Origin of the sequence: Yoonia sp. SDW83-1 (assembly GCF_046762885.1) — a bacterium.
GTDB lineage: Bacteria > Pseudomonadota > Alphaproteobacteria > Rhodobacterales > Rhodobacteraceae > Yoonia.
The window spans coordinates 114,273-225,880 of record NZ_JBKQXO010000001.1; the positions used below are offsets into that span (position 1 = coordinate 114,273).

The window sequence follows — 111,608 nt, forward strand, 5'->3', positions numbered from 1 at the left end:
CGCGTCTGGTGCGCAGTTGCTGACGAAGGTGAAAAGTGAGCTGTCGCGTGCGACCTCATCTACCAGCGCATCAATTTCGTAAAACTGCCAGTTCTGCCCCGGCTGAGCGTAGCATGCCAGCGATCCGACACCCAGCCCTACAATACCTATATCGGTGGCATTCAGTGAAAAGTCGGAGGCCATCACCTGCCCCATCGGTCCCGCCGCATGGTAGTAATTCAGCGGTGCTGGCCGGGGTTTTTCGAAATCGGCAATGAATTGCGCCCCATGCATGGTGCTACCGTTTACGTAAATACGCATGTCGTTCAGTTCGATAACCCGATGGGTGCCAAAGAAGCTGCGATCCTTAAAAACGGCATCACCTGTGCTGTAAGCAGACCCGATCGCCAACGCGGCAACTGCGGACAAGATTACTGGCCGACGGATGACGTTTGTCACCACAATGGCAAAGGCGATCAACGCTGCGCTGATCCGATAACCGACTGAGATATCACCGCCCCAGAAACCCAAGGCAACACCGGCAAGGGGCATAACGACGATGGCGGCGACGATCACATCAATGGTGAGGTCTCGGATCTTCCATTTGCGGCCGCCAACTAGAAACAAGGCCAGCGCCAGAAAGATGATGATCCGGGTCTCGTAAAGATCATCAAAGATGGTGGGAGCTATGATCGAGTTGAACAGACCGCCCAGCGCACCACCAATCGACATCATCATGTAGAAATAGGTCAGCTGGCTTTTGTCTGGGCGGGCGGCGTAGAGCGCGGCATGCGCCATCATGGTGATCCCGAAGAATGACGCCAGCAAAAGCCCCACCGTTTCCCATGTCAGTATGTTCGACGTTGTCGTCAGAAAATAGCAGAAAAATGCCATTCCGCAGACCAGCATCCAGCGCAACGCGTTCTTGCCGAAGAAAGGACGATTGGTGAAGGTCAACACGAAGGTCAGCAGATAGATTGCCAGCGGAACCACCCAGATCAAAGGGAAGGATCCGATATCGCGGCTGATCTTAGCCGTCACCGACAACATCAGCGAGGATGGGATGAAGGCCAGGAACAGCCAATAAGCCGTGGTCCGCAGACCCGGTCGCGCTGTCCGCGGTTCATTCTCAACAGATTGATTTACGCCGCCGCGCCGCGCCGCCATACCGCTGGTAAACAGAAACCCGCCCAACACGACAAAGCCGACCGCCCAGAGCACCCCAATCTGGCTGGCGCCCAGCAAAGGTTCGGCCACCAGTGGAAAAGCTAGAAGCGCACCAAGCGAACCCAGATTGGACGCCCCATACAAGAAATAGGGATCATGAGCCGACGGACCGCCGGTTTTGGCATACCAGGACTGGATCAGCGGCGCGTTGGCAGACAGCACCGCGAAGGGCACTCCGACGCCGGCGGCAAACAATAGCAGGGTCTGCAAAGCCACGGGTGTGTCTGCGTCAAATGATACACCGGTCCGGATCGACAGCGGCAGAAAGAACAGCGCCACCGCCCACAATGCGATATGCAACCCCATCTGGCCAACCACAGGAAGATAGCGGGTCGAAAAATGCGCATAGGCATAGCCTGCGATCAGCACGGTCTGGAAAAACAGCATCGCCGTGGTCCAGACGGCCGGGGCACCACCGATCTGCGGCAAGGCGATTTTGGCAAAAAGCGGCTGAACAAAAAACAAAAGAGACGCGGAGAGAAAAATCGTCAGCGTAAACAGCACCGGAATGGCGCGACCCGAGAGTATCCCGTCCAACGACTTGTTTCTTATCTGGTCCATGTAAGCCCCATATCGCCTGATTGTTTACGCCCTTAGACAAACCAACTATGTCAAAGATGCGGCGGATCTGGACCATTGCCGGGTCATTCTTGGTGAATTCCAAGGCTTTTTTCGAGTTGTTGCGCGCCACGCTGGTGATTAACTGGGCAACCAAGACAAGAGGCAAAAATGCTGCTGGACACCTCGATCTGTGACTTTGGCTGGAAGACCGCCGCCACCGGGCGCCGGATTTGCTAAACGCCATGCACATGGTCGCCTACACCGGAAACGGTCCAAAGGAGCAGACATCATTCATGGGTTGTTCGATCAAGCGGCGTTGATTGATTGCGCCTGCCCGGCTAGAAGCCCCCAAAATCAATTCTGATCGGAGACCCTCATGTCGAACGCTGCCCTTGAGACCGCCATCGAAGCCGCCTGGGAGGCTCGCGATACGATTACACCAGCGACGACAGGCGAGACCCGCGAAGCGATTGAGGATACGCTGGATGCGCTTGATGGCGGCAAACTGCGTGTGGCCGAAAAGCAGGACGATGGCAGCTGGCATGTGAACCAGTGGGCCAAAAAGGCCGTTTTGCTGGGTTTTCGCATCAAGGATATGGAAAAACAGGATGGCGGCCCGCAGGCCGGTGGCTGGTGGGACAAGGTCGACAGCAAATTCAAAGGCTGGGGCGACAACCAGTGGAAGGCTGCCGGTTTCCGCGCGGTTCCCAATTGTGTGGTGCGCAAGTCTGCTTTTATCGCGCCCGGCGTGGTGCTGATGCCGTCATTTGTGAACCTTGGCGCCTACGTGGATGAGGGAACAATGGTCGACACTTGGGCGACTGTCGGGTCCTGTGCCCAGATCGGCAAGAACGTACACCTGTCCGGCGGAGTTGGGATTGGCGGCGTGCTGGAGCCGATGCAGGCCGGGCCGACCATTATAGAAGACAACTGCTTTATCGGGGCACGCTCCGAAGTGGTCGAGGGTTGCATCGTGCGCGAAGGATCTGTGCTTGGCATGGGTGTGTTCATCGGCCAATCCACCAAGATCGTGGATCGCGAAACAGGTGAGGTCATGTATGGAGAAGTGCCGCCCTATTCCGTTGTCGTCGCCGGTTCCATGCCGTCGAAGAACAATGTGAACCTGTATTGCGCCGTTATCGTCAAGCGCGTGGACGAGCGGACCCGGTCCAAGACCGGGATCAATGAACTGCTGCGGGATTAAGTGCTGATCAGTCGGACGCTGGCGCGCAAGCGCATCGCGGCAGGGGACCGCCCGTCCTTCAAGGCGGCATGGTTGCCGGTGGCGTTGGATGTGGTGATCGTATCATTGCTGGTGGCATTGCTCTGGCAGCCCGCGCTGACCCTCATCTACGTCATGCAGTTCCCGTTGATCACCACGATCATGTTCCTGTTCGTGGTGATTTATGCCCCGGTCCAGATCGTCATCATCGTGTCAACGATCTGGGCGGTGCGGTCGCGGTGGGAAGATAAAGAGTAACCGGATTATCCGGCCAGGTTCAGTTTTTCATTCTCGCCCAGATTTGGGCCGTCATCTGAAAAGTAGGCACGTGTCATTTCAATCGCCGTGCTCAGTTTCCCTTTGTCGTTGTCCCAATATTCGGCCTGTGTGGCATTCACTTCGATGATGGCCACGTCAGCACTGTCGGGATCGTCGCCAAAAAAGACCTGACAATAAGGGCCCCACATTTCCCGGATACGGGCGCGATCGCGGTTCACACGGCCTTTGCCGGATACAGAGACAAAGACCATACTGTCAGCGTCGACAAAGCTGAGAGCGATATCCTGATCCTGACGCAGCTCGTAAATCTTGGCGCTTTCACTGTCGGTGACGAACTGGATCGTCCTGTCCAGCTTTGAGATATAGGGCGCCATCGGCCGGGACCGCATCACCTCACCATCCTGTGTGGTGACCATGCAAACCCGCATGCTTTCGAGAATATCCCAAAATCGCTGTGTTTTGTCTGTCATTGGTTCGATCCTTGTTTTGCTTGGCGTCGTGAACACAACGACAGAGATGGGATGTCGTTCCATGGCCATCGCCTGGCGCCTAAAGTGGATTGACACGCGAAACCATTGATCCCATCCAAAGGCGTCGCAATTGGGGGCATGGCTTTGGCACAAAAAACATCGAAGCAGAAGGTCTATACCCTTCTGGTGGAAGTCGGGCGCAATACGGGTGATGGTCTGCCCGAAGGTGCCACCGGCGGCGCGCTGATGTGTTATGCCAGCGGCGTGGACGAGGCCGAAGCGGTGCGCGAAACGGTCGCGATCCTCAAGCAGGCCGATCTAGCCCCGCTGGATGTATCGGGCTACGGCACGTTGGAAGAACGACTGGCGGAAGGGCATGATATCTCTGACGACGAAAAGGCGCTGATGCAGCGCGCGCTGGATGAAAACAGCGTCATCGTGGCGCAGATGACCCCGTTTTTCGACAAACCCGCCTGATCTGGAACGATGGCTCGGCAGCACCCTGTCAATGCCTTGTTCCCTTAGGAGCGGCGCAAGGTGTCGATGGCCTGCGGACAGATATTGGTGATCTTGTCGGCGGGCACCTTGCTGCCGCTCATGTCGAGCGCGACGACGTTTGCGCCCCGGCGCACCAGCACGAAGAGCGGCTGTTTCTGACAGAGAACAAAGATATTGCCATCCGCATCCCGCGCCCGGGCAGTATGGCGCGACACCACCGCGATCCAATGATCGCCGATCTGTTGTGGTTTGCTGTGGCTGTAGGTCATTCGAAGGGCCCAAACATGCGCCAGAGAAGTCCCGCAATCGGCCAAAGGAACACGATGGGGATAACCCGAAGCTGCATATCTGCGGCACCACGCAGGCAGGCCATGTCAAAGTTGGGCCGCAGATTGACCTGCGCCCCACTGCCATAGATCAGCGGCGTCAACTGGCCATAAAGCTGCCCGGTATCCGCCGGATCACCCAGACCGAATTCGCCGTCGATCCGCAGGTCTTCGATATGTACGGCCCTGATCATCTGGCCCAATGTGGCAGGCAAGGTCAGAATGGCATCTGTCCGCGCCTTGAGACGGCTACGCTTTGTCCTGGCTTTCCTTTTTGGCGTCTTCTGCGCCTCCTCGGGCGCCCTGCGCCGACTGTCATGCACCCTGATACCAGTCAGTCGCATGCCAAATGGGCAGACCGTGACGTGATACCACGATTGCGGGTCACTTCGGAACGACAGGTGCAATCGCAAAGGCAGCACCAGCGCCAGAACGAGCAGCAGCAGGATCAGCCCTATCAGCCACAGAAAAATCTGGAGCGCCAAAATCATGGAACGATCAGTCGGATTTTTCCGAGCCGTTGCCCCGCTTGGATGGTTTATCAAGCGCGTGGGCCGCAGCATCACCCAGCACCTCGGTCAGGCCGGACATGACGCCCTTGATGCCTTCGACCCGGGCGCCTTTCTGATCCAGAATGATCGCGCCGATAGGTTTGATACCGCCGCCGCCACCGGTCCCACCGCCATCGCCTGATTTGCCGCCCGTGGTGCCGCCGGCTCCAAAGCCAAAGCCGTAGCTGACGATAGGAATGACGGTCGAACCGTCCTTTTCGATCGGGTCACCAAGGACATTTTTGGCATTCAGCAGCCGGTCAAGTTCTTCAACCGTGTTTTTCAGTAGTTGTTCGACATTGGTCATGAATGGCTCCGTCAGAAATTGAGGGTTCATGATGGCAGCATATCGGTCCGACGGGGTTCGCGATTGATTTGCCTCAACGGCCTCACGGCGTCCGAATCGTGGGGCACGGGCGACGGTGCATATGAGGCCGGCAGAGCGGCAATGCCCCGGCCTGTGCGACAAACCCGACCATTCGTATGAAAATCATGGCGTTTTTGATGTGAATTGCAGCAAGGCTGCTATTTCGCGGCGGCTATAAAATGCCTATAGTCATTTGAAAAGCGGGGACAAACTCGCCATATCTGATAGACTGCTGCTTGGGAGGCCGCCGCCATGATCCGTTCGGAACTGATCCAGAAACTCGCTGATGAAAATCCGCATCTTTATCAGCGTGATGTGGAAAAGATCGTTAATACAGTGTTCGAAGAGATCACGGGTGCGATGTCGCGCGGGGATCGGGTTGAATTGCGCGGTTTTGGCGCGTTCTCGGTCAAAAAGCGCGATCAGCGGATCGGACGGAACCCAAGGACCGGTGAATCCGTTGAAGTGGAAGAGAAACACGTCCCGTTCTTCAAGACCGGCAAATTGCTGCGGGACCGCCTGAACGGCAACTAAGAGGGTGCCATGAAAACCATTCGCTATGCCTTTTGGGCCATTGTCGGCCTGTGTCTGATCCTTGTGGGTCTTGCCAACCGTGGCATGGTGACATTGCGTGCGATGCCGGAACCGATGGCAGAATTGCTGGGTATGTCACCTGACATATCCCTACCGCTGTTCGTTGTGATATTTCTTGGTGTGGCTGCGGGTTTGCTGATTGGTTTCCTTTGGGAATGGGTGCGCGAACATCGCGTACGGTCCGAGGCGCGGGTCAAATCGCGCGAGGTTGAAAAACTGCGCCGCGAAGTCGACCAGTTGCGTGGCGCGGCAGCCGGAGCCAAAAGCGAAGATGACGTTCTGGCGCTGCTGGAAAAAACCGGCTGATCATGTCTGACATTCGGGTCAAGATTTGCGGGCTGCGCGATGCGGCCACGATCAAGGCTGCGGCGGATGCGGGCGCTGTTTATATCGGTCTGAACTTTTTCCTCAAATCACCAAGATCCGTGACCATCGCCGAGGCGGCAGCGCTGGCAATTGACGCGCCTGCAGGTCTGGCCAAGGTTGGCCTTGTGGTGAATGCCGATGATGCAATGCTGGATGCGATCATGGCGGATGTTCCATTGGATATGCTGCAATTACACGGCGCGGAAAGCCCTGAACGCGTGGCTGCGGTCAAGGCGCGTTATGGTCTGCCGGTCATGAAGGTTGTGGGTGTGGCGGGTCCGGATGACCTGGCTGCGATTGATCGCTATATCAAGGTGGCCGATCAGATCCTTGTGGATGCCAAACCACCCAAAGGTGCCGATCTGCCGGGCGGCAACGGGGTGACCTTTGACTGGGATTTGCTCGCCGGGCGTCGTTGGCCGCTGCCATGGATGCTGGCAGGCGGACTGACGGCGGAGAATGTGAAAGACGCCATCAAGCGCACTGGAGCGCGACAGGTTGACACCGCGTCGGGTGTCGAAACAGAACCAGGGATGAAAGATGCCGGAATGATCGCCCGGTTCGTCGAAGCGGCCCGCGGTTAACCCGACCTTTACCTTGATAAATGACAAAGGCTGGATGAATTCGTTGTCGGCATACATCTCTTCTGATCGTTGGATGCGGCAGATATTCTCATCGCAGGCGGCAAGCGACGGCGGTGTTGTGCGCCGTCAGGTGCGCGATGTTGAGCGTTTGATTGGTCGCAGCGTTTTCGAGGCAGAGTTGCGCAGGCGCGGTTTCCGCGCTGTGGAGAATGCCGGACGATATGTGATCTTCTGCAATTCTGAACCTCTGCGGCTGGTGGAATAGGCAAATTCCTTCAAAGGAATTTGACAAGGCTTTTCGAAAGGCCTTGTCGCGGCGAATGCGACCCCCTGACGCTTTACCATCACCGCGCATGACGATACTGCTGTCTGGCGCAACACAGCAGGTATCCCATGCCCAACGATCTTTTCAACAGTTTCATGACCGGCCCCGACGAAAAGGGCCGTTTCGGCGATTTCGGCGGTCGCTTCGTGTCCGAAACGCTGATGCCCTTGATCCTGGAACTGGAAGAGCAATACGAACATGCCAAGACCGATGACAGTTTCTGGGCCGAGATGCATGACCTCTGGACCCACTATGTCGGTCGCCCCAGCCCGCTTTATTATGCAGAGCGTCTGACGCAGCATCTGGGCGGAGCCAAAATCTATCTCAAGCGGGACGAGCTGAACCACACCGGCGCGCATAAGATCAACAATGTTTTGGGTCAGATTATCCTCGCCCGCCGCATGGGCAAAACCCGCATTATCGCGGAAACCGGTGCAGGCCAGCATGGTGTCGCCACGGCGACTGTCTGCGCCAAGTTCGGGTTGAAATGCATTGTCTACATGGGTGCCCATGACGTCGAACGGCAGGCCCCTAACGTCTTCCGCATGCGCCTGTTGGGCGCAGAGGTGGTACCCGTGACAAGTGGTCGGGGCACGCTGAAGGACGCGATGAATGATGCCCTGCGCGACTGGGTCACCAATGTGCGTGATACGTTTTATTGCATCGGCACGGTGGCCGGTCCCCACCCCTATCCTGCGATGGTCCGCGATTTTCAGGCTATTATCGGCAAGGAAACCAAGGAACAGATGATGGCCGCAGAGGGTCGTCTACCCGATACCCTAATCGCCGCGATCGGGGGCGGGTCCAACGCGATGGGTCTGTTCTATCCCTTCCTTGACGACAAGGAGGTCAACATCATCGGTGTCGAGGCCGGCGGCAAGGGCGTCAATGCCAAGATGGAACATTGCGCGTCATTGACCGGCGGTCGCCCCGGCGTGCTGCATGGTAACCGCACCTATCTGTTGCAGGACGACGATGGGCAGATCCTGGAAGGGTTTTCGATCTCAGCCGGTCTGGATTATCCGGGGATCGGCCCTGAACACGCCTGGCTGCACGAGATCGGACGCGCGCAATATGTGGCGATCACGGATGTCGAGGCGCTTGAGGCATTCCAGCTTTGCTGCGCGCAGGAAGGGATCATTCCGGCCCTCGAGCCGTCGCATGCACTGGCCCATGTCATGAAGATCGCACCTGATCTGCCATCAGATCACCTGTTGGTCATGAATATGTGTGGACGTGGGGACAAAGATATCTTCACGGTGGCCAAACATCTTGGCTTTGATATCCAAACTGGGTGAAAATAGGCCTAAACTTTGGTTTAGGCACCTATTTCGTCGGTTTACCGGGCTGAAAATCAACCGATTATTAATTCTCGATTAAGCTTCGGGCTGCGATGACAGCGTTGGCCGGTCTGCACAATGCAGGCCTGTAAAACGAAAATGCTTGAAAGGAGCCGACCCATGAAGACCCTTTTGCTTTCAACCACTGCTGCCCTTGCTCTCTCGGCCAGTGCTGGTTTCGCCCAATCTATCGCCGAACAAGTTGTCACGCAGCTGCAGGCCCAAGGCTATGAGCGCATCGAAGTGAAGAACGGACCGACCCAGGTAAAAGTCGAAGCGATCCGCGATGGACGCAAGCTTGAGGTCGTTTATGATGCGGCAACCGGTGAGGTTCTGAAAGAAGAGGTTGAGCCGGTCGACGCGGATGATGAAACGACCCCCGGCGTCGAGATCGACAATGAAGACGAAGATTTCCTCGATGACGAAGATGATGATGAGGACGACGAAGACGACGAGGATGATGAGGACGACGACGAAGATGACGATGAGGACGACGACGAGGATGACGACGAGGACGATGATGAAGACGATGACGAGGATGATGATGAGGATGACGACGAGGATGACGACGAAGACGATGATGAAGACGACGACGAATAGTCGTCTGTCACTGTCCTGACCGCCTGTCGCGGTGGAGTAGAACTATGAACCCGAAGAGACTGATCCTTTGTCTCGCTTTGGTTGGGGCGCCGTTATCGGCGGCGGCCCAATCGGTGGAAGACCAGGTCGTAACCCAGTTGCGCGCCCAAGGCTTTTCAGAGATTACTGTCACCAGAACATGGTTGGGCCGTCTGCGTTTCGTAGCCGAACGCGATACCCTTTTTCGTGAGTTGGTCATCAATCCTCAGACCGGGGAAATTCTGCGCGACTATTGGCGTGCGGACGGCGACGATGAAGACGATGAACCCCGTGTCTTCGTTCCCGGAAACAGCGAAGCCGGATCCGGGAACTCCGGATCCGGTGGGAACGACGATGACGAGGATGATGACGACGAAGACGAAGACGACGACGAGGATGACGACGAGGATGATGACGACGACGAGGATGACGACGACGATGAGGACGATGACGATGACGATGAGGACGAAGACGAAGACGACGACGAGGATGACGACTGAGAATTGTTTGCCATCCTAGGGGGGATTTCATTCGGTGACACGCCGTTGGTACATTCTGGCCATCGTGATTATTCAGGTGCTTTGCGCCTTTTTTTTCGTTTTACAGATCCTCGCATCCATATTCGGTTTCGCACCAATCAGTTGGCAAATCTATGAACTGATCGAGGTCGGCGCGGCCCTCGGCCTGCTTTTGGGGATTGTCCTGGGGCTGATGGTGCTGCGCAAAACCATGGCCCGGAATGTGCTGGTCGAAGACCAGCTGCGCCTCGCCTCCGGTGCCTTCATGGAAGTGATCGAAGAACGGTTTTCCGCCTGGGCCCTGACCCCCGCCGAACGTGACGTGGCCCTGTTTGCAATCAAGGGCATGTCGACCCAGGAAATCGCCGCCCTGCGCGATGTCAGCGAAGGCACGATCAAGGCCCAGACCAACGCGATCTATCGCAAAGCAGGCGTCGCCGGACGCACCCAGCTTCTGAGCCTGTTTATCGATGATCTGATGGGCGAGGCGCTGCCTGGCACCAAGGCCGACGCGGCCTAATCAATATCCTGCGGGTCCGCGTATTTGCGCAACACGTCAATCGGCACGATTTCCAGCGCCCGCACATGGGTCGCATGCAGGTTGACCTGCGGTGCCGCCCCTTCGTCATGGGCCTGCAGGAACCGGCTGGCGCAGAGACACCAGCTATCCCCGGCCTTGAGCCCGGCAAAATTGAACTCTGGCCTTGGGGTGCTCAGATCATTGCCCAGATATTTGGACAAGGCCAGAAATTCATCCGTCATGACCGCGCAGACCGTGTGGCTGCCGTGATCGGCGGCACAGGTATCGCAGGCCCCGTTGCGGAAGAACCCGGTCATCGGGTCCGTCGAACAGGGTTGCAGCGCACTGCCAAGCACGTTGAAGGACGGGTCTTTTTCCATATCACTCAAAACTTTCTGCAATCAGTCGGAACATGTTTTCATTCTGGGCGTGGGCTCCAGGTTCGCGGAATTGCCGGTCTGCCGCGTGGACCGCGATCACCACATCATTGATACGGTCAATGTAGATGTATTGCCCGTAAATGCCACGGGCCATGAACTGCCCCGGTTCCGATCCGGCCGGAATCCACCATTGGTAGCCGTAGCCGATGGCCCCCGGCGCCGTCTTTGCGCTGGCCACGGTCGACGCATCGATCCAATCGGCGGGCACGATCTGTTGCCCGTTCCAACGCCCGCCATTGGCGACCATCTGACCAAAACGCGCGTTGTCGCGCGTTGTCGTGTTTAGCCCGCCCAGCACAAAGGCGACACCATAGCCATCGGTCAGGTAGTAGGGGTCGGCCTCCAGCCCCAATGGTGTGATGATCTTTTCCGTCAGCAGATCGGGAATATCCCGCCCGGTCGCCCCCCGGATCACCATCCCGATCACATGCGTGTCGATCGAGACGTATTTCCAGCCGTCGCCCGGTGCGGCAAAACCTTCATCTTGTTGCAGCGCGAATCCGTCCATCGACCCGCCCAGCGCCAGCACGCGCCCCATTTTGTTGATGTCGGAAAAGAAGGCCAGATAATCCTCGTCAAAGGTCACGCCGGACGACATCTGCAGCACGTCCTTGATGCTGGCCTGCGCATAGGCCGTTTCGGCCAGTTCCGGGGCGTATTTCGTGACAGGATCTTCGATACTGTCGAACACGCCGTTGTCCAGCAGGACGCCGAACAGGGCCGATAGATAGCTTTTCGAGATCGACCAATTGATCCGCAGATCGTCGGCATCGGTGCCTTTGTAGTATTCTTCGAAAACCATCGCGCCGTCATGCAGGATGACCAGTGCCGTCACGTGGCGTTCGGTGATCCAGTCTGTCACCTCTGGCGGCAAGGTGGCAGGCGCGCCCGCAGGCAGCGCGCTGGGCGTACCGCCGTTGCCAGGCAAGGGACGGTTAAGGAAAATCGTATCCATGGATGAGAAGTTGTCGACGATCTTTTCTTCTGAAAACAGCGACAGTACGGCCATCAGCCGCCCGACTTCTTCGCGTTTCCACAGCGCCAGACCGCCGATCACGACCGCCAGGATCACGACGATCCGCAACACCCATTTCAGAAATGATTTCATTGGCTTCCCCTTGTTGGGGCCACCATGGCGCGAGGTCGGGACAGGCGCAAGCGCCTGCGTTATCCGCCAGTCCAGTCAACCCAGCGCCCGTGGAAATCAGCGCGCCCCAGATCGATGACCAGATCGCCCGGCCAAAGCCGCAGGGTCAGTGCAGCACCCCGCTCGCCGCCGTCATTTTCCATGCCGAACCAGGCAAGCGGGCTGTCATCTGTTGCTGCCGCGCCGGCCTTTTCGATCAGACGCGTACCTTCGGCCTGTTTTTCATCGGGAAAATATTGCCAGGCCACGGTGCTGTAGATCAGATGCAATTGCCCCGGTTGATGGGCCAGACGCGGGGCGAGCCAGTCAATCGCGTCGCCCTTATCGACCCTCGTGGTGGTGGCAGTAATGGCCGCGCGGGTCAGTTGCAGACGCTCTGGCTGGTCAGGCCAAAGATAGGCTTGCAGGCGCAAGGCATCCGCCGGATAAGACGGATGAAGCGGGTTCAGATCGACTCCGGCACGCTGTGCGACATGAGGGCGCGTTGCTGGCGGCATCGGTCCTGCCCAGTCGGGGACCAGCACCATCGCGGGGCCGCGCGGGCCGAAAACGCTGTTGCCGATCTGCAGCGCGTAGCCGTCCCAATGCAGGTTCAGCCCGCCGCTGGCGCCCAGCTCCGATGTCCGCATCGGCAGGCCGAACCGGTCGGCGAGCCAATGCCCCACGGCGATCAGCACCACGGAACGCCGCACCTCGTTCGTTTGTGGCGCGCTGTCGATCCAGTCGTCGATGAACGCTGCGTCAGAGATCAGCGTATCGCTGACGGCCCCCCAAAGTGTTGCATCATCAACGGCTTGCGGCGGATAGACCTCGCCCAATGTTTCGTGCCCGCGCAGGTGCAGCGCGTGCAGCGCACCCGCCAACCGCAGTGGCACCGATTGGCCGCGCGGGCTGATATCGCCGGTCCAATCGAAGATGCGGTCGGTGATTGGGCTGGCAGGCCAAGTTTGCGTGGCACAAAGCTGCATCAACTGCCCCATGAAAGGCGAGCCGAGGCTGGCGCAGGCCTTTGACTGGAAAGCGAAGGCGTCGGCGATGGCGGCGGGCGTCAACGGAAACGGTCCACCAGTTTTTGCATGGCAGAGCGCGTGTCGGGTTCGGGTTCCGGCGGCGGCGCTGGCTTTGCGTCGGGTTTGGTGGTGGATGATCGCGGCGGAGCCGTGCGCAGTGCGATGGCGTTCAGAAACTTGTCTCCTTGCCCCGCGACAAGATGCGCGATCCCGTCGCTGATGCCGCGCAATTCATCGTCCAGCCATTCAGCATCGGCCTTGGGAAAATCGCGCAACACATAGCCGGGCACCGCGTCCTTGTGCCCCGGATGACCGACGCCCAGACGCACACGATCATAGTCCGGCCCGATATGGCCGTGGATCGACCGCAAGCCGTTATGACCGGCATGTCCGCCGCCGGTTTTTAAGCGTACTTTGCCGGGCGCAAGGTCGATTTCATCATGGAAAACAATGACATCATCGGGTGCGAGCTTCAAATAACGCATCGCCTCACCCACTGATTGACCAGACAGGTTCATGAAGGTTTCAGGCTTGAGCAGGACGACCTTGTCCGATCCAAAACGGCCCTCGGCCATCTGGCCCTGAAATTTCGACCGCCATGCGCTGAACCCGTGATCGGACGCGATCCGGTCCATCGCCATAAAGCCGATATTATGACGGTTCTGCGCGTATTTCGCGCCGGGATTACCAAGACCAACAAGCAGTTTCATGGGCGTAACCTAACCTATGCCGCAGTGCAGCGCCAGTGTATGCGAAGCGCATGGCGACGCAACGTTCGGTGGGGGGACCGCGCGGACGCAACAGCCCCGAAATGCATTTGCAGGCGAATCACCCTTAATGCTGAGGTTTTTCGCCAAAATGGCCGGCCGGCATCGCATCGGCAAAACGTCGGACTTGCGTCGGACCCTTCTGGGCGATTTTGCCGGATGAACGCAGCGCACGGTGGAAGTGTGAATGCGGCGTTAAGGTTTCGACACCGCCCGCATGACGGGATAGTTTCGCCACATGACGGCGGATGAGATTATCAATTGGCTGAAACAGACGGGCACGCCGGATCATGTGGCGGATATGGCCCGCTACGGCATCCCCAACGACCGTGCCTTTGGCGTGCCGATGGGGGTGATGAAGAAACATGCCAAGCAGTTGGGCAAGGACCATGCTGTTGCTGGCGCGCTTTGGGCCGATGGCCGGTATGAGGCCCGGACCATGGCCGTGTTTATTGCCGAGGCTGACAGGATGCCGTCTGAAGAAGCGGATCAGTGGGCGGCGGATTTCGACAATTGGGCGATTTGCGACACCGCCTGTTTCAGCCTGCTGGATCAGACCCCCTATCGCTGGGACAAGGTGCATCTGTGGGCACCTGATGAGCGAGAGTTCATGCGCCGGGCCGGGTTTGCAATGATCTGGGCGCTGTCGGTGCATGACAAGGCAGCGGCGGATCAGGTGTTTATTGATACCTTCCCGTTGATGCGTGAGGCGGCGACGGACCCGCGCCCATTGGTCAAGAAGGCCGTGGATATGGCACTGCGCGCGACCGGCAAGCGGAATGCAGCGTTGAACCGGGCTACGCGCGATTTTGCCCAGGATTTGGTGGGCCATGATGACAAGACGGCCGGATGGATTGGTCGTCATGCGTTGAAAGAGCTGGAAAGCAACAAGGTGCTGGCAAAACTGGACTGACGCAAATTGCATCCTGCCTCCGCACCGGCTAGCCATAGCGCAAAGGAGCCTTGCCATGACCCCTGTCGATCCCGTTGCCCTGACCGCTGATCTGGTCCGCTGCCCCTCTGTCACGCCAGCCGAAGGCGGTGCGTTGGTCTTGCTGGAAAAGCTGCTGACGGCGGGCGGGTTTGAATGCACGCGGGTGGATCGCGGCGGGATTGCCAATCTTTATGCCCGCTGGGGGCGCAAGGGGGCCAATCGGACGTTTGGTTTTAACGGACATACCGATGTGGTGCCGCTGGGCAATGAAAACGACTGGTCGGTGCTGCCGTTTGGTGGCGAAATCAAGGATGGTTATCTTTATGGGCGGGGTGCGACTGATATGAAATCTGGGGTGGCTGCTTTTGCCGCCGCTGCGATTGATTTTGTCCATGAAACGCCCCCCGATGGGGCCGTTGTGCTGGCCATCACCGGGGATGAGGAGGCGGATGCGCTGCATGGCACCACCGCGCTGCTGGACTGGATGGCGGCGGAGGGTGAGGCGATGTCGGTCTGTCTGGTCGGTGAACCGACCTGCCCGGATGTGATGGGCGAGGCGATGAAGATCGGGCGGCGCGGGTCGCTGACCGCGTGGCTGACCGTGCGCGGTGTGCAAGGCCATGCGGCCTATCCGCACCGGGCCAAGAACCCCCTGCCCGCCATGGCGCGTCTGGTGGACCGGTTGTCATCCCATGTGCTGGATGAGGGCACGGAGCATTTCGACCCATCAACGCTGGCGGTGGTGACGATTGATACGGGCAACGTCGCGACCAACGTGATCCCGGCGGCGACGCGGGCGACAGTGAATGTGCGCTTCAACGATGCCCATTCCAGCCAGTCGATTGTGGATTGGATCGGCGAAGAGGCAGGCGACGTGACCGAAGAATTCGACGTGGATGTGGATATCAATGTGAAAGTGTCTGGTGAAAGCTTTCTGACGCCGCCCGGCGATCTGTCCGATCTGGTGGCGGCGGCGGTGGAGGCCGAGACCGGGGTGAAACCGGTCCTGTCCACCTCTGGCGGGACATCGGATGCCCGGTTCGTGAAGGACCACTGCCCGGTGGTGGAGTTCGGGCTGGTGGGCAAGACCATGCATCAGGTGGATGAACGGGTTTCGGTTGAGCAGATCAGCCAGTTGAAGACGATCTACAAGCGGATTTTGACGGAGTATTTCGCCTGAACCTCTGGAACCAAGGCTTTTCGAAAAGCCTTGGCAAAATCCTTTGAAGGATTTTGGGGCTCAATCGCGCCCCATGGTCAAAAGTGGGTCAAAGCTGCCGAAGATCAGGCGTTTGCGGTCAAAGGGAATGTCATCCGGCACATCGAAACGTGGATCGTCGCGCATCGTGGCCTCTGCCGCATCGACGGTCGCTTTGTCAGGCCAGACCTGCCAGCTGAACACGATTTTTTCGTCGGGCCGTGCGGCGACGGCGCGGCGGAAATCGGTGTGCTGGCCGTCGGGGACGTTATCTTCCCAGGCCTCGACGACTTCCAGACAGCCAAGTTCTTTCATCAGGTTGGCGCTTTTTTCTGCCCAGGCCTGATAACGCGCGCGATTTTCTGCCGGGACAGCGATGATAAAGCCTGCAACATACATCGGCGTTCCTCCATGGCGACTGTTGGAGTATAGCATGGTGCAGCCAATTGGGATGACGACCGGCGCGCGCCATGTTAGGCGGTTCTCATGACACGTATTCCCTCCAAGTCCGAAATTCTGCAGTGGATTTCAGAGAACCCCACAAAGACCGCCAAGCGCGATATCGCCAAGGCGTTCGGGATCAAGGGCGCGGCCCGCATCGACCTTAAGCGGTTGCTGAAAGAGTTGCAGGACGAGGGCCGCCTGGCCAAGCGCCGGTCATCCTATCGCGATGCCGAGGATCTGCCACCGGTGGCCGTGCTGGAGGTGCTGGCCCCCGATACAGATGGCGATCTGTTTGCCCGCCCGCTGGAATGGACAGGGCAAGGACCGGAGCCGCGGGTGCTGATGATGTTGCGGTCGTCTGATCCCGCGCTGGGGGCCGGTGACCGCATTCTGGGTCGTCTGACTGTCGACAAGACCGAGGATCATACCCACACCGCCCGCATGATCCGCCGGATCGGTACCAACCCGCTGCGTATCCTGGGCGTGTTTCGTGCCGGGTCTGAAGGCGGCCGTGTCCTGCCCATCGACAAGGGGGCCGACAGGCAATGGGTGGTGGCCGCCGGTGCCACGGGTGGGGCCAAGGATGGTGAGCTGGTCGAAGCGGAACAGGCCGGGCCGAAGGGTCGTCTGGGTCTGCCCAAGGCACGGATCGTGGCCCGGTTGGGCGACCCGACAGAACCGCGCGCGGTGTCTTTGATTGCGATCCATCAGCATGGTATCCCCGACCATTTCCCTGATGAGGTCGTGGCCGAGGCGGATGCTGCCAAACCTGCCGGTCTGAAAGGCCGCCGCGATCTGCGCGACATGCCGTTGATCACGATTGATCCGTGGGATGCGCGCGATCATGATGATGCGTGCTTTGTCGAGGCAGACCCGGATCCGAAGAACGATGGCGGGTTCATCATCTGGGTCGCGATTGCCGATGTAGCCCATTACGTGACGCCGGGGTCTGCACTGGACCGCGAGGCGCGCAAGCGGGGCAATTCAACCTACTTCCCGGATCGCGTGGTGCCGATGCTGCCGGACCGTCTGTCGGGTGATCTGTGTTCGCTGCATGAAGGGGTGGAACGCGCCTGTCTGGCTGTCGCCATGCGGATCGACAGCAAGGGCCAGAAGATCGGGCATGAATTTCATCGGGGTTTGATGAAGTCTGTCGCCTCGCTGAATTATCAGGAGGTGCAGGCGGGGATGGACGGGCGCCCCAATGACAAGGTGGCACCCCTGATGGATGAGATCATCCGTCCGCTTTTTGCCGCCTATGAAGCGTTGACCAAGGCCCGCGCCGCCCGCCAACCGCTTGATCTGGACCTGCCTGAGCGCGAGATCGTGCTGGATGACAAGGGTAAGGTGACCTCGGTTCAATACAAGGAACGGCTGGATGCGCATCGGCTGATTGAGGAATTCATGGTGCTGGCGAATGTGGCCGCGGCCGAGACGCTGATTGCCAAGAAATCGCAGCTGCTGTTCCGGGTGCATGAGGAACCGAGCCCCGAAAAGCTGGATGCGCTGCGTGAGGTTGCGCAGGCCTCTGGCCTTGTGCTGGCGAAGGGGCAGGTCTTGAAGACCGCGCATCTGAACCGGTTGCTGGCCGGGGCAGAAGGCACTGATCATGATGAGCTGATCAATATGGCCACGCTGCGGTCGATGACGCAGGCCTATTACAACCCTGAAAACTTTGGCCATTTCGGGCTGGCGCTGCGGGCCTATGCGCATTTCACATCGCCCATTCGTCGTTATTCCGATCTGATCGCACATCGTGCGCTGATCGCCGCCCATGGCTGGGGCAAGGACGGGCTGAGCCCTTGGGATATCGAACATCTGGCCGATACCGCCAAGCAGATCAGCGATACCGAACGGCGCTCGATGACCGCCGAACGGGACACGACCGATCGCTATCTGGCGGCGTTCCTGTCAGACCGGATCGGCGCGGAACTGACCGGCCGGATCAGCGGGATCGCGAAGTTTGGTGTCTTCGTGAAGCTGGACGAAACCGGGGCTGATGCGATGATCCCGATCCGCACGCTTGGGGCGGAATATTTTCACTATGATCCCGAGAACAAGACATTGATGGGGGCTGACAGCGGGATGATCATTGCCCTTGGGCAGCGGGTGACGGTCAAGCTGATTGAAGCTGCGCCCGTCACCGGCGGATTGATCGTGGAATTGATCAAGCTGGACGAAAAGATCATGCCGCGCGGCCCGTCCAAAGGACGCGGCAAGCCGCCCCGACACAAGGTGGGATCAGCGAAAAAGAAAGCCGCCAAGACCGCGCGAAAGGTCAAACGCACGCGCAAATAGGGCTGACCCGGCTGAGGTCGCAACAATCATCACCCACAAAAGCCATTGTAATCGTTTCTTAACTTTGCGGCACCAAACCGATCCCAGCATCGCAATAAATGTCCAATTTCGCGCCATGTCTGACACGATCTGGCCGCAATGCAGGGGAAAACTGCCGATGACGACAGGATCGGAGTTGCTGCCATGAACGCCCATATCGCTTTCAAGACCCAAGACCAAGCCACCCAGCGCAAGATGGTGGTCCGCCACATGCTGAACCGGCAGGCTGATCTGTCCTGGATGGATGCGGTGGGCGCCTGCGACGATTGCAGCACTGTGCCCTTTGATGCCACCGCCGCCGGACGCACCCGTCGTCTGGAACTGGACGGTGATCGTCTGGTGATGCGTGACACCAGCTATGGCTCCATCCTGGGCTAACTACCTTTTCAGGTGATAGGTCAGCCCGTGATAGATCAAAAGCCGTAGCCTGTCGGGCACGATATCGTCGGCCTGCTGAAAGATGACTGCCCGGTTCCCTTCGATCCGGTCGCTGCCCGGAAAGGTGGCCGCATAGGTGCTGATGATATCCGTCGCGCAATGGGCGTAAAGCGCACAGCCGCCTTGTTTTGGCATCCCGATCCGCAAGGTGGACCCTGATTGCGTCTCTGAGGTCAGGTAGGATGGCTGCCCCCATTTCAGCGTTTCCTCGATCTGCCCGACCTGCGGCGTGTCCCAGGCCACGCTGAAGATCAGGTCGCGCAGCTGCAGCGCTGTTTCCCGCGGCGCGGGCGGGAACGCGTCAAAGGCGGCCGCAACCGCCGGGTTATCGAAGGGGCGTATCATGTCACGGCCATCTTTTCGCTAACACGGGTCGCATAATCGGCCAGAACCGGATCATTCGCCACCCGCTGGTTCAGCTTTGTCGGAAGGGGTGTGGCCATGGCCGCACCCAGCATCGCTGCAACGGTATAGTCCGGCAGGCTGATTTGATCGCCCATCAGGTAGGGGCGGCCATCGAGTTGGGCGGCGATTGCTGTCAGATCGCCCTCGATCCGGTCCAGCCGTTCATCCGCGCTGAACCGCCCCAGCCCTTGGGCATGCATCCCTTTCAGGGTCGCCTTGCGGATGCTGTTTGTGATCGGGCGACGCAGCAGCGCGGGGATATCGGCGAAATAGTTTTCGCGGATGATCGGCCAGACCTCTTCATTCCCCCAGCGGTCGAGGACGATGTGGAAATACATATGCTCCTCGGCCATGCGGATCAGGGCGTGGCCGGTGACCCGGTCAACGGCTTTGCCCCAGAAATCCGCCCCCTGTTTTTCCAGATAGGTTTGGATGTTGTGGCTGTCGGCGATCAGCCCGTGCAGTGTGCGGATGGCTGGCAGTTTGGCGTAGGGCATCTTGCGCGGGTCATTGCTGTCTTCGCGCTGCCACTCGACGCCGGCGGCCTGTAAAAGCCACATCGCCTTGACGCAAAAGGGGCTGAAGCTGGGTTGGCCGAAGCCGGACCTGTAGGTGATGAGGGTGATCATTGTACTCTCCTGTGCGTTTGAGAGGTTTATGCCGGAAGGTGCTGACAGTTTCTGGCAGCAATGTTATGATGGCTGCATGTCTCGCACCGCCCGCCTGTTTCAGTTGATGCAATCACTGCGCCGCCATGCCCCGCCGGTCACGGCAAGGCAGTTGGCGGATGATACGGGCGTGTCGCTGCGCACGCTGTACCGTGATATCGAGGCATTGCGCGGGTTGGGGGCGATCATCGACGGCACCGCCGGATATGGCTATGCTCTGACCGAAGATGCCGCCCTGCCCCCGATGATGTTCGATGATGAGGAGATCGAGGCGATTGTGCTGGGGTTGCGCGAGGTGCAGGCGGTGGCCGACCCTGATCTGGCGCAGGCGGCGCAGAACGCGGTGGCAAAGCTGCAGGCGCGTCTGCCCAGCGCCCAGGCGCATCGGCTGCAATATGCTGTGCTGCATGCCGACCGGATTGTGCGCCCACCCTTGCCGACCGTCGATGTGCGGGCCTTGCGGCGAGCGACCTGGGATGAGCGGACAATCGAGATTGACTATATTGACGCCATCGGTGCGGCGACGAAGCGCCGGGTCGATCCGCTGAGCATCGTGTTTCTGAAAGAGACCCACAATCTGATCGCCTGGTGTCATCTGCGGCAGGCCTATCGCAATTTCAGGCTGGACCGGATGCAGAACCTGACCGTGACCGACGCCAGTTTCCGCCCTCGCCGGGTGCCGATGCTGCGCGAGGCGATTGAGGTCTTGTCGAACTGCTGGCCGGAGCCAAGCGTGATGGTTCCGAAAAAACATGTGATGGCGGAGAGTTGATTTCGCTTGGTCCGCCTTTGCGCTAAGTAAGTGCAAAAATAACAGGTGGAGGTTCGGATATGGATCGCAGGCAGTTCATCGCAACAGGTATTTCAGCGGCAGCACTGGGCAGCACGGCGCAGGCGCAGGCGAGCGGTTTTGGCAACTGGATCGCCGGGTTCCGGTCCCGGGCGCGGGCGGCGGGTATTTCGGACCGCACGTTTGATGCCGCCTTTGCCGGGGTGCAGTACCTGCCCGACAGTATCCGCCGCGACCGTAATCAGGCCGAATTTGTCAAGCCGCTGGGCGAGTACATGGCCACGGCCGCATCCGATGCGCGGGTGACGAACGGGCGTGCGATGGTGCGCCAATATGCCAATGTGCTGGCCCGGATCGAGGCGACCTATCAGGTTGAACCCCATGTCGTTGTCGCCGTCTGGGGGATGGAGACGAATTACGGCCAGCGGCGCGGTGATGTGCCCCTGATCTCGACCTTGGCGACGCTGGCTTATGACGGGCGGCGGGGCCGGTTTTTCGAGGAGCAGCTGATTGCGGCGCTACGCATCCTGCAACGTGGCGATGTGGCCCCGCGCAACATGACCGGATCATGGGCGGGGGCGATGGGCCATACCCAGTTCATCCCCACATCCTATCAGGCTTATGCCGTGGATTTCACCGGTGATGGCCGCCGCGATATCTGGGCGGACGATCCCAGTGATGCGCTGGCATCCACCGCTGCCTATTTCCGCCGCTTCAGCTGGCGCCGTAGCCAGCCCTGGGGGGTCGAAGTGCTGTTGCCGCGCGGCTTTGACTTTGGCCAGACATCGCGCCGGTCGCCCGCCGCCTGGGCGCAGCTTGGCGTGCGCGGTGTGGATGGCAATGCGGTGCCCAATTATGGTGAGGCATCGCTGATCACGCCTACGGGTGCGGGTGGTCCTGCCTTTCTGATCTTTGCCAATTACACCACGATTTCCCGCTATAACAACGCGCAGGCCTATATCATTGGCGTCGGGCATCTGGGCGACCGTATTCGCGGCATGGGGCCGCTACGTACCCAATGGCCAGCGGGTGAACGCGGTTTGACCCGCGCCGAGCGGCGTGAATTGCAGCAAAGGTTAACCAACGCAGGCTTTTCCACCGGGGGTGTTGACGGTCGGATCGGGCCAAATTCCATGGCCGCGATCCGGGCCTATCAGCGTAGTCAGGGCCTGCCTGCGGATGGATATGCCTCGCTGCGCCTATTGCAGCGGTTGCGGTGAACAGGCCCCGCCCTGCATGCAGGATGTGAGCATATCGAGCGTCGTCTGATCAGGTTCTTCGAAGATCATGCCGCCGCACGGTCCGGCCTGCATGGTCACGGGCGGATCGTCGGCGCGAACAAAGTAGATGGCGTCGACCCCGCTGCGGGCGGAGCCACACCATGGCCCCGCACAACCAACCTGAAGGGTCACGGGGCTGATATAGTCGGATGTAAAGCCCTGCATCGTCAGCCCCTTGCCAGTGAACCGGGCCGGGATCGGGTCAGGGTCGCGGATGTTATCGTTGGACACGCCGGCGGGCAGCGCGCTTTCGTCGAATGTCATCTGCCCATAAAGGACAAAATAGCCTTCGGGGGCTGCTGCGACACGCTGGAATGTCTCGATAGGATCGGGACGCAGGCAACTGAGGGCGGTGGCTTGGGTGGCAAGCGCTGTTAGGCCGAGGGCCAGAAAGACGGATTTCATCGATATTGCTCCTGTCTGGTGCATTGAGTGGCATCTTATAGGGATAAGACGTTTCTGCAGCACCGAACCTTTGAATAGACCGTCATTTTTGTCGATTATTTCAACGGTTGGCAGGTTTGGCCCCGCGCGCAGGATTGGATGATGTCAAATGTGACGGCGACGGATCGTGAAATGCGCCGCCATCACATCGGTAAGTATGCATCAGTGGTTAGGGCAGCAGGTTAGGGCCAGAGACACCTGTCAGAGCTTATCGTCGAACTCTGCCAGTACCTGTTCATAGACAGCCCGCTTGAAGGGGACGATTGCGTCGGGCAGTTCGGTCTTGGGCAGCCATTTCCATGCCGAAAACTCCGGATGTTTGGTCTGCAGGTTGATCTGATCATCTGCCCCATGGAAGCGCATCAGGAACCATTTCTGTTCCTGCCCCCGATACCGCCCCTTCCAGATGTTCGGCACCAGCTCATGCGGGACATCATACCGGATCAGTCCTGCGGTTTCGCTTTCAATGGTAACAAGGTTGGGTGTGATGCCCGTTTCTTCTTCCAATTCGCGCAGTGCTGCATCAAGCGTCTTTTCCCCTTTGTCGACGCCGCCCTGTGGCATCTGCCAAGCCGCCTGTTCGCGGTCGATCCGCTGCCCGACAAAGACATGCCCGCGGGTATTGGCGAGCATGACGCCCACGCAGGGGCGATAGGGAAGCTGTTCGATTTCTTCGGGTGTCATAAATGGACCTTGGTGTTTCATCTTTGAATGCCTCTGCGTTGACTGAGGCAAGAATATCCGCGCGCGAATGGTTATCGGATAACAAGCCGCGTTTCGTATCTGATGCGGGCGGCGATCCACAATAGATCGGTGCGCGACACGGCCACGCAGCCTGCGGTTGGCCGCCCCGGACCGCGCCACTGATGCATGAAAATCGCCGAGCCACGCCCCTTGACCGGGTAAGGCCAGTTCCAGTCCGTCAGAATGATCACATCATACATCGGGTCGGCGCGCCGCAGCGTTTCCGCCCTGTATTTGTGGGGTTTTTTCACCATCAGGTTGTAGTCTGGGTCGCGGATATCGTCGGACCAAAGGTCGCCGGGGCGGATCGGCAAGGCCCAGTCGGCGGGTTTTTTCAGCCGGTCGGCCCGGTAGAGCATCCCCACGATCCGGTGGGTGCCTTGGGGGGTTGCACCATCCCCTTCGGCCTTGCGGTTTGTGACCCCGCCCCGCCCGATGGTCCGGGCGAAGGTCCGGTTCAGGAACCGCAGGTGCGTTGGGGTGACGACAAGATCGGTGGATTTCATGGGGTCAAATAAACCATAGTTTATAACGTATACGCGAATCGTTTGTGGGTTTCCAAAGGGTTATCGCGGATGCCCCCTTGGTGACAGCAGCATTGTGAACATGTCTTTGTTCATGTTACGTTCCAGTAAATGAATGGAGGCGCGCATGGCGATTGGCAAGAAACTGAATGGCACACTGACAGACTTTATCAAGCGCCAGCATCTGTTCTTTGTGGCCACGGCCGCAGCCGGTGGCCAGGTGAATGTGTCACCCAAGGGTATGGATTCGCTGCGTGTGATGGATGACACCCGCATCGTCTGGCTGAACCTGACCGGCAGCGGCAATGAAACCGCCGCCCATCTGCGCGATACCAACCGGATGACCCTGATGTTTTGTGCGTTTGAGGGCGATGCGTTGATCCTGCGTGTTTATGGGACAGCGAAGGTCCTGCATCCGCATGATACCGGCTGGGATGAGGCTGTCGCACAGTTCCCGCCCATGGCCGGCAGCCGCCAGATTTTTGATATGACGATTGATATGGTGCAGACATCCTGCGGGACAGGCGTGCCGCTGATGGCTTTTGAAAAACAGCGCGGGCCCGAGGAATTGCTGCCTTATTACGCCGATATGGGCGAGGATGGCGTGCGCGATTACTGGCGGCGCAAGAATGTCGAGAGCATTGATGGTGCCGAAACGGGGATTTTTGGCGATAGCTGATGGGCTTTTGTCGCCCGCTGTGACCCTCTATGTCATTGAAGAGGGGGCATCTGATGCGCGCAGTGACATATCATGAATATGGGGGTCCGGACCGGTTGAGCCTTGTGGACTTGTCGGTGCCGGAGCCGAAAAGGGCCGAGGTTCGGGTGAAGGTGCTGGCCTGTGGCATCAACCTGTCGGACTGGGAAAACCTGACCGGTTCACCGCTTTATGCCCGATTGGGCGGTTTGTTTCGCCCCGGTCGTCCGGTTCTGGGGTCTGACATTGTGGGCGAGATTATTGCGCTGGGCGAAGGGGTTACCGGTTGGGCCGTGGGCGACAGGGTATGGGCCGAGGTGGTAATGCGCGGGGGTGGGTTTGCACAGGAATGTACGCTGCCCGCCAACCGTCTGGCGCGTGTGCCAGAGGATTTGGACAATGTGACCGCCGCCGCCCTGCCCCAGCCGGGCAGTATCGCTTTAGCTGGAACAAAAGGCGTGAAAGCGGGGCAGAAGGTGCTGATCAACGGGGCCGGTGGCGCATCCGGCCCGCTGGCTATTCAACTCGCCAAGGCGGCTGGTGCCCATGTCACGGGTGTTGATCATGCGGGCAAGGCCGCGTTCATGCGGGCGCGCGGCGCGGACAGGGTGATTGACTATCGCAGCACCGATTTTGCGGATGAAGACGTGCACTATGACCTGATCCTTGATCTGGTCGGCACCCGTCCGATGCGCCGAATTGCCCCGGTACTGGCCCCAGGTGGCCGTTACCGGCTGATCGGCGGGACGATGCGGGCCATGTTTTCGGCATTGTTCATGGGATTTGCGCGCGGAGTGATGAGCGGCAAGAAGATCGGCGTCGGCGCTGCCGAAGGCGACCCCGCAACATTGGATCGCATCGGTGCGCTGGCCATGGAAGGTAGGCTGACACCAGAAATTGCGGGAACGTTGGGATTGGACGGTGTGCCAGAGGCGCTGGCGCAGGTTGGCGCGGGCGCGGCAGCAGGCAAGCTGGTTGTCTTGCCGAACGGTTAAAGCAAATGCCCCGATTTGGTGGCCTTCGTCGCCAGATAGTGCGCGTTATGGCGGTTTTCCCCGACCTTGAGCGGCACCCGTTCGGTCACGGTGATCCCGCAATGTTCCATCCGCGTCACCTTGCGCGGATTGTTGGTCAGCAGGCGCACAGATGAAAACCCCATACGTTTGAGGATATCGGCCCCGATCCGGAAATCGCGTTCGTCATCTTCAAACCCCAGCCGGTGATTGGCCTCGACCGTGTCAAACCCCTGGTCCTGCAAGGAATAGGCGCGCATTTTGTTGGCGAGGCCAATGCCCCGGCCCTCTTGATTGAGATAGAGCAGAACGCCTGCCCCTTCCGCGCCCATCTGGGCCAGTGCGGCGTGCAGTTGCGGGCCGCAATCGCATTTCAGTGACCCCAGCAAATCGCCGGTGAAACAGGCCGAATGCAGGCGCGACAGGACCGGTCTGGACCGATCCGGTTGGCCGATTTCGACGGCGTAATGTTCCTCTGCCCCGTCATCGGGGCGGAAAATGTGCAGGCGCCCGGCCTCTGACACGGTAAGCGGGACGCGGGCGCTGATGATGGGGTGCAGCGGGCTGAGCGCGGTATCGACCACCGCGTCGGCGGGGATCAGTGTCAGATTGTGAGTAGTCGCGAAGGTTTTGACATTGTCCATCGGCAGAACCAGCGCGGCAGGCAGCAACCGGGCCGCCTTGCACAAGGCGATGGCCGCGCGATGCAGATGGGCGGACCCGTCGCGCGCGCTGCGCAGGGGTCCCTTCATCGGGACGCGCAGATCATCGGCAGGATCGGCAATGGACTGCACCCATGACAGGGTGGCATCGCCGGGCAGCACGATCCGGGCGATATCGCCGTCATATGCGCGGGCCTTGAGCGTTTCGGCCCGCCAGCTTGTCACCGCCAGTACCGGATCACCGCCTAGGGCGCGCAGATCAGCCAGCCGGGCGGCATTCAACGTCTCAACCGCCAGGATCAGCGCGCCGCCTTGCAGCACCACGGGCACGCCCATGCGCAGATCAGCCCGGGCGCGGGCCAGCCGTTCTGTAATATCGGGGGACAATCCCATCGCCTACCGCCTGTGTTTGTTTCATCAGATAGACCGTTTTACGGCAGAAGTGAAACATTTGCCCATGAACGGACACGACCCTGTGAGTGTTTGGAATAGCGGCTTGCCTGAAACGTAATCCAAACACATTTCTAGTAACGAACCGAAGGAGGCCATCATGGCACAAGCCAAGAGAATTTTGCTCGTCGATGACGATGACGATCTGCGCGAGGCGCTGGGTGAACAGCTGCTGATGACGGATGAATTTGATGTGTTTGAAGCCGATGATGGCGCGAGCGCATTGGTGAAATCAAAAGAGGGTCTTTATGATTTGATGATCCTTGATGTGGGCCTGCCCGATACCGATGGGCGCGAGTTGTGCCGCGTGATGCGCAAGCAGGGCATCAAATGCCCGATTGTCATGCTGACCGCACAGGACAGCGATGCCGACACCATCCTGGGTCTGGATGCCGGTGCGAACGATTATGTCAGCAAACCTTTCAAGTTTCCGGTGCTGCTGGCACGGATTCGCAGCCAGCTGCGCACGCATGAGCAGTCAGAGGATGCTGTGTTCCAATTGGGGCCATATACCTTCAAGCCTGCCCAGAAAATGCTGGTCACCGAGGATGACAAGAAAGTCCGCCTGACCGAGAAAGAGACCAATATCCTCAAGTTTCTTTACCGTTCCAGCGAAGGTGTTGTGGCCCGCGACGTCCTGCTCCACGAGGTGTGGGGGTATAATGCGGGCGTGACGACGCACACATTGGAGACACATATTTACCGTCTTCGCCAAAAAATAGAACCAGATCCGTCCAATGCGCGCCTTCTTGTGACCGAATCTGGTGGCTATAGATTAGTGGCGTAGTGAGAGTATTGGCGGTCGGGGTCACCTCCCTGTCCTGACCGTCAATCGCAAGAATCCCGCCGGAGATCGGGTTATATCTCCACCTCCCTGTTGGACTTGCCCGGGCCTTGTGCCCGGGTTTTTTTTGGCCAATCGCGCTTTCGGGTGAATGGATTTATTGCGCTGATCAGCGCGAACTCATCATTGAAGGTTCATTATTTGTGAGACGGCTGTGCGGACAAAGCAGACCTTCATCGGAACGGCTCAGATGTCCCCTTCCTCAATGTTGGCAGCGTTAGCCAAGAGTCGCCCCTGCTCTTCGTATCCACGCTCTCCGAAAACCGAGAAGGCAAATTTGGACGGCTTCTATGCCGCCCACGTCGATCTTGCCTCACGCGGGGTCTACCGAAAATTTGACCGGGCTCCTGACGAATTTGATCTTCCGGTTACTTATCGCTCTAAGAGCGCAAGACGCTTCTTCATCGCAGAAGTACACTGGATACTTTACGTCTGCCTGACCGAATTTTAAGCTCGTCTCATATATTGTTCTAGGTTGAATGCGATTGCCTCCCTTAAAATTTATGAATCCCCTGTGCAAAAAAATGTATGGCTTGCCGCACAGGCTGCAAACTCTCTCTTTGTTTCCAAAATAAATGGAGGGATCATGACCTATATCACTTTCATAGAAAGGATCATCTGGAACCAGTACGTTCTTTAAAATGAGAAAATACGCATCATCAGAAATCGGTCTTAGATCAAATTGACCCTCAAATTCGGCGCACAGCAATTCTGCAAATTTTTTTCGGGCGAGCCAGAATCCACAAGCAAGACCAAAAGGCTGTCTCAATTTGGGGGAGTCTACTTTTGGCAGGGTTTCAATTTCGACGTAGCTTGGAAGACTACACTTTTTGCACCTGTCCTTGAATACCGTCTGCAATAGACGCGTCTGCCCGGCGCGATGTTCCGGCAACATTACTTGGTATACCTTCGCGGCACCTTTGGCATCGTTGTGTTTCGAGCACATTGAAATATCCCCCTTGCCCCCGGCTGCTCACCGTTAGCCTGTATGATGCGTAAATCGATGGCTAACATGTCTTCTGCGCAACTGAAAACGGACGTTCAGGCACTGCGTAGCATCAGTCAAAATGGGCTCCAAGCCGCCATCCACTTCAAGCGGCCCCCAACGCACTGACAGAATTTCAGGGCATGGTGGGAGCAGCAGAATGAACCCGAAACGCACGTCCCCATCGTCACAGGATCAGCTCATTGTCCTGTTCTTCCTCGCGCGTTTCATCCGCTGCGGCAAAGGCGATACCGAAGGTCAGGATACCGACCCGCCCGGCGGTCATCAGCACGATGATCACGATCTTGCCGATATCCGACAGATCGCCGGTGATCCCCATCGACAGGCCTACCGTGCCCATGGCCGAGATCACTTCGAACATGACCACCTCGAACGCGGCACCGGTTTCGGTGAGCAGCAGGATGAACATCGCGATCAGCAGTAGCGTGCAGTAGAAAGCCAAGCCGGCGGTGGCCGATTGCAGTTTCACGATAGGTACTTCGCGTTTGAAGAACCTGATCCGCTCGCGCCCTTTCAGGGTGGACCGGACAAGACCCACAAGGGCAGCAAAGGCCGTGGTTTTCAGCCCGCCACCTGTGCCTGCAGGCGAGGCCCCGAAAATCATCAGGAAAAAGATGATCATCAGAACCGCCGGTGTCAGGCTGCTGAACGGGTGGGTGTTGAACCCGACCGTGGTTGAGGCTGTCATAGTCTGGAAAAACGCGGCGAGCCAGCGTTCGGAGGCGGGCAAGGCTGCGATGGTGCTGTCGGCAAGCCCGACGATCAGCGTGCCGATCAGCAGGAACCACAATGTGACCCGCACGATCACCTTTGAGGTGAAACCCAGATGGCTGGTCTGGCCGGTCAATGTCCGCCAGCTATCGACCACAATCAGGAAGCCCATGGCACCCAGAAGGCTGAGCACGGAGATAACGATGTTTAGCCCGGCATCGGCGCGAAACGCCTCGAACGAGGTGCTGAAAAGTGAGAAACCGGCTGTGCAAAAGGCCGAGACGGCATGGAAAATCGCGCTCCAGAGTGCGTTTTCGACACCGTTGCTGCTGAAGATGAAATACAGCGCTGTCGCGCCTAGCGCCTCGCACAAGACGGTAAAGATGATCACGGCGCGCAGGAAAACGGCGGGTTTGATATCGTCCGGCAGGTTGAAAGCGTGTTTGACCGCGTGTGTCCGCAGCCCCGATATCCGCTGTTGGACCGCAAGCACGGTGAAGGACCCGATAGTCATGTATCCTAGGCCGCCGATCTGGATCAGCAGCAGGATGATCACCTCGCCTGCGAAGGTGAAACTGCTGCCGGGATCGACCGTGACCAGTCCCGTCGTCGACACGGCAGATGTGGCGATGAACAGCGTATCAAGCGCGCTGACCGCCACCTCTTGCGCAAACGGCATCGACAGCAGCGCCCAACCGATCAGCATGTAACTGAGATAGCCCAGCAGAAGCATCTTGGCCGGGGCAATCCGCAGCAGGCTGGCGCGAAAGGTGGCAATGGTCTGTAGGATGGGCTTGGACATCGGCAGTTCCTGTAGGGCGGCCACTGGCCAGACAACAATTTGAAGCTACAATCCCAAGGGAACGCAAATGGTTCCCATTTGTTATGTTCTATTGCAATTGCGCCAACTTGAAAGGCCCAGATATGAAATCCGCAAAAGACTACCTTGATGCCGCAAATTCAGACGTGCCCCGGATCAGCAGTGAAGACGCGGTCGCCAAACATGCCGCTGGCGGTGTGACGTTTATCGACGTGCGCGACAGTGCCGACATTGCCAAGTCAGGCACAATTGCGGGCGCGATGCGTGTGCCACGCGGGTTTATTGAATTTGCCGCAGATCCCAACACCCAATTTCACAAACCGTTCTTTCAGAAAGACGCTGAACTATGTCTGGTCTGTGGCGCCGGTGGTCAGGCCGCGCTGGCCGGTAAGACCCTGAAAGAAATGGGATATACCAATGTCATCAATGTAGGCGGCATCGGTGACTGGAAAGAAGCGGGTGGCCCTGTCGAAGACTAATGGATGTGTTTTGGCTTGAGCCTGCGGTGGCAAACTCCTGCGCTTGCCACCTTGGCCAGAGCGAGGCGTTACATCCCAGCAACGCGGCTGTTTAGGCCGCGTTCATGAAATCATCAATCTGCTTGGCGAGCGCATCCCAATCGGTGAATTCGCGCTCGCCCTCGTCCAGCGAATAATCCCGATCACCCAGCACGGCATGGCGCACGACCTGCGACTGGAAGTAATCGTAACCGCCGGGCTTGACGGCACCGGCAACCAGCGCTTCCGAGGTCGGCGAAAACCGCGTCCGCATTTCCATTTCGGTCAGATATTCCTGCGCTTCGTCCAGACCTTCGGCGAAGGCCGCGCTCATGCTGACAGAGATCATCAGGGTCGGCCGCGCGGCCAGATCCTGATGGCTGGCACTGACGAACACCTCGAATGCTTTGGGGTGGCGCCGTTCATGAACCGGTGCTGCCAGGATGACCTTGTCCACCCCGTCGAAACTGGCCTGCCCTGTTCTGTCGGACGTGTCGATCAGCGTAACCTCCTGCCCGGATTTACGGACATGATCGGCGACGAATTTGGCAATCTTGCCGGTGTGGCCTTCGATGGTTTCAAAGATGATGGCGACTGTCATTTTGCGCGTCCTTTTCCGGGCGACCGATATCCGGACGCACATCCTGCGCGCGCCGGAGCCTGCAAGCAGTATCCGCGCAATGGGCCAACCCGGCCTTGATCAAGATCAAGCGAAACTGTAGCTGGTTCGATCTGCCTCAGCGTAGTTGACCGCCGCTGTTGGGGTCTGGTCTCGTATCGTCAGAGGCCGAAACCGGCGCTGAACGTGTAATGCACGGATGGTTCGGCGGCATACCGGGATAAGATAGGTTTTGTGCCCGCAGGCATATGTATGACCGGCGGGCAAATGCCGCAGTCTTTTAAAACGATACCTATCGATCCGGCACTTCGACCGTTACTTGTTTGGGCGGCGCAGGCTGTTCCATGGCCCCCGTTCGGCGCTTTGTCCATTCATCGCGGATCAGCCCTGCCCAGTTCTGGAATGGATAAACCATGATCTTGAAGGGGTTTTTGTCTTCGATTCCGCTTTTGAGTGCACCCATCGGCGCATTGCAGGGACCGGGATTATAATAGGTGCCAAAGATGACGTCATAGATCGGCATGATATTGGCCAGGTTCTTGCCATAGGCTGCCGGTTCGTCCGCGTGATGCCAACGGTGATAGACGGGGGACGAGATCAGATATTTCAGCGGACCGTGATTGAATGGCAGGTCCATATGCACATACATCCCGTGCAGCGCATAGAACAGGGCCATGATCGGGATCAGTGCTGGCAGCTGCAGCCATGTCAGCAGAATGACATAATAGAGCGTCATCAGCATCGCTTCGAGGAAATGGATCCGGAATCCGGTGAAGGCATTGACATGCGTATCCGAATGGTGCGCCGCGTGGGTTGCCCAGCCCCATTTGGTGTGCATGGCCCGATGACTCCAGTAATCCGCAAAATCCTTGGCGGCAACCGCCAGTAGACAGGCCAGCACCGGCGGCACGGTATCCCAGACGGTCGGATCGAGCGTCGGGATGCCCAGCGCGGCGTAGGCTTTCTGGGCAAAACGATTGATATCCTCAACAAAGAGGATCAGGGCGATCATATTCAGCATGGCCACGCCGACAGACGCCAGCGTGTTTTCGGCAGCGTGTTTGCTGAGTTCTTCCTTACGGCCAAAAATAAAGTAGAGAAGATAACACAGGGCCAACGCCACGATTAACTTGACGCCAAGGTTAAGCTTTGGGACTTCGTTCAACCATTCCATCGCTAAAATCCCCACTTAACCCGCGATGCGTTCCGCCTTTTGGCCCTCATACTCCTCACGAGCAGTAGCGTCTGAAAGCGAAGTTTCCAAGCCGATATCGTGGCATAAATGTGAAGAGCGTACCGTGTTCACAAATCACCGCTATTGGCGGCCCATCCGTCATGTCACAAACTCATCCCGCCCGTAGCCTTGCAGGAACAAAAGCGCCGTGAGGTCTCCGTGGTTGATCCGGATATCGCACTCATCTTGCACGATCGGTTTGGCGTGCAATGCCACACCCATCCCGGCCCGGCCAAGCATGCCCAGATCATTGGCCCCGTCGCCGACGGCGATCACATCAGCCTCGGCAAGACCGCGCGCCTGCGTGATTTCGACCAGGGCGTCGATCTTGGCTTGTTTGCCGAGGATCGGCAGGCCCGGCGCGCCGGTGAGTTTGCCATCTTCCACCAGCAGCGTATTTGCCCGGTTTTCATCGAACCCAAGTGCTGCCGCCACCCGTGACGTGAACGCCGTGAACCCGCCAGACACCAGCACGGTATAGGCCCCATGCGCCTTCATCGTGTTGACCAGTTCATAACCGCCGGGCATGTGCGTGATCCGGGTGTCCAGCACATGTTCAATGATGCTTTCATCAAGGCCCTTGAGCAGGCCCACCCGTTCCTTCAGCGCTGCTTCAAAATCCAACTCACCATTCATCGCCCGTGCGGTGATGTCCGCCACACGCGGGCCTACCCCGGCCTCGGCTGCGAGTTCATCAATGCATTCCTGCCGGATGATGGTGCTGTCCATATCGGCAAGCAGCATCTTTTTACGTCTGTTTTCAGCCGGTTGGATGATCAGATCGACACAAGCATCCTGCAGGTTGGCCCAGACATCCCACTGGTTGTCGGGCATGGCAGGAATCGCAAATTCTGCTGCCTCATCAATGGCGAGCCATGTGGCATCGCCCCCGCCCCAAGCATTGCGCAGGCTGTCCACCAAGGCCGCGTCCAGCGTGCTTTCGGTGGGTGTGGTCAGCAGGGTGACGATGAACATGCGCTGTTTCCTATCGGCGTCGCTGGTGTCGCAAAAATCGTGTCGTGTGCCGGTCTAGTGACATTTTGCCGGTTGTGAAAGGCGAAAGCCGCGGCTATTGCGGCCAGTGGGACACCCTTCCCCAACGAAGGGCGCATATCTGTGAGGATACCACCGATGGTTAAGACCAAACCGGCTGCGCGGCCGGCTGATCCGCGTTTTTCTTCTGGCCCTTGTGCCAAACCCCCCGTCTGGAAACTGGATGCTTTGCGTGACGCCGCCCTTGGTCGGTCGCACCGGGCTGCCGTTGGCAAGGCCAAACTGGCCGAAGCGATTGACCTGACCCGTGAAGTGTTGGGTGTGCCGGCCGATTACCGCATTGGCATCGTGCCTGCGTCCGACACTGGCGCGTTTGAAATGGCGATGTGGTCGCTGTTGGGCGAACGCCCGGCCGAGATGGTGGCCTGGGAAAGCTTTGGTGCGGGCTGGGTCACGGATGTGGTCAAGCAGTTGAAGATCGAGGCCACCGTGCATACCGCTGAATATGGCCAGATCGTCGATATGGCCGCGCTGAATTACGGCAATGATGTCTGTTTTACCTGGAATGGGACGACATCCGGCGTGCGCGTCCCTTCGGGTGATGTGATCCCCGGGGATAGGGCCGGGCTGACGCTCTGTGATGCGACGTCCGCTGCGTTTGCGCAGGATCTGCCATGGGACAAGCTGGATGTGACCACGTTCAGCTGGCAGAAGGTGATGGGTGGGGAAGCGGCCCATGGCATGCTGATCCTGTCGCCCCGCGCGGTGGAGCGGCTGGAAAGCTATACCCCTGCATGGCCCCTGCCCAAGATTTTCCGCCTGACCAAGGACGGCAAGCTGATTGAAGGCATCTTCCGGGGCGAGACGATCAACACTCCGTCGATGCTGGCGGTCGAGGATTATCTGGTTGCCCTGAAATGGGGTCGGTCGATTGGTGGGCTTGATGCGCTGATCCACAGGGCGGATGCCAACGCGCGGGCAATCTGGAATTTCTGCGCGGACAAGCCCTGGATCGACAATCTGGCGGTGGATAAGGCGACGCGGTCGAATACCTCTGTCTGTTTGAAATTCACCGATGATCGGATTTCCGATGGTGCTGCCTTCGCCAAGGCCGTCGCTAAGCGGCTGGAGGCAGAAGGCATCGCACTGGATATCGGCGCCTATCGCGACGCTCCGGCGGGCTTGCGTATCTGGTGCGGGGCGACGGTTGAAACCTCGGATATCGAGGCGATGCTGCCCTGGCTGGAATGGGCGTTTGAGGCCGAGATCGCATCGGTGGGGTGAAACCCCACCCTACATCCCAAATTTTGACGACGTTAAAGGAGTGGCAACATGGCCCCCAAAGTACTCATCTCTGACAAGCTTTCCCCCGCCGCTGTGCAGATCTTCAAGGATCGCGGCATTGACGTGGATTTCCAGCCTGATCTGGGCAAAGACAAGGACAAACTGCTGGACGTGATTGGCCAGTATGATGGCCTCGCGATCCGGTCGGCCACGAAAGCGACAGAAAAGATCATTGCGGCAGCCGATAATCTGAAGGTGATCGGGCGTGCCGGGATCGGCGTGGACAATGTGGATATCCCTGCAGCATCGAAGAAGGGGATCATCGTGATGAACACGCCCTTCGGCAATTCAATTACGACCGCGGAACACGCGATTTCGATGATGATGGCGGTGGCGCGGCAAATCCCCGAGGCGAACGCGTCGACCCATGCGGGCAAATGGGAAAAGTCCCGGTTCATGGGGGTTGAACTGACGAACAAGACGCTGGGTGTGATCGGCGCGGGCAATATCGGGTCTATCGTGATCGACCGCGCGCACGGGTTGCGTATGAAAGTTGTGGCCTATGATCCGTTCCTGTCAGAGGATCGGGCGGTGGATATCGGCGTTGAGAAGGTGGAGTTGGATGAGCTGCTGAAGCGGGCGGATTTCATCACCATGCACGTGCCGCTGACCGATCAGACCAAGAACATCCTGTCGGCTGAAAATATCACCAAGCTGAAAAATGGCGTGCGGATCGTGAACTGTGCCCGTGGCGGGCTGGTCGATGAGGCCGCACTCGCCGCGGCGTTGAAATCAGGCCATGTGGCTGGTGCGGCCTTTGACGTGTTCGCGGTGGAACCGGCGACCGAAAGCCCGCTTTTCAACCTGCCCAATGTCGTTGTCACCCCGCATCTGGGGGCGGCTACGACCGAGGCGCAGGAGAACGTGGCGCTGCAGGTGGCTGAACAGATGTCGGATTACCTGCTGACGGGGGCGGTGCAGAACGCGCTGAACATGCCGTCGGTCACGGCTGAAGAAGCCAAGGTTATGGGGCCGTGGATCAAACTGTCGGGGCATTTGGGGAATTTCATCGGACAGATGACGGATGAACCGATCAAGGCTATCAATATCCTTTTCGACGGGGAAGCGAGTGAAATGAACCTCAAGGCGCTGACGGCGGCGACGGTGGCGGGGATCATGAAATGCGGCAACCCGGATGTGAATATGGTATCCGCCCCGGTGATCGCGAAAGAGCGCGGGATCAAGATTTCGACGACGAAACAGGATCAGTCGGGCGCGTTTGAAGGCTATATCAAGGTGACGGTGGTCACCGAAAAACGCGAGCGGTCGATTGCAGGCACCGTGTTCAGCGATGGCAAACCGCGCTTTATCCAGATCAAGGGCATCAATATCGACGCCGAGATCGGGGCGCATATGCTTTATACAACAAACGAAGATGTGCCGGGGATCATCGGTGCATTGGGCACGACAATGGGCTCTCACGACGTGAATATCGCCAACTTTACCTTGGGCCGGTCAACGGCCAAGGGCGAGGCGATTGCCCTGCTTTATGTGGACGAACCCGTTCCATCCGCCGCGATCAAGGCGCTGGAGGATACGGGGCTCTTCAAGCAGGTCAAGCCGCTGACCTTTGCGGTATGAGCGCGGCAGAAGTGGCACTGTAAGATGGGTTTAAACCCATCTTACGTCGCGGTGTCCCATGTGCCATGAAGGCGGGTATGACACCGATTTACGCCATCGGCGATATCCATGGGCAGAACGCGCTGCTGCACCACGCCCTGTCGCTGATCGCGGCGGATGGGGGCGCTGAGGCGCGGGTTGTTTTTCTCGGTGACTACACCGATCGGGGGCCGGACAGCCGGGGCGTGATCGAAACGCTGATTGCAGGCCGTGATGCGGGCCGTGACTGGGTTTTCCTGCGCGGCAATCACGACCGGATGTTTTGCAACTTCGTGCGCCACGGGGTTGAGCATGACGCCAGGGTCAGTTCGGGCATCAGTTGGGTCAATCGCCGTTTGGGGGGTGAGGCGACGCTGGCGTCTTACGGTCTGAAAGGTATCATGCATTTCCGGCAAGATACGCGTAGCGCTATGGAATATATGGACTATTTCGAAGGCAATGCTGGCTGGATCGATACCAATGCGCTGCAGCAACTGGCGCTGCAGGAGGTGCCCCAGGGCCATCTGGATTTTCTGGGGTCTCTGCCGCTTTGGTATCAGACCGATGATCTGCTTTTTGTGCATGCAGGCCTGCGCCCCGGCATTCCGCTGGAAGATCAGGCGGAGGATGATCTGATCTGGATCCGCGATCCGTTCCTCAAAAGCGACGCCGATTTTGGCCGACTAGTGGTGCATGGGCACACCGCGCTCGACCACCCCCGGCACCATGGCAACCGCGTCAATCTGGATGGTGGGGCGGGTTACGGCAACCCGCTGATCCCGGCGGTTTTCGAAGGCCGCGATTGCTGGTTGCTGACGGAAAATGGGCGGGTGCCGTTGACGGCCTGAACGCAACGTTCGGTGTGTGGTGCGAGGGGGTGCAACACCCGTGTTGTCGCGAATCATACCAAAGCTGGTTAACGCGAGGGTTTGTGGCGAAATGGCCGGTCGGCATCGCGTCGGCAAAACGTCGGACTTGCGTCGGACCCTCTTGGGCGATTTGGCGGGGTTAAGGCTGCGCACGGTGAAAGTGTGAATGCGATGTTAAGGATTGCGGTCGGGTCTGATCGCGACGTTGATGTCGGTTGATCCGGTGAAAGACCGATGGCTGGCACCGTGAGGGGTGGTGGGTGAAATCACCCACCCTAGGCTGGCCAAACGGGTTACAGCGCCCCGCCGATCCCGGCGGTGTTTGAGGCTCACAACTGCTGGTTGCTGAAGGAGGGCGGAGGCGTGCTGCTGGTGGCCGAATGACTGGTCGGCGGACAAAGTGCCAATTCGCTGCGATTGCGCCAATGTCTGCTCTGATGAATCAGCAGTGCCGAAAACGGTCGTTTCTGACGTCTAAGGTGCCCGCAACCCCCGCGAGAGTACGCCCAACCGTTCTATGCTCTCTCCTAAAACGGTCCAAGGTTGCTAAATCCTGTGGTGGGTTTGGTACCTTTATGCCGACGAACCCAAGGTTCTCCGCGCCAGTAAAGTGCTACTCCAACCGGACGTAAATGGGAGAAGCAATTACACAGGGTTTATCAGTGCCTGGACAAGGACCACTGTGAATCGACTTGGCAAGAAAGGTGTACTTGGACGCAACGGGCGGGAGCACTTCATATATCCCCTCGATCGCTGGAGCTAATTCTGTTCTTGGTATGATATAGTCCTGACTACTCGGAGTCATAGCTGCGGCTTGGGAGAAGAACATGCTGACATAACCATCTATCGACTTTACATTTGTAGAACTTTTGGGCGCTCCAACCATGCTATCGGGGGAGCCCACAAGCGCCAAATATGGCTCTCTTGTGACGTCGCAAAAGGTCGATAGACCCTTCCCGTTTCCCCAAACTCCAGCACGCATTATCCTGCTATGCATTATGTAAGGCCTGTCCTCGCCAATGAGACCGCACTGCTCGCCTTGAATCTCCTTCTCGATGCGCTCAATGGTTTTTGTGATGTGACGGCTGGCTTTCCCCTCAGCATCGACCTGAACTGACAGAGCCCCTAAGGAGAACTGTAATTTGCCTGCAAGGCGTTCAAAAAAAGACTTTGAGATCTGCCCCGAAAGCATTTCCAACTTCGTGGTCGATATGTAGGAATAATATTTCACCTTAAGTCCAATTCAAAAGAGATGAACCAACTTGGATCCCGGATTAGAGCGTGGACACACGTTGCACTACGCCCAACTGACACGACTTCCCTCCTGCTAGCAAGATCCAGCATGTCGACCGAGCATCGCGGCTCGTGGGTCGAAGCCGACATTTGCGCATAGCGCAGCATATGTCTTTTTGGGCTCAAACCGGCCATCACCACACCGACCTGCCGTGAATGCCTGCCATTCCCTCTCAACCAATACCCAAGGCAGCCGGTCATACCCCTCAATCCCGCCGGATGACCCCTGTTACTGCTGCCGCCCCGATCGCTGTCACGATCCAGCCGAGCGCGATCAGCCACCAGCGGGTCCACCAGAGCCACCAGCCCCAGGGGCCGCGTGTGGTGGAGGGGGCCCATGACGCCTCTTGCCCCAGCGATACGATGGGAACCACCAGATCGACGGCATAGGCCACGGCATTGAAGGTCTCGTAATCCCGGCCCGGGGTGAACACAGCCGTCCCATCAGGGGCGGCCATGTATTTGTCGGACCAGAGCTGGGCGGGATTGGCGATGCGGTCATCGGTGGCAAGCGTTTGCCAGCCTTCGGACATCAGGACGGGGCCTGCGGTGGGGGCAAAGTCGCCCTCTTTCCAGGCCTGATTAGCCAGAAACCAGCCGATCAGCACCAGCACCACCAGCATGTAGAAACTGCGTTCGGGTTTGTGCCCATAGCCCACCACCAGCCCCAGCACCCGGTCGGCGATGAAGCTGCCGCAATTATAGGCGTATGTGCGTATGTTGAACCAGTAGTGCTCGCCCCGGAATTGCCGCCTTGCATATGTCAGCGTCAGCGGGTCGGTGAAATCATCGTCACCATTGGCGGGATAGAGCATGGTCAGCCGGGCCAGGTTTTCATCATGCGGGCGGCGTTTGGTGAGTGCCGCGACCGCCTCTGCCCGGGCCGTGCCGGTCAGCCGGGTGGCCTTGATCAGGTCCTGCCGCCAGCCCTGTTCGCGGACCCGGCGCATCCGGGCCGCCTTGCGCTGTTCCTTTTCCTTGGCGACCATGATCGCCCGCGCGTCCGACCGGTGCCCCGTGTCGCGCAGTAGTTTGGCCAATTGTTCGTAGGGTTGCGGATAGAATTCGCGGCGCGAGACCGCCCCTTTCTTGAGCCAGGCCAGCCGGTCATCAATGTCGATCCCCCCGTGCAGCACGTCATAGCGGAACCCGCTGAGGAACAGCTGGTCGCATTTCGCCCAGCTATCCGCATCGTCCCACAGATCGCCCACATGGGCCGAGGTCAGATCGACGGCCCCGGTGACCCCTTTGATCTTCAGCCAGACGAACCCTTCCTTGACCACCAGCCGCTGGGCGTTCAGCACCGCCCGGTCCGGGTTGCGCATGTCGGCATGGCTGCAATCAAAGACACCGCCGATTTCGGAGCCGACAAGGCTGACCTCGCCCACGGTACTGGCATAGCGCAGGAAGGCGTCGCCCTGCACCCGCGTGCTTTGGGCGTTGAGCGCGTAGCCGTCCGGGTTGCTGAAATCGACCCCGATGCAGACCAGTTGCCCCCCGATCTGCGCCCCGAGGATGCTGACAAGGCCCTGGGCGGTTGTCCCTTCCAGCAGGAGGCTGCTGGAGATGCTGGCCCCTTGCGCCTTGAATGCCGATTGGCCAGGGTTGCGCAGGGTCGCCCGCACGCAGGACAGATGCCCCTGCACCTCGGCCCCGGACAGCGACACCTTGCCGTCGATCCGGCTGCCGTTGAGGGTGATGTTCCCGCTGATCTGGATCCGGGCGGCGTTGAGCCCCTGGGGCAGCGCGCAGCCCACCAGTGTCAGCCCGTCGGCGCGCAATTGCACCATTTCGGGCCGGTCGGCGATGTAGCAGTTGAACAGGTTGATCGGCCCGCGCGCGGCGGTAAAGCTGAGGTCGAGCGTGCCTGCGATCCACGCCCCGTTGATGGTGATGCCCTGTGGTTGGGTGACGAAGTCCTTGCACCCGCCGCCGATCAGATACCGCAAAAGGGCAGCCCGGATCAGCACATTGGGTGTCTTGAGATTGGGGAGGGTCAGGCCGATCCGCGCCGTCTCGCCCCGCGTGGCGACATCGATCAGCGTCAGTTCTGCCGGGGTCAGAAGGTCATCATCCCGCAGTTGCACCACCTGGGACCACTGGGTGATCAAATGCAGGTCATCGTAATTCATACTGTTACGCTAGGGGGGTCGGGGCGGCGTCGCAATGGGGTTCAGTCGCGGCGAATGACACCTGTGACCGCGGCAGCACCAATGGCGGTGATGATCGGCCCTACAGGTGTAATGTCTTATGGGAATTGGAAGCTAAGTGATCAATAGAGGCCTAAACTTGCAAAAGTGCAGTCGAGGTCTGGTTAAAGGTCATGTCTACCGGTGCTGCGACGGCAATGAAGGGCATCTTTGGCGCGTCCATATCAAAAAAACGACGGAGATACCGTCCGCGCCCGTTAAATTGTTATCCAAGCACCAGGAGGGTATCATGAAGATACTCGGCACCACGCTCGCTTTGACGCTTTTGACCGCCGGTGCGGTTCAAGCGCACATTACGATCACAGTGTATGGGGATCAGCGCTGTATCACATCTGACGGCGTGCCAGATCACGACACCGGCCCATGGCGGGCCGGAGCCACGGTGCAAGAGCAGAACCATAGTTTTTGCATGGATGCGATGCCGGAACTCACCGACACCATCACCCGGCTCGCCCGCATTTCAGGCGTTACAGTGACCGGTATTCCACTGCGTCCGGGCACTGCGGAATACTATGATCCGTCTACTGAGCGGGGGTATTCGCGCGATCCGTCTTCGGGATGGAATGTGGAAGGCGTCGGTGGGCTCATCATGGACGCACAGAATGCGCATGTGGACGGTGACGGGATGTATCATTATCACGGCATTCCGTCTGCAGTGACCGGCGCGCTTGACGGCACGCTGTTTGGCTATGCTGCGGATGGGTTTGAAATCCACTATATGGGCGATCAGATGCAATCGTCCTGGCAGCTGAAAAGTGGCGAGCGAGCGTCCGGTCCAGGTGGCCCACATGACGGGACTTATGTGCAGGATTACGAATTTGTTGCCGGGTCCGGTGACTTGGATGAATGCAACGGGGCCATGCTTGACGGGCGGTATGTCTATTTTGCCACCGATACATACCCCTTCTTCCCGCGCTGTTTCAAAGGAACGGTGTCGAGCGACTTCATAGGCGGGCGGCCCCGACCACCGGCCGGGTGACGACGGCTGATCTGAAACAAATCAGAATTAGCAAAGCCGCCGTTTGTCGATTGAATTCGAACGGCAGAAAGGTCCGCACAACGCCAATTCCGGTGATGGGCGGAGGCTGCAAGATGATCAGAACGCTGGCGCTGATTATGACGATCCTCACATGTTTCATGACCCGGCGATCGGTTGGCGGTCTGTTTGTGTCGCGCGAGTAAGATGTGCACATCTAGGGCGAATGACATTGGCCCGCGACATGTATGGCCATGCGCATCGTTTCTGCATGCGTTCTGCATCGCTTGTGCATTGCCCGTCCGGGGGCTATCCCGGCCTTCATGCCGCTGCAATTTGACAGTCTTGATGCGATCCTGAACCACGGGTTTGATACTGTGATCGATGTTCGCTCTCCGGCGGAGTTTGCTGAGGATCATGTACCCGGGGCGGTTAACTTGCCGGCACTTGATAATGCCCAGCGCGCTGAGGTGGGCACGTTGTATAAGCAGGTCAGTCCGTTTGATGCCCGCAAGATCGGGGCTGGTATGGTGATCCGCAATGTCGCGACCCATCTGGATGGTCCGTTGCGCGGCAAGGATGGGGCCTGGCGTCCGTTGATCTATTGCTGGCGGGGTGGTCAGCGGTCGGGTGTGTTTCGCACGATCCTGTCCGAGATCGGTTGGCGTGCGGAGACGGTCAAGGGCGGCTATCAGAGCTTTCGCCGGTTGGTGAACCGCCATCTGTATGAAGTTCCCCTGCCCCATCGGTTGGTGCTGCTGGATGGCAATACCGGCACAGCGAAGACCGCGCTGCTGCCCCGGTTGGCGGCGCGTGGTGTGCAGGTGCTCGATCTTGAGGGGCTGGCTTGCCACCGGGGGTCGCTTTTGGGTTCAATGCCGGGTGGGCAACCCCCGCAGAAGCGGTTTGAGACCGCGTTGGCCGTGGCTTTGCAAGGGCTTGATCCGGGTCGTCCTGTGGTCGTCGAGGCCGAGAGCAGCAAGATCGGGCGGATCACCCTGCCCCCATCGCTTTTGTCTGCCATGTGGTCCGCCCCGCGTATCGTGATGGATGTGCCGTTGCAGGCGCGGGCCGCGTATCTGGCGCGCGCCTACCGCGAGGTGATTGCTGATCCGGAGGTGGTCGCGGCCCGTCTGGCCCCGCTGCGCCGGGTGCGCGGTCATGCGGTGGTGGATCGCTGGGTGGCGCTGTCGCAGGCCGGGGCGTTGGAGGATTTGTCGCTGGCGCTGATGGTGGATCACTACGATCCGGCCTATGCCAAGTCCCGCCGGATCGATGAACGCGCCGTGCTGGCGGTGGTGGAGGCCGCCGCACTGGACGAGGCCGGGCAGGAACGGGCGGCGGATGCGGTTGTGGCAGCGTTGGGTCGCTTGTGACGTTGCGGCTGCATACGCAGGCCCGGAACTCTGCCGGGGAGCGGGTGCGGATTGCGTTGAACCTGAAAGTGGTGGCTTACGAGTATGTGCCGATCCCCGCGCTTGCGGATGAGGCATATCGTGCGCTGAACCCACAGCAGTTGATGCCAGCGATGGAGGTGGACGGGCGAGTTCTGACCCAGTCACTGGCGATCCTTGAGTATCTGGAGGAGGCGTATCCGGAGCCATCCATCCTACCCGCTGATCCAATTGCCCGCGCGCGGTCACGCGCCTTTGCGATGGCGATTTGTGCGGAGTTGCATGCTGTGATCGTCAAGCGTGTCCGAAAGCGTTTGCCAACCGGTCAGGTGGATGACTGGTATGGCCACTGGACCGCCAAGACTTTTGCGGCATTGGAGCAAATGCTGGCGGATCGCGCTGTGGTCTATCCATTCTGCTTTGCTGATTTTCCGACGTTTGCGGATATTGTGCTGGTGCCGCAGATGGCGAATGCCCGGCGCTTTGACTGTGATCTTTCGGCCTACCCGGCGTTGTGCGGGATTGATGCACGTTGTCAGGCGCTGGAGGCGTTCCGGGACGCGCGGCCTGAATGTCAGGTGGACTATCGACCCTAGCTTGCCGTGATTTGCGATCCTTCGGTGATTGTGCCGATAATGGCCGCCGGGTAGCCAGCCTTTTTAAGTTTTTGAACGAGCGCGTCCGCCTGATTTGCATCAACCGCAGCAAGCAGGCCGCCGGCGGTCTGAGGGTCGAACAGCAGATCGTCTGTCTGACCGATGATCGGTCCGGCACCGGTCCGGTTGTCGGTGAAGAGGGTTGAGCGGGTGCCGCTTTCTGACAGTGCGCGCGCCCCGTCCATGATGGGAATGGCGTTCAGGGTGAGCGTGGCCCCGACCCCGGAGGCATCGCAGATCCCCCGCAGGTGACCGGCGACGCCGAAGCCGGTGATGTCTGTCATGGCGTGCGCTTTTGCGAGGATTTTTGAGGCTTTCGCCTGGCTTTGTGTCATCTGCTGCAGACAGGCGATCACATCCGCCCCGCGTGCCTGCCCTGCCATTTCGGCGGCCATGATCGTGCCGCTGCCGATGGGTTTGGTCAGGATTAGCGTGTCGCCGGGTTTTGCCCCGGCCAGCGTGATCGGATTGTCCGTCAGCCCGGTGATGGTGAAGCCGATGGTCAACTCATCGCCAAGGGATGTGTGACCGCCGACGATCTTCGCCTCGGCCTCGGTCATCACCTCGGTCGCTGTCGCCATGATCTCGGCCAGGGTTCGTTGCTGGAGCGCGGCGGACATGCGCGGCAGGATGATGCTGGTGGTCGCGGCCTGTGGTGTGGCCCCCATCGCCCAGATGTCGCCCAGCGCGTGAATGGCGGCGATGCGGGTCATCAGGACTGGATCATGGGTCAGCGCGCGCAGGTGGTCGGTGGTGATGACCTGTCCGGGCTGGATCAGGGCCGCATCGTCGCCGAACGTGTCGGTCAGGACAGTTTGTAGGGCGGCCCGCCCGACCTTGGCCCCGCAGCCGCCGCACATGGGTTTGTCGCCGAGCGCTTCGGTCACGCCGAGCGCCACTGTGCGGGGCGGTTTGGGCGGGGTCATCGCGGGCAAGTCATCGAACTGGTTCATGAACTTGCGGTCGATATGGTCCTTGAGCCGCCAGAGCAGTGGACCCTTGCGTGCGGTGCCGAATTTTTCGGCCAGCGCGGATTTGTCCCCCAGCGAGATGAGTTTGAGGTAGTCGCGCTGCGGTTTGTAGGGCCGCAGATCGCCGCCCGACAGCACCGCGCGCAGGTTGTCGTAAAGCACGGGCGCCTCGCGCACGGCGTAGACGCCGGCCTTGGGGCGTGGGTTGGCGCTGAGATGTGCGCAATCGCCGACGGCGAAGACATTGGGATCGCTGGTTTGCAGATTGGCGTCGACGGTGATGAACCCGTCCTTCAGGTCCAGCCCGGTTGTCCCGATCCAGTCATGCGGTTTTGCGCCCGCTGCCCCGGTGGTGAAGTCGCTGCGGATCGTGCGACCGTCACCCAGAACGATGCCTTCGGCAAACACTTCGGTCACGTGGGCGTCTTCGATGATGTCGATCTGCGCATCTGTCAGGGCGGCCAGTATCATCTGCCGCGCCTTGTAGCCAAGGGTGGTGAGTACCCGTTCCCGTTCGATCAGGCTGACCTTGGGGGATTTGTCGCGCAGGGCGTGGGCCATGGCCATGGCAAGCTCTGCCCCTGCGACCCCGCCGCCGATGATGGCGATTTGCGGGTCGGTGGTGCTGTTGCGGAAAGTGTCCCAGCGTGTGGCGAACGTGCCCAAAGGTTTGGCGGGGATCGCATGAGTACTGAAGCCGGGCATTTGCGGCATAGCGGATGTGATACCTACATCGATGGCAAGCGTGTCATAGGCGATGGGTGGTCGGCCCGGCACGGTGACTGTCTGCGCCGTTCGGTCGATAGCGGTGGCCGCCCCATCAATCAGGCGTGCCCCCGCGAAACGGGCGAGTTTGACAAGGTCGATATCCAGTTCGTCCCGCGTGTAGTGTCCGGCAACGAACCCCGGCAGCATCCCCGAATAGGGCGCGGTCGGTCCGGGATTAATCACCGTCACCCGCACGCCGGGCAGCGGGTTCATCCCCCATTTGCGCAGCACCAGTGCGTGGGTATGACCGCCGCCGATCAGGACAAGGTCACGGGTGATGGGCAGATTGTTCATGAGGGTCTTGTAGCGTTCGCAGGATTACGGTGAAAGCCACTGTCCCGTCCACTGACGCTGACGTGAGAAGCTGGCGCGCCGGTGCTGTTCGCCCAGATGCACCGCGTCGATATGGGTGATCTGGCAGTGCAGCATGGCGAAAGTGTCCGGATTGGGGTCCTTGACGTAGTCGAGGCCTGTGTCGATGGGCGTGCCGGGGGGCGGGGTCACGCCGTAGCTTTGTTTGGAGTGATCGGGGATGTTGTCCCAGATGGGCCGCAAGGTTGGGCCGGATTCGATCTGAACCTCAGCCTGCAGCCGGATTTGCAGCGCTTGATCGGCGTCCCAGATATGCAGGGCCGCCCGTGGCGTGGTTTGCAGGCTGCGGATCTTGTCGGAATGCAGGTCGGTATGGACCCAGATCGTTGCAGCCTCTGAATCCGATCCGCGCAGGACAACGGTGCGCGCCTCGGGCCAATTGTCAGGAGAGACGGTCGCGAATGTGGGCTGGCGTGCCGGATGATCGGCATCAACGACCCCTTGCACCAATGTGTCCCAGATTTGGGTGTGGATGCCTTCAAGCGTTTCGAACCAGTTACTCATAACCCGTCATTTCCAAATATCCCTGCCCCGCATGGCTGCCCGTCACCGTGACCGGCCCTTCCCAGTAGGGGATTGATGTGGCCATCCATGCGTCGGGGTTGATGGCCTCGACGGTCACATTGACATCTTTTGCGGGCAGTTGCACCTGCCAGCGGATCGGCACATCCCGACCGGCGGTATTGTGCGTGTCCAGCGGCGCCGCACTGAACGCCCCGTCAGGATAGGCTGTGGTCTGCCCATCGGGCGTGATCCATGTGGCCGAGGTATAGTTGTTTCCGTCGGTCTGCTGCAGCCGGAACCCCATCAGTTTGTTTCCGTCATCAAAGGACAGCGAGAACCAGTCCCAGCCGGTCTGATTGTCAGACAGCGGTTGCGAAGACCATTCCCGGTCGAGCCATGCATTGCCGGTGACAGGGATATCTCCGTTTGGCAGTTGCAGTGTCCCTTCGATCGCAAAGAAAGGTTGTGAATAGTAGTAGGAGGCCTGCCCGGCGGCGGATTTGACAGAATAGCCTGCGTCGCCGTGAAAGATCAGTGGTCCCTGCGCTGTGAGCGTCATGTCGTAGGCGAAATCGGGCCCGGTCGCGTTCATTTGCAGGGTGGTCCAGTCGCCTTGCAGCGTCCAGTCGTCGATCCAGGCCTCGAATGGGTCGGCGGTGACCCCGGCCTGCCCGATCCCTCCGCGGGCAAGTCGTTCGGTCACATAATGCGTATCGGGTGTGGTCACCGCGGCGTGCCCCATCCAGAGTTGGGGGGCCTGCCAGCCGTCGCCCGGTTCAGGGGCGAGGGCAGAGCGGAAGAGCGTCCATTGCAGCCCGTAGGGGGTGCCGTCCTCTGCCGTCAGGTTGGCTGTCAGGTACCACCATTCGATCCGGTAGCCCGGGTGCGGGCCGTGATCGGTGGGGAAGTCGAAGGTGGGCTTGGGTTGGGGGACGGCAAAGCCTTCGGCATTGGTGCCGAGGCCGGCGAAGCCCTGGGCCATGGTCTGAACGGGCAATAGGCAGAGGATCAATACCTTAGCGTTCATTGGAAAACACCTTGAGCAGGTCGGCGGGTGGTGTATGGGCGAGCCGCCTTGCGGGCCAGAGTGCTGCGAGGGCTGCAGCCAGCAGCGCAAAGAGGCCGAGCCGGGCGTAATCGTAGGGGAAGAGATACATCGGCAGTTCCCATCCGAAGGCGGCGACGTTGACCACCGCCAGCAGCGCCCAGGCCAGTGCGAGGCCGAGGGGCAGTGCGATGACCGCCGTCAGCACGGCCAGCAGCACCGCACGCAGGAGTTCCAGCTTGCCCAGTTGCGCCCGCGTCATGCCCATGGCCCATGCCGGGGCCAGTTGCGGGACGCGCATGGTGGCGAGGGTCAGCAGGCTCATCAGGATGGCGAAACCGGCGACGGCGAGGGTCAGAATGTTGAGTGCGGTCGTCACAGTGAAGGTCCGTTCGAAGATTTGCAGTGACAGCGCCTTGATCCCGGCCTGATTGATGGTCTGGCTGGCGGGGATGCCGGTATCGGCCTCAAGCTTTGCGACGAAATCGGGGACCGTGGCCGGGTCCATCCGCAGGCCGAACCGGGTTGGCGTGATGTCGGGGTAGAGGCGCTCGAACTGGGCTTCGTTGATCAGAGCCTGCCCGATGGGGTTGCCGTAGTCGCCGTAGACACCTGCGACGGTGAAGGATTGGTCCTGCAGTTGGATCGTGTCGCCGATGGTCAGATCCGCCCGGCGCGACAGCTGTTCGTTGATCAGGATGGTGTCACCGGCGAATGTCGTGTCCCACGGGTTGGCGGTGTTTTGCAGGAAGGTCCAGTTTTCGCGGTAGGTGCGGTTGTCGCGCGCGCCGAAGACCTGTGTGTGCTGGCTGGCGATATCGGTGTCGGCGGACTGGATCGGCAGGATCGCCTCGACCCGTGGAGCGGCATACGCGAGGAAGGTGGCGGTTTGGGCGTCGTCTTCGGTGCTGATGTAAAGTTCGGAGGCGAGCCGCTGGTCGAGGAAATCGGTGAAGGTCAGCCGGAAGCTGGAGACCATGGTGGACACACCCACATTTGCGGCCATCGCAAGCAAGAGCGCCATGAGGGCAAGTGAGAGACCGGGGAGTTGTTGGCGGGTATCGGCCCAGAACCATTGCGCGGTGACCGATTTGGCCACGGCGCTGGTGCTGGCAAGGATGCGGTCGAGGATGAGCGGGAGCGCGAGGGCGGCACCGATAAGAAGCGAGCCAAGCAGGGAGAAGCCGCCGATCAACCCGTTGGCGGTAAACATCAGGATGGCGGAGAGGATGAGGAGGAAGGCGGCGGCTATGCCTTGGAGTTTCGCGCGACGTCCGGCGGCCATGGCTAGGGCGCGTGGCTGTGCGGCGGCCAGCAGCGGCATGCGGGAAAGTTTGTAGAGTGCACCGCTGGCCGCCAGCGCGGTGCCGCCAAGTGCTATGGCAAGGCCGGAGAGCCACCAGACAGGCCGCAACTGCAAGGTGCCCGAGACATCTGCGCCGTAGAGCCCGCGCAGGGTGGCGGCGACGTCAGGTAGCAGAAGGGCGGCGATGACGTAACCAAGGGCGACACCGATGGCTCCGGCGATGAGCGCAAAGAGCATCAGTTCCGCGCCCATCAGCAGGATGAGCCGCCGCAAGGGCAGACCCAGCGCGCGCAGGGTGCGCACGACCGGGCGGCGCTGTTCGAAGGCGAGACCGATGGCGCCGTGCACAATGAAGATGCCGACAGCGAAGGAGAGTAACCCGAACGCGGTGAGGTTGAGGTGGAAACTGTCAGTGAGCCGTCCGATGTCAGAGCCGCCTTGCGCCTGTTGGCGGATCAGTTGCGGGGCGATCTCGGCCAGGTCAGGCCGGTTCAGCGGTTGGCGGGTGAGGATGATCAGGCTGTCGATCTGGCCGTCCTTGCCCAGAAGCCGCTGGGCCACGCCGATATCGGTCAGCGCTGTGCCCGGCGCAGTTTCGGGTGTGATCTGGACGTTCTGATCGGGCAACTGTTCGGCTGTTTCGGCGTTGGCGAAGAGCTGGCCGGGACCGGTGAAGAAGCTGCCGATGTCGGTGTCTTCGTTGATATTGACCGGCCCGATCCCGCCGGGGGCGGTCAGCGGATCAACCCCGATGATCCGCACCCCGTTCAGCCGACCCTGCACAACAGGGCTGACCAGCCAGCCCGCGCGGCGCAAGGAGATGTAGGTGGACTGGTCCATCGGCTGCCCGTCGCGGCGGGCGAGCCTATCATATTGCCCTTCACCCAGTGTGGCGGCGGCAGCATCGTAGCTGGCGCGTGCTTCGGCGTTGACGGCCTGCACCCCGGACCAGAGGGCCGTGGCGAGCGCCAGCCCGGCCAGCAGCGTGAAAAGCTGCAAAGGGTTGCGCCACCAATGGGAAAGCAGCGCCTGGAGGGTGGCCGCTGTCATGCGACCTGCCCGGCACGCAGATGCAGGCGACGGGACATGCGGCCGGCAAGTGCTTCGGAATGAGTGACCATCAGCAGGCCCGCGCCGGTTTCGGTGACCAATTCCAGCATCAGGTCCAGCACGATGCTGGCCGTCGCCTCATCCAGGTTGCCGGTGGGTTCGTCGGCCAGCACAAGCCGCGGTTTCGGGGCCAGCGTGCGGGCGATGGCGACGCGCTGTTGCTGGCCGCCCGACAGCTGTTCGGGATATTTGCCAAGTTGCGGGGTGAGGCCCATGCGGTCGGCCAGTGTGGCCGCCCATGCCGGGTCATGCTGCCCCGCCAGACGCGCCTGAAACGCGATGTTATCGGCCACTTTCAGGCTGGGGATCAGGTTGAACTGCTGGAACACAACGCCGACGGTGCCGCGCCGCAAGGCCGCGCGCCCGTTGTCGTCAAGCGTGGCGATATCGGTGCCGCTGATGATGATCTGGCCTTGGTCCGCCGTATCGAGGCCGCCGATGAGGTGTAGCAATGTGCTTTTGCCGCTGCCGGATTCACCGGTCAGCGCCAGCGTCTCGCCCGCGTCAAGGCTAAGGTCGATGCCGCGTAGGACCTCAAAAGGGCCATCGGCGGTGGTGTAGGTTTTGTGGATGTCTTGGACGGTTAGTAACATGGGCCCTCGTGCGTTGGGCCATGACTTAACATGCAGGTGGGCAAAGGAAACGCCCTGCGGCGATTAAGCCGCGATGAATTCGATCCGGTTGCCGACCGGGTCGGCGGAGAAGAAGCGTTTTACTGATGGCAGGCTGTGATCCCATGTGACTGGATGGGGAGCGTCTGAGAGCCGCTTGGCCAGCCCGTCAAGATCGCTGATCACAAAGGCCGGATGGGCCTTGGTTGCTGGTTTGAAATCTGGGTCGACGCCGAAATGCACTTCGACCGGTCCGGCACTGGCCCAGAAGCCGCCGCGCCCCTGCAGTGGCGCGGGTTTGGGGATTTCGCGCATGTCCAGAAGGTCGCAATAGAAGGCGCGCATCTGGTCCTCTGCCCCGGCGGGCATCGCCAGTTGGATGTGATCAAGTGCTTTGATCCAGGTCAATCGCCGCCCCCGCCGCCATCACCACCACCGTCGCCCCAATCGCTCCAACTATCATGGCGGCTGCGGGTGTTGTTCCGGCCCTTGCGCCGGGTTGTGTCGTTCCCTCGTACCAGTACCCAGACAACACCCACAAAAACGATCAGAACAACAAGGAAATTGAAATCAAGAATATCCTGGGTCATGTCACCTCTTTTGTATACTATTGTATACCATATGTAAGTGCTTATCCGGGAATTTCAATATGCGTCGTGCCGTTACGTCTTGCTGTTGCATCGCGCCGGGGGCGATAATGTTGGGGAAACCGCAATGGGGAGGCTTCGATGACAGATATCGTGATTTTGGGTGGCGCACGGACGGCGATTGGCACATTTGGTGGCGCATTGGCGGGGACGCCCCCGATTGAACTGGGCACCTTGGCCGCAAAGGCCGCGCTTGAGCGGTCGGGCGTCGAAGGTGGGCAGATTGGTCACGTGGCCGTTGGTCATGTCATCAATACGGAGCCGAAGGATATGTATGTGTCGCGCGTGGCCGCGATGAATGCAGGCGTCCCCGATACGACCCCGGCCATGAATGTGAACCGGTTGTGTGGCTCTGGTGTGCAGGCGATTGTGTCTGTCGTGCAGTCGCTGATGCTCGGTGATGCGGAGTTTGGTCTGGCTGGTGGGGCCGAGAACATGAGCCGGTCGCCCTTTATCCTGCCGGATGCCCGCTGGGGTGCCAAGATGGGCGATATTCGGTCGCAGGACATGATGCTGGGCGCGCTGAACTGTCCGTTTGGCACAGGCCATATGGGTGTTACGGCTGAAAATGTCGCCGCTGAACATCAGGTGAGCCGGGAAGAGCAAGATGCGTTTGCGCTGGAAAGCCAGGAACGCGCCGCGGCGGCGATTGCTGCGGGCTATTTCGAGGATCAGATCGTGCCGGTGCAGGTCAAACGCAAGCGCGAGATGGTGGATTTCATCGTGGATGAACACCCCAAGACAACCACGGCAGAGGCGCTGGCAGGGCTGCGCCCCGTGTTCCAGAAGGACGGGACAGTGACGGCTGGCAATGCCTCTGGCCTGAATGACGGGGCGGCAGCGGTTGTGTTGGCAACGGCAGAGGCCGCCGAAAAGGCCGGGCTGACCCCGAAATTCCGCGTTCTCGGCTATGCCCATGCCGGTGTGCGTCCGGAGGTGATGGGGATTGGCCCCGTCCCTGCGGTGGCCAATCTGCTGGTGAAGATCAAGATGTCCGTGGACGATTTCGACGTTATTGAATCGAACGAGGCCTTTGCTGCGCAGGCGCTGGCCGTGTCCAAGGAATTGGGGTTCGATCCGGCGAAGGTAAATCCGAATGGCGGGGCGATTGCGCTGGGCCATCCCGTGGGGGCCACGGGTGCCATCATCACCGTCAAGGCGATGTATGAGTTGGAGCGCATCAAAGGTAAACGCGCGCTGATCACCATGTGTATCGGTGGCGGTCAGGGCATTGCATTGGCGATTGAGCGTATCTGATCGGTGGCCGCTTGAACTTGGGGTTGTATTGGTGGCAGATGGCCGCGAATGACTGACCCAAGGGGAAAGCCGTGACCGACAGACCGAGCCTGCGCCACGTCGTGTTTTTCAGCGCCAAGGACAAGGCCGATATCCCACGCATTGTGGCCGGGCTGCGGATGCTGGCAGGCATCCCGCATGCGGAACTGTTCGAGGTGCGTGAAAACACCCGGCATGACGCCTTGTCGGGCGAGGTGGATGTGGTTGTTTATGCGGAGTTTGCCAGCGCTGCCGATCTGGCCGCATACAAGGATCACCCGCTTTATCAGAAGGCGATTGACGTGGTCCGCCCGCTGCGCGAGATGCGGATCGCAGCCGATTTCTGACCGCGATGCATAATGGTCACAGTGCTGTGTTTGGGGCCTGAATCCCAGAAAGTGCCCAACTTCTGACGTGTTTCCCGATTAGCGACAATGGTGGGGGTTAACCATGTTTGGAGTAACACAGTTGACGAACAACAGATCAATTCCAACCACGATCCGCATGCTGGCACTGGCCGCCATTTCCGCCTTTTCGGTCCCACAGATCGCACTGGCCGAGGAAAAGCCTATTTTCGATCAGGTCGTTGAAATACTGGGGTCTGAGCGTGGCACCGTGCGCAAATGGGCCTATGCCCCCAAGGTGGCTGTGATCCACGACGGCGACCCGCAACGGGATCAGATCAATGCGCTGGTCGAGATGGTGAACTCTCAAATCCCGAATTTTCCCGGCGTGGGCGCCATCGAGTTTTTTGATCTGAGCCAGTATGATCGGCGGTTGGCTGGCAATACCCATTTCAGGATGCCCACCGTCGATTTCAACGGTGTCGAAGGGTCGATTGTCCGCGCCCTGTTTCAGGGTGAAGAGGAAGAGCAGAACCGGATCGTGACCGGCAATATCTTCATCTTTCTGACGGGGTTGGAGGCCGGGATCACATTTGGTGCCCTGACCCAGAGCACCCCCAGCCTGGGCCGCCAGTTCGCCGAAGGCAGCGCCACCAAATGCTATTTCCACCTGATGTCCAAGAATGATGAATTGCGCGCCGGGTTTATCTTTATTGATAATCAGGACGCCCGGACCCCGGTTGCGGAATGCCTGTATGAGGAATTCATGCAGACCCTCGGGTTGCTGAACGATTCCAATGGGTCGTCGGTCTTTACCTTTGATAACACCGGTATTGTGCGCGAGAATAAGGAACCGGATTTCCGACTGCTGCAGGCGCTTTACAGTCAGGATGTGAGCGCGGGCGATGAGGTTGAGAAGGTGGCAGAATTGTTCTTGAGCCTGCAATAGCGCGGTTTACCCGGTTTCCGGGTAATCCCGCAGGAACACCCATTTGTCGCCTTCTGACAAATCGGCGTCGAAGGCATAGCCGCCGCTGCTGAAGGTTTTGATGTCGTCTGCTGTCGTTAGCCGGTTTTCGATGATATGCCGCGCCATGGCCCCGCGTGCCCGTTTGGCGAAGAAGCTGACGATGCGGGGTTTGTCGTCTTTGAGTTCCATGAACACAGGGGTGATCACCCGCAGTTTCAGTGCTTTCCGGTCGACCGCCCCAAAATATTCCTGGCTGGCGCAGTTGATGAGCGTGTCGGTTCCGAGGTTGTCGGCCTGTGCATTCAGGGTCTTGGCGATGGTATCGCCCCAGTATTCGTAAAGCGACCGTCCCCGCCGTGTCTTGAGCCTGCTGCCCATTTCAAGGCGATAAGGCTGGATCGCGTCCAGCGGACGAAGCAGGCCGTAGAGCCCTGAGAGGATGCCAAGATGGTCCTGCGCCCATGTCAGATCATCATTGGTCAGGGTTTTCGCCTCTAACCCCTGATAGGTGTCGCCGTTGAATGCGAGGGCGGCAGGTTTGGTGGCTTTGGTTTTGGGTTCTGCGGCGAAATCCTTGAAACGATCCCGGTTCAGGCGCGCCAGATCATCCGAGATGCCCATCAGCTTGCGCAGATCTGTCAGTGTCAGATTGCGGGCTGTTCGAGCCAGGCTCGTCGCCTCTTTCTGGAACGTCGGTTGCGTCGGCGTGACGCTGACCGGTTCCATATCGAGCGACTTTGCGGGGGATATGACGACGAGCATGTTTCATCTTCCTTGCGAGCTTAAGGGAGATTTAACATCGGGACAGGCAATGACCAGTCCCATCGTGCTGTTGAAACCTAATTCAGCTGGACCTGCAGCGGGTATTGTCCGTCTTCGAACGGGCCAAAGAGGTCATCAAGGTCGGGATGATCGACCGGTTCACCGGAATAGTCGGCAACAAGATTCTGTTCGGACACGTAGGCCACGTAGAAACTTTGTTCGTTCTCGGCCAGCAGGTGATAGAAGGGCTGGTCCTTTTTGGGCCTGCTGTCTTCGGGGATTGCGTTGTACCAGGCATCGGTGTTCGAAAACATGGCGTCCACGTCAAAGACCACCCCTCTGAAAGGGTGCTTTCGATGCCGGACAACCTGCCCTAAGTGATATTTCGCACGCGTTTTAAACATAATTACATTTCCCCACCGCTCTATATTGGCCCTCCAACCCTGAAAAGTCTAGGTTTCGGGCTCAGAAATCAAGGAAACAGTCTGTGAACATCGTCCTGACAGTACTGAACATCACGGCCCCTGTTTTCCTTCTGGCAGCGATTGGAATTGTCTGGGTCAAGCTGGGATTCGAGTATCGGGTGCAGTTTGTCACCCGCCTTGCAATGACCCTCGCGGTGCCCTGTCTGATCTTTGTCGCACTGATGCGCACCGAGGTTGCACCGGAAGCGCTGGCCGCTTTGTCGCTTGCTTCACTGGCCGCCTATGCTGTTGTGATGATTGCCAGTTTCCTGCTGGTCAAGGCTTTGGGTCTCGATGTGCCGACCTTTGTCGCGCCGCTGGCATTCGGTAATACCGGCAATCTGGGTTTGCCGCTGGCCCTGTTCGCCTTCGGGGCTGAAGGGTTGGGATATGCGGTCGTGGTTTTTGCGGTGATGGCGATCCTGTCATTTACGATTGGTATCTGGATGGTGTCCGATGGCGGGTCGCTGAAACGGGTGGTTCAGGAACCTTTGGTTGCCGCGACGTTACTGGGCGCGTTGTTCTTGTGGCAGGGCTGGCAGACGCCTGTTTTTCTGACAAATGCACTGGAATTGATCGGCCAGATGGCGATTCCGCTGATGTTGATCACCCTTGGCGTGGCTGTGGCCCGGTTGGAAACCAAGGCGATGGGTCAGGCATTGGTCCTGTCGCTGGTCAAGGTGCTGATTTGCGTCGCTGCGGCCTATGGTGCTGCCGTCCTTTTTGATCTTGAGCCGGTTGCTGCCGCGGTTCTGATCGTGCAGGTGGCCACGCCCGTGGCTGTTACGTCCTATCTGCTGGCGGAGAAATACGGCACTGACGCGCAGCCGGTGGCTGGGCTTGTTGTCGCCTCGACCCTTCTGTCGGTGGTCGCTTTGCCGCTGATCCTTGCACTTTGTCAGCTGTTGGAGCCGTCTTTGTCGTTCACAGGCGGGTTCTGATCGGTTATCGTGCAAAAAAACAAAGAAAAGCGAGAGGCAGATGAGCAGTTTCTTTCGCGCTATGATATTGATGCTGGCCCTGGGCAGTTGTGGCAGCGGTGGTGGTTCGGGCTATGGCTCGGCCCCGCGCGAGCTGGATGATGCCTGCAGTATCGTATCGCAGCGCCCCGAATACCTGAGAGCTTTCCAGCAGGTGGAACGCAAATATGGCGTGCCGACCCCGTCGCTGATGGCGATGATCTATCAGGAAAGCAAATTCATCAGCGATAACCGCACCCCGCATCAATATGCGCTGGGTGTGATCCCGGTGGGGCGTCAATCATCTGCCTTTGGATATTCACAGGCGCTGGATGGGACGTGGGAAGAGTATCAGGATGAGGTCGCAGGCCGCCGTGCCCGCCGCGATGATATCTTTGCCGCCACTGATTTCATGGGCTGGTACATGACCAAAACGGTCGAGGAGACCGGCGTGCCGATCTATGACACCCGCAATCAGTATCTGGCCTATCATGATGGACGGTCGGGCTATAATCGCGGCACCTGGCGGGCCAAAAGCTGGCTGGTGCGGATTGCTGGCGAGGTCGAGGCCCGTGCGGTTCTGTATGATACGCAGCTACGGTCCTGCGGTAAGCGCTAACAGCAGCGGATCACCCGCGGGTCGCTTTTGCAGCAATCTTTGACCAGATAGCCGATCAGGCTGCCCATGGCGTTGAAATCGACGCGGTAGATGATGCTGCGGGACACCCGTGTCGCTGTGACCAGCCCTGCGTCGGCCAGTGCCGAGAGATGGAACGAGGTACCGGAGGCGGAAGCGCTGACCTGCGCGCTGATGTCGCCCGCAGCCGCCCCAACCTGCCCCTTGCTGACGAGATAGCGCAGGATCCGGAGCCGCGTTTCCTGTGCCAGCGCGCCAAGAGCGTCGATCACCTGTTGTTCGGTCATATTTCAATTCCTGTTGAAATGTTTTTCAGCATGTGCAACATTTCAATAGTTGTTGAAATAGGAGAATGCAAATGGCGACAACAGTCACGACGCTTGACCAACTAGTGAATGAATTTGAAGGGACCGCTGCCAACCTGCCGCTGGTCTTTCGAACAGACGCAGGCGATATCGGTACAGGATATCATGTGACCGAGTTAAAGCATCTGAGCGTGAACAGCATTGATTGTGGCGGCCGCCGGTCAAACTGGGAGGAAGCGCAGTTGCAACTGCTGGATGGCAGCCACGGGACGCATATGAGCGTTGATAAATTCGCATCCATTGCGCGCCGCAGCGTGGCGGTGATTGATGGTCTTGGCACTGTCCCGATTTCTGTTGAATACGCACCGCAAAATCAGGGCTTGCGCCGCTATCTGATTGATGGGCTGCAGGCCGATCATGATGGCCTGCGTGTTGTTCTGGTTGAGGATGGTGCTGTCTGCAAACCACGGCAGGAGATGAGCTGCGCGCCGCCCGCGACGCAAAAGGCGGCCCCGGAGGACCGCCTGAAAAAGGATTGCTGCGGCTGGGCTTAGGGGTTCCAGTCCCGTGTGGCCGCAATGATGTTGAATTTGCGGTCACTGATGCTGGCCCCTGACACCAGATCGTTGAGGATCACGGTCGTCTGGGTGCCCAGATCATCGGTGACGATCCACTGGCGCAGTTCGACCGGATTGGCCGTAAACACCATCTGTATATTGCCATATTGCGGGTTGTCGGGGTCCTGGGCCGTGATCGTTGTTGTTGTTCCGTCTGAGGTCTGCCCGGTCACCATCCGTGCCCGGCCAAGATCCACATTCCGCTGCAGGATGATCCCCAGCGGGGTCTGGTTAAGGGGGTAAGTTTCTGGCCCGGTATTCGACCGCGGGTCAAAAATGGCCAACTGCCCGCCCTGCCCGATCACAAGCGATTTTTCGGGCGGGTTGTATTCGAACCTGATCCGGCCGGGCCGCTTGATATAGATCGTGCCGGTGGACAGGGTTCCGTCCGCGTTGATCTGGGTAAAGCCCCCTTGCGCCGTCTGCAGCTGGTTTAGATATTGCGATACCTGCGCAAGGCTCAACTGTTGTGCCGATACGGTCCCTGCATAAATCGCGAGGAGAGCCGTCAGGGCGAATGCGATGATACGTCTGGTCATAAACCTTACCTATGATTGTTGGCGCTTGTTTGCACCCGTTGGTTCCGCATCACAACAGCATGTGATCGCCCTGTTAGGCGATATCACGCCCGCTGATTATCAATAGCGTCAGCGAAGGCGGCTGGTATTACAAACAGTAATGCGAGGTTTGATTGCAGCGGTCACACCCAGAATGCGTGTATGATCTTATCGTCGCTGATGTGCCTGGCACCCGGATCAGCGCATCACTGGGCAGCGCCTGACTTTTACCGGACCCAGATTTCAACCCGGCTTCGTGTGTCACTTGCCACTTGTGCGCGGTAGCAGGTGGCCTGTGCCACGTTGCCGAACCCGTAGGCGGACAATTGCAGATCATTGGCAAAGATCACATCTGACGCGAATGCCCCAAAAGCGGCCTGCATTTCGGCTGCGGCCTGGGCAGAGGCATCAATGGCCGCTTGTTCGCCACTATCGCTTTCCGCCAGCCCAACAAAGAAGACTTCACGACCGGCATAGGCGTCATCGGCCAGCGTTTCGGCAAGCCCGCGGAACATGGACCGGTTCCAGCCGCCCTCGGGGCCGCTGACCGCACCACCGATCATTGTGGGTGACAGACGATCGGCGTCGAAGAGCACTTCGAACATCTGCGCCGCGGCAGGCCGCTGCACGTCAGTCAGTTCACTTTGGAGAATCGCCAGGAGTCGATTGTCGTTGGTCAGTGGGTTTTGTGTTGTCGGCTGCCGGTTGAAAAAGCCTTGTGCGGCAATCGGCGCTTGTGCCGCAGATGTCGATGCAAAATCGAAGAATTCTGTCATCAGAGACGTGTTAGGCGATGTGTCGAACCGGGCCATGACAGGCCGGATCAGCGGGTAATCACCCGAGATGAGGTTGAAAGGTTCAGGCGTCACGACCTGCCCGCATTCACCCGAAACGGGCAGCACGTTGCTGTCCATCGCGCCATCGAGTGTCACCAGGCTGATACTGCCCGGGAACTGGTTGATTGATGCGGTGATCGCCGCCTCATCCGCCATCGTCAGAACGTTATTGGCGATTTCCTTGTCTGCCGGGTCCATGACAAGGCGGATCAATTCGTTGCGGATCGTGGTGTTGACAGGGGCCTGCAATGGCAAGATGCGTTGATCGGGGCCGCCAACCTCGGACCAGTTGGTGATCTCGGACGCGTAGATGCCCGCCAGATCATCAAGGGACAAGGACGGAATACCGACGTCGGGTGCGATGACCACAGCAAACGCCTTGAGACCCAGAAGCTGGTAATTGATCGGTCCGGTCAGCGACCAGTCCGCCGGGCTTTGATGTTCCCGGGCTGCGGTGCCGGTCAGCGGCGCGATGACCAGTTCAATATCGCCGTCATCCTGCCCCGAAGCTGTGCTGAGCGTTGCGGTGGCGTTGCTGGCCGGGTTGGACAGCGTGAATTCATCAGGCGTGGCGAGATCGAGATCAGACGTCACGTTGCCGGCAGAGGCATAGGCCTGCGCCAGAGCCTGAAACAGTCCCTCGAATTCGGGATCTTCGAAGCTGACTATCATGTTGTCTTCACGCGGTCCGACCGGGGTGGCGGCTGGTTCATCGACAACTGTCGGCTGGGCTGGAGGGGTGGCCACAGCGGTTTGCGCGCCCCCGCCCACGACAACTTCGGTGAAGTTATCGGCCGTCAGCCCGTAGTCATTTTCTGCGAGCAGGCTGAGGCAGGCGTTGCCGTAACATCCCACTTCGGAAATGGGCACGCTGACTACACCCACTGAAGTTTCGACGGACAACATGACACCGTTGAAACCCACGACTTCGCCCACGACGCTGATGAACCCATCCGACGAGCGTAACTCAACCGGTTCGGCGATCAACGCAACAGGGGCCGCCGTACAGAGCAGTGCCGTGGCAATTTTCTTCAACATCAGGTTTCGTCGCTCCAGTGTCGTCAATGCTTGCGGAAGGTGATGTTCGCCGTTGCCACGTTCGTTGGAACATGTTGCGCAGGCACGATTGGCGTGGCTAACAGGTTAACCGCAAATTGTCTCCGGCCGCGAAGCAATTGAACTCCTAGTTGTTTTTCAATGGATATCCACATGGCGCGTTTATAGCAACATGGCCGATTCTGCATTTTATTAACATTTCCTGCACCTGACCCAAGGTTATGCCTGAACTGCCAAATCGTCGATCCAAAGCGTAATCGGGTGGAAATACAGGCGTCCTGGCGGCATCTCGATGCCTCGCTGACCCGCATTGCTGTTGCCCTCTGGCAACATATCCGCCAACGCACCCCTGCTGTTCGAGCGGCGGTACATCCGGTCAGGTCACCCTGCAACTACGATAGCTGGGGAGTCGCTGTTCCCCTACTCGCCGATGGTCAGCAGGATCGGATCACCATCATCCTTGCTGACCTGCACAAAACTGTCGCCGATGGCCAATATCGTCCACTGCCCCAGCTGCCCCCCGGCATCAACCCTATAAAGTTCACTACTGCCGGAAATGCGGACAAGCGCGATCTGGGTTCCATCCTCACCCAAGATCCCCACCAGAGACAGCGTGCGTTCGGGCGCTGCCGGGGCCGGGGCGGGTGCGGCAACCTCCACCGGACGGCGCGTTGCGTGAAAAAGGGGGCGTTCCGTTGTCACGGGGATCAGTTCGGACAGTTGCTGCACCCCGTCGGCGACCCGGCTGCCAACTGTATCGGTCGGCGTGCGCGTCTGGGTCACGGTCTGCGGCGTATTGGGTACCCAGATCCACGCCGCAAGACCACAGAAGCCTGCAAAGATCAGGATACCGGGCAAGTTGCCAAGCTGTGATGTCGGATTTCTGCCGCTCATCTGCCCGTCATCCCGTAAAGCTGGGCCTGAAACGCGACACGCCGTTCCGGATCGCTGCGAGAGGTGCGCGCCCGGCGCAGATTGAGCTGTTCAACGACCACCATTGGTTCAAGCGCGACCAGCCCATGCAGGAATTCGCCTAAGCGCGCCTCTGGCGCGACGCCGTTCAGGGTGAGGTTAAGCCTGACAAGATTGTCGATCTGTTCGATTTCGTCGGTGCGGATGACCTCGATCTGGATGCCGAAATTTTCTGCCAGTTCCTGCAAGGTGGTTTGCAGTGCGGCTTGCGCCAGTTGCGGCGTGTCACCCTGATAGAACGCCTCTGCCCCCAGGCCGCTGGCAGGGCTGTCGGCCAAGGCCTGTGCGCGTGCGATGGTGGTTTTCATGTCGCCGATCGCGGCCCGACTGCCGGATGTGCCGGACCAGAACAGCACCCCCGCCAAGGCAATGATTGCTGCCAGCCCATAGCCGGCCACATAGACCATCCTGCGGGGCGCCGCCGGTTTTGCGAAACGAAAATCGCTCATGATCCGGCCTCAACCAATGTGGCCGCGATCCGAAACCGTTCAAGCGACTGGGCATTGTCGCGGGTGACAGGGGAGGCAAAACGGATGTCGGTCAGTTCTGGCAGGGTTGCCAGAAGCCGTGTGATTTCCGCCGCAGATGGCCCAAAACCGATCAGCGTGACGGTATCATCCTCGATCACCAGCTGATCAAGCCAGACGCCATCAGGTAGAAGCTGGCTGAGAATGCCGGTCAGTGCGGTTTTGTAGGTGGATTGCGTGATGGCCCGGTCAAGGCTGCGCAATCCGGCGGAGGCTTGGGCCTGCGCGCTGATGGTTGCGCGCGCGGCGTCCACCTGCCCGCTGAGCCGTGATTGCGTGAGCCCATTTTGTATCGTCAGCGCGAGAGCCGAAAGGCAAAAGACCAGCGCGCCCAGCACGCTGAGCTTTAGCGTGGCGGGCAGTTTTTTCAGCAGCCCTTTCGGATCCGTATTCGCCGCTTTTGTGCCCGCCCAGGACGGGTAGGCCGCGAAATGCGTGTCCTTGGCCTCGCGACGGACGGCCCCGATTGGCAGGTCATGTTCGGACAAAAGCGCGAGAAGCTTTTCCACCGGTTCTTTCAGGGTGACCGCCGCACGTGCCTGCCAGCGATGGTCGGGCAGCTCTTCTGCCACCCAGAACCACAGCGAAGCGCCTTCGTTGAAAGGGGACCGGAACTGAATTTCATTGTCGATGATCTGCCGCAGTTCGGGTAGCAACCCGTCGGGCAGTTTGAATTTCAGGTCGATGCAGCTGTTATCGGCAAAGACCAGATCAATCGGCGCATTCCCTGTTTTTTGTGCCAGATGGGTGATGTTCTCCGTAGTCATTTCGACCTCACCCGGTTTTTCAGGGCGGCGAAACACCGGCGGACCATCTCCGATTTCGACATAGAACTCGGAACGGGGCTGCGCAAATGCAGGCGGCGCGGCAAGTTCTGCCGCGCCTTGAAGTGCGAGATTGCGAAATCTGTTTAGTCTTTGCCCAAGCGGCGCACTCGCCCGGGCAAACATGCGACCACTGGTCTTGTCCGCCACGCTGTTCCTATCCGTTCCTCAATGATCGCCCCCATTTTTGGCAGATCAGTCGGACTGATCAGGCAGACGCTCCTCGGAACAGAGAGTAGTCTTCAAACGTATGATTCGGGAAGATGGTCGAGATCAGTTGTTGGTCCATTCCCATATGCCGGACCATGATTTCCCCGACGATATTACGGTAGCTGGTCAGCGTGGGCAGCCAGTTCCGATCAACAACGGTGTCGTCAATGGTCGACACATCCGCGGCAACCGCCTGCTGGGTTGGGCCGCCAAAGGCGAACCATGTTCCACCTTGCCCGTGGTCGGTGCCGAAGCTGCCATTCTGTTTCTTGGTCCGGCCAAATTCGCTGCCCGTTAGCACAACGATGTTCTGCATCTCTGCGCCCATGTCACGGTAGAAGGTCACAAAGTCATTGGCGCCCCGCACCATCCGACTGTGATAGCCCTTGTCCTGATTGGTGAACGGATCGCCATTGTCAGCAATCTGGTTGGAATGCGTATCCCAGCCGATGTTCCAGTCAAGCGCGGCCACTTCGAGTGGCACGCCTGCCTTGAGCAGTTGCGCGCAAAGTTGCAGCCCGCGCCCGAGGTCGCTGTTGCTGTATTGAAGCCCATCAGCATTGGGGACGTAATCGACGCCTGCGGCCTGCACCTCGGCAATCGTGTCGAGCATGACAAGCTGGTTTTCACGGATTTCCATCTCTGTCCCGGTCAGGTCCACATCATGGGAGGAGATTTCGCGCATGATCTCGGTCAGCCGGTTGTCGGCACAATCGGTGCCAGAGCAGAAATCCCGGTTGACCAGGTTGTAGTCGCTGCCCCGATTGACCGCTGCGACCTTAATCTCGCCGCGAATTTCTGTGCTGATCGAGGACTTGCCTGCCACCATCCCACGCAGAGGGTGGTCTGTGCCCGGCACGTTTTGCATGTAGCGGTTGAGGTAACCGTCAATCAGATTGTTGCGTGCCCCGGTGCCGATCCAGCGCTGACAGTCAAAATGAGACCGGTTTGCACCGGCAAAGGACGTCGCAGGCGCCACCATCATGTTCCCGGTTTCCCAGATTTCCGAATGCAGCAAGGCCAGGTTGGGGTTCATGCCGCGCATACCACTTGCCGCCGGGCCGAGGTCAATTGCGCTGCTGCTGTCGCCATTGGGTGGCGCAATCGCCAGTTCCGGGCGGTAATCGTAATAGAAGTTGTCGCCGTAGAGCGGGAACAGGTGAAGCCCGTCAGCGCCGCCCCGCATGAAGACCTTGATGAAGGTCTTGCCGCCGGCCTCTTGGGCGAAGGTGAATTTGGGGGCACCTGCCGTCCCGGCCATGGCCGCAGCCGCCGTGAGGGATTTGATAAAGTCTCTGCGCGTTTTCATAGTGTCTTACTCCATACCCTTTGGTCGGACTGGCAATTACTGCAGTTGGAAGCTTGGCGTGACCACGATCATGCCCATGGCCCGGCGCAATGCCCGCGTTTCATCATTGCCCGGTGTCCGGGGTTCAAAGATGCCGTCGGACCCTTTGAGCGCCTCAAGCACGGCGTCGAATTCTTCTTCCGAGAACCGGTCGGCTGTGGCCACGGTCAGCATGTAGCTGGCAACCTCTTCGGCGGATTCGAGGCCTGCGTCATTGATGCCATCCATCAGGTCAAGCCCGTAGCGGTCAGGATCGCGGGTGATTTCGGTCATCTTGCGATAAGCCGCGATCATCGAGGCCGAGTTGTTCCATGCTGTCGCGACCTCTGGCAGACCGGTTGGGAGTGGGAAGCGAACCGGATCCATGCCCGCGTCTTCGAAGACCTGATTGAACCCGCGATAGAACCGTTCCACCTGTTCGGTGCTGCCGCTTGGCGTGGCCCCAAAGGCGCGGATCGACGAAATCGCGTATTCGACAGGGGTTTTGCCCTTTGAGCGCTGATATTCGACGTTCTGACGGTAGGTCGGATCAAGCAGGATCGCACGCAGCATGGGTGCGATTTCGCCCCCGGTGCTTTCCCATGCCGCTGCACAGGCCTGTGTGAGGTTGGCAGGCGGATTGTCGGCTACAAGCAGTCGGACGATCTTGCCGCAGATACGGGTACGTGTCATCGGATGCTGGGCCAGGATCGAGACCAACTCTTCGCCTTCCTGGACACCTTCTTCACCAGAGCGTCCGTCGATGGTGATGCCAAGGAATGGAATGGTCTTGTCGTCCACATCATGCCGGTCCGGGAAGAACTCGAACTCGTATTCTGATGCAACACCTTCTGCATTGGGGTTGGTGCGGCGGTAGGCCCAGCCGGTGAAGATCCGCGATACGGCGATCACATCTTCTGGGCCGTAACCTGCATCGACGCCAACGGTCGACAATTCCATGATCTCGCGACCGTAGTTTTCGTTGATCCGGCCACGACGGTTCTGGTCGTTGTCCAGATATTGCGACATCAGCGGGCTGCGCGCGCTGTAAAGCAGCATGTCTTCAAAGTTGCCAAGCGCGTTCTGGCGGAAGAATTCCCGGTCGTCGATGTTCTGCTGGAACATGTCGGTGTCTTTGGTGACCGCGTGGAAATGGTTCATCCAGAACTGGCCCATGACCTCTTGCAGCTGCTTTTGGCTGAACGCGGCGCGCGAAATCTCGTAGGCCATGATCGACCGCAGCATTTCGCCGCCATTTCTGGTGTTCGGCTTGAGCAGACGCTGGGGTTGCGTCGATTCAAAACCCCGATCATCTACCGTGGCCGGGCTGAGCTGTTCTTCGACATAAGCCTCAAACCCGATGCCGCGGATGCGGGCATAAAGTGCGGGCGTCGGACCGAATGCCATACGGGAGAGCGCTTGGGTCGCTCCGTCCGTTGGTGCCACACCGGTTACGGTGTAGTTGACAGGCGCTGAAGCGACTTCGGCTACTGAACTGGATCCACCCGTCAGCGTAACAGTTACTTCTGCGCCTTGTGCGAAGTCTTCTTCAAAAAGCCGGACTGCAAATTGACCAGTCTCCGGCCCGACGTCCACAGTTGTGGTGCGATCCGAGGGCGAAACGACCACATTTACTATGTCATATACAGAGCTATCCATCACCGCCCCAAACAGGGTCCCACCGGTATTGGCGACCTGCCCTGCCGCATTACCTGCCGCTGTCAGTTCGACCGCGCTGGTCAGCGTCACATTGGCCGGTGGGGTCAGCGGCGAGATCACGACGCTGTCCATTGGTGGCGGTGGCGGTGGCGGTGGGGGAGGTGGCGGTGGAGGCGGCGGTGGGTTCGGGTTACCGGGGTTGCGGGACGAACCGCCATTGCCACTGCCCAATGCTGCCGGGACCATCGGTACCGATCCGATCGACCCCAAACGCCCGATAGAAGATGCCAATGCACCCCGCTGCATTGTCTGCCCATTGCCTGATGGCGCCAATACGGATGCGGTTTGTGTGCTGACCGTTGCTGGTGCCTTGGCCGCAGCTGATGCCGAGGCGACCTGTTGTACCCTGGAAGATCCGCCCCCGATTGAGAACGGGGTTGTCGCGGTTGCCGTTGTTGTGGCCGGTGTGCTGTTGGTGATCGGCGCCGCAGCTGGATCAATTGCCGCGCGGGATGCCGCGATGGTCGCGGCCTCTGTCGCCTCGAGTGCCGCAGTTTGTGAGATGATCGACTGCGGATCACTGCCGACAGGGCTGACCGTGATCTGGCCCAGAAGCGGATGGTCGGCGGTGACGCCCGTCAGTTCGATCGCGTGATCACCGGCTTGAAGGGTGATAATGCCGGTGATCGGTTGCCCAACTTCCTGCAGCCGTTCGCCAGTGGCATCAACAATCACCTGACCGTCAATCTTGATTTGCACGCCGGAATTGGCAGGCGCATGGAAGGCAAATGTGCCAGCGGCAGGGAGTGTCCATTTGCGCAGAAGACTATTGGCTTCGGTGGCGCCTGACGCCACTTTCGTCACCTCTGTCACGGTCACTGATGAAACATTTGCCTGCGTTTCGGCTGATGCCATCGACATCAGCGCCACTGTTGCGGCAGTCGAAACTAGCCAAGAAGCTACCTTGTAATTCGTCATACTGTCCCCCGGTTGGAACGTTGCGTTGACAGATTGCCTATGGGTCAACCGTTAACCTGTCAAAAGCCCGTGATGCCGCCCGCCATTCTGAGCCTGTTTCCGCCAATGCCTCAAACAACACTTGGAACAATCAAGCAGATATGCGTCGCATTACCGCTAGTTTGGGGAACAGTGCGCCACAGTTCTGACAGATTTCCGAACATTCAATTGCGAGTCAGGGCCGATCGGTTTATTCCGGCACATGCTTATCTGGGTGGGCGACTTAGGATGGCAGGCACATGGCACGCGTATTAACGGTTCATCTGGACGATATTGAGATCCCCGCCCGCTTTCTGCAGGACGGCACATTGGCGGCCAATGATGTGATCAAGGCCCGCCAGATCAGTTCGTCCACTGGCCAGCCAGTGCGCGTTGTGCTGGACCGTCTTGGTATCGTGTCCCAAAGTGCCTGGGCTGAAACGGTTGCAGAAACCAACAATTTACCCCTGATAAAGCTGGATGATTTCCCAGAACGCCTGCCAAGCGATGACCGCCTGTCGCTGGACTATATGAAACGGAACAGTGTGGCGTTGCTGTCGATCTCGGACGCTGGCCGCCCCCGAATTGCCATGGCCAATCCGATGGCCCAGCAGGTCCGCCAGGCGCTGCGCATGATCTTTGGCGATGACATTGATTTTGCCGTATCGACCGATCGCGATATCGAGGCGGCCCTGGCCCGGAGCGAGGCCGCCGCCGCCGAATCAGATACGGCTGATCAGCCAAGTGCTGACGTCATCATGCTGTCGGACGGTGATCTGGACACCGACAAGCTGATGGAACTGGCCAATAATGCGCCGACCGTCAAATATCTGGATACGCTGTTTTCCAAAGCCGTGGAGAGCGGAGCCACGGACATTCATATCGAAAATCTGGAAAGCGGCCCGCGCGTCCGTCTGCGTGTTGACGGTATTCTGGTCGAGTCCCCGGCTGTTGAACGCCACCTTTATGAAGGTGTCGTGTCCCGCCTGAAAATTTTGGCCGGTATGGATATCAGTGAGCGTCGTCTGCCGCAGGATGGCCGCATCCGCCAGAAATCCGCCGGTCGGTCGATTGATATCCGTGTGGCCAGCGCGCCCACTGTGCATGGTGAGACGCTGGTGCTGCGTTTGCTAGATAACAGCCAGCATCTGGCCCGGCTTGATCGTCTGGCCCTGCCTGCCCTGGCCCGTGATCGGTTGATGACGGCACTGGATCAGCCCAATGGGTTGATTCTGGTGACTGGCCCGACCGGTAGCGGCAAGACCACAACGCTGCACGCCGCACTTGCTGAGTTGAACGAGACAGGTCGCAAGATCATCACGATCGAAAACCCGGTTGAGATCCAGACGCCGGGCCTGATCCAGATTGATATCAAACCGGACCTCGGCTGGACCTTTGCCAGCGCGCTGCGGTCGGTTCTGCGCCATGACCCCGATGTGCTGATGGTGGGTGAGATCAGGGATGCGGAAACGGCGGAGCTTGCTGTGCGGGCGGCGCTGACCGGTCACCTTGTGTTGTCGACCCTTCATACAAATCGCGCGTCCGAGGCTGTTTTGCGCCTCGCTGATATGGGCGTGCCGGATTATCTGCTGAAATCCGTCTTGCGGTTGGTGGGCGCGCAGCGGCTGGTACGCACCTTGTGCGAACACTGTTCTGAGCCAATCGATCTGACCGTCAATGAAAGCTACGCATCGCTGGCCGCAACTTTCTTTGAGGCCGATCCTGCGCTGGGTCATCCCGACAAATGGGCCCCGCATGTGGCCAAGGGCTGCAAGCATTGTAACAACACCGGCTATTCCGGCCGCATGGCATTGTTTGAGATGATGAATGAAAGCGAAGCACTGGCGGCTGCGTCAGGCCAGAAGCCCCGCTATCGCAATATGGGCCTTGAAGGGCTGGGCCTGTTCACCCGTGGTCAGACGACATTGAACGAGTTGGTCCGCGTCTTCGGCGCCGGCGAATTCTGGGTCTGACCATGCCGGATACGGCTGCGACCGTTCTGTTTGATTATACCGCACGTGACGGCGAAGGACTGCGCAAGAAAGGTCAGATCGCGGCCAGAGACAGTGCGCACGCGACCCAAAAGCTGCGTGCCGAGGGGCTATATCCGATTGAGATTGCGGCGTCGAAGCCGAAGGAACCGGTTGCCGCCAAGCGGAGCGGCAAGGTCGGCCGCCTGACCCAACGCCAGAAAGTGGCGGTGATTTCGCGGCTGGCTAAGCTGACCGGCAGTCAGATCAATCTGGACCGTGCCTTGTCGATCATGGCGGAAGGCGATGATGGCTCCATTTCAGCATCCGCCGCAGCGCTGCGCATGCATATGCGCGAAGGCGGTGGGTTTATGGACGGGCTGCGCACGCATCTGGGCTTGGAGGATGCCGCAACCCTTGCGCTGGTGCGCGGGGCGGAGATTTCGGGTGATCTGTCAGAGGCGCTGGCGACTGCCGCCGGTATTCTGGAACAGCGGCTGATGCTGGTCCGCCGCATCATGACCGGATTGCTTTATCCCGGCCTGTTGCTGGTCGTTGCCCTGATTTCGGTGGGGCTGATCATGATCGCCATCATCCCCCAATTCCGCCCGCTGGTTGAGGATCGGATGGATATGATCCCTGTGCTGGGGCGGGCGATCTTTGCCATTTCGGCTGCGCTGAGTGCGATCTGGCCGCTTATCGTGACGGCCTTGCTGTTTGGTGGCTTTGCCCTGTGGCTGCTGCATCGTCGTGGCAAGGCCTTGCCCATCCTGTCAGCGGCGACATCCCGCCTACCCTTGGTGCGTGATGTCATTGGCCGCAATCAGGTCATGATTGTCCTGCACATCCTGGGTGCACTGCTGCGCCGCGAGGTGATCCTGAGTGAAGCCTTGCGCGTTGTGGCCGAAACCGCACCCAGTGGCCGTGTCAAAAGTGCCTTGAAAAAGGTATCATCCGAGGTGGAAACAGGTGCAGCATTGTCAACGGCCTTTACGGGGGCGAATATCATGCCGTCCGCTGCCGTGGAGATGGTGCGGATTGGTGAAGAGACGGGCGATCTGTCCGGTATGATCGAACGGGCGGCGGAAGAAATGCGCGAGGCTGCCGACCGTGACCTGGAACGTTTCCTCGCGCTATTCCAACCCGCATTGATCATCATTGTGGGACTACTTGTAGGGGTCAGCCTTTATGCGCTTTTCTCGGCCATTGTGTCTGTCAATTCGATCTCGTTCTAGGCGCAGAACGCGCCACACTGTCGGCTTTTCGCTGGTCGAGATGCTGGTCGCTGTTGCCATCGTGGGCCTGTTGGTGGGGCTTGTTGGCCCTGCGGCGATGCGTGCCTTGCAGGGGTCGCGTGTTGACACGACTGAGGCGCAGATCAATCAGTTGCGCGCCGCGGTTGATATATTCTCGATTGATACGGGCCGTGTCCCGAATGAGGCTGAGGGATTGACCGCCCTTGTCAGCGATACCGGCAGCATTGCGGGATGGAACGGCCCTTATACCCGTGATGGTGCGCTGCCCACCGATGCCTGGGGCAATCCGTTTATCTACAAGTTTGAGGATGGTCAGGTGCAGATCATATCGCTGGGGGCGGATGGCCAGCCCGGTGGAACGGGGCGCAATGCGGATATCTCTGGCTAGACGCCGCAATGCGCGCGGCCTTGCCACGGTTGAGGTGCTGGTCGCTGTCGCCATCGTGCTGATGGTGGGTGCCATCGGTATCGTAAGTTTTGGCGGTACGGCGCGCGGCGAACTTCGCACCGAGGCCGCAGATATGGGGCTGTTTTTGCAGCAGACCCGATTGCGGGCGCTGGAACTGGGTCGCCCCGTTGAGGTGATCCTGTCGGCCAGTGACCGCACATTGCTGGCGGGCGGTGCCACGCATGTCATCGCACGAGGCATTACCATCGAGCCTGATGAGGCCCGGCTGATCCTGGAGCCGTCGGGCGGATCGGAGGGGTTGATTGTCACGCTGAGTAAGGATGATCATTCCGCGACGGTGACGTTGGATTGGCTGACCGGCCGGGTGGAGGTCCAATGATCCGCCGTGGCCGCATGCGGGGCTTTACCCTGATCGAAAGTCTTGTCGCACTGGCCATCGCGGCCCTGATCATCAATGGATTTTACAGTGCGCTGTCCACGGGCAGCTTGCTGGACCGCCGGACCAGCGCGCAGGCCGAAAAGGTTTTGCTGGCCACCAATGTGATAGATCGTGTTGGTATCGATCTGCCCTTGCGCATTGGTACGGTCGAAACCGGCACGCAGAACGGGTTGCAGTGGGAACTGATCATCGGGGCGACCCCCACAGCTGATATGCAATTGGGCGAGGTTTATCCCAATGAGCTGATCTTTGTCTCGGTGTCCGTGACTGACCCGACGGAGACGACAACGCCGGTTGTCCTGCGATCCATTCGTTATGCGCAGTCGCCATTATGATGCGCCGTCGTCAGAAAACGGCTGGCTTTGTCATGGCCGAGGCGCTGGTGGCACTGGCGATTGCCGCAATGACCCTTGCCCTGCTGACAGGGGCAAGTTGGGGGTTGCGGCTGGCGTCAGAGCGCCGTGCCGCCGCAGTGGAAACAAGTGCCGCCGACTGGCTGGCGGCCCGTCGCGCGCTGGTTGGCTGGGCCTCTGGCGTGACGGCTGCCAGCGTTGAGGCGACAGATGCCCGCTTTATCGGAACGAGTACCACCGCACGCATGGTGGTCGAACCGGTCGGGTCTGGTCGTACGCCCGCATTTGTCGGTGAGTTGCGGGTTGAAGCGATTTCAGACAGCACATATGCCCTGATCGCCGCCCGCCATTTCGGGCAGATCGACGCCCGCATCGCATCGGACGACCCACAGGAAACGGAAGTCGTCCGTGCGAATGAACCGATCCGCATCCTGTATCTGCTACCGCGCGATGGCGCGAGTGTTGGCGACACCTGGCGCTATGAGACCGGTAGCGGTGGTGATGATGGCCTGCCCGCTGCCATCGCGATTGAGGTTGGCGACGCGCGCATGCTGACGGCCCGGATTTTCGCAACAGTCAGCACATCCTGTCTGGCCGCACTGGGACCCGGCGGGCTGGAGGATGACCGGTGCGATCTGAGATGAAGATAAACCGCAGAACACACGGGCAGCGCGGTTATGTTCTGATCACGGTTATGTGGATCGGGCTGGCCTTGTTGCTGGCCGTCTCGGCCTTTCTGTCCACCGCGCGACAGGAGGCATTGAATGTCAGTGCCGAGGTCGGTGCCGCCCGCGCGCTGGAACTGGCACGCAGCGGTGTGAATGTCGCCATGGCGGATCTGGGTCGTATCGACCCTGACCAGGTGCGCAGCCCGGTGGATGGCACGCCAATCACCCTGCAAATGGCCGAAGGGCGCGTCACCTATCGCATTATCGATGAGGCGGGCAAGATCGACATCCTGCAGGCCCCGTCGCAAGTGCTGACCCCGGCCCTTGTCCGGATTGGTGAGGTTGAGGGGATCGATGCATTTGACGCGGTCACCGTTGCGGACGCGTTGGCCGGTTTTGCGCAACAACCCGATGGCACTATCGGGTCGGTCTACACAGCCCTGATCCGCGCGGGGTTCAATGGTGACACAGCGGCTGCCGCAAGCCGGTATCTGACGACCCTGAACTTTTCCGCGCAGGTGAACCCGCGCACCGCATCGCGCACGGTATTGGAATCCATCCCCGGTTTGGGCCCAAGCGATGTGGAGGAAATCTTGGTGCGTCGGTCGACCGGACGCCCGATGCCGCGGCTTGGCAGCGCCGTCGCCTGGCTGGTAGAGGGCAGCGGCCCGGTTTACACGATAGAGGCCGAAGCGCAGCTGACGACGGGTGCCCGCGGAACCCTGCAGGCGCAGGTGGCCCAGCGCGGCCTGTCATTTCGGGGTGGTCTGATGCGCTATGAAATCCTGTCGGTTCGGCAGATCCGATAGCGATGGAAGGCGGCGCATGGATAGCAGCGGCGGCTGTGCTGGCCATGTGCCTTGCAGTCGCGTTTGGGCCGGTGCGTCTGACATGCCGCGCGGCGTTGCGTAAGGTCATGCCGCCCGATGCGATACGCGGCTGGCAATACCCCGTGACCCATGGTCTGCAGGCCGGGCTGGTGCTGACGGTGGTCTTTGCAGCACTGCTTGGCGGACCGGATGCCGCGGTGTTGGCCGCTGTTGTGGGCCTGCTTGTGCTGCTGGCGGTTCTTGATCTGGCGTGGCGGTGGTTGCCTTTTGTCTGGACGATACCGCTATTGGCTTTGGGTGTCGTGGTGGCATGGGCCACGGATTCCTGGGCGCACGCCGCATCAGGTGCCGCGATTGGCGGTGGTATTCTGCTCGGCTTGCAACTGTTTTTCCGGTTCTGGCGCGGTGTCGAGGCGCTCGGGACGGGCGACATCTGGTTGGCTGCGGGACTTGGTGCGCTGACCGGACCACAGCAGATTTCGCTGATTTTGGGCATCGCGGCGATCACCGGTCTGACTGCGGAGGTGCTTGGAAAAATACAGCGATCCGGCTCTGACAGGCGCAGAATGGGCGTTGCATATGGAGCACATATGTGCGCGGCCTATATTATTGTCTTTCCTTTTTAGGCGTTTACGGGCCAAACTTGTGCCAATAATGCAAAAATGCAGGGCGCACCGGGGGTACATCCGGGCGCAGACGATTGAGGCAGATGATGAACAAGTTTATGCTTTGCGTGGCTGCGGCTGCGCTTTTGACGGGTTGTGATGACCTGATCTCTCGTGATGAAAATGCGCCCACTGCCTTGGAAAGTTGGCGTGCCCGCACCATTCTTGGTGGCGGCGATGGCCAAGCCGGTCAGCGGCGTGAAGGCCGTGTGACTGACGGCCAATTGGTGCAGGCGGGCGATGGCACGATCTATCCCGGTCGCCAGCCGTTGTTCCGCGACAGCGATTTTGTGAACAGTTCCGGCGAACGCACCGTGTCGTTGAACCTGGTCGATGTCACCATCGCAGAGGCCGCAGCCGCCATTCTGGGTGAGCTTTTGCGCGAAAACTATGTGCTTGATCCCAACGTGCAGGGGACAGTGAACATCCGCTCCAGCCAGCCGATCAGCCGCACCACGGCCATTGAGGTCTTTGAACTGGCGCTGAAGCAGAACAATGCCGCACTGGTCCGCCGTGGCGACACCTTTGCCATCGTGCCGCTGTCCGGTGATCTGAGCATCGGTGCATCTGTGGGCCGTGATGTACCGATGGGTTATTCGCTGCGGGTGATCCCGCTGCGTCATATCGGGGCGCAGGAAATGGCCACGATCCTGCAACCATTTGCAGGTGCCAACATCGTGGGCATCGATGCCCAGCGTAACATCATCGTTCTTGCCGGCACATCTGCCGATCAGCGCGCGTGGCAGGACACGATCACCAGCTTTGACGTCAACTGGCTGGCCAACCGGTCTGTTGGTGTGTTCCCGATCCGGGGGCGTTCGGCCCAGTCTATTGTGAACGGTCTTGAACTGGTCGTTGAGACCGATGAAAGCTTTGAACCCATCGTGGTGTTCGAGGTGATCCCCGAAAACAATTCCATCCTGGCCGTCGCCAAGACGCCCAGCGCGCTGGAGAATGTCGCCGTCTGGATCCGCCGTTTGACCCAAGAGGGTCTGAACGACGCGCAGGTCTATTCCTATGACATGAAATATGCGCGTGCGGCCGATATCGCCCCCACCCTGTCGCAAATTCTGGGGATCGAGGTCGAAACCGGCCCGTCTGCCGATGCGGAGGTGGTGAGTGCCAGCTTTGATGGGGGCGGTTTTGATCAGAACACGAACGCAACCCGGATTGTGGCGAGCGAAGCAACCAACACTTTGCTGATCCATGGCACGCATGATGAATATCAACGCGTTCTGGGTATGTTGCACAGGCTGGACGTGCCACCGCGCCAAGTATTGGTTGAAGCGACCATCGTCGAAGTGTCGCTGAATGACGAGCTGCGCTATGGTGTGCAGTATTTCTTTGAGGATGGCGGGGATACTTATGGTTTGACCCGTTCGAATGCCAGCACTGGCATCGCGGCTGAGGTCCCCGGTTTCAGCGCAGTCTTTGACGTGGCCAGCCCATCGGTGATTATTGATGCGCTGGATGATGTGACGACCGTGAATGTCGTCTCGTCCCCCAATCTGATGATCCTGAACAACGAATCCGCCCGCCTTGTGGTTGGGGATCAGGTGCCGATTTCTGTGCAGACCGCGCAGGATGCAAACAACAATCCGGAGGTCTTTGTCTCTACCGTTGAGTTCCGCGATACCGGCGTGATCTTTGAGGTCACACCGCGCATCAACTCGTCTGGCTCTGTCGTGCTAAACATCCAGCAAGAGGTCAGCACAATCGGTGAAACCGATGCCTCGACCGGCAACCCGATCATTTCGCAGCGTACGATCTCAAGTTCGGTCGCTGTGGATAGTGGTGAGACGATTGCATTGGGTGGTTTGTTCGAGGATCGCAGCACCAGCGGCAGCGCCGGTGTTCCGGGGCTGGCGCGCCAGCCGATCATTGGTGCCCTGTTTGGGCGTCAGTCGCGGACACGAGACCAGACCGAACTGCTGATCCTGATCACGCCGCGCATCGTCAACAATGCGGTCGATACCCGCCGCATCACGCGCAGCCTGCGTGATCGGATGGAGAATATCCGCCTTGACGATGCATCGCTGAGCAACGCGGTGAATGTGCCCCGGCTGCAGACGCAGAATTCGGCCGGTATCTCATCCCGGGCGGCAACGCCTGCGGCAGGTGGCGGAATACAAGCGGATGTGCGTGCGGCCTTGGAGGTTGCGACCCAAGCGGCCCCGGCTGGCGGGACGCATTTTGCCTATCTGGGTGCCTTCGGGTCAGAAGAGGCCGCCCGTCGCCACTGGGCGAGTGTATCGCAAGGCAATGCAAGTGCCCTGGCCGGTCTGACGCCGCGCTTTTCAGCAAGCGGGTCGCTTGTCAGTGTGGCGGTTGGTCCGGTGAGCGATTCCCGTGCAACGCAGATCTGTGTGCAGATCCGATCGGATTGCTACACGACCAAGGCCACGAACTAGGGCGCCCGGATCACGAAAATTATGAGAGAGGCCGATCCGGCCTCTCTTTTTTTTGTCTTCGACACATCTAATTGAAACACTGCAACATTGTTTTGCGCTATGGCCATGCAAAGTGAAGATGACAGGTGTGGACCCTTGCGATTTCTTATTTTGGTCATGGTTATTCTGGCGGCGTTGCCTGCAACCGCGCAATCCGTCACGCCGCGCGAAGGCTGGGTCGTCATGGCGACCGATAAAGGCTTTGACGATCTGCTGGACGACTTGAAAGTAGCGGTGCGCGAAAACGGTCTGGCCGTTGTCACACAGGCGGGCCCGACCGGTGCCGCCCGGGCGCGAGGTATCACGATCCCTGAAAATCGCGTGGTTGGCGTGTTCAATAACATCTACGCGGTTCGTATTCTGGAGGCTTCGGTTCCTGCAATGATTGAGGCACCTGTGCGGTTCTACCTGACCGAAGAACCCGACGGCACGGCGACCCTATCGTACAAACAGCCCAGCTTTGTCTTTCAGCCCTATGCGCTGGACGCCACCGCAGACCTGATGGTAGCTGCGGAAGAGTTAGATGCCGTCTTTGACGCCATCGCCACCGCTGCCACCCGCTGACACCACACCGACAGGGACACGATATGCAGGAAACACTTCGCGCAGCCGATATTCTGGCGCGCCGTTTATATGCGGCCGGGTGCCGGTTTGCCTTTGGGATGCCGGGGGGTGAAGTGCTGACCCTGATTGATGCGCTGGAAAAGGCGGGCATTCGCTTTGTACTGACCAAGCATGAAAATGCCGCCGGTTTCATGGCCGAAGGGGTGCATCACGTCGATGGTGCCCCGGCCATTCTGGTCGCCACGGTCGGGCCAGGGGCCATGAACGGCGTCAATGTGATCGCCAATGCCGAGCAGGATCGCGTGCCACTGATCGTGCTGACCGGTTGTGTTGATGCCGCAGAGGCAGAAACCTATACCCATCAGGTGCTAGATCATCGCAAGGTTTTTGAGCCGATCACCAAGGCCACATTCACGCTGAATGCCGAGGCCTGTGGCGTGATCGCCGACAAGGCCGTGGGTATCGCCACCGAGGGCCGGGCCGGGCCGGTGCATATTGATGTCCCCATTTCCGTAGCCGACGCCCCTGCCCACCCGCTGCACGTCGGCCGGGTGACGGCAAGCCCGGTTGCCCCCAGTGGTGCGGACCTTGTGACCGCCCGCACGTGGCTGGCAGAGGCGCAGCGTCCGGTCATTGTCGCTGGTCTGGATGTGCTTAAGGACGGGGCAGAGGATGCCTTGCGCAATTTTGCCGATACATTCCATGTGCCGGTCATCACCACCTACAAAGCCAAGGGCGTTCTGCCAGAGGATCATGCGCTCGCCCTTGGTGGGGCGGGCCTGTCGCCGCTGGCGGATGGTCATCTATTGCCGTTTCTGGGTCAGGCGGACCTGATCCTGTTGGTAGGTTATGACCCGATTGAGATGCGCACGGGCTGGCAGAATGCCTGGGACCCGACGGCGCAGCGGGTAATCGATATCCATGCGGTCCCAAACCACCACTACATGCATCAGGCGGGGCTGAGCTTTATCGCCGATACCGGTGCGACCTTGGTTGCATTGGGTGCGGATGTTGCCCCACGCGAGACATGGGCTGACGGCCAGATTTCCTCGTTGAAGGACCAGTTGGCGCAGGCCTTTCCGGTGGATGAGGACTGGGGTCCGGGGGCTGTCATTGATACCTGCCGCACAGTCCTGCCGCCCGAAACGATTGCGACTGTCGATAGCGGGGCGCATCGTATTCTGCTGTCGCAAATGTGGACCTGCCCTGCCCCGCGCACATTGCTGCAATCATCGGGCCTATGCACCATGGGATGTGCCGTGCCACTGGCGATGGGGGCCAAGATCGCGGCACCCGACCGCCCTGTCGTCAGCTTTTCTGGTGATGCGGGCCTGTTGATGGTCGCGGGCGAGTTGGCGACGGCGGCAGAACTGGGGCAGAACACGATATTTGTTGTCTTTGTCGATGCCTCGCTTGCCTTGATCGAATTGAAGCAGCGCCAGAGGCAGATGGACAATACAGGCGTCGATTTCGGCACGCATGACTACGCCGCAATTGCCCGCGCGTTTGGCGGCAATGGTGTGACGGTCCGTGACCGCGCAGGTTTGTCCAACGCATTGGAAGAGGCCTTGCAGGCTGATAGTTTCACCCTGATTGCGGCCGAAATTGACCGCCAAGCCTATGACGGACGGATTTGATATGGGACCGCTGGATGGTGTTCGTGTACTGGATCTGAGCCGTATTCTGGCCGGGCCGACCTGCACCCAGTTGCTGGGCGATCTGGGGGCAGAGATCATCAAGATCGAGAACCCCAATGGCGGGGATGACACGCGCACATGGGGGCCGCCCTTTGTCACCGGCAAGGATGGACAGCCTACTGATCTGTCGTCTTATTTCCTCTGTGCCAACCGCAATAAACTATCGGTGGCTGTTGATATTGCGACAGATGAGGGGCAGGAAACCATCCGCCAACTGGCCGCGCAATCCGATATTGTGATCGAGAATTTCAAGCCGGGCGGATTGGCGAAATACGGGCTGGATGCCGCCACGCTCTGCGCGGCTGATCCCGCACTGATCTATTGTTCAATCTCGGGTTATGGCCAGACTGGGCCGAATGCCCACAAGCCCGGCTATGATCTGATGGCGCAGGGATATGGCGGGATCATGTCGCTGACGGGTGAGCCGGATGGCCAGCCGATGAAGGTGGGGGTCGGCATCGCCGATGTGATGTGCGGGATGTATGCGAGCGTTGGCATTCTGGCGGCGTTGCGGCACCGCGATCAGACCGGCGAAGGACAGCATATCGACCTGTCACTGGTCGATAGCCAGATTGCCTGGCTGATCAACGAGGGCACCAGTCATCTGACGACCGGCAAGCGCCCGATCCGGCGTGGCAACGGGCACCCAAATATCGCGCCCTATCAGGTTTTCGCCACAGCTGACGGCCATGTCATCGTGGCGGTGGGCAATGACAGCCAGTTCCGCCGCTTTTGTGGATTTCTGGGGCTTGATACGCTGCCGGATGATCCACGATTTGCAACAAACAGCGCCCGGTTGAACAACCGCGAGGCGTTGATTGATGCGCTGGTGCCGCCGCTGGCTGCATTGGAAATAGATGACGTGATTGAAGGACTGGAAGGGTGCGGCGTGCCGGTGGGCCCAGTTCAGACACTTGATCAGGTCTTTGCCTCTGATCAGGTCGCGGCAAGGGAGATGGCCGTGACCGTTGCTTGCGATGATGCCGATACCGGGGCTGTGCGTTTGATCGGCAATCCGCTGAAATTTTCAGCAACCCCGGTCACTTATCGGCGGGCACCGCCCGGCCTTGGGCAGGATACTGCCGAGGTTTTGCGACGGTTGAAAATAAAGCCCTGATAAGAAACGTTAATCTTCTTTGAAACACTTATGACAGGTTCGTCAATCACGGGTCTGTGTGGTGTGTCTTTCACGAGAGGCTGTTACCGACATTGGGACACAGGAGAGATTGGCACATGATGCAGGATATTTTCGGGCAGGATACGACGATTTCGAACGCGCAGGCCTTGGAAAGCTGGAATCGGACGCAGCTTGCGTTTCTTGCACATGGCGCCACGACGCCGACTCATCTTGGTGAAACGCTGACGGCTGAGCCGCAGTTTGCCCTTGGTCATGCTGTCAAGGCGATGTTCTATATCCTGCTGGGCCGCAAGGAGCTGTTGGCGACAGCGCAAGAGGCGTTTGAGGCCGCAGAGGCAGCGAATAGTGCCATGCCCGCCAGCAAGCGAGAGGCCTATTTCCTGAACGCCTTGCGCGACTGGATGATGGGCCAGCCAAAAGCCGCCCTGCGCCATTTTGAGGCCGCAGTAGCCGACAACCCAACAGATACGCTGGCCATGAAACTGGATCATGCCCTGCGTTTTGTTCTGGGTGACAATATTGGCATGCGGCGCATGGTCGAACAGGTCCTGCCAGCTTACTCCAATACGCATCCCGGATACGGATATCTGCTGGGCTGCCATGCCTTCACACTGGAAGAAACCGGCGAATACAACCGCGCCCAGATCGCCGGGCGCGAGGGCCTTTTGCTGGCCCCTGATGATGCCTGGGGGCTGCACGCGGTGGCGCATGTCCATGACATGACAGCTGATGCAGCCGGTGGGATCAAGTGGTTGTCCGGGCGTGAAGAGGCTTGGGCCCATTGCAACAATTTCCGTTACCATGTGTGGTGGCACAAGGCGCTGATGCATCTTGATCTGGGTGAGGTTGATGTGGTGCTGGACCTTTACGATCAGCAGATCCGCAAGGACAAGACGGATGATTATCGCGACATCTCGAACGCCACATCCCTGCTGAGTCGTCTGGAGCTGGATGGTATTGATGTAGGGTACCGGTGGGAAGAACTGGCTGATCTGTCTGCCAACCGGACCGAGGATGGTTGCCTGATCTTTGCTGACCTGCACTATCTGCTGGCCCTTGTGGGTGATCAGCGGCACAGCGCGATTACTACGATGATGGGGCGTCTGCACCGCGATGCCAAGGAAAGCCGGACGGACATGCAAAAGGCGATGGCCGTCCCGGGACTTGCCGCAGCGATCGGGCTGGAGGCCTTTGGTGAGGCCAAGTTCGAAACCGCGTTTATCAATCTCGCACGGGCCAATGCCGATCTGCAGGGGGCCGGCGGCAGCCATGCCCAGCGCGATGTATTTGAACGTCTGACCATCGATAGCGGCATTCGCGCCGGTTTCCTTGATGAGGCCGAAGCCGTGCTGGCCAAACGCACAAAGCTGCGCAACGGACGTATTGACGGCTATGCCGCCGCGCGGCAGAAGCTGATCGCTGATGGGCGGCGTGCGGCGGGTGATGCAGCGCGGGTTGCCGCATCCTGAGGTGCGACCAACAGTTGGTAGAGTTGAAAAGACGTCACATATGACTGCATCTGGCGCGCTCCCTACACAGACCATCCGCGATCCGCGACTTGATTTCTATCGCGGGTTGGCGATGTTCATCATCCTGATGGCGCACACGCCTGGCAATTGGTGGAACCAGTGGATCCCGGCCCGGTTTGGCCTGTCTGACGCGGCCGAAATCTTTGTTTTTTGTTCGGGCATGGCATCTGCCGTTGCCTTTGGCCGTACATATCAGCGGCGCGGCTGGGTTTTGGGCACAGCGCGCATCGGATTTCGCGTCTGGCAGATATACTGGGCCCATATCGCCACGTTCCTGCTGACCGCCATGGCGCTGGCCGCATTCGATACCAATGGCGATTTTGACAAATCCTATATCGGTTCGCTGAACCTTGGGCGGTTCTTCAACGAGACACCTGAGCAGTTGGTGGGTTTGTTCACGCTGACCTATGTGCCGAACTTCTTCGATATCCTGCCCATGTATATGATGATCCTGGTGATGGTTCCCATTGTCATGGCACTGGCCAAGATCAATCTGTGGCTTGTGGCCGTGTTTGTGGGTGTGGTCTGGTTTCTGGGTCAGGGCGCATTGCTGGACTGGCTTGGCATCGGCTGGCTGCAGATCAGTTTACCTGCCGAACCCTGGTCCGACCGTGAGTGGTTTTTCAATCCCTTCACCTGGCAACTTGTCTTTTTCACTGGCTTTGGTTTGATGAGCGGCTGGATCTCGGCTCCGCCCATCAATCTTTGGATGATTGTTCTGGTGGCTGCTGTTCTGGTCGGCGGTTTCATGGTCTCAACCGTGGCTGTCCGTGAACTGGGTTTTGATTGGGTGAACCCGTGGCGTGCCGAGAACCGGATGTGGATTTCAAAGACCGATGAAGGTCTGCTGCGCTACATTCATTTTCTGGCAGTGGCCTATTTTGGCTGGGCCATTGCTGGCCCGCAAGGCCGCTACATCGTGGCAACGGGCAAGTCGATCCTGGCCCGGTTGTGGCGCGGGATCGTGACCTTGATCACCAAGGTTGGGCAGCAATCGCTGGCTGTATTCCTGACCACGGTCGTGTTGTCGCGCATTCTGGGTTTCGTGATTGATCAGACCGGCAGTGACCCGCTGCCGATTGCGATGGTCAATGTCGCGGGCTTTGCCATCATCCTTGCAACGGCCTATGCCGCAGCCTGGTTCAAGGGCCAGCCTTGGAGAGGAGCCGCCAAAGCATGATGGATCGCCGTACAGTTCTGGCCCTGATGGCCGCTGCGACATTGCCTGTGGGACCCGCGCGCGCGCAGCAGACGCAAGCCTTTTCGCGTGATTGGCTGATCCAGCATGCCCGACAGAAATCGCAGGAAAACTATATCGCCCGCCCCCTGATCCCCGAGGGTTGGCGCACGCTGGATTATGATCTGTTCCAGCATATCTGGTTCAACGAGAAAAAGGCGATCTGGAACGGTACGGACCGTCCGCTGAAGCTGGACCTGTTCACGGCTGGGCTGTACGTGGAGCGCCCCACAACCATACATCTGGTCGAGGATGGTGAGGCGCGTGCCTTGCCCTATGATCTTTCGCTTTTTGATACGACCGCCGATTTTCCCGATCTGCCGGTTGATGACACGATGGGTTATGCGGGCCTGCGGATGCGGGCGGAACTGAAGCAGCCGGGTATTTTTGAGGAATTTGTAGTCTTTCAAGGGGCAAGCTATTTCCGCGCCATCGGAAACGGTCAGGCCTATGGGATTTCAGCCCGTGGTCTCGCCTTGCGCACGGCTGATCCGGCGGGTGAGGAGTTTCCCGATTTCACCGATTTCTGGGTGGAGGCACCGGAACCGGGTGCGACGTCATTCGTGGTTCATGCCCTGCTCGACAGCCCATCGGTGACGGGGGCCTATCAGTTCATCATCACCCATGGTGACACGACCCGGATGCAAGTGGCCGCCACGCTTTTTCCGCGCGTTGATTTGACCCATGTGGGCCTTGGTGCGCTGACCTCGATGTTCCTGTTTGATGAAACCAACCGTCATCGCTTTGACGACTTTCGCCCAGCGGTTCATGACAGCGAAGGCCTGCTGATCGTCAATGGTAACGGAGAGCGTATCTGGCGCCCGCTGGCCAACCCTAAGAACGTGGAGATCAGTGCGTTTATCGACAAGGATCCGCAGGGTTTCGGCCTGATGCAGCGGGACCGCGACCCCGAAAGCTTTGCCGATCTTGAGGCGCATTACGAGGCGCGCCCCTCACTCTGGATCACGCCGGGCGATAACTGGGGGGAAGGCGCCGTCGAGCTGATCGAGATCCCGGCTGATCGTGAGATTTACGACAATATCGTTGCTTATTGGCGGCCCCGCACCCCGATGATTGCAGGCGAGCGTCAGGATTTCGCCTACCAGATGGAATGGGGCAGCGACCCCGATGGGCTGCCCGATGTGGCCCGGGTCATCAACACCCGCGTGGGCAAGGGGTTCGACCAGATCAAGACGGTGTTTGCCATCGACTTTGCCCCCCATCCTGACCTTGAGGGGCCCTTTGATGACTTGACCGTCATTTTGCGTGGTTCAGCAGGCGAGGTGTCGCCGTCGGTTCTGCAGCATAACCCGGGAACGGGTGGCTTACGTCTCAATTTCAGCATTCTGCCCGGTGATGCGAAGCTGGTTGAACTGCGCGCACAAATCCTCAAGGACGGGCAGCGATTGACAGAAGTGTGGTTGTATCGATGGACGGCATGACCCGCCCGCATATGATGCCGCCAGAGGTTCCGCTGGCGCGCCCGATCCAGATGCTGGACAGGCCGCACCGCGATCTTTCGGCACCCGGAGCCATGGATCGCCGCGCCACGCGCTGGTGGCGTGTGTTGGCCTTTGGTCCGGCTGTTCTGGTCACCGGTATCGTCGTGTCGATGATCGTGGACTGGTTTGCGATGGCGGGGCTTTACCCGCTTGAATATGCTATCATTGGATTGATCACGGTCACATTTTTCTGGATCGCCCTGTCGCTTTCCACAACGCTTGTGGGGATCAGCAGCCTGTTTCTGGGGCACGCCCGGCAGACCACCCAAACACCACTACCATCGCAGAAGGTGGCGTTGCTGGTGCCTGTTTATAATGAGGTTCCAGCGGATGTATTCGGCAATGCCGCTGCCATGATGCTGGCGCTGGCCGAAAATGGCGGTGCGCATGATTATGCGCTGTTTATCCTGTCGGACACCCAGAATGCCGCTGCGGCAGAGGTAGAGGAACGTGCGTTTTTCAACCTGCGATCACGCCTTCCGGTTGGCACGCAGGTCTATTACCGCCGCAGGGCCGTGAACACCGACCGCAAGGTCGGCAATCTGGCGGATTGGGTGGAACGCTGGGGTGGCGGTTATCAGGCGATGCTGGTGTTGGATGCCGACAGCCTGATGAGTGGCGATGCCATCGTCGCCCTGACGGATGCGTTGGCGGCTGATCCCGCCGCCGGTCTGATCCAGTCTTTCCCCACGATCTTTGGTGCGCGCACTGTTTTTGCCCGTGTTCAGCAGTTCTCAAACCGGGTCTATGGCGCGCCTCTGGCAGAGGGGCTGAGCCGATGGACCGATCAGGAAGGCAACTACTGGGGACACAATGCGATTATTCGCACCCGCGCCTTTGCATCCTGTGCTGGTCTGCCACGCATGCGGTCGCGACGCGGCGAGGGCGAGCTGATTCTGAGCCATGATTTTGTTGAGGCTGGTCTGCTGCGCCGCGCCGGTTGGGCGGTGCGGTTTCTGCCGCGTGTCCAAGGCAGCTATGAAGAGGTGCCCGCCACGCTGATTGATTATATCCTGCGCGATCGCCGCTGGTGTCAGGGCAACCTGCAGCATCTGAGCCTGCTGTCATCCCGCGGGTTTCACGCCATGTCGCGGTTTCATCTGGTCAGCGGGGCCATGGGATATCTGATGTCCCCCGCTTGGTTCACCCTGCTGATCATCTGGGCCCTTGTCGGGAACGGGGAACAGGACAATGTGGTCAAGTATTTCAGCGGGTTTGATGCGCAGGTGAACTGGCCGTCGATGACGACCGGGAACAGCCTGATGATCCTGGCTTTCATGTATGCGATGCTGTTGGCCCCCAAGGTGCTTGGTGCTGGCGTCATTCACAAGGCCGGGTTGCGGTTGAGCGACCTTGGCGGGTTCTGGCAGTTTCTGACATCGCTGTCGCTGGAGATCGTCCTGTCCATCGCTTACGCCCCGGTTTTGATGGTGCAGCAGACCAAGGCGGTGGTGATGAAATTCCTGGGCCAGCGTCAAAGCTGGCTGCCGCAGAACCGGCGTGGCGGTCATTACGCCTTGGCCACAATGGCCAAGTTTCATTGGTTCGAGACTGTGCTGGGGTTCGGCGCACTTTTCGGGATGTCGCAAGGGTTGGTGACATTGTGGCTTTTGCCCATCGCGCTGAGCCTGGCGGGGGCGATCCCGCTGTCTGCGCTCAGCGGTGTGGACCTGTCGGCCCGTCGCTGGTCGGCCCGCCATATGGGCACGCCAGAGGGCTTAAATGCGCCGCCGATCATTCGCCGTGCCATGGTTGAGCGTCGCCATGCCGCGCGGGCATTGGAAGCCTCAAGCCATATTGCTGCGGAGTAGGACTGGGTTTAGTTGTCCGTCACAACCGGCAAGCCCCGGGCAAGCCATCCGGGACCGGCGGCTGACCCAAGCATCCCTTCAGGCACGTCGATGATTTGGGTGAACCCTGCTTCGGTCAGCCGATTGGCAAGCCGCGAAGACCGCACGCCGCGCGCGCAGATCAAGGCAATCGGCGCATCCCTGTCGCCGCCCGTCAGCTTTGCCAATTCGTCGACAAAATCGGCGCGGCGCAGATCAAGCCGGTGCGCGCCCTCTCCGCTACCTGTTGCGGACCATTCGTCGGGCCGCCGGATATCGATCAGCGTGATGTCGCCTACCAATGCGGCGGCGTGTGCCTCTGGCGCTGACAGTGTGCCACCTTGGACCTGTTGTGCCAGCAGGCTGTAAAACAGATTTGGATTTGCGATACCTGCAACCGTCACGGCGCCTATGGTCAGGCCGCCGCCGATGAATATCCGTCGCGAAACGCGCATTGGTGGGTCCGCTCCTGATCGGGTGACGCATCTGTGCTGCCAATCTCATCACAGGGTCAGTATCGGAGCAATACACGTTGGCTTGATATTTCCCGTCCGAGCGGTTGGGTATATCGCACCGCTGGCGTATCTTTATGTTGAAAGACAGATCATCCCTTGCAAACGTCGGCCTTTTGGTATGATCAACGCAATGTCACCGCTTGCATGAGAGGATCCGCCATTGTCCAGAATTCGCCCCGAAGACCTGCGTTCTCGTCAGTGGTTTAATAATCCCGATAATCCGGAAATGACCGCACTGTATCTGGAGCGGTATCTGAATTACGGCCTGACCCGGGAAGAGTTGCAGTCTGGCAAGCCGATCATTGCCATTGCCCAGACTGGCAGCGATCTGAGTCCCTGCAACCGCCATCATATTGAACTGGCCAAGCGGGTGCGCGACGGGATTATTGCTGCGGGCGGCGTGCCTTTGGAAATGCCGGTGCATCCCATTCAGGAAACCGGCAAACGCCCGACCGCCAGTCTGGATCGCAATCTGGCTTACCTGGGGTTGGTTGAAACGCTGTTTGGCTATCCGGTTGACGGCGTGGTCCTGACGATTGGTTGTGACAAGACGACACCGGCCCTTTTGATGGCGGCAGCGACGGTCAACATCCCGGCCATCGCCTTGTCAGTCGGTCCCATGCTGAATGGCTGGTTTGAAGGTGAACGCGCCGGGTCGGGCACCGTGATCTGGAAGGCCCGCGAAAGACTGGCAGCAGGCGAGATCACCGATGCCCAGTTCATGGAAATCGCTGCCGCCTCTGCCCCGTCCGTGGGCTATTGCAACACCATGGGCACCGCCACGACGATGAATTCGCTGGCCGAGGGATTGGGGATGCAATTGCCGGGTGCTGCCGCGATTCCGGCCCCCTACCGGGAACGGGGGCAGATCAGCTATGAAACCGGCAAGCGCATTGTCGATATGGTGTGGGAGGATCTGCGCCCATCCGACATCATGACCCGCGCCGCGTTTGAAAATGCGATTGTGATCAACTCTGCCCTTGGCGGATCGACCAATGCGCCGATCCATCTCAATGCGGTTGCCCGCCATCTGGGTGTGCCGCTGGACAATGACGATTGGCAAAAGCTGGGGCATGACATCCCGCTGCTGGTCAATCTGCAACCCGCCGGCAAATATCTGGGTGAGGATTTTCACCGGGCCGGCGGGGTTCCCGCCGTGGTGAACGCGCTGCTGGATGCGGACCTGCTGCCGCACCCGGATGCCATCACGGCCAATGGGAAGGGGATGGGCGAGAACTGCGCCACCACCGGTTCGACAAATGACGATGTGATCAAGTCCGTTGCTGATCCGCTGAAGGTTGCCGCTGGCTTCGTCAACCTCAAGGGCAATCTGTTCGACAGTGCGATCATGAAAACCAGCGTGATCAGCCCCGCCTTTCGCAAGACCTATCTGTCCAACCCGGACGATCCGGAGGCCTTTGAAGGCCGCGCTGTCGTTTTTGACGGACCAGAGGACTATCATCACCGCATTGATGACCCGGCTGAGAATATCGACGAAAACTGTATTCTGGTGATGCGCGGCGCCGGACCCAAAGGGTATCCCGGCGCGGCAGAGGTCGTGAATATGCGTGCGCCGTCATACCTGTTGAAAAAGGGTGTTCAGGCGCTGCCTTGCATCGGCGACGGGCGTCAATCCGGCACCTCCGGATCGCCATCAATCCTGAACGCCTCGCCCGAGGCTGCGGATAATGGCGGGCTAGCGGTGCTGCAGACCGGTGACAGGGTGCGCATCGACCTGAAGGCTTGCACGGCGAATATCCTGATATCGGACACCGAATTGCAGGCGAGGAAAGACGCATTGATGGCCGCTGGTGGATATCCGATCCCTGCCAGCCAGTCACCGTGGCAGCAGTATTTCCGGGGCATGGTCCAGCCGCTGAGCGAGGGCATGACCTTGCGCGATGCGCCTGATTACAAAGATATCGCCCGCAAACATATGCCGCGCGACAATCACTAGGCGCTGTCGGACTTATAGGTTGTGCGGGATGTGGGCTGTCGCTTCGATCTCAAGCAAGGCGTCATCTTCGATCAGCCCGGCGACGACCAGCATCGACATCGCCGGGAAATGGCGGCCCAGCACGCGGCGGTAAACCTCGCCCACCTCGCGCTGGCGTTGCAGATATTCTGTCTTGTCGATGATAAACCAGGTCAGGCGCGTGATATCCTCGATCCGGCCGCCAGCCTTTTCTACAACGGCCACGATATTACGCAGCGCCTGTTCCATTTGCCCAATGAAATCATGCGACTGAAACACCTGATCCACGTCCCACCCGATCTGACCGCCGATATAGAGCGTCCCGTCCAGCGCCAGGACTCCGTTGGCATAGCCCTTGGCCGGAGCCCATCCGTCCGGCTGGATGATCTGGTTTGTCATGGCGTGCTCCGAAGATAGGGGGTGAAGGCCGCGCGCATGTCGTCGGGCCAGTTTTGCGGGCGGCCCTGGCTGTTGGTCAGCACAAGGGTCGAGCGCGACACGAACCGCTGCTGATCTCCGCAATGGGCGATACATTCAAGGCCAAGGCTGGTTCTGCCCACCTGTGTGACGCCCAGCGCCAGATTAAGTTGGTCGCCATGGCGGCTGGGCGCGGTAAAGCGGGTTTCGATCTGCGCAGTGGGCACGGCGGCCTGCGGATGGAGGTGTTCGAAGGGAAATCCGAGCCGGTCGAAAAACGCCTCGATACAATCATTGATGATCTCGAAATAGCGCGGGTAGAACACGATCCCGGCAGGGTCGCAGTGTTTGAATAGAATCTTCTGGGGAAAGGTGAAATCCAACCAGTCACCCCTTTGGTTTCAGCAGATAGCGTTGGATCTTGCCTGTCGCCGTCTTGGGCAGCGCTGCGACGAAACGGACGTCGCGCGGATATTTGTAAGGCGCGATGGTGGCCTTCACATGGTCCTGCAGCATCTTCGCTGTGTCTGCGGTGGCTTCGCCATCAGCCAGAACCACATGGGCCTGCACGATCATCCCACGCTCTTCATCCGGCACGCCGATCACCGCGCATTCCGCCACCGCCGGGTGCGACAGCAGCGCCGCCTCGACCTCTGGCCCGGCGATGTTGTAGCCAGACGAGACGATCATGTCGTCATTTCGCGCGGCGAAATGCAGATAGCCGTCATCGTCCATGACAAAGGCATCGCCGGTCACGTTCCAGCCGTCGATCACATAATCGGTTTGGCGCGTGTCTTTCAGATAACGGCAGCCGGTGGGGCCGCGCACCGCGAGGCGGCCGACCTGACCGGCGGGCAGTTCCGCACCGTCCGCCCCGATGACCTTGGCCTCGTATCCGGTCACGGCGCGGCCCGTGCAGGCCGGCCGGTGATCATCGAAGCGGTTGGAGATGAAAATATGCAGCATTTCGGTCGCGCCAATCCCGTCCAGCAGCGGCTTGCCTGTCTTGGCGATCCAGTCGGCATAGACAGGCGCGGGCAGCGTTTCGCCGGCGGACACCGCCGCGCGCAGACTGCTGAGGTCGGCGCCTTCTTCCATCGCCGCCAGCATGGCGCGGTAGGCAGTGGGCGCGGTGAAGCAGATCGTTGCTTTGTATTTCTGGATGATCTCGATCATGTTGGGCGGTGAGGCGTTTTCCAGCAGCGTCGCGGTCGCCCCGAACCGCAGGGGGAACAGCGCCAGACCACCCAGCCCGAAGGTGAAGGCGAGCGGCGGTGAGCCCACAAAGACATCATCCGGCGTGACGCCCAGCACTTCCTTGGCATAGCCGTCGGCGATGATCATCAGGTCGCGGTGGAAATGCATCGTGGCCTTGGGCGACCCCGTCGTGCCGGATGTAAAGCCAAGAAGCGCCACATCGTCGCGCCCTGTTTTCGCAGCCTCGAACCGGACCGGTTTTTCCAGCGCGAGCCGGTCAAGATCGGCATCGTGATTGGATGTCCCGTCAAAGCCGACGACGTGCCGCAGGTATCGGCTGTCCGCCGCACAGGCCGCCATTTCGTCCATCAGCCGCGTATCGCAGAGCGCATGGCTAACCTCGGCCTTGTCGATGATCTGGCCTAGTTCCGCCGCGCGCAGCATCGGCATGGTGTTCACCACCACAGCCCCGGCCTTGGTCGCGGCCAGCCAGCAGGCCACCATGGCAGGGTTGTTGGCGGACCGGATCAGCACACGGTTGCCGGGCTGCACGCCCAGATCCTCGACCAGCACATGCGCCAGCCGGTTGGTCCAGTCGGCAAGTTCCTTGTAGGTGCGCCTGCGTCCGTTGCCGATCAGGGCGGTATGGTCACCGAACCCTTTGGCGACCATCGCATCGGTGAGTTCGACCGCCGCATTCAACTGTTCGGGATAGTCAAATCCGTCCAGCAGGAAGTCCGGCCATTGATCCGGGGGCGGCAGGTTGTCGCGTGTAAAGGTATCTGTGTGGATGCTGGCCGTTAACATCGCTGCACCTCCGTCATTGTCCCATGGTCTGGCGGGCGATGATCACCCGTTGCACGTCTGACGCGCCTTCGTAAATCCGTAGCGCCCTGATTTCCCGGTAGAGTCGTTCGACAGTCTCACCCGACCGCACCCCGTCGCCGCCATGCAATTGCACGGCCCGGTCGATCACCTTTTGCGCCTGATCGGTGGCAAAGAGTTTGGCCATCGCCGCCTCGCGCGTGATCCTTGGCGCACCGCTATCCTTGGCCCAGGCTGCCCGGTAGATCAGCAGCGCACTGGCGTCGATATCGACGGCCATGTCGGCGATATGGCCTTGGACCATTTGGAGGTCAGACAATGGTGCACCGCCGATATGTCTGGTTTTGATCCGCGACAGCGCCTCGTCCAGCGCCCGCCGAGCAAAGCCAAGGGCCGCAGCCCCGACGCTGGGGCGAAACACATCCAGCACCGACATCGCGATCTTGAAGCCTGCACCGCTGGCCCCGATCATGGCATCGTGCGGCACGCGGCAATCGGTGAAGCGCAACGTGGCCAGCGGGTGTGGCGCAATGGTGTCGATCCGGGCCGCGATGTCGAAACCTGGCAATCCGGCAGGTACGATGAAGGCCGACAACCCGCGCGCGCCCGGTGCATCGCCTGTCCGCGCAAAGACGGTGTAGACATCCGCAATCCCGCCATTGCTGATCCATGTCTTTTCACCGTTCAGCACATAGCTGTCGCCGTCTGGTGTGGCGGTCATGGTGGAATTGGCAACATCCGATCCCGATTGCGGTTCGGTCAGGGCAAAGGCGGAAATCGCCTTGCCCGCGCGGATGCGGGGGAGCCATTCGTGCTGTTGCGCCGGGCTGCCGAACAGCGATATGGCCCCGGTGCCAAGCCCCTGCATTGCAAAGGCGAAATCGGCGAGGCCATCGTGCCGGGCGAGCGTTTCGCGGATCAGGCACAGCGTTCTGACATCCAGCGCGCCGGTCCCATCGGGGTCGATGGCCGCATGGTGCAGCCAGCCGCCATCGCCCAAGGCCGCAACCAGCGCCCTGCAAGCCGCATCGGTGTCGCTGTGGTCAATGTCGTTCAGGTTGTCGGCACACCATGTTTCGAGTTGTTCGGCCAGTTCCCGGTGCCGATCATCGAAAAAGGGCCAGTCAAGAAAGGATCTATCTGCCATCAATCGCCCTCAAATACCGGTTTTTCCTTGGCGACGAATGCGTCATAAGCGCGTTTGAAATCGGCCGTCTGCATGCAGATCGCCTGCGCTTGCGCCTCGGCCTCGATCGCCTGCTCGATGGACATCGACCATTCCTGCGCAAGCATCGTCTTGGTCATCATATGCCCGAAATTCGGTCCGGCGGTCAGGCGGGCGGCCAGTGCCGCAGCCTCCTGATCCAAGGTATCTGCCGCCACAACCCTGTTGTAAAAACCCCATGCGCGGCCTTCGTCGGCGGACATCGACCGCCCGGTATAAAGCAATTCCGCCGCCCGTCCCTGCCCGATGATCCGCGGCAGGATCGCACAGGCCCCCATGTCGCAGCCTGCCAGCCCGACACGGGTAAAGAGAAACGCGGTCTTTGCCTCTGGCGTCGCAATCCGCAGATCGGACGCCATGGCGATAATCGCACCGGCCCCGACACAGACACCGTCAATGGCTGCGATCATCGGTTTGCCGCAATTCACGATGGCCTTGACCAGATCGCCGGTCATCCGGGTGAAGGCCAACAGTTCCTTCATCGTCATCTTCGTCAGTGGGCCGATGATGTCATGCACGTCGCCGCCAGAGCTGAAGTTTCCGCCGTTCGACGCAAAGACGACAGTCTGCACGTCATCGGCATAATGCAGATCGCGGAACCAGTCGCGCAGTTCGGCATAGCTTTCAAAGGTCAGGGGGTTCTTGCGCTCTGGCCGGTCAAGTGCGACGGTCGCGATCCCGTCTGCGATGTCACATTTGAAGTGCTGAACGTCGGTACGCATCGTCAATCCCTTCCGGTTTGCAGGCCATGTTGCAGATGTTCCAGCCGCTGGCCGATATCCTGCGCCTCTGACGCGGTGAAATCGCTGAACATCGCGTTCACCCAGGCCTCGTGCGCGGCAGCTTGCCTTGCGAATTCTTCCTGCCCGCGCCGTGTCAGCCGCACGAGCGATGCACGGCGGTCGCCCGGAACAGCGATGCGCACCAGCAGGCCATCATCGGACAAACGGTCCACGATTCCTGTGACATTGCCGTTTGATACCCGCAGGACGCTGGAAAGCTCGCTCATCTTCAGGCCGTTCTCATAGCGTGACAGGGCCGCCATGACATCAAAGCGCGGCAGGGTCGTGCCAAACTCCGCGCGGAAATTCTCGCGCAATGTCGTCTCGATTCCGCGGCTGGCCTTGAGAAGGCGCAGCCACAGCCGCAGCCGTTCTTTTGATGGTGTGCTGTCGGCGGATGTTGCGCGCTCGGCCATCAGATTTCCCCGCCAGAGATGCTGAGCGCGTGACCGTTTACCGACCGCGCTGCATCAGAACAGAGCCAAAGCACAGTTTCGGCAACTTCGTCGGTCTGGATGAACCGGCGCTGCGGGTTGCCCTTTGTCAGGGATTTGGCGGCGTCTTCTTCGGTCATGCCGGTCTTGCTGACGATATTGGCGATGGACCGGTCCAGCATCGGTGTTTCGATGAAACCGGGGCAGACCGCGTTGACGGTGATCCCGGTCGCAGCCAGTTCGATGGCCAAGGCGCGTGTGAGGCCCACAACGCCGTGCTTGGCGGCGCAATAACCGGATACGTAAGGATAGCCCTTCAGCCCGGCGGTGGAGGCGATGGCGATCATCCGGCCGCCACCAGCGGCTTTCATATCCGGCAGTGCCTCTTGCCAGACGTTGAAGACGCCAGTCAGGTTCACGTCCAGCATTGCGGTCAGATCGTCGGGCGTCATCTTGGCGAACGGTACGCTGTGTGCGGCACCGGCATTGGCGACGACCACGTCGATAGGGCCATTATCGGCCCTCGCGGCGTCAAACGCCCGTTTCACCGCATCGCGATCCGTCACATCGCAAACCTGATAGGGCAAATCCTGCGATTGCAGCGAACCTTCCGACCGGCCCATGATGGTGACGGTGTAGCCCGCCTTCGCCAAGCGCTGCGCCGTATCTGCCCCCACGCCCGTTCCGCCGCCTGTGACAATCGCATGGGTCATACTTTGTCCGCCATTTCTGCATCACGGTCGGCCAGCCGCCATGCCTGATCGCGGCCTGCCTCGTAAGGACGCGGCCAGTTTTCCTGCCGGTCACCCAGTTGCGTCGCTGCGTGAAGCGTCCAGTAGGGATCGGCAAGATGGGGTCGCGCGAGGCACACCAGATCGGCCCGGCCCGCCATCAGGATCGAGTTGACGTGATCCGCCTCGTAGATATTGCCGACCGCCATTGTTCCGATCCCCGCTTCGTTCCGGATACGGTCAGAAAACGGAGTCTGGAACATGCGCCCGTAGATCGGTTTCGCATCGGTTGAGGTTTGTCCGGCGGAGACGTCGATGATGTCTGCCCCTGCCTCTGCAAACATCCTGGCGATCATCACCGCATCGTCGGGCGTGATACCATCATCGCCGCACCAGTCATTGGCCGATATGCGCACGGACATCGGTTTGGCCGCAGGCCAGACTGCGCGCATGGCCCGAAACACCTCAAGCGGGTAGCGCATCCGGTTTTCAAGGTTTCCGCCGTATTCGTCCGTGCGAATGTTGGACAGCGGCGAAATGAAGGACGAGATCAGATAACCATGTGCTGCGTGCAGTTCGATCATGTCAAAGCCTGCCCGGTCGGCCATTTGGGCGGACGCCACGAACTGAGCAGTGATCGCGTCCATATCGGCGCGATCCATCGCCTTTGGCGCCGCATTATCTGCCGACCACGGAGTGTCAGAAGCCGAGAGCAACGGCCAGTTGCCATCGGCCAAAGGCTGATCCATCCCTTCCCAGCCGATACGGGTGGAGCCCTTGCGCCCGGAATGGCCGATCTGGCAGCAGGTTTTGGCCTCTGTTTCGGTGTGGATGAAATGGTTAAGGCGCGCCCATGCCGCCTCATGCGCAGGATCATAAAGCCCGGGGCATCCGGGTGTGATGCGCCCCGTGGCCGAAACGCATGTCATTTCGGTAAACACCAGGCCGGCGCCGCCCTTGGCCCGTTCGCCATAATGGATCAGATGCCAGTCGGTCGGGCAGCCATCGACGGCCTTGTATTGGGCCATGGGCGACACAACGATCCGGTTTTTCAATTCCATCTCGCGCAGTTTCAACGGCGCAAACATCGGTGGACGCGGCTGCCCCTCGACCGTGGCGCCGGCCTGTTCCATGAACCATCGTTCAGCCGAAGCCAGCCATGTCGGGTCTCGTTCCCGCAGGTTTTCGTGGCTGATCCGCTGTGACCGTGTCAGCATCGAATAGTTCAGCTGGATCGGATCAAGGTCCAGATAGCGCTCCACATCCTCGAACCACTCGACCGAGTTGCGGGCCGCCGATTGCAGGCGCAGCACCTCAAGGCGGCGCTTTTCCTCGTACTCAGCAAAAGCCTTTGGGATGGAGGTCGCGTTTGTCAGGCTGTCGGCCAGCGCAATCGCGCTTTCCAGCGCCAGCTTGGTGCCCGACCCGATGGAAAAATGCGCGGTCGCCGCCGCATCGCCCAGAAGCACCACGTTCTTGTGGCTCCAAGTCTTGCACAGAACACGGGGGAACCTGATCCAGGCGGAGCCGCGAATGTGGTTGGCATTGGTCATCAGCCCGTGACCGCCAAGATAGTCGCGAAAGATATCCTCGCAGATCGCGATGGTTTCCTGCTGGCTTTTCTCGCCAAAGCCGTAGGCGTCGAATGTGTCCTGACCGCATTCCACGATGAATGTCGCGGTCTGGTCATCGAACTGATAGGCGTGGACCCAGATCCAGCCCTTGTCGGTTTTTTCGAAGATAAACGTGAACGCATCATCGAATTTCTGATGCGTCCCCAGCCAGACAAACTGGCATTTGCGGACATCGATATCGGGCTCAAAAGCCTCCGCAAACTCCTTTCGTGTTTTCGAATTCAGCCCGTCGCAGGCGACAACAACATCAAAGTCATTCATGTAGTCGGAGGCTGCACCGACCTCGGTTCCAAACCGCAGATCAACACCCAGTTCGGCCGCCCGTTTTTGCAGGATCAACAGCAGGCGTTTGCGCCCGATCCCGCAAAAGCCATGGCCGCTCGACACCAGCCGTTGCCCCTGATGATGCAGGGCGATGTCATCCCAATATGCAAAATGCGTGCGGATTTCGGCGGCGCTGACGGGATCGTTGGCGGCAAGATTATCCAGCGTCTCATCCGACAGGACGACGCCCCAGCCGAACGTGTCATCGGGTTTGTTTCGCTCGAACACCGTCACGTCCGCGTCGGGCATCCGCAGCTTTGTCGAGATCGCAAAGTAGAGGCCCGCAGGACCGCCACCAAGGCATGCAATACGCATCCGATTGCCCTTTTTGCCGGGTATCTTCACGCAGCGTAAGCGCGCGTCTCCGAAATTTCAAGCATCAATATTTTATATATAAAATATAATCCACCCTCTAACGCCACTGCGTCGCGCGCCGCTCCACCGCGTTAATCAGCGTCCATTCGATGAGCAGGATGAACACCACAAAGCTGAGAGCATAGGCCATCACATAGCCGATCTCGAACAGCTGGAAGTAAAGGTGGATCTGAAAGCCGACCCCATCGCTGCGGCCCAGAAACTCGACCACCAGAACGATTTTCCAGATGATCGCCAGACCGTTGCGCATGCTGGAGGCGATGAATGGCCAGAGTTGGGGCAGCACAACGTGGCGGAACCGGGCGCCCCAGCCCATCTGGAATGATCGTGCCATCTCGCTCAGCTTGGGGTCAAGGGCGTGGGTGCCTTCGCGGATGGTGACAGCGACCATGGCGGTTTTATTCAAGGCGACAGCCGTGATCGCCGCCACCTCGTTCAGGCCGATCCAGAGGTAGCATAGGACGATCACCACCAGCGCGGGGATGTTGAGGAATACGACCAGCCACGCCCCAAACCAGCGGTTTAGCCCGTCATTCAGCCCCATCGCAATCCCGATAATCATGCCCAGCACCATCGCCAGCCCGAACGCTGCCGCGACGCGCAGGATTGTCGCGATCATGTGGCGGGCCAATGCGCCTGATGCGGCCTCGGCCTGAATGATGTTCCAGACCTGCGACGGATTGGGCAATACAGTCGGATCCGCCCGGAGCCATGCCAGAACCACCCAGAAACACACGAGACCGATCAGCGACAGGATCGCGATAACGAAGTTCATTTGTGGTTTCGTCGCCGTCATGCCGCCACCCTGTCACGAAATAGCGGCGGGCCCCAATGGCAAAATACGGGCTTCATACCTAAGTCGCATAGGACGCGCCGCGCGGCCCGCGTAGGATCACGATTATGCGTCTCGCCCATCTGCTGATCAGCTGTCTGTGGACACTCGCCCTTTTCATTGCCAGCGCTGTCGCAGCAGCGGCTGAACCCTTGGGTCGAGAGGTGCTGGAGCCCTATATCGTCCCCCCGATGTCGCTGGGCGAACAACTGAATGATCAGGGCGTGTGGGAGCTGTTGAATTCAGGCGGCGCACATGCGGGATATGTGTTCGAGACAGAGCCGATGGCCCCCCTGCCCGGCTTTTCCGGTGCCTCCATCAACATGCTTGTTGTGCTTGACCTTGATGGCCGGTTTCTGGACGTCAAACTGATCTCTCACAACGAGCCGATCTTTGTGTCGGGGCTGGGCGAGGCCCCGTTTCACAAGTTCTTTGAACAGTATCGCGGACATTCGATCTCGGACAGTCTGGTTGTGGGCAGCCCCTATGGCAGCGGCAGCGACGGGTCCGCGCTGGTCTATCTGGATGGGGTGACCAAGGCGACCGCGTCGGTGCGCATTGCCCATGAAAGTATTCTGGCAGCCGCGCTGAAGGTCGCCCGCGAAAAGATGGGCGGTATCGCGTCGGGACCCGCGGCTTATCCGAACCCCGACTACGTGGAGGATCTGACCTGGACGGATCTGGTCGATCAGGGACTGGTGACACGGACAACAGTCAGCAATGCCGCAATCAACAAGGAATTCGCGGGAACACTTTGGGCGCAAGACGACCCCGAGGCGCAGGCAGACCCAGATGGCACCTATCTCGACTTGTGGGTCGTCGATGTCGGCCCGCAATCCATCGCGCGGGCTGTCCTGTCGCCGGGCAGTTACGAAGAGTTGCAGGATTTCATGGCAATCTCTGACACGGATGAGCCTGTTTTGCTGATCGAGGCAGGGCGTCACGGGTTAATCACCGATGATTTCGTCCGCAACACATCGCCCGACCTGATCAGCGCCGAACAGGGTGGGTTTCCCATCGCGTTCCGGGACGCCGATATCTTTATACAGTTGCATCCTGACCTGCCCGAAGCGTTGCATGATGGCACCGCGTTGATCCTGCGGACTGACCGCAGGCTTGGCTTTGACCCGACAGCAGAATGGACGCTGAAGGTGAAGGCGATCCGCGAACATGGTGTGTTCCAACCAGAGATTGGGTCGGTCACGATTGATACGACCCTATCGACCGATGAACGGTTCTTCTCCCGCCCCGAGGTGATCAAACCCCGCCCAGCATGGCTGGATGCATTGTCGAACAGATCGACCGATCTGATTGTGCTGGGCGTTTTTCTGGCGGCACTGATCGCTGTTCTGGGCCTGCGCCTGAACCGGTTGGCGGGGCACAGGCACTTCACGCCCATCCGCCTTGGTATACTGGCCTTCATGACCGGGTTTATCGGCTGGTGGGGCCAGGGCCAGTTGTCTATTGCCACACCGCTGGCAGTCATCAGAACGGCGGCTGAGGGCGGCAGCTTTGCCTTCCTGCTTTATGATCCATTTTCACTGCTGATCTGGGCGGTCACCATTTTCGGGTTTGTCCTTTGGGGCCGGGGTTTGTTTTGTGGCTGGCTTTGCCCGTTTGGCGCGTTGCAGGAATTTACCCATCATATTGGCCGTACCTTGCGTCTGCCGCAGATCGAACCGTCGGATGCATGGGATGACCGCCTGAAATGGGTGAAATACATCGTGCTCGCCGGTCTGGTGGCGCTCATCTTCACCGCGCCCGCCCGTCTGGACAAGGCAATTGAGGTGGAGCCATTCAAGACCGCCATCACCACATTCTTTATTCGTGAATGGTACTATGTCGCCTATGCCGTGGGCCTATTGCTGCTGTCGATGGTGCTGTTCAAAGGGTTCTGCCGTTACATCTGCCCGCTGGGGGCGGTCATGGCGATTGGTGGGCTGGTCCGGGGCCGGGACTGGATCGCGCGGCGTGTCGAATGCGGGTCACCCTGCCAGCTTTGCAAGGTGAAATGCGACTATAACGCCATCAAGAAGACCGGCGAGATCCAGTATTCGGAATGCTTCCAATGTCTGGATTGCGTGACAATCCATGACAGCGCCGACCAATGCGTTCCGCTGATCCTTGCGGCCAAGCGCGGCCGGGTTTTGCAACAGGTGGCCGCCGAATGATGCTGACGCGCCGCAGATTTCTGACCATCAGTGCGGCCATGGTGGCTGGTCCGGCCTGGGCGACCCCGCAGCGCTGGCAAGGCCGCGCCTTTGGGGCGGATGTCAGCCTGACGATCCGGGGGCCGCGCGATGATGCGGTGGCGGCGATTGATGCCACCCGCCAGATCATTGCCCATGTCGAAAGTCTGTTCAGTCTATATGATCCGGCTTCGGCGCTGTCGGAACTGAACCGAGACGGCACACTGCCACAGCCTGATCCTGATTTTCTGGCGCTGATGCAGGCGGCGGAGCATGGGCATCTTCTGACAGGCGGATTGTTCGATCCCACGATCCAACCTTTATGGCGCGCTTTGGCCGATGGATCGGATCCTGCAGTAGCCAGTACTGCCATTGGTTGGGACCGCGTGCGCTTTGATGCCCAGGAGGTTCAGTTGGACCGGGGTCAGGCGCTGACATTCAACGGGATCGCGCAGGGCTTTGCCACCGATCTGATCACCGCGCAGCTACAGCGGCTGGGAATGACCGAAACGCTCGTGAATATTGGCGAATACCGGGCGATTGGCGGGCCATGGCGGCTGGCCATCAGCGATCCTGTTCATGGAGAATTGGGGACGCGCACGATTGCGCAGGGTGCTATCGCGACATCAAGCCCGACAGCAATGTCGTTGGGCGCGCAGGCCCACATCCTGCATCCGCAGCACCGCGTTCGGTGGTCGACCGTGTCGGTCGAGGCGCAGACCGCAACGCTGGCCGATTGTGTGTCGACGGCCCTTTGTCTTGCGCCACTGGACCAGATCGCCGCCATCCGCGCGACGGAGGGTATTGGGCGGATCACGCTGGTGGATTTCAATGGCGACCTGACGACCCTGTAGCCGATCAGCGTTCCGGGGCCTGAAAGGTCAGACCATAGCTTTCGTAAATCGCAGGAATGCGCCCGTCCTGCAAGGCATAATTGATCGCATCATCAACGGCATAGGAAAGCGGGCGATAGCGAAAGTTGACGGCGACGCCCAAGGTCCATTTGCTGACCGCAAAACCTGCAAGGGGTGGTTGATGCACGTCGCTGCTGTCCGAAAGGCCAAATTCCAACTGCGAAAGCGGACCCATGGCGGCCATCACCTCGCCCTTGTTCAGGGCATCCATGGCATCGGCCATGGTTGGAAAGTGGCGGATATTGCCCGCCAGTTGGCCACCGACAAAAGAGGTCAGATAGAAATCAGCGATGGAATCGTTTTCCACGCCAACGGTGTCATAACGGAAATAGGCGGGGACCGGTTTTTCATCGGGATAGCTGGCCTTGTCATAGGCAATGGCGATGGATTCAGCGGCATATTGGCCAGTGAACACCACCTGTTCAACCCGGCATTTGAACGCGCTGTCATAAGGCACGCGCATCATCACATTCGACACGCGCCCGCCGATCACAGGCCCCTGCCAGATATTGTTGCGCAGATCAGCCTCCAGGTTTTCACCGGCATCGACAAAGTTGAAACGCGCCTCGACCCCCAGATCTTCGGCGATGAGACGGGCAATCTCAATATCGACGCCGCGCGGCTGGCCACCTTCTTCCCAGGAATAAGGCGGGAAGTCCTCGTAAACCGCGAACAGCATGTGGCCTTGGTCCTGGATCTGATCCAGTTCCTGCCCCACGATATCGCGGTCCACATTCTGAGGCCGCGCCTGCGGCGTATAGTCGGCGCAAGGGTCCTGGGCATAGGCCGCGCTGCCAAGAACCAGACCAAACGCAATCAATAATGAGCGTAGCAACAACTGGCGCACCCCTTACTGCGCTGCGGACAATCCAATCGTCAGCGTCTCGGCCGCGGCTTCATAAGCTTCGGGCGTGCCATCTATCAGCCCGGCGGCCCGAAACGCCACGCTGTCAGCCACTGGGGCACCGGATAGCGTCGGAATCTCGACCGCGATTTCGGTCAGGCGCGCCTTGAGCGCATCAGGATCAGCACCAGTGGTATCATCACCATATACGACCAGTTGATCGCGCATCGCCTTCAACTCGTCCGAGAAATCCTGCATCGCATGATCATCGGGCCGCGTTTCGATATAGGTACGAATGGCCCATGCGGCATCCTGGCCCAGCAGATCACCAAATGCAGGCATCTTGGTCACACCATTCTGGGTATAGCCCGTTCGGAACCGCTCCATATACCATTCATCGCCATATTCCTCGGCCTCAAGGAAGCGCAGATCAGGGGCCAAACCACCGGAAATCACTTCAAGACCGTGACAGCGGGCGCAGTTCTGGTTGTAGCCGGAGGCACCCACCTGCACCGCCTTCAGCCAGACCTCTTCACCCACCGCTTCGACGCGGTATGGATTTTCCGTCAACCATTCGTCGCCGGTTTCGGGCAACCCGGCGGTATCCACCGGCTGGGGGTTCACATCACCATGTGCGCTGACCAGCGTTGCCGTTGCTACGACGGCCGCAGCCACAAGGATTTCGCGTAAATTTGGTCTGTGCATCTGCTTAGCCTCCCAGCGGGTCATGTCTGATTTGGCTGATCTTAGGCAGGCCGCAGGGCCGGGCGATATAGGACCTTGGTTGTGTTTGGGCCCGACCAAGACCAAGGTCGTATACGGGCGGCTCGACCGGTTTGTTAACTCTGAAACAATGAGGACGCGTATTTTCCAATTCGCGCTGATCGGCACGTTGTGTGGGGCCATGGCGCATGCCGAGGTGACCCTGAATGTGGGCTATCTTTCGATCTACGAACCACAGCCCCCGACCTTGTCCAACCTTGATCCTGAACCAGAGGATATCGGCCTTGCCGGGGTGCAGACTGGCCTCGATGACAATGCGACGACGGGCCGGTTTATGGGCCACTCCTATGAACTGACCGTGGTTGTTGTCGGCGAAGGCGAAGACCCGCTGCCAGCCGCCGCCGCATTGCTGGCGCAGACGCCTTATTTGATCCTTGATGCGCCGACCGAGCAGCTGCTGGACATTGCCGATTTGCCCGAAGCCGAAGATGCGATGCTGTTCAACACCTCATCCGGCGATCTGTCGCTGCGCGATGCGGCCTGTCGCGGCAACCTGCTGCACAGCCTTCCGTCAGACGCGATGCGGACCGATGCGCTGGCGCAGATCTTTGTCCAACGTCGCTGGAACGATCTGGTGATGATCGCGGGCACCCACCCGCAGGATCTGGCCTTTGCTGAAAGTATGCGGCGTAGCCTGACCAAGTTCGAGCTGGATTTGTCGGGTGAGAAAACATGGGCCTTTGACGCAGATATGCGCCGTGCCGCCGCACAAGAGGTGCCGTTGTTCACGCAAGAGCTTGGTGATTACGATGTGCTGATCGTGGCGGATGAATTACAGGATTTCGGGCGCTACATCCTTTATAACACATGGCAGCCGCGCCCTGTTGCAGGGTCCGAAGGGTTGACTGCGGTCACATGGTCACCGGTCATCGAACAATGGGGGGCGGCCCAATTGCAAAGCCGGTTTGAAGAGGCGCATCAGCGCGACATGACCAGCCAGGACTACGCCGCCTGGGCCGCGATGCGCACATTGGGCGAGGCTGTGACGCGCACCAACAGCAGCGATCCGGGCGTCTTGCGTAACTACATCCTGTCAGATGAATTTGAGCTGGCGGGCTTCAAGGGCCGCCCCCTGACCTATCGCGACTGGAACGGGCAGTTACGCCAACCGATTGCCATCGCCCATCCCCGCGCTTTGGTGGCACAAGCCCCGCTGGACGGGTTCCTGCACCAGACCAACGAACTTGACACGCTCGGGCTCGACCGCCCGGAAAGCACATGTGAGGCCTTTCAATGATCCGACCTGCAACCCTGATCTGTGGTTTGTTAGTATCCCCGGTTTGGGCAGGCGAAATCTGGGTGACCAATGAAAAGGACGACACGGTCTCGATCATCTCGACCGAGACGCTTGAGGTGATCCAGACCTATCCGACCGGCGAACGCCCGCGCGGGATCACGTTTTCCAAGGACTTCAGCCGCGTCTATATCTGCGCGTCCGATAGCGACGCGGTGCAGGTGATGGACCCCAACACCGGTGAAATCCTGCATGATCTGCCATCGGGCGAAGATCCGGAGCAGTTCGTGCTGCACCCAAATGACCGCCATCTTTACATCGCCAACGAGGATGACGCGATCACCACCGTGGTGGACACCGAAACGCGGCGCGTCATCGCCCAGATCGATGTCGGGGTGGAGCCTGAAGGGATGGCCGTTTCGCCCGATGGCAAGATCGCCATCACCACGTCTGAAACGACAAACATGGCCCATTGGATCGACACCGAAACGCAGGAATTGTTCGCCAATACGCTGGTCGACAGCCGCCCGCGTCACGCCGAATTCGTCAAGGACGGCACGCAGCTTTGGGTCAGTTCCGAGATCGGCGGCACGATCACGATCTTTGATGTCGCCGACCAATCCGAGATCGGAAAGATTGATTTTGAAGTGCAGGGCGTTCACCCGGACCGCGTGCAGCCGGTGGGGTTCGAATTTACGGCGGATGAAAAAACCGCCTTTGTGGCACTTGGCCCGTCCAATCATGTGGCTGTAGTGAACGCCGATACGTTCGAGGTTGAGGACTATATCCTGGTAGGCCGTCGGGTCTGGCACATGGACTTCAATGGCGACAAGAGCTTGTTATTTACCACAAATGGGGTGTCGGGCGATGTAACCGTGATCGACGTGGCCTCGCGTACTGCTTTGAAATCAATCAAGGTCGGCCGGTTTCCGTGGGGTGCGGCGTACCGCCCGACAGATTAGGAATGTTCGATATGAGAATTCTTACAACCATTTTGGCGGCGACGGTTTGCATCGCCAGCGGCGCTTCGGCGCAAAATGCGATGTCTTTTGGTGCGGCAGGCCTGCTTTCGGGCAAGAACAAGGAAGACCTGCCGCCTATCATTCTGTCGGCGGGTGAACCGATTTCCTCGGCACCATGGGTCCTCAAATCCGGCACCTATTACGAGTTTGAGATTCTGGGTGACGGCAGTCAGGAACTGGCCCTTGTCGGACCGGAGTTTTTCCGCGCGATCTGGATTGACGAGATTGTCGTCGAAGGGCTGGAAATCCGTCCGCTTGGCCTTGATAGTGTCGAATTCGATGAGGCGGGCGAGATGGAAATCGGTTTCATCGCGATCAAACCCGGCGCATATTACATGAAGATCCCCGGCACGACCGGCGAAACACAACGGATTGAGATCACCATCGAATGACCGGCATTCGCGTCGCACACCTGTCCTACAGCTACGGCGCAAAAACAGCATTGGATGATGTGAGTTTCGAGGTCGCGCGCGGCGCGTTCTGCGCCCTGCTTGGTCCAAATGGTGCTGGCAAATCGACGCTGTTCAACCTACTGACCCGGCTTTTCGTCGCCCCATCGGGGCGGATCGAGATTGCTGGGCATGATCTGCAATCTAACCCCCGGGATGCATTGGCGAAACTGGGGATTGTGTTCCAGCAGACGACTCTGGATCTGGATCTGACCGTGCGGCAGAACCTGTCCTATTTCGCGGCTTTGCACGGGTTGTCGGGGCGTGATCGGGCGCGCCGTATCGACAGCGTGCTTGATCGGTTGGGCATAGCCGACCGAATGAGTGAAAAGGCCCGGACGCTGAATGGCGGGCACAGGCGCCGGACGGAGATTGCCCGCGCCTTGCTGCATGATCCGGCGGTGTTGCTGCTGGATGAGCCGACGGTGGGGCTGGATGCGGCGGCGCGCCGGGATATCACCGATCACGTGCATGGTCTGGCCAGTGATGGGACCACGGTGCTGTGGGCCACGCATCTGGCGGATGAGGTGGCGCCTGATGACCGGCTCGTCGTGCTGCATCAGGCAAAAGTTCTGGCGAACGGATATGCAAAGGAAATCAGCGGCTTGAAGCCTTTGCAACAGGCCTTTCTGGACCTGACGGGCGCTGACGCGTGACCGGATATCTGACAGCGCTGGCCGCCATCGTTACACGAGAGGCGTTGCGGTTTATTCATCAGCGCGAACGCTTTGTCGCCGCGCTTGTGCGCCCGCTGGTGTGGCTGCTGGTTTTTGCTGCAGGCTTTCGTGCGGCATTGGGGCTGTCGATCATTCCGCCCTATCAGACCTATATCACTTACGAGACCTATATCGTACCGGGGCTTTGCGGGATGATCCTGCTGTTCAACGGGATGCAGTCGTCGCTCAGCCTGATCTATGACCGCGAAATGGGGTCGATGAAGCTGCTGCTGACCAGCCCCTTTCCGCGCTGGTGGCTGTTGATGTGCAAGCTGGTTGGGGCCACGGCGATTTCGGTTTTGCAGGTCTACGCGTTCCTCGCCATCGCGGCAGCTTTCGGCATCACGATGCCGCTGCTGGGCTATCTGACTGTGCTGCCTGCGCTGGTCGTCGCCGGGATTATGCTGGGTGCGCTGGGGCTACTTTTATCGAGCTTCATCAAGCAGTTGGAGAATTTCGCGGGGGTCATGAATTTTGTGATTTTCCCGATGTTTTTTATGTCTTCTGCGCTTTATCCGCTATGGAAAATGGCGGAATCGTCCGAGTTGTTGCACGATATCTGCGCGGTCAATCCGTTCACCCATGCGGTCGAATTGATCCGCTTTGCACTCTATGTTGACTTCAACGGACCGGCGCTGGCTTGGACAGTTTTGGCGGCGGTTGTGTTCACTGCGGCGGCCCTTTGGGGCTATAGCCCGGAAGGGTCGGGAATACGTCGCAAGGGCTGACCATTTCTACGACCATAGCCCCGCTGATTTGCGCGACGAAACGTGCTAAGTCACGGATATGAAACATTTTGCCTTATCTGCCGCCCTGCTGTGCACGCCAGCTTTTGCCGAAAATGTCGAGGAGCTGGGCACGCTGAACCCTGACGAAATGTCATGGCAATCCTACGTCCAGAAGGCAGATGAGGGTGAGACCGGGATGGTCATTTGCTCGATGGGCTATGCACTGACCAAATCGGGCGATCATGTATCCGCGCGGACCTTGTTTCAGAACTGTGCTAATGACGGCTATACCGGTGCGATGACCTGGATGAGTCAGTTGGATAACAATGGGTTAGGTGCAGAATACGACCCCGACGCGGCGGCGGAGTGGGATCGCAGGGCAGCGGAAGCCGGCGATCCGGTCGGCAAGTTCAACTATGGTATCAGCCTGATGCGCGGCCATGGCGTTGCCCAGGACGAAGCGCGGGGACGTCAATTGGTGGCGGAGGCCGCAGAGGAAGGATTGCCAATTGCGCAGCGGTTGCAGGCGGCGAATTATGATCTGGATGAGGTGACGCCGGACGCGGATAACTGGAAATACGCGCCGCTGTTCTGAGAGGCCGCGCAACGTTCGGTGCCCTGTGCAGGGTCGCGCAACACCCCGGAATCGCCAGTGACCCGCGAATCGTAGGTTAACGCCTGCAAATCCTAGAAATAACGCTGTCGGCATCGCGTCGGACTTGCGTCGGCAAAACGTCGGACCCCTGGGGCCAGTTTTGCCGGATTAACGTAGCGGGCGGTGGAAAAGTGAATGCGCGGTTTACCTTTTGGGGTGGAACGACGCACGGACGTGCGTGGTGCAAGATTTCTTGAAGCCTTGTGGCGCGGGAACTAGGAGCCGGTCGGAGAATGACTTCACAAGCCTGCCTATATTTGACCACGCACAGGTTGAGCAAAGCGGAAGCCAACCCTGCCTCAATGAACAAATCCACCCATGAGCGGCGGGCAAGGCGTGTTCCCGTGCACGGCGATTATTGTCTTTTCAACATCGCAGACAGCGCTTCGACAAGCATGTGCTCTGTCGTCATTGGCGGCTCGGACTGCGTACAAATCTGATCTTCGTTGTGGAGTATCACAAATCCGTGGATCAGGCTCCAGACGGCATTGATCCGAATGTCGAATCTCGGGTCGCGCTGCGATAGGTCGGGCAAGGTGGCGCGGACGGCCGCATCAAGGAGAAGATAGGCCCGGCGCGATTGACTAGTTGGATCATTTGACTTTGGCGGTGCGGTGTCCTTGTCAAACATCAGGCGCAACATGACCGGATAGGCGATGCCAAACCTCAGATAGGCAACGGCCATTTGGCAAAGGACATCTGTTGGCGAATGCGATGCACCAGCCTTTGCAGCCTCAAGTGCTTCCGAAAGCTCTCGAAACGCATCCGATCTGCACTCTGCCAAGAAGGCGCCGAGCGTCTTGAAGTGATGGACCGGTGCAGCGTGCGACACCTGCGCCTTTCTTGACAACGCTCGCAGTGAGAATCCGCGCAAACCATCAGATTCAAGCATTTCGCGGCCAGCCGCGATCAGCGCATTGCGAAGGTCACCGTGATGATACGGAGCACGCTTGTCAGAGGGTTCAGACATCGGCATGCCCTATCTTAACACCAGACTTGTCATTGACAAGATCGTTTCGGATGCCATAACTTGTCACTGCAAAGATAAGAGGAGTCGATCAATGAAGTTTACGCTGAAAGTCGCCTGCGCCCTGACGTGTCTTGCCGCAGGATCACCCTTGGTGGCGGACACAGCCCAATCCGATCTGATCGGTGTGTGGCAAACCGGCCTGACCGAAGCACAAGCGCCCGGTGGCGGCCCAAGCGCATATCTGCGACAGACAACGGTCTTCACGGATACCTTGCAAGACATCCGCGCCGAGATTTTTGCCGACGCGGACGGTCAGATGCTGATCTTCACATATGCCTCTTCTGGTCCCTACATGCCTGTTGGCGCCTCCGATGTTGTCCCCGGTGCATTGAACCTCGAATTGATCAACGAAACATCGGAAGTGACGATTTATATGGATGTGCCGGATCTGATGGCGGCCGTCGGCATGGGCGACTGTGATCTGATTCTCAATGAGGCCATAAATGTCAGAGACTGTATCTCTGGCCCGCCGTTCCTTGTGACCGACTGCACTGACTTGGATCTAGTCCTGGTGGATCAGGGTGGTTCGCGTCTGCGGTTTGGCGATCAAAGCATTGACCGCTGCATCTCAAGACCGACAGAACTTGACGCGGCGCAGTTCTTTAAGGTCGAGCAATAAAATCGAGTGCATGGCACCCGCATATCTGTTCGGTCGGTTGGTTGTGTCAATTGAGCGAGCGGGCCATTTGACGGTTTGCGGGATCAGGTCCGCGACGGGTTGGTCCGGTCATTGGCGATTGTGGCGGGATCACCGGCGAGGGTGACGATGCGGTCGGCGAGCCGTTCGGCCTCTTCTGCGATGTGGGTTACCAGCACAGTTGTGACCTGATGGCTGTCCCGCAGCCGTGCAAAAAGGTTCATCATTTCGTCGGCCAGTTCGGGGTCGAGCGAGACGAAGGGTTCATCCAGCAGCAGGAGGGCGGGTTTGACCGCAAAGGCCCGCGCGAGCGACAGCCGTCGCTGTTGGCCGAGTGACAGCCTGTTGGGGTACTCATCCGCCCGGTTGCCTAGCCCGACATCGGCAAGCGCCGCATCAGCCTGTGCCGCTGACACGCCGGTTGCGATGGTGATGTTGTCGCGCACGCTGCGCCATGGCAGCAGGGTGGGTTCCTGAAAGACCATGGCGACCTTGCCATTGATCTGGCAGGTCCCGTCAAGGCTGAGCTGCAACCCGGCCAGCACACGAAGAAGGGAGGATTTGCCGATGCCGGACGGTCCCACCAAGGCAAGGGTCTGGCCATGCGGCACGGTCAGACTGATATCTGTCAGGATGGTCTTGCCGCCCAGGGCCAGTGAGAGATGCTGCAGCACCACGATGGGTGCTGCAGTCTGTGCGTCGCCCTCTGCCGTCGCCAGCACCTAGCTGCCGGTGGACAGGAACGTGCCATCAGGCAATGCGGTCGCCTGACCCAGCAATTCCTCGCCTCCCAGTTCATACATCAGTTCCAGCATCCGTCCGGCTGCGGCTTCGTCAATGGGTCCCGGCGCAGGGATCCCTGCGCGGAAACCGGCGACGAGGGCTGCGAATTGCGCATCCGTCTTGGCGTTCATGTTCGGTCGCAGACGCGCCCATTCCGCATCATCGGTGGCGAGCAGGTCCTTGGCCGCGCGGGAGGCGGAGGCCAGACCATTGATCAGGTCGGGGTTGTCGCGCACCATTTCGCCCCGCACCACGTAGCCCAGCAGCGGCGTTTCGGGATCGAGCCCCAGATCGGCGGAGGCGTCGGAGACGTCAATCAGGGTGCGCATGCCTGCGGCTTCCATCTTGGCGGCGAAGTGCCAGAAGTTGATGGCCGCCCCGACCTCGCCCGATGTAGCGGCCCCGAAGATGAGGGGTGGTGCGCCAAAGACCTGCTCGGTCTCGGTCACGAGATCCATATCGTGGTTCTTTTCCGCATAGGCCCGCAGGATCAGCCAGCTTTTGTCCAGCGGCCCGCCAGCGATGCCGATCTTCATGCCTGCAAGGTCGGTCAGATCCTGCGCCGGGCTGTCGCCGGGCACCATGAACCCTCCCACGGCCTTGGAATAGGGGATAAAGACGAAATCCTTGCCAGCCGCACGCTGCCGCGCCACCCAGAGCCAGTCTGAGACGATCACATCCGCCTCACCCCCCTGAAAGGCGACCTTGGCCGCCGCACCGCCAGCCATGCCCTGCACCTCAAGGTTAAAGCCGTTCGCGGTATCGAACTCATGGTGCTTTATCGTGTTCAGTTCCCAGTTGACGGTCCCGAACTCCAGAACCGCCGCGCGCAGTGTGGGCGTATCGGCCAATGCCATGGTTGACAGGCAAATGGCCGCGATTGCAGTGCCAAGTGATTTCATGAATGTCATTGGTGCCTCCCTGTTTGGGATCAGACTAGCAGTATCGCGGGCGACCGGAATAGGACCAAAGGCGGGTGTGCCCTATTCGATCACGATGCGGGGGAGCCAGTGACTGGCCGGGTCGCTTTCATGCAGGTCTTGCGGGCGCAGTGGCCGCAACTCGCCCTTGGGTGGCGGGGCCGAGAGCAGGTCCATATCCATTTCCAGCAGTTCGCCGGTCAGGATGCCGTCATCTTCTGACAGCCGGTAGTAGACCCCGTTCCACATGTTAATCCCGTAATCGGTTGCGTCCTTCCAGACGAACATGAGGTCATATTCCAGATCGGTCAGGTCGGCGGAGATATCGCGGTTGATGTCGTATGGGTACGGGACGTGGCACCAGTGTTTGCCCGGCCCCTCAAGGCATTTGAACGGGCGCATGGACAGGAAATGTCAGTGAAGACATCGCCGTTCATGTTGATTATGTAGGGTCCGGCGTCGGTCAGATCGACTGTCGCAATCGCGATCCGGTCGCCCTGACCGTCCTCGGCATAAACAATGCGGGTGTCGGCCGTTGCGACGGACCCAACGAGGGTGGCCACCAATGCCAGAACAATAACGCGCATGAAAACTCCCCCTGTTGCGCAGACAGGATAACGATGTTTGGCGCGGCGCGCTGCATGACCAAGGTCAGGGGGTCTGACGGGCGGATGCAGGTCACGATTGGCAGATCGAGAGAATGGTCTGTGTCAGAACGTCGGGCCTGGAAAAATATGCCGAATGGCTTGCCTTGATGTCCTCAACCCTGTCGACCCCGACTTTCTCGATGCACTTGTCCTGTAGTTGCGGCGTCACGGCGCGATCTTCGGTCAGGCGGATATAGGCGCGGGGAACCACCCCGTATCTGTCTGCCGACAGTTTCAGCCGGGTCAGTGCCGGACGCAGGGGTTCACGGCAAAGCAGGCTGGATGCGAGCGTCACGTCATCCTCGGAACAATCGTGATAGAGGCCTTCACGATAGATAGCCGGATCGAGCGCGTCCCAGAGACCGGCCTTGCTGACGGTAATATGGGATTGCAACAGCGAGCCTTTGTCCGCCGCAAAGTAGGGCGCTGCCATCCGATTGTGGGGGATCATGAACGCGGCCAGATAGACGACGCGTTTGATCCGGTCAGGGTAGGCTTCCGACACTGCAGAGGCGAGAACACCGTATCGGCTGTGCACGACAATTGTTGTCTGGCAATCCTGCCGCAGGGTCCTGCCGATATGCCGCACCATCGCGTTGAGGCTGACAAGTTGAGACAATCGCCGGTTGGCCCCGCGCCCGAGAAGATCAGGTACACTGACGCTATGCCCTGCCGCTATCAGGCGCGGTGCAATCTTGTGCCAGCACCATGCGCCGTGCCAACTGCCATGGGTCAGAAGAAAATGTTCCATCCCGGTCCCCCTTTTTTCGCCAGGTTTAGGGGGCGGCAATCGCAACCGCATTCCGTTTCTTGCGGATTGTGCCCGGGCGGGGGTCAAGCGCCGGATGGTCGTATGACCAAGGTTCTATATCCCGGTGGGGGCTTTGGGAGAATACTGAACGGGCAAGAGTCTGTCCTGCGGGGCGGGCTTGTTTCGCTTATGAACGGGAGAGGGAGGAGCAATGATGAAACGCTTCGTATTGGCCGCAACGGCTGCATTGATATCGGCAAGCCTGGCGCAGGCTGAAGTGACCGAAGAGATGCTCTTGAATGATACCGCATCCACCGGGGATGTACTGACAAACGGGATGGGGCGACATCTGCAGCGCCACTCTCCACTTGATATTCTAAACCGCGACAATGTGGAAAATCTGGTACCTGCCTGGGCGTTTTCGCTGGGCGGCGAAAAGCAGCGCGGACAGGAAACACAGCCGATCGTTCATGACGGAGTGATGTATATCACCGGGTCCTACAGCCGCCTTTACGCCATTGACGTGAAAACCGGTCGCGAGATCTGGCAGTATGATGCCCGTCTGCCCGAAGGCATCCTGCCCTGCTGCGATGTGGTGAACCGGGGTGCTGCCATCTATGGCGACAACATCTATTTCGGCACATTGGATGCCCGGATAGTGGCCCTGAACAAGGACACTGGCGATGTGGTCTGGAACAAGAAGATCGCTGATTACAAGGCCGGTTACAGCTATACCGCCGCCCCGCTGATCGTGAATGGTCTGATCATTACCGGCAATTCCGGTGGTGAGTTCGGGATTGTCGGCGCGGTCGAAGCCCGCGATGCTGAAACCGGTGATCTGGTCTGGCGCCGCCCCGTGATCGAAGGCCATATGGGTGAGTTGAACGGCGAAGAAAGCACCATGACGGGCGAGCTGAACGCCACGTGGCCCGGTGATATGTGGAAGACCGGTGGCGGAGCCACATGGCTCGGTGGCTCATACGACGCTGATACCGATACGCTGGTGTTCGGCACCGGCAACCCGGCCCCCTGGAACAGCTGGTTGCGCAATGCAGGCACCCCCACCGACGG

At 59.5% G+C, this 111,608-nt stretch carries 116 protein-coding genes (2 of these 116 cut by a window edge); 60 read left to right on the top strand and 56 right to left on the bottom strand.

The features are described 5' to 3' along the window. A protein-coding gene (locus ACFWW4_RS00535) for a fused MFS/spermidine synthase (RefSeq protein WP_411889070.1) crosses the window boundary here: on the bottom strand, positions 1-1,767 show its 5' portion. It extends 429 nt beyond the left edge of the window; 1,767 of the gene's 2,196 nt are visible here — the first part of the coding sequence; its start codon is at positions 1,765-1,767; its stop codon lies beyond the left edge, outside the window. A 376-nt stretch (positions 1,768-2,143) separates the two neighbouring features. Here ACFWW4_RS00535 and dapD point away from each other — a divergent pair, with 376 nt between their 5' ends. Further along, entirely contained in the window at positions 2,144-2,971 is an 828-nt protein-coding gene (gene dapD, locus ACFWW4_RS00540) for a 2,3,4,5-tetrahydropyridine-2,6-dicarboxylate N-succinyltransferase (protein WP_393927481.1), read from the top strand. Beyond that, on the top strand, positions 2,972-3,247 hold the full coding sequence (locus ACFWW4_RS00545) for a hypothetical protein (protein WP_411889071.1): 276 nt from the start codon (positions 2,972-2,974) through the stop codon (positions 3,245-3,247). A 5-nt stretch (positions 3,248-3,252) separates the two neighbouring features. Here the strand turns inward: ACFWW4_RS00545 and ACFWW4_RS00550 are convergent, their stop codons facing one another. Next, the gene (locus tag ACFWW4_RS00550; RefSeq protein ID WP_411889072.1) at positions 3,253-3,738 is read right to left on the bottom strand and encodes a pyridoxamine 5'-phosphate oxidase family protein; all 486 of its coding nucleotides are present in this window, start codon (positions 3,736-3,738) and stop codon (positions 3,253-3,255) included. A 138-nt stretch (positions 3,739-3,876) separates the two neighbouring features. On the opposite strand from ACFWW4_RS00550, the gene ACFWW4_RS00555 reads away from it, so the two are divergent. Next, the gene (locus ACFWW4_RS00555) at positions 3,877-4,215 is read left to right on the top strand and encodes a hypothetical protein (RefSeq protein ID WP_411889073.1); all 339 of its coding nucleotides are present in this window, start codon (positions 3,877-3,879) and stop codon (positions 4,213-4,215) included. Positions 4,216-4,259: 44 nt separating this feature from the next. On the opposite strand, the gene ACFWW4_RS00560 is transcribed toward ACFWW4_RS00555, so the two are convergent. Genes ACFWW4_RS00560 through ACFWW4_RS00570 form a run of 3 tightly spaced genes read right to left on the bottom strand, consistent with a single transcriptional unit; the run spans position 4,260 to position 5,420 of the window. Next, positions 4,260-4,505 carry a hypothetical protein gene (locus ACFWW4_RS00560; protein WP_411889074.1) on the bottom strand — a complete coding sequence of 82 codons (246 nt, stop codon included), beginning with the start codon at positions 4,503-4,505 and terminating at the stop codon, positions 4,260-4,262. Continuing rightward, a complete protein-coding gene (locus tag ACFWW4_RS00565; RefSeq protein WP_411889075.1) occupies positions 4,502-5,053 on the bottom strand; it encodes a DUF2953 domain-containing protein in 552 nt (183 codons plus the stop codon). The genes ACFWW4_RS00560 and ACFWW4_RS00565 overlap by 4 nt, the downstream gene beginning before the upstream one ends. 7 nt (positions 5,054-5,060) lie before the next feature. Then, a complete protein-coding gene (locus ACFWW4_RS00570) occupies positions 5,061-5,420 on the bottom strand; it encodes a GerW family sporulation protein (RefSeq protein WP_411889076.1) in 360 nt (119 codons plus the stop codon). 312 nt (positions 5,421-5,732) lie between these two features. Here ACFWW4_RS00570 and ihfB point away from each other — a divergent pair, with 312 nt between their 5' ends. The 8 genes from ihfB to ACFWW4_RS00610 all read left to right on the top strand — a co-directional run bounded on the left by ihfB (position 5,733) and on the right by ACFWW4_RS00610 (position 10,345). Continuing rightward, the gene (ihfB, locus tag ACFWW4_RS00575; protein ID WP_393927475.1) at positions 5,733-6,014 is read left to right on the top strand and encodes an integration host factor subunit beta; all 282 of its coding nucleotides are present in this window, start codon (positions 5,733-5,735) and stop codon (positions 6,012-6,014) included. A 9-nt stretch (positions 6,015-6,023) separates the two neighbouring features. Then, positions 6,024-6,380 carry a lipopolysaccharide assembly protein LapA domain-containing protein gene (locus ACFWW4_RS00580; protein WP_411889077.1) on the top strand — a complete coding sequence of 119 codons (357 nt, stop codon included), beginning with the start codon at positions 6,024-6,026 and terminating at the stop codon, positions 6,378-6,380. Between the two features lie 2 nt (positions 6,381-6,382). Beyond that, a complete protein-coding gene (locus ACFWW4_RS00585) occupies positions 6,383-7,024 on the top strand; it encodes a phosphoribosylanthranilate isomerase (protein WP_411889078.1) in 642 nt (213 codons plus the stop codon). 73 nt (positions 7,025-7,097) lie between these two features. Then, positions 7,098-7,289, top strand: coding sequence for a hypothetical protein (locus ACFWW4_RS00590; RefSeq protein ID WP_411889079.1), 192 nt, complete (start codon positions 7,098-7,100; stop codon positions 7,287-7,289). Positions 7,290-7,417: 128 nt separating this feature from the next. After that, a complete protein-coding gene (gene trpB, locus ACFWW4_RS00595; RefSeq protein WP_411889080.1) occupies positions 7,418-8,647 on the top strand; it encodes a tryptophan synthase subunit beta in 1,230 nt (409 codons plus the stop codon). Positions 8,648-8,809: 162 nt separating this feature from the next. Further along, entirely contained in the window at positions 8,810-9,289 is a 480-nt protein-coding gene (locus tag ACFWW4_RS00600; protein ID WP_411889081.1) for a PepSY domain-containing protein, read from the top strand. Between the two features lie 44 nt (positions 9,290-9,333). Then, positions 9,334-9,807 (top strand): hypothetical protein, encoded by a 474-nt coding sequence (locus ACFWW4_RS00605; RefSeq protein ID WP_411889082.1) that lies wholly within the window; start codon positions 9,334-9,336, stop codon positions 9,805-9,807. Positions 9,808-9,841: 34 nt separating this feature from the next. Next, a complete protein-coding gene (locus tag ACFWW4_RS00610; protein ID WP_393927467.1) occupies positions 9,842-10,345 on the top strand; it encodes a helix-turn-helix domain-containing protein in 504 nt (167 codons plus the stop codon). On the opposite strand, the gene ACFWW4_RS00615 is transcribed toward ACFWW4_RS00610, so the two are convergent. The 4 genes from ACFWW4_RS00615 to pth are packed head-to-tail and all read right to left on the bottom strand — an operon-like array spanning position 10,342 to position 13,652. Continuing rightward, positions 10,342-10,725, bottom strand: coding sequence for a DUF2237 family protein (locus ACFWW4_RS00615; protein WP_393927750.1), 384 nt, complete (start codon positions 10,723-10,725; stop codon positions 10,342-10,344). The genes ACFWW4_RS00610 and ACFWW4_RS00615 overlap by 4 nt on opposite strands. A 1-nt stretch (position 10,726) precedes the next feature. Beyond that, on the bottom strand, positions 10,727-11,893 hold the full coding sequence (locus ACFWW4_RS00620; RefSeq protein WP_411889083.1) for a serine hydrolase domain-containing protein: 1,167 nt from the start codon (positions 11,891-11,893) through the stop codon (positions 10,727-10,729). Between the two features lie 59 nt (positions 11,894-11,952). Next, positions 11,953-12,984, bottom strand: a complete 1,032-nt coding sequence (locus tag ACFWW4_RS00625; RefSeq protein ID WP_411889084.1) for a DUF2332 domain-containing protein — start codon at positions 12,982-12,984, stop codon at positions 11,953-11,955. Next, a complete protein-coding gene (gene pth, locus ACFWW4_RS00630) occupies positions 12,981-13,652 on the bottom strand; it encodes an aminoacyl-tRNA hydrolase (RefSeq protein WP_411889085.1) in 672 nt (223 codons plus the stop codon). Before pth ends, ACFWW4_RS00625 begins: the two co-directional genes overlap by 4 nt. A gap of 295 nt (positions 13,653-13,947) precedes the next feature. Between pth and ACFWW4_RS00635 the strand changes: the two genes are divergently transcribed. Further along, positions 13,948-14,622, top strand: a complete 675-nt coding sequence (locus ACFWW4_RS00635) for a DNA alkylation repair protein (RefSeq protein ID WP_411889086.1) — start codon at positions 13,948-13,950, stop codon at positions 14,620-14,622. Positions 14,623-14,677: 55 nt separating this feature from the next. After that, a complete protein-coding gene (gene dapE / locus ACFWW4_RS00640; RefSeq protein WP_411889087.1) occupies positions 14,678-15,823 on the top strand; it encodes a succinyl-diaminopimelate desuccinylase in 1,146 nt (381 codons plus the stop codon). Between the two features lie 60 nt (positions 15,824-15,883). Here dapE and ACFWW4_RS00645 read toward each other — a convergent pair whose 3' ends face one another. Next, positions 15,884-16,240, bottom strand: coding sequence for a DUF1428 domain-containing protein (locus ACFWW4_RS00645; RefSeq protein WP_411889088.1), 357 nt, complete (start codon positions 16,238-16,240; stop codon positions 15,884-15,886). A gap of 87 nt (positions 16,241-16,327) precedes the next feature. Between ACFWW4_RS00645 and rnr the strand changes: the two genes are divergently transcribed. Together rnr and ACFWW4_RS00655 are read left to right on the top strand one after the other, a co-directional pair. Further along, entirely contained in the window at positions 16,328-18,583 is a 2,256-nt protein-coding gene (rnr, locus tag ACFWW4_RS00650; protein ID WP_411889089.1) for a ribonuclease R, read from the top strand. Positions 18,584-18,766: 183 nt separating this feature from the next. Then, positions 18,767-19,000, top strand: a complete 234-nt coding sequence (locus ACFWW4_RS00655) for a hypothetical protein (protein ID WP_411889090.1) — start codon at positions 18,767-18,769, stop codon at positions 18,998-19,000. Here the strand turns inward: ACFWW4_RS00655 and ACFWW4_RS00660 are convergent, their stop codons facing one another. Further along, positions 19,001-19,405, bottom strand: coding sequence for a DUF1801 domain-containing protein (locus ACFWW4_RS00660; protein WP_411889091.1), 405 nt, complete (start codon positions 19,403-19,405; stop codon positions 19,001-19,003). After that, the gene (locus ACFWW4_RS00665; RefSeq protein ID WP_411889092.1) at positions 19,402-20,094 is read right to left on the bottom strand and encodes a glutathione S-transferase family protein; all 693 of its coding nucleotides are present in this window, start codon (positions 20,092-20,094) and stop codon (positions 19,402-19,404) included. The genes ACFWW4_RS00660 and ACFWW4_RS00665 overlap by 4 nt, the downstream gene beginning before the upstream one ends. A 76-nt stretch (positions 20,095-20,170) precedes the next feature. Between ACFWW4_RS00665 and ACFWW4_RS00670 the strand changes: the two genes are divergently transcribed. Together ACFWW4_RS00670 and ACFWW4_RS00675 are read left to right on the top strand one after the other, a co-directional pair. Then, on the top strand, positions 20,171-20,905 hold the full coding sequence (locus ACFWW4_RS00670; protein ID WP_411889093.1) for a helix-turn-helix transcriptional regulator: 735 nt from the start codon (positions 20,171-20,173) through the stop codon (positions 20,903-20,905). A gap of 59 nt (positions 20,906-20,964) precedes the next feature. Continuing rightward, entirely contained in the window at positions 20,965-22,143 is a 1,179-nt protein-coding gene (locus ACFWW4_RS00675; RefSeq protein WP_411889094.1) for a lytic murein transglycosylase, read from the top strand. Here ACFWW4_RS00675 and ACFWW4_RS00680 read toward each other — a convergent pair. The 3 genes from ACFWW4_RS00680 to ACFWW4_RS00690 all read right to left on the bottom strand — a co-directional run bounded on the left by ACFWW4_RS00680 (position 22,123) and on the right by ACFWW4_RS00690 (position 23,897). Next, complete coding sequence (locus tag ACFWW4_RS00680; protein ID WP_411889095.1) at positions 22,123-22,608, bottom strand: hypothetical protein; 486 nt, start codon at positions 22,606-22,608, stop codon at positions 22,123-22,125. The two genes, ACFWW4_RS00675 and ACFWW4_RS00680, sit on opposite strands and share 21 nt — an antisense overlap. A gap of 240 nt (positions 22,609-22,848) precedes the next feature. Further along, the gene (locus ACFWW4_RS00685; protein ID WP_393927448.1) at positions 22,849-23,331 is read right to left on the bottom strand and encodes an RNA pyrophosphohydrolase; all 483 of its coding nucleotides are present in this window, start codon (positions 23,329-23,331) and stop codon (positions 22,849-22,851) included. Positions 23,332-23,402: 71 nt separating this feature from the next. After that, entirely contained in the window at positions 23,403-23,897 is a 495-nt protein-coding gene (locus ACFWW4_RS00690; protein WP_411889096.1) for a L,D-transpeptidase family protein, read from the bottom strand. A 145-nt stretch (positions 23,898-24,042) separates the two neighbouring features. Here ACFWW4_RS00690 and ACFWW4_RS00695 point away from each other — a divergent pair, with 145 nt between their 5' ends. Together ACFWW4_RS00695 and ACFWW4_RS00700 are read left to right on the top strand one after the other, a co-directional pair. Next, positions 24,043-24,594: a pyridoxamine 5'-phosphate oxidase family protein gene (locus tag ACFWW4_RS00695; RefSeq protein WP_411889097.1), complete on the top strand. Its 552-nt coding sequence runs from the start codon at positions 24,043-24,045 to the stop codon at positions 24,592-24,594. A 53-nt stretch (positions 24,595-24,647) separates the two neighbouring features. After that, on the top strand, positions 24,648-25,607 hold the full coding sequence (locus tag ACFWW4_RS00700) for an NAD(P)-dependent alcohol dehydrogenase (RefSeq protein WP_411889098.1): 960 nt from the start codon (positions 24,648-24,650) through the stop codon (positions 25,605-25,607). On the opposite strand, the gene ribA is transcribed toward ACFWW4_RS00700, so the two are convergent. Further along, positions 25,604-26,680 (bottom strand): GTP cyclohydrolase II, encoded by a 1,077-nt coding sequence (gene ribA, locus ACFWW4_RS00705; protein ID WP_411889099.1) that lies wholly within the window; start codon positions 26,678-26,680, stop codon positions 25,604-25,606. The genes ACFWW4_RS00700 and ribA overlap by 4 nt on opposite strands. A 157-nt stretch (positions 26,681-26,837) precedes the next feature. Here ribA and ACFWW4_RS00710 point away from each other — a divergent pair, with 157 nt between their 5' ends. Beyond that, on the top strand, positions 26,838-27,524 hold the full coding sequence (locus ACFWW4_RS00710; protein ID WP_393927441.1) for a response regulator transcription factor: 687 nt from the start codon (positions 26,838-26,840) through the stop codon (positions 27,522-27,524). Between the two features lie 1,229 nt (positions 27,525-28,753). Here ACFWW4_RS00710 and ACFWW4_RS00715 read toward each other — a convergent pair. Next, positions 28,754-30,100 carry a TrkH family potassium uptake protein gene (locus ACFWW4_RS00715; protein ID WP_411889100.1) on the bottom strand — a complete coding sequence of 449 codons (1,347 nt, stop codon included), beginning with the start codon at positions 30,098-30,100 and terminating at the stop codon, positions 28,754-28,756. Positions 30,101-30,222: 122 nt separating this feature from the next. Between ACFWW4_RS00715 and ACFWW4_RS00720 the strand changes: the two genes are divergently transcribed. Further along, the gene (locus ACFWW4_RS00720; protein ID WP_393927774.1) at positions 30,223-30,597 is read left to right on the top strand and encodes a rhodanese-like domain-containing protein; all 375 of its coding nucleotides are present in this window, start codon (positions 30,223-30,225) and stop codon (positions 30,595-30,597) included. Positions 30,598-30,688: 91 nt separating this feature from the next. Here the strand turns inward: ACFWW4_RS00720 and ACFWW4_RS00725 are convergent, their stop codons facing one another. The 3 genes from ACFWW4_RS00725 to serB all read right to left on the bottom strand — a co-directional run bounded on the left by ACFWW4_RS00725 (position 30,689) and on the right by serB (position 33,443). Next, on the bottom strand, positions 30,689-31,216 hold the full coding sequence (locus tag ACFWW4_RS00725; RefSeq protein WP_411889101.1) for a flavodoxin domain-containing protein: 528 nt from the start codon (positions 31,214-31,216) through the stop codon (positions 30,689-30,691). 310 nt (positions 31,217-31,526) lie between these two features. Beyond that, positions 31,527-32,408, bottom strand: a complete 882-nt coding sequence (locus ACFWW4_RS00730; protein ID WP_411889102.1) for a sterol desaturase family protein — start codon at positions 32,406-32,408, stop codon at positions 31,527-31,529. Between the two features lie 159 nt (positions 32,409-32,567). Beyond that, on the bottom strand, positions 32,568-33,443 hold the full coding sequence (gene serB, locus ACFWW4_RS00735) for a phosphoserine phosphatase SerB (RefSeq protein WP_411889103.1): 876 nt from the start codon (positions 33,441-33,443) through the stop codon (positions 32,568-32,570). Positions 33,444-33,599: 156 nt separating this feature from the next. On the opposite strand from serB, the gene ACFWW4_RS00740 reads away from it, so the two are divergent. The 3 genes from ACFWW4_RS00740 (at position 33,600) to ACFWW4_RS00750 (ending at position 37,252) form a co-directional block, all read left to right on the top strand. Further along, a complete protein-coding gene (locus tag ACFWW4_RS00740; protein ID WP_411889104.1) occupies positions 33,600-34,745 on the top strand; it encodes a phosphoserine transaminase in 1,146 nt (381 codons plus the stop codon). A 48-nt stretch (positions 34,746-34,793) separates the two neighbouring features. After that, positions 34,794-36,386, top strand: coding sequence for a phosphoglycerate dehydrogenase (gene serA / locus ACFWW4_RS00745; protein ID WP_411889105.1), 1,593 nt, complete (start codon positions 34,794-34,796; stop codon positions 36,384-36,386). 77 nt (positions 36,387-36,463) lie between these two features. Next, complete coding sequence (locus ACFWW4_RS00750; RefSeq protein ID WP_411889106.1) at positions 36,464-37,252, top strand: metallophosphoesterase family protein; 789 nt, start codon at positions 36,464-36,466, stop codon at positions 37,250-37,252. 634 nt (positions 37,253-37,886) lie between these two features. Here ACFWW4_RS00750 and ACFWW4_RS00755 read toward each other — a convergent pair. After that, the gene (locus tag ACFWW4_RS00755) at positions 37,887-38,504 is read right to left on the bottom strand and encodes a DUF7019 family protein (protein WP_411889107.1); all 618 of its coding nucleotides are present in this window, start codon (positions 38,502-38,504) and stop codon (positions 37,887-37,889) included. Between the two features lie 268 nt (positions 38,505-38,772). Then, on the bottom strand, positions 38,773-40,698 hold the full coding sequence (locus tag ACFWW4_RS00760; RefSeq protein ID WP_411889108.1) for a hypothetical protein: 1,926 nt from the start codon (positions 40,696-40,698) through the stop codon (positions 38,773-38,775). A 307-nt stretch (positions 40,699-41,005) separates the two neighbouring features. On the opposite strand from ACFWW4_RS00760, the gene ACFWW4_RS00765 reads away from it, so the two are divergent. The 3 genes from ACFWW4_RS00765 (at position 41,006) to maiA (ending at position 43,742) form a co-directional block, all read left to right on the top strand. After that, complete coding sequence (locus tag ACFWW4_RS00765) at positions 41,006-41,755, top strand: YHYH protein (RefSeq protein ID WP_411889109.1); 750 nt, start codon at positions 41,006-41,008, stop codon at positions 41,753-41,755. Between the two features lie 320 nt (positions 41,756-42,075). Then, a complete protein-coding gene (mnmH, locus tag ACFWW4_RS00770; RefSeq protein ID WP_411889110.1) occupies positions 42,076-43,128 on the top strand; it encodes a tRNA 2-selenouridine(34) synthase MnmH in 1,053 nt (350 codons plus the stop codon). Beyond that, entirely contained in the window at positions 43,125-43,742 is a 618-nt protein-coding gene (gene maiA / locus ACFWW4_RS00775; RefSeq protein WP_411889111.1) for a maleylacetoacetate isomerase, read from the top strand. The genes mnmH and maiA overlap by 4 nt, the downstream gene beginning before the upstream one ends. Here the strand turns inward: maiA and selD are convergent. The 7 genes from selD to ACFWW4_RS00810 form a co-directional block, all read right to left on the bottom strand. Next, a complete protein-coding gene (gene selD, locus ACFWW4_RS00780) occupies positions 43,739-45,835 on the bottom strand; it encodes a selenide, water dikinase SelD (RefSeq protein ID WP_411889112.1) in 2,097 nt (698 codons plus the stop codon). The two genes, maiA and selD, sit on opposite strands and share 4 nt — an antisense overlap. 24 nt (positions 45,836-45,859) lie before the next feature. After that, complete coding sequence (locus tag ACFWW4_RS00785) at positions 45,860-46,417, bottom strand: pyridoxamine 5'-phosphate oxidase family protein (protein WP_411889113.1); 558 nt, start codon at positions 46,415-46,417, stop codon at positions 45,860-45,862. Further along, on the bottom strand, positions 46,410-47,444 hold the full coding sequence (locus tag ACFWW4_RS00790) for a lipocalin-like domain-containing protein (protein ID WP_411889114.1): 1,035 nt from the start codon (positions 47,442-47,444) through the stop codon (positions 46,410-46,412). The genes ACFWW4_RS00785 and ACFWW4_RS00790 overlap by 8 nt, the downstream gene beginning before the upstream one ends. Continuing rightward, entirely contained in the window at positions 47,434-49,818 is a 2,385-nt protein-coding gene (locus tag ACFWW4_RS00795) for an FtsX-like permease family protein (protein ID WP_411889115.1), read from the bottom strand. Before ACFWW4_RS00795 ends, ACFWW4_RS00790 begins: the two co-directional genes overlap by 11 nt. After that, complete coding sequence (locus ACFWW4_RS00800) at positions 49,815-50,471, bottom strand: ABC transporter ATP-binding protein (protein ID WP_411889116.1); 657 nt, start codon at positions 50,469-50,471, stop codon at positions 49,815-49,817. Before ACFWW4_RS00800 ends, ACFWW4_RS00795 begins: the two co-directional genes overlap by 4 nt. 63 nt (positions 50,472-50,534) lie before the next feature. Further along, a complete protein-coding gene (locus ACFWW4_RS00805) occupies positions 50,535-50,897 on the bottom strand; it encodes a glyoxalase (RefSeq protein ID WP_411889117.1) in 363 nt (120 codons plus the stop codon). Continuing rightward, positions 50,894-51,079, bottom strand: a complete 186-nt coding sequence (locus ACFWW4_RS00810) for a hypothetical protein (RefSeq protein WP_411889118.1) — start codon at positions 51,077-51,079, stop codon at positions 50,894-50,896. Before ACFWW4_RS00810 ends, ACFWW4_RS00805 begins: the two co-directional genes overlap by 4 nt. Positions 51,080-51,217: 138 nt before the next feature. Here ACFWW4_RS00810 and ACFWW4_RS00815 point away from each other — a divergent pair, with 138 nt between their 5' ends. The 3 genes from ACFWW4_RS00815 to ACFWW4_RS00825 all read left to right on the top strand — a co-directional run bounded on the left by ACFWW4_RS00815 (position 51,218) and on the right by ACFWW4_RS00825 (position 53,704). Continuing rightward, positions 51,218-52,393, top strand: coding sequence for an acetyl-CoA C-acyltransferase family protein (locus ACFWW4_RS00815; protein ID WP_411889119.1), 1,176 nt, complete (start codon positions 51,218-51,220; stop codon positions 52,391-52,393). A 71-nt stretch (positions 52,394-52,464) separates the two neighbouring features. Further along, positions 52,465-52,758, top strand: a complete 294-nt coding sequence (locus ACFWW4_RS00820) for a Dabb family protein (protein WP_411889120.1) — start codon at positions 52,465-52,467, stop codon at positions 52,756-52,758. A gap of 103 nt (positions 52,759-52,861) precedes the next feature. Beyond that, positions 52,862-53,704: a DUF2927 domain-containing protein gene (locus ACFWW4_RS00825; RefSeq protein ID WP_411889121.1), complete on the top strand. Its 843-nt coding sequence runs from the start codon at positions 52,862-52,864 to the stop codon at positions 53,702-53,704. A gap of 6 nt (positions 53,705-53,710) precedes the next feature. On the opposite strand, the gene yaaA is transcribed toward ACFWW4_RS00825, so the two are convergent. Together yaaA and hspQ are read right to left on the bottom strand one after the other, a co-directional pair. Beyond that, complete coding sequence (gene yaaA, locus ACFWW4_RS00830) at positions 53,711-54,487, bottom strand: peroxide stress protein YaaA (RefSeq protein ID WP_411889122.1); 777 nt, start codon at positions 54,485-54,487, stop codon at positions 53,711-53,713. A gap of 77 nt (positions 54,488-54,564) precedes the next feature. Then, on the bottom strand, positions 54,565-54,891 hold the full coding sequence (gene hspQ, locus ACFWW4_RS00835) for a heat shock protein HspQ (RefSeq protein WP_342078311.1): 327 nt from the start codon (positions 54,889-54,891) through the stop codon (positions 54,565-54,567). Positions 54,892-54,974: 83 nt separating this feature from the next. Here hspQ and ACFWW4_RS00840 point away from each other — a divergent pair, with 83 nt between their 5' ends. Then, the gene (locus ACFWW4_RS00840; RefSeq protein ID WP_411889123.1) at positions 54,975-55,892 is read left to right on the top strand and encodes an AEC family transporter; all 918 of its coding nucleotides are present in this window, start codon (positions 54,975-54,977) and stop codon (positions 55,890-55,892) included. Positions 55,893-55,932: 40 nt separating this feature from the next. Continuing rightward, positions 55,933-56,529, top strand: coding sequence for a lytic transglycosylase (locus tag ACFWW4_RS00845; protein ID WP_393927800.1), 597 nt, complete (start codon positions 55,933-55,935; stop codon positions 56,527-56,529). Here the strand turns inward: ACFWW4_RS00845 and ACFWW4_RS00850 are convergent. Next, positions 56,526-56,834, bottom strand: a complete 309-nt coding sequence (locus ACFWW4_RS00850; RefSeq protein ID WP_411889124.1) for an ArsR/SmtB family transcription factor — start codon at positions 56,832-56,834, stop codon at positions 56,526-56,528. The two genes, ACFWW4_RS00845 and ACFWW4_RS00850, sit on opposite strands and share 4 nt — an antisense overlap. A 71-nt stretch (positions 56,835-56,905) precedes the next feature. Between ACFWW4_RS00850 and ACFWW4_RS00855 the strand changes: the two genes are divergently transcribed. After that, complete coding sequence (locus ACFWW4_RS00855) at positions 56,906-57,406, top strand: DUF6428 family protein (RefSeq protein ID WP_411889125.1); 501 nt, start codon at positions 56,906-56,908, stop codon at positions 57,404-57,406. Here ACFWW4_RS00855 and ACFWW4_RS00860 read toward each other — a convergent pair. The 7 genes from ACFWW4_RS00860 to ACFWW4_RS00890 form a co-directional block, all read right to left on the bottom strand. After that, entirely contained in the window at positions 57,403-58,008 is a 606-nt protein-coding gene (locus ACFWW4_RS00860; protein WP_393927803.1) for a LolA family protein, read from the bottom strand. The genes ACFWW4_RS00855 and ACFWW4_RS00860 overlap by 4 nt on opposite strands. Before the next feature lie 245 nt (positions 58,009-58,253). Beyond that, the gene (locus ACFWW4_RS00865) at positions 58,254-59,900 is read right to left on the bottom strand and encodes a PstS family phosphate ABC transporter substrate-binding protein (protein WP_411889126.1); all 1,647 of its coding nucleotides are present in this window, start codon (positions 59,898-59,900) and stop codon (positions 58,254-58,256) included. A gap of 438 nt (positions 59,901-60,338) precedes the next feature. After that, entirely contained in the window at positions 60,339-60,812 is a 474-nt protein-coding gene (locus tag ACFWW4_RS00870) for a hypothetical protein (RefSeq protein WP_411889127.1), read from the bottom strand. Then, on the bottom strand, positions 60,809-61,339 hold the full coding sequence (locus tag ACFWW4_RS00875; RefSeq protein WP_411889128.1) for a GspMb/PilO family protein: 531 nt from the start codon (positions 61,337-61,339) through the stop codon (positions 60,809-60,811). The genes ACFWW4_RS00870 and ACFWW4_RS00875 overlap by 4 nt, the downstream gene beginning before the upstream one ends. Beyond that, on the bottom strand, positions 61,336-62,391 hold the full coding sequence (locus ACFWW4_RS00880; RefSeq protein ID WP_411889129.1) for a PilN domain-containing protein: 1,056 nt from the start codon (positions 62,389-62,391) through the stop codon (positions 61,336-61,338). Before ACFWW4_RS00880 ends, ACFWW4_RS00875 begins: the two co-directional genes overlap by 4 nt. A gap of 58 nt (positions 62,392-62,449) precedes the next feature. Continuing rightward, positions 62,450-63,760 (bottom strand): DUF1501 domain-containing protein, encoded by a 1,311-nt coding sequence (locus ACFWW4_RS00885; RefSeq protein WP_411889130.1) that lies wholly within the window; start codon positions 63,758-63,760, stop codon positions 62,450-62,452. 36 nt (positions 63,761-63,796) lie between these two features. After that, positions 63,797-66,415, bottom strand: a complete 2,619-nt coding sequence (locus tag ACFWW4_RS00890; protein WP_411889131.1) for a DUF1800 domain-containing protein — start codon at positions 66,413-66,415, stop codon at positions 63,797-63,799. A 278-nt stretch (positions 66,416-66,693) separates the two neighbouring features. Here ACFWW4_RS00890 and ACFWW4_RS00895 point away from each other — a divergent pair, with 278 nt between their 5' ends. The 16 genes from ACFWW4_RS00895 to mdoH all read left to right on the top strand — a co-directional run bounded on the left by ACFWW4_RS00895 (position 66,694) and on the right by mdoH (position 84,951). Then, the gene (locus tag ACFWW4_RS00895) at positions 66,694-68,406 is read left to right on the top strand and encodes a GspE/PulE family protein (RefSeq protein ID WP_411889132.1); all 1,713 of its coding nucleotides are present in this window, start codon (positions 66,694-66,696) and stop codon (positions 68,404-68,406) included. Positions 68,407-68,408: 2 nt separating this feature from the next. Next, positions 68,409-69,638 carry a type II secretion system F family protein gene (locus ACFWW4_RS00900; RefSeq protein WP_411889133.1) on the top strand — a complete coding sequence of 410 codons (1,230 nt, stop codon included), beginning with the start codon at positions 68,409-68,411 and terminating at the stop codon, positions 69,636-69,638. Beyond that, positions 69,592-70,047, top strand: a complete 456-nt coding sequence (gene gspG / locus ACFWW4_RS00905) for a type II secretion system major pseudopilin GspG (protein ID WP_393927812.1) — start codon at positions 69,592-69,594, stop codon at positions 70,045-70,047. Before ACFWW4_RS00900 ends, gspG begins: the two co-directional genes overlap by 47 nt. Then, positions 70,028-70,447, top strand: a complete 420-nt coding sequence (locus ACFWW4_RS00910) for a hypothetical protein (RefSeq protein WP_411889134.1) — start codon at positions 70,028-70,030, stop codon at positions 70,445-70,447. The genes gspG and ACFWW4_RS00910 overlap by 20 nt, the downstream gene beginning before the upstream one ends. Next, positions 70,444-70,842: a type II secretion system protein J gene (locus ACFWW4_RS00915; RefSeq protein WP_411889135.1), complete on the top strand. Its 399-nt coding sequence runs from the start codon at positions 70,444-70,446 to the stop codon at positions 70,840-70,842. The genes ACFWW4_RS00910 and ACFWW4_RS00915 overlap by 4 nt, the downstream gene beginning before the upstream one ends. After that, the gene (locus ACFWW4_RS00920; protein WP_411889136.1) at positions 70,839-71,504 is read left to right on the top strand and encodes a hypothetical protein; all 666 of its coding nucleotides are present in this window, start codon (positions 70,839-70,841) and stop codon (positions 71,502-71,504) included. Before ACFWW4_RS00915 ends, ACFWW4_RS00920 begins: the two co-directional genes overlap by 4 nt. Beyond that, positions 71,501-72,337 (top strand): hypothetical protein, encoded by an 837-nt coding sequence (locus ACFWW4_RS00925; RefSeq protein ID WP_411889137.1) that lies wholly within the window; start codon positions 71,501-71,503, stop codon positions 72,335-72,337. The genes ACFWW4_RS00920 and ACFWW4_RS00925 overlap by 4 nt, the downstream gene beginning before the upstream one ends. A 2-nt stretch (positions 72,338-72,339) precedes the next feature. Further along, a complete protein-coding gene (locus tag ACFWW4_RS00930) occupies positions 72,340-72,984 on the top strand; it encodes a prepilin peptidase (protein WP_411889138.1) in 645 nt (214 codons plus the stop codon). Between the two features lie 86 nt (positions 72,985-73,070). Next, the gene (gene gspD, locus ACFWW4_RS00935; protein WP_411889139.1) at positions 73,071-75,434 is read left to right on the top strand and encodes a type II secretion system secretin GspD; all 2,364 of its coding nucleotides are present in this window, start codon (positions 73,071-73,073) and stop codon (positions 75,432-75,434) included. A 135-nt stretch (positions 75,435-75,569) separates the two neighbouring features. Next, the gene (locus ACFWW4_RS00940; protein WP_411889140.1) at positions 75,570-76,037 is read left to right on the top strand and encodes a DUF302 domain-containing protein; all 468 of its coding nucleotides are present in this window, start codon (positions 75,570-75,572) and stop codon (positions 76,035-76,037) included. A 23-nt stretch (positions 76,038-76,060) separates the two neighbouring features. Next, positions 76,061-77,674, top strand: coding sequence for a thiamine pyrophosphate-binding protein (locus ACFWW4_RS00945; protein WP_411889141.1), 1,614 nt, complete (start codon positions 76,061-76,063; stop codon positions 77,672-77,674). A gap of 1 nt (position 77,675) precedes the next feature. Continuing rightward, complete coding sequence (locus tag ACFWW4_RS00950) at positions 77,676-78,851, top strand: CaiB/BaiF CoA transferase family protein (RefSeq protein ID WP_411889142.1); 1,176 nt, start codon at positions 77,676-77,678, stop codon at positions 78,849-78,851. A 116-nt stretch (positions 78,852-78,967) separates the two neighbouring features. Next, positions 78,968-80,341, top strand: a complete 1,374-nt coding sequence (locus ACFWW4_RS00955) for a tetratricopeptide repeat protein (protein WP_411889143.1) — start codon at positions 78,968-78,970, stop codon at positions 80,339-80,341. 40 nt (positions 80,342-80,381) lie between these two features. Then, entirely contained in the window at positions 80,382-81,581 is a 1,200-nt protein-coding gene (locus ACFWW4_RS00960; RefSeq protein ID WP_411889144.1) for an OpgC family protein, read from the top strand. Continuing rightward, positions 81,578-83,080, top strand: coding sequence for a glucan biosynthesis protein (locus ACFWW4_RS00965; protein WP_411889145.1), 1,503 nt, complete (start codon positions 81,578-81,580; stop codon positions 83,078-83,080). Before ACFWW4_RS00960 ends, ACFWW4_RS00965 begins: the two co-directional genes overlap by 4 nt. Then, a complete protein-coding gene (gene mdoH, locus ACFWW4_RS00970) occupies positions 83,077-84,951 on the top strand; it encodes a glucans biosynthesis glucosyltransferase MdoH (protein WP_411889146.1) in 1,875 nt (624 codons plus the stop codon). The genes ACFWW4_RS00965 and mdoH overlap by 4 nt, the downstream gene beginning before the upstream one ends. A gap of 8 nt (positions 84,952-84,959) precedes the next feature. Here mdoH and ACFWW4_RS00975 read toward each other — a convergent pair whose 3' ends face one another. Beyond that, positions 84,960-85,424, bottom strand: a complete 465-nt coding sequence (locus tag ACFWW4_RS00975; RefSeq protein ID WP_411889147.1) for a rhodanese-like domain-containing protein — start codon at positions 85,422-85,424, stop codon at positions 84,960-84,962. Positions 85,425-85,644: 220 nt separating this feature from the next. Here ACFWW4_RS00975 and ACFWW4_RS00980 point away from each other — a divergent pair, with 220 nt between their 5' ends. Next, on the top strand, positions 85,645-87,441 hold the full coding sequence (locus tag ACFWW4_RS00980) for an IlvD/Edd family dehydratase (protein ID WP_411889148.1): 1,797 nt from the start codon (positions 85,645-85,647) through the stop codon (positions 87,439-87,441). A 12-nt stretch (positions 87,442-87,453) separates the two neighbouring features. Here the strand turns inward: ACFWW4_RS00980 and ACFWW4_RS00985 are convergent, their stop codons facing one another. From ACFWW4_RS00985 to ACFWW4_RS01025, 9 genes are all read right to left on the bottom strand, one after another. Further along, positions 87,454-87,858, bottom strand: coding sequence for a RidA family protein (locus ACFWW4_RS00985; RefSeq protein ID WP_411889149.1), 405 nt, complete (start codon positions 87,856-87,858; stop codon positions 87,454-87,456). Continuing rightward, entirely contained in the window at positions 87,855-88,259 is a 405-nt protein-coding gene (locus tag ACFWW4_RS00990) for an acyl-CoA thioesterase (RefSeq protein WP_411889150.1), read from the bottom strand. The genes ACFWW4_RS00985 and ACFWW4_RS00990 overlap by 4 nt, the downstream gene beginning before the upstream one ends. Positions 88,260-88,263: 4 nt before the next feature. Then, positions 88,264-89,880, bottom strand: coding sequence for an AMP-binding protein (locus ACFWW4_RS00995; RefSeq protein ID WP_411889151.1), 1,617 nt, complete (start codon positions 89,878-89,880; stop codon positions 88,264-88,266). 13 nt (positions 89,881-89,893) lie between these two features. Beyond that, entirely contained in the window at positions 89,894-91,045 is a 1,152-nt protein-coding gene (locus tag ACFWW4_RS01000) for an acyl-CoA dehydrogenase family protein (RefSeq protein ID WP_411889152.1), read from the bottom strand. After that, entirely contained in the window at positions 91,045-91,845 is an 801-nt protein-coding gene (locus tag ACFWW4_RS01005) for an enoyl-CoA hydratase family protein (RefSeq protein ID WP_411889153.1), read from the bottom strand. The genes ACFWW4_RS01000 and ACFWW4_RS01005 overlap by 1 nt, the downstream gene beginning before the upstream one ends. A 2-nt stretch (positions 91,846-91,847) precedes the next feature. After that, positions 91,848-92,321: a MarR family winged helix-turn-helix transcriptional regulator gene (locus ACFWW4_RS01010; RefSeq protein WP_411889154.1), complete on the bottom strand. Its 474-nt coding sequence runs from the start codon at positions 92,319-92,321 to the stop codon at positions 91,848-91,850. Then, positions 92,321-93,052 (bottom strand): SDR family NAD(P)-dependent oxidoreductase, encoded by a 732-nt coding sequence (locus ACFWW4_RS01015; protein WP_411889155.1) that lies wholly within the window; start codon positions 93,050-93,052, stop codon positions 92,321-92,323. Before ACFWW4_RS01015 ends, ACFWW4_RS01010 begins: the two co-directional genes overlap by 1 nt. Next, the gene (locus ACFWW4_RS01020) at positions 93,049-95,343 is read right to left on the bottom strand and encodes a bifunctional salicylyl-CoA 5-hydroxylase/oxidoreductase (protein ID WP_411889156.1); all 2,295 of its coding nucleotides are present in this window, start codon (positions 95,341-95,343) and stop codon (positions 93,049-93,051) included. The genes ACFWW4_RS01015 and ACFWW4_RS01020 overlap by 4 nt, the downstream gene beginning before the upstream one ends. A gap of 97 nt (positions 95,344-95,440) precedes the next feature. Continuing rightward, positions 95,441-96,199 (bottom strand): ABC transporter permease, encoded by a 759-nt coding sequence (locus tag ACFWW4_RS01025; RefSeq protein ID WP_411889157.1) that lies wholly within the window; start codon positions 96,197-96,199, stop codon positions 95,441-95,443. A 104-nt stretch (positions 96,200-96,303) separates the two neighbouring features. Between ACFWW4_RS01025 and ACFWW4_RS01030 the strand changes: the two genes are divergently transcribed. Both ACFWW4_RS01030 and ACFWW4_RS01035 read left to right on the top strand, forming a co-directional pair. Beyond that, a complete protein-coding gene (locus tag ACFWW4_RS01030; RefSeq protein WP_411889158.1) occupies positions 96,304-98,406 on the top strand; it encodes a 4Fe-4S binding protein in 2,103 nt (700 codons plus the stop codon). After that, entirely contained in the window at positions 98,403-99,278 is an 876-nt protein-coding gene (locus tag ACFWW4_RS01035) for an FAD:protein FMN transferase (protein ID WP_411889159.1), read from the top strand. Before ACFWW4_RS01030 ends, ACFWW4_RS01035 begins: the two co-directional genes overlap by 4 nt. Before the next feature lie 4 nt (positions 99,279-99,282). On the opposite strand, the gene ACFWW4_RS01040 is transcribed toward ACFWW4_RS01035, so the two are convergent. Together ACFWW4_RS01040 and pedF are read right to left on the bottom strand one after the other, a co-directional pair. Then, a complete protein-coding gene (locus tag ACFWW4_RS01040) occupies positions 99,283-100,176 on the bottom strand; it encodes a substrate-binding periplasmic protein (RefSeq protein ID WP_411889160.1) in 894 nt (297 codons plus the stop codon). A gap of 12 nt (positions 100,177-100,188) precedes the next feature. Beyond that, positions 100,189-100,887, bottom strand: coding sequence for a cytochrome c-550 PedF (gene pedF, locus ACFWW4_RS01045; protein WP_411889161.1), 699 nt, complete (start codon positions 100,885-100,887; stop codon positions 100,189-100,191). Between the two features lie 148 nt (positions 100,888-101,035). Here pedF and ACFWW4_RS01050 point away from each other — a divergent pair, with 148 nt between their 5' ends. Genes ACFWW4_RS01050 through ACFWW4_RS01075 form a run of 6 tightly spaced genes read left to right on the top strand, consistent with a single transcriptional unit; the run spans position 101,036 to position 105,709 of the window. Then, the gene (locus tag ACFWW4_RS01050; RefSeq protein ID WP_411889162.1) at positions 101,036-102,202 is read left to right on the top strand and encodes an ABC transporter substrate-binding protein; all 1,167 of its coding nucleotides are present in this window, start codon (positions 101,036-101,038) and stop codon (positions 102,200-102,202) included. Next, positions 102,199-103,161 (top strand): YVTN family beta-propeller repeat protein, encoded by a 963-nt coding sequence (locus ACFWW4_RS01055; RefSeq protein WP_411889163.1) that lies wholly within the window; start codon positions 102,199-102,201, stop codon positions 103,159-103,161. Before ACFWW4_RS01050 ends, ACFWW4_RS01055 begins: the two co-directional genes overlap by 4 nt. Before the next feature lie 11 nt (positions 103,162-103,172). Continuing rightward, on the top strand, positions 103,173-103,613 hold the full coding sequence (locus ACFWW4_RS01060) for a hypothetical protein (RefSeq protein ID WP_411889164.1): 441 nt from the start codon (positions 103,173-103,175) through the stop codon (positions 103,611-103,613). Continuing rightward, entirely contained in the window at positions 103,610-104,326 is a 717-nt protein-coding gene (locus ACFWW4_RS01065; RefSeq protein ID WP_411889165.1) for an ABC transporter ATP-binding protein, read from the top strand. The genes ACFWW4_RS01060 and ACFWW4_RS01065 overlap by 4 nt, the downstream gene beginning before the upstream one ends. After that, positions 104,323-105,114 (top strand): ABC transporter permease, encoded by a 792-nt coding sequence (locus ACFWW4_RS01070; RefSeq protein ID WP_411889166.1) that lies wholly within the window; start codon positions 104,323-104,325, stop codon positions 105,112-105,114. The genes ACFWW4_RS01065 and ACFWW4_RS01070 overlap by 4 nt, the downstream gene beginning before the upstream one ends. 58 nt (positions 105,115-105,172) lie before the next feature. Then, positions 105,173-105,709: a tetratricopeptide repeat protein gene (locus tag ACFWW4_RS01075; protein WP_411889167.1), complete on the top strand. Its 537-nt coding sequence runs from the start codon at positions 105,173-105,175 to the stop codon at positions 105,707-105,709. Positions 105,710-106,124: 415 nt separating this feature from the next. On the opposite strand, the gene ACFWW4_RS01080 is transcribed toward ACFWW4_RS01075, so the two are convergent. Next, positions 106,125-106,739, bottom strand: a complete 615-nt coding sequence (locus tag ACFWW4_RS01080; protein ID WP_411889168.1) for a TetR/AcrR family transcriptional regulator — start codon at positions 106,737-106,739, stop codon at positions 106,125-106,127. Between the two features lie 91 nt (positions 106,740-106,830). Here ACFWW4_RS01080 and ACFWW4_RS01085 point away from each other — a divergent pair, with 91 nt between their 5' ends. Next, positions 106,831-107,418 carry a hypothetical protein gene (locus ACFWW4_RS01085; RefSeq protein WP_411889169.1) on the top strand — a complete coding sequence of 196 codons (588 nt, stop codon included), beginning with the start codon at positions 106,831-106,833 and terminating at the stop codon, positions 107,416-107,418. A gap of 83 nt (positions 107,419-107,501) precedes the next feature. On the opposite strand, the gene ACFWW4_RS01090 is transcribed toward ACFWW4_RS01085, so the two are convergent. The 4 genes from ACFWW4_RS01090 to ACFWW4_RS01105 form a co-directional block, all read right to left on the bottom strand. Beyond that, the gene (locus tag ACFWW4_RS01090; RefSeq protein WP_411889170.1) at positions 107,502-108,158 is read right to left on the bottom strand and encodes an ABC transporter ATP-binding protein; all 657 of its coding nucleotides are present in this window, start codon (positions 108,156-108,158) and stop codon (positions 107,502-107,504) included. Next, positions 108,159-109,130 carry an ABC transporter substrate-binding protein gene (locus ACFWW4_RS01095; RefSeq protein WP_411889171.1) on the bottom strand — a complete coding sequence of 324 codons (972 nt, stop codon included), beginning with the start codon at positions 109,128-109,130 and terminating at the stop codon, positions 108,159-108,161. It lies immediately after the preceding gene. 72 nt (positions 109,131-109,202) lie between these two features. Further along, entirely contained in the window at positions 109,203-109,541 is a 339-nt protein-coding gene (locus ACFWW4_RS01100; RefSeq protein WP_411889172.1) for a hypothetical protein, read from the bottom strand. Positions 109,542-109,817: 276 nt separating this feature from the next. Then, a complete protein-coding gene (locus tag ACFWW4_RS01105; RefSeq protein ID WP_411889173.1) occupies positions 109,818-110,537 on the bottom strand; it encodes an alpha/beta fold hydrolase in 720 nt (239 codons plus the stop codon). Positions 110,538-110,751: 214 nt separating this feature from the next. On the opposite strand from ACFWW4_RS01105, the gene ACFWW4_RS01110 reads away from it, so the two are divergent. Further along, positions 110,752-111,608, top strand: partial view of a PQQ-dependent methanol/ethanol family dehydrogenase gene (locus ACFWW4_RS01110; protein WP_393927853.1) — the 5' end (the start) only. It continues 907 nt past the right edge of the window; only the first 857 of its 1,764 coding nucleotides appear in the window; it begins with the start codon at positions 110,752-110,754; its stop codon lies beyond the right edge, outside the window.

Bases quoted from the DNA above. Each gene is read 5' to 3' on its own strand.
- dapD (WP_393927481.1), top strand. From the start codon at position 2,144: ATGTCGAACGCTGCCCTTGAGACCGCCATCGAAGCCGCCTGGGAGGCT.
- ACFWW4_RS00550 (WP_411889072.1), bottom strand. From the start codon at position 3,738: ATGACAGACAAAACACAGCGATTTTGGGATATTCTCGAAAGCATGCGG.
- ACFWW4_RS00555 (WP_411889073.1), top strand. From the start codon at position 3,877: ATGGCTTTGGCACAAAAAACATCGAAGCAGAAGGTCTATACCCTTCTG.
- ACFWW4_RS00560 (WP_411889074.1), bottom strand. From the start codon at position 4,505: ATGACCTACAGCCACAGCAAACCACAACAGATCGGCGATCATTGGATC.
- ACFWW4_RS00565 (WP_411889075.1), bottom strand. From the start codon at position 5,053: ATGATTTTGGCGCTCCAGATTTTTCTGTGGCTGATAGGGCTGATCCTG.
- ACFWW4_RS00570 (WP_411889076.1), bottom strand. From the start codon at position 5,420: ATGACCAATGTCGAACAACTACTGAAAAACACGGTTGAAGAACTTGAC.
- ihfB (WP_393927475.1), top strand. From the start codon at position 5,733: ATGATCCGTTCGGAACTGATCCAGAAACTCGCTGATGAAAATCCGCAT.
- ACFWW4_RS00580 (WP_411889077.1), top strand. From the start codon at position 6,024: ATGAAAACCATTCGCTATGCCTTTTGGGCCATTGTCGGCCTGTGTCTG.
- ACFWW4_RS00585 (WP_411889078.1), top strand. From the start codon at position 6,383: ATGTCTGACATTCGGGTCAAGATTTGCGGGCTGCGCGATGCGGCCACG.
- ACFWW4_RS00590 (WP_411889079.1), top strand. From the start codon at position 7,098: ATGCGGCAGATATTCTCATCGCAGGCGGCAAGCGACGGCGGTGTTGTG.
- trpB (WP_411889080.1), top strand. From the start codon at position 7,418: ATGCCCAACGATCTTTTCAACAGTTTCATGACCGGCCCCGACGAAAAG.
- ACFWW4_RS00600 (WP_411889081.1), top strand. From the start codon at position 8,810: ATGAAGACCCTTTTGCTTTCAACCACTGCTGCCCTTGCTCTCTCGGCC.
- ACFWW4_RS00605 (WP_411889082.1), top strand. From the start codon at position 9,334: ATGAACCCGAAGAGACTGATCCTTTGTCTCGCTTTGGTTGGGGCGCCG.
- ACFWW4_RS00615 (WP_393927750.1), bottom strand. From the start codon at position 10,725: ATGGAAAAAGACCCGTCCTTCAACGTGCTTGGCAGTGCGCTGCAACCC.
- ACFWW4_RS00620 (WP_411889083.1), bottom strand. From the start codon at position 11,893: ATGAAATCATTTCTGAAATGGGTGTTGCGGATCGTCGTGATCCTGGCG.
- pth (WP_411889085.1), bottom strand. From the start codon at position 13,652: ATGAAACTGCTTGTTGGTCTTGGTAATCCCGGCGCGAAATACGCGCAG.
- ACFWW4_RS00635 (WP_411889086.1), top strand. From the start codon at position 13,948: ATGACGGCGGATGAGATTATCAATTGGCTGAAACAGACGGGCACGCCG.
- dapE (WP_411889087.1), top strand. From the start codon at position 14,678: ATGACCCCTGTCGATCCCGTTGCCCTGACCGCTGATCTGGTCCGCTGC.
- ACFWW4_RS00645 (WP_411889088.1), bottom strand. From the start codon at position 16,240: ATGTATGTTGCAGGCTTTATCATCGCTGTCCCGGCAGAAAATCGCGCG.
- rnr (WP_411889089.1), top strand. From the start codon at position 16,328: ATGACACGTATTCCCTCCAAGTCCGAAATTCTGCAGTGGATTTCAGAG.
- ACFWW4_RS00655 (WP_411889090.1), top strand. From the start codon at position 18,767: ATGAACGCCCATATCGCTTTCAAGACCCAAGACCAAGCCACCCAGCGC.
- ACFWW4_RS00660 (WP_411889091.1), bottom strand. From the start codon at position 19,405: ATGATACGCCCCTTCGATAACCCGGCGGTTGCGGCCGCCTTTGACGCG.
- ACFWW4_RS00665 (WP_411889092.1), bottom strand. From the start codon at position 20,094: ATGATCACCCTCATCACCTACAGGTCCGGCTTCGGCCAACCCAGCTTC.
- ACFWW4_RS00670 (WP_411889093.1), top strand. From the start codon at position 20,171: ATGTCTCGCACCGCCCGCCTGTTTCAGTTGATGCAATCACTGCGCCGC.
- ACFWW4_RS00675 (WP_411889094.1), top strand. From the start codon at position 20,965: ATGGATCGCAGGCAGTTCATCGCAACAGGTATTTCAGCGGCAGCACTG.
- ACFWW4_RS00680 (WP_411889095.1), bottom strand. From the start codon at position 22,608: ATGAAATCCGTCTTTCTGGCCCTCGGCCTAACAGCGCTTGCCACCCAA.
- ACFWW4_RS00685 (WP_393927448.1), bottom strand. From the start codon at position 23,331: ATGACACCCGAAGAAATCGAACAGCTTCCCTATCGCCCCTGCGTGGGC.
- ACFWW4_RS00690 (WP_411889096.1), bottom strand. From the start codon at position 23,897: ATGAAATCCACCGATCTTGTCGTCACCCCAACGCACCTGCGGTTCCTG.
- ACFWW4_RS00695 (WP_411889097.1), top strand. From the start codon at position 24,043: ATGGCGATTGGCAAGAAACTGAATGGCACACTGACAGACTTTATCAAG.
- ACFWW4_RS00700 (WP_411889098.1), top strand. From the start codon at position 24,648: ATGCGCGCAGTGACATATCATGAATATGGGGGTCCGGACCGGTTGAGC.
- ribA (WP_411889099.1), bottom strand. From the start codon at position 26,680: ATGGGATTGTCCCCCGATATTACAGAACGGCTGGCCCGCGCCCGGGCT.
- ACFWW4_RS00710 (WP_393927441.1), top strand. From the start codon at position 26,838: ATGGCACAAGCCAAGAGAATTTTGCTCGTCGATGACGATGACGATCTG.
- ACFWW4_RS00715 (WP_411889100.1), bottom strand. From the start codon at position 30,100: ATGTCCAAGCCCATCCTACAGACCATTGCCACCTTTCGCGCCAGCCTG.
- ACFWW4_RS00720 (WP_393927774.1), top strand. From the start codon at position 30,223: ATGAAATCCGCAAAAGACTACCTTGATGCCGCAAATTCAGACGTGCCC.
- ACFWW4_RS00725 (WP_411889101.1), bottom strand. From the start codon at position 31,216: ATGACAGTCGCCATCATCTTTGAAACCATCGAAGGCCACACCGGCAAG.
- ACFWW4_RS00730 (WP_411889102.1), bottom strand. From the start codon at position 32,408: ATGGAATGGTTGAACGAAGTCCCAAAGCTTAACCTTGGCGTCAAGTTA.
- serB (WP_411889103.1), bottom strand. From the start codon at position 33,443: ATGTTCATCGTCACCCTGCTGACCACACCCACCGAAAGCACGCTGGAC.
- ACFWW4_RS00740 (WP_411889104.1), top strand. From the start codon at position 33,600: ATGGTTAAGACCAAACCGGCTGCGCGGCCGGCTGATCCGCGTTTTTCT.
- serA (WP_411889105.1), top strand. From the start codon at position 34,794: ATGGCCCCCAAAGTACTCATCTCTGACAAGCTTTCCCCCGCCGCTGTG.
- ACFWW4_RS00750 (WP_411889106.1), top strand. From the start codon at position 36,464: ATGACACCGATTTACGCCATCGGCGATATCCATGGGCAGAACGCGCTG.
- ACFWW4_RS00760 (WP_411889108.1), bottom strand. From the start codon at position 40,698: ATGAATTACGATGACCTGCATTTGATCACCCAGTGGTCCCAGGTGGTG.
- ACFWW4_RS00765 (WP_411889109.1), top strand. From the start codon at position 41,006: ATGAAGATACTCGGCACCACGCTCGCTTTGACGCTTTTGACCGCCGGT.
- mnmH (WP_411889110.1), top strand. From the start codon at position 42,076: ATGCCGCTGCAATTTGACAGTCTTGATGCGATCCTGAACCACGGGTTT.
- selD (WP_411889112.1), bottom strand. From the start codon at position 45,835: ATGAACAATCTGCCCATCACCCGTGACCTTGTCCTGATCGGCGGCGGT.
- ACFWW4_RS00785 (WP_411889113.1), bottom strand. From the start codon at position 46,417: ATGAGTAACTGGTTCGAAACGCTTGAAGGCATCCACACCCAAATCTGG.
- ACFWW4_RS00790 (WP_411889114.1), bottom strand. From the start codon at position 47,444: ATGAACGCTAAGGTATTGATCCTCTGCCTATTGCCCGTTCAGACCATG.
- ACFWW4_RS00795 (WP_411889115.1), bottom strand. From the start codon at position 49,818: ATGACAGCGGCCACCCTCCAGGCGCTGCTTTCCCATTGGTGGCGCAAC.
- ACFWW4_RS00800 (WP_411889116.1), bottom strand. From the start codon at position 50,471: ATGTTACTAACCGTCCAAGACATCCACAAAACCTACACCACCGCCGAT.
- ACFWW4_RS00810 (WP_411889118.1), bottom strand. From the start codon at position 51,079: ATGACCCAGGATATTCTTGATTTCAATTTCCTTGTTGTTCTGATCGTT.
- ACFWW4_RS00815 (WP_411889119.1), top strand. From the start codon at position 51,218: ATGACAGATATCGTGATTTTGGGTGGCGCACGGACGGCGATTGGCACA.
- ACFWW4_RS00825 (WP_411889121.1), top strand. From the start codon at position 52,862: ATGTTTGGAGTAACACAGTTGACGAACAACAGATCAATTCCAACCACG.
- yaaA (WP_411889122.1), bottom strand. From the start codon at position 54,487: ATGCTCGTCGTCATATCCCCCGCAAAGTCGCTCGATATGGAACCGGTC.
- hspQ (WP_342078311.1), bottom strand. From the start codon at position 54,891: ATGTTTAAAACGCGTGCGAAATATCACTTAGGGCAGGTTGTCCGGCAT.
- ACFWW4_RS00845 (WP_393927800.1), top strand. From the start codon at position 55,933: ATGAGCAGTTTCTTTCGCGCTATGATATTGATGCTGGCCCTGGGCAGT.
- ACFWW4_RS00850 (WP_411889124.1), bottom strand. From the start codon at position 56,834: ATGACCGAACAACAGGTGATCGACGCTCTTGGCGCGCTGGCACAGGAA.
- ACFWW4_RS00855 (WP_411889125.1), top strand. From the start codon at position 56,906: ATGGCGACAACAGTCACGACGCTTGACCAACTAGTGAATGAATTTGAA.
- ACFWW4_RS00860 (WP_393927803.1), bottom strand. From the start codon at position 58,008: ATGACCAGACGTATCATCGCATTCGCCCTGACGGCTCTCCTCGCGATT.
- ACFWW4_RS00865 (WP_411889126.1), bottom strand. From the start codon at position 59,900: ATGTTGAAGAAAATTGCCACGGCACTGCTCTGTACGGCGGCCCCTGTT.
- ACFWW4_RS00870 (WP_411889127.1), bottom strand. From the start codon at position 60,812: ATGAGCGGCAGAAATCCGACATCACAGCTTGGCAACTTGCCCGGTATC.
- ACFWW4_RS00875 (WP_411889128.1), bottom strand. From the start codon at position 61,339: ATGAGCGATTTTCGTTTCGCAAAACCGGCGGCGCCCCGCAGGATGGTC.
- ACFWW4_RS00885 (WP_411889130.1), bottom strand. From the start codon at position 63,760: ATGAAAACGCGCAGAGACTTTATCAAATCCCTCACGGCGGCTGCGGCC.
- ACFWW4_RS00890 (WP_411889131.1), bottom strand. From the start codon at position 66,415: ATGACGAATTACAAGGTAGCTTCTTGGCTAGTTTCGACTGCCGCAACA.
- ACFWW4_RS00895 (WP_411889132.1), top strand. From the start codon at position 66,694: ATGGCACGCGTATTAACGGTTCATCTGGACGATATTGAGATCCCCGCC.
- ACFWW4_RS00900 (WP_411889133.1), top strand. From the start codon at position 68,409: ATGCCGGATACGGCTGCGACCGTTCTGTTTGATTATACCGCACGTGAC.
- gspG (WP_393927812.1), top strand. From the start codon at position 69,592: ATGCGCTTTTCTCGGCCATTGTGTCTGTCAATTCGATCTCGTTCTAGG.
- ACFWW4_RS00910 (WP_411889134.1), top strand. From the start codon at position 70,028: ATGCGGATATCTCTGGCTAGACGCCGCAATGCGCGCGGCCTTGCCACG.
- ACFWW4_RS00915 (WP_411889135.1), top strand. From the start codon at position 70,444: ATGATCCGCCGTGGCCGCATGCGGGGCTTTACCCTGATCGAAAGTCTT.
- ACFWW4_RS00920 (WP_411889136.1), top strand. From the start codon at position 70,839: ATGATGCGCCGTCGTCAGAAAACGGCTGGCTTTGTCATGGCCGAGGCG.
- ACFWW4_RS00925 (WP_411889137.1), top strand. From the start codon at position 71,501: ATGAAGATAAACCGCAGAACACACGGGCAGCGCGGTTATGTTCTGATC.
- ACFWW4_RS00930 (WP_411889138.1), top strand. From the start codon at position 72,340: ATGGAAGGCGGCGCATGGATAGCAGCGGCGGCTGTGCTGGCCATGTGC.
- gspD (WP_411889139.1), top strand. From the start codon at position 73,071: ATGAACAAGTTTATGCTTTGCGTGGCTGCGGCTGCGCTTTTGACGGGT.
- ACFWW4_RS00945 (WP_411889141.1), top strand. From the start codon at position 76,061: ATGCAGGAAACACTTCGCGCAGCCGATATTCTGGCGCGCCGTTTATAT.
- ACFWW4_RS00950 (WP_411889142.1), top strand. From the start codon at position 77,676: ATGGGACCGCTGGATGGTGTTCGTGTACTGGATCTGAGCCGTATTCTG.
- ACFWW4_RS00955 (WP_411889143.1), top strand. From the start codon at position 78,968: ATGATGCAGGATATTTTCGGGCAGGATACGACGATTTCGAACGCGCAG.
- ACFWW4_RS00960 (WP_411889144.1), top strand. From the start codon at position 80,382: ATGACTGCATCTGGCGCGCTCCCTACACAGACCATCCGCGATCCGCGA.
- ACFWW4_RS00965 (WP_411889145.1), top strand. From the start codon at position 81,578: ATGATGGATCGCCGTACAGTTCTGGCCCTGATGGCCGCTGCGACATTG.
- mdoH (WP_411889146.1), top strand. From the start codon at position 83,077: ATGACCCGCCCGCATATGATGCCGCCAGAGGTTCCGCTGGCGCGCCCG.
- ACFWW4_RS00975 (WP_411889147.1), bottom strand. From the start codon at position 85,424: ATGCGCGTTTCGCGACGGATATTCATCGGCGGCGGCCTGACCATAGGC.
- ACFWW4_RS00985 (WP_411889149.1), bottom strand. From the start codon at position 87,858: ATGACAAACCAGATCATCCAGCCGGACGGATGGGCTCCGGCCAAGGGC.
- ACFWW4_RS00995 (WP_411889151.1), bottom strand. From the start codon at position 89,880: ATGTTAACGGCCAGCATCCACACAGATACCTTTACACGCGACAACCTG.
- ACFWW4_RS01000 (WP_411889152.1), bottom strand. From the start codon at position 91,045: ATGGCAGATAGATCCTTTCTTGACTGGCCCTTTTTCGATGATCGGCAC.
- ACFWW4_RS01005 (WP_411889153.1), bottom strand. From the start codon at position 91,845: ATGCGTACCGACGTTCAGCACTTCAAATGTGACATCGCAGACGGGATC.
- ACFWW4_RS01010 (WP_411889154.1), bottom strand. From the start codon at position 92,321: ATGGCCGAGCGCGCAACATCCGCCGACAGCACACCATCAAAAGAACGG.
- ACFWW4_RS01015 (WP_411889155.1), bottom strand. From the start codon at position 93,052: ATGACCCATGCGATTGTCACAGGCGGCGGAACGGGCGTGGGGGCAGAT.
- ACFWW4_RS01020 (WP_411889156.1), bottom strand. From the start codon at position 95,343: ATGCGTATTGCATGCCTTGGTGGCGGTCCTGCGGGCCTCTACTTTGCG.
- ACFWW4_RS01025 (WP_411889157.1), bottom strand. From the start codon at position 96,199: ATGACGGCGACGAAACCACAAATGAACTTCGTTATCGCGATCCTGTCG.
- ACFWW4_RS01030 (WP_411889158.1), top strand. From the start codon at position 96,304: ATGCGTCTCGCCCATCTGCTGATCAGCTGTCTGTGGACACTCGCCCTT.
- ACFWW4_RS01035 (WP_411889159.1), top strand. From the start codon at position 98,403: ATGATGCTGACGCGCCGCAGATTTCTGACCATCAGTGCGGCCATGGTG.
- pedF (WP_411889161.1), bottom strand. From the start codon at position 100,887: ATGCACAGACCAAATTTACGCGAAATCCTTGTGGCTGCGGCCGTCGTA.
- ACFWW4_RS01050 (WP_411889162.1), top strand. From the start codon at position 101,036: ATGAGGACGCGTATTTTCCAATTCGCGCTGATCGGCACGTTGTGTGGG.
- ACFWW4_RS01055 (WP_411889163.1), top strand. From the start codon at position 102,199: ATGATCCGACCTGCAACCCTGATCTGTGGTTTGTTAGTATCCCCGGTT.
- ACFWW4_RS01060 (WP_411889164.1), top strand. From the start codon at position 103,173: ATGAGAATTCTTACAACCATTTTGGCGGCGACGGTTTGCATCGCCAGC.
- ACFWW4_RS01065 (WP_411889165.1), top strand. From the start codon at position 103,610: ATGACCGGCATTCGCGTCGCACACCTGTCCTACAGCTACGGCGCAAAA.
- ACFWW4_RS01075 (WP_411889167.1), top strand. From the start codon at position 105,173: ATGAAACATTTTGCCTTATCTGCCGCCCTGCTGTGCACGCCAGCTTTT.
- ACFWW4_RS01080 (WP_411889168.1), bottom strand. From the start codon at position 106,739: ATGTCTGAACCCTCTGACAAGCGTGCTCCGTATCATCACGGTGACCTT.
- ACFWW4_RS01085 (WP_411889169.1), top strand. From the start codon at position 106,831: ATGAAGTTTACGCTGAAAGTCGCCTGCGCCCTGACGTGTCTTGCCGCA.
- ACFWW4_RS01095 (WP_411889171.1), bottom strand. From the start codon at position 109,130: ATGACATTCATGAAATCACTTGGCACTGCAATCGCGGCCATTTGCCTG.
- ACFWW4_RS01100 (WP_411889172.1), bottom strand. From the start codon at position 109,541: ATGCGCCCGTTCAAATGCCTTGAGGGGCCGGGCAAACACTGGTGCCAC.
- ACFWW4_RS01105 (WP_411889173.1), bottom strand. From the start codon at position 110,537: ATGGAACATTTTCTTCTGACCCATGGCAGTTGGCACGGCGCATGGTGC.